Here is a 115,343-nt window from a genome sequence, read left to right on the forward strand (position 1 = left end):
GAATTTGGCCTAAGAGGAAACAAACAAGAAGCATTTAATAATGCGCTAGCTAATTTTGACGCCAATGCTGTACCTGCTCAGATAATGCCAACTTTAAGTAATACAGATAACGACTTACAGTCTTATTGGTTATTAGGATTGAATTATTCATTCTAATTGGTTTTACAAAATATAAAAAAGAGCTCTCATTTTTGAGAGCTCTTTTTTATACAATCAAATTGTTAACTTAGCTTCCTAATAAAACTTTAATGGGTTTACTAATTTTCTACGCTTGCATTTCTATTTTCTTTTCTTTTTTATGTTCAATTTTAGAGGCAGTATTGCTGAGCGTTACACCAACATTTATTAATGTAAAAAAGAAAGAGGGTAAAGCTTATGCTGAAAATTTAGAAGCTTTAAAAAAGGACGTAGACAAACCATTAATTGCAATTCTTACTTTAAATACTATTGCACACACAGTTGGTGCAATTTTGGTTGGAGTACAAGCAAAAGTTGCTTATGCAGAACTATATGGGTCAAAAACAAGAACAATTTTTGGCATAAATATCACCGAAGATATTATGGTAGGTATTGTTTCTACTGTTATGACAATCTTGATCTTAGTTGCTTCAGAAATCATTCCTAAAACCATTGGCGCAACCTATTGGAAACAATTAGCCAATTTTACTAGTAAAGCTTTAAACGTGTTGATTTTTCCACTAAAGTGGACAGGAATTTTATGGCTATTACAACTCACCACAAAGTTGATTGGTGGAAAAGGACATCATGGAAGTGTATTGAGCCGAGAAGATTTTCACGCTATGGCAGATATTGCTCATGAAGAAGGTGTTTTTGAAGAATCAGAGTCGATGGTGATAAAGAATTTATTAAACTTTAAATCTATTTTAGCCAAAGACGTGATGACACCTCGAACCGTTTTACAAATGGCTCCAGAAGATGAATCGGTTAAAGAATTTTTTGATAAGAATAAAGAACTAAGATTTTCTAGAATACCAGTCTTTCAAGAAAACAGAGATCATGTTACAGGTTACGTATTAAAAGATGAAGTTTTTAAAGAGGTGGCCGAAGATCATGACAAAAAATTATTATCAGAAATAAAGCGGGAAATTTTTGTGGTAGAACGAAATGTTCCAATACCAAGTTTATTTGAAAAACTTATAAAAGCTAAAGAACATATAGCTTTAGTGGTTGATGAATATGGCTCAATAAGTGGTTTGGTAACCATGGAAGATGTTATAGAAACATTACTTGGTCTTGAAATTATGGACGAAAGTGATACAGACTCTGACATGCAACAACTTGCACGAAAGAATTGGGAAAAACGCGCTAAACGCTTAGGGATTATTGAAGATAATCCTCAAGATTAAGAATTATTCATATTCCTGATATAGAAAATCATTATACGGGAAACGCGTAATATGAATTTGTTTTACTGCTTCAAAAACTTTAGACCTGAACTCCTCTAGATTTTCTTTATTTAGTGCAGAAATAAAGATGCAATTTTCATCTAATTCAGCCATCCAGGTTTTCTTCCATTCACTTAAGGTAAAATGTGCCTTGGTTTTTTCAGTCACTAAGTCATCCTCTTCAATTATTTCATGTTTGTAGTTATCAATCTTATTAAAAACCATCAACGTAGGTTTATCTAAGCTTTTTATTTCATCTAAAATTTTACTTACTGAATCTATATGTTCTTCAAAATTAGGATGTGAAATATCTACAACATGTAACAACAAATCTGCTTCTCTAACTTCATCAAGTGTAGACTTAAAAGATTCTACTAGTTGCGTAGGTAATTTTCGAATGAATCCCACAGTGTCAGATAACAAAAACGGAATATTCTTAATTACTACTTTCCTTACTGTAGTATCAAGCGTAGCAAAGAGCTTATTTTCAGCAAAAACATCACTTTTGCTAACCACATTCATTAAAGTAGACTTGCCAACATTGGTGTAGCCAACTAATGCAACACGCACCAATTTACCGCGATTTCCACGCTGAACGGCCATTTGTCTATCTATTGTAACAAGCTTCTTTTTCAGTAAAGCAATCTTATCACGAACAATACGTCTATCTGTTTCTATTTCTGTTTCACCAGGACCTCGCATACCGATACCACCACGTTGTCTTTCAAGGTGCGTCCATAATCCAGCAAGGCGAGGAAGTAAATATTGATATTGTGCTAATTCTACTTGTGTACGAGCATAATGCGTTTGCGCTCGTTGTGCAAAAATGTCTAAAATTAAACTAGTTCTATCTAAGATCTTACAACGCAATATACGCTCTATATTCTTTTGTTGGGCAGGAGAAAGTTCGTCATCGAAAATAACGGAACCAATTTTGTTTTGGTCGACAAACTCTTCAACCTCCTCCATTTTACCAGAGCCGATAAATGTTTTAGGGTTGGGAGTGTCAATTTTTTGAGTAAATCGTTTTACAACCTCACCGCCAGCGGTATAGGTTAAAAACTCTAGCTCATCTAAATATTCTTTAGATTTTGTTTCATCTTGATGTTGTGTTATAACACCTATTAATACCGTTTTTTCAAAATCTAGAGTCTTTTTTTCGATCATGCAACAAAGGTAGTAAGTTTAGTGATTTTTCGTACTTTTCGGAGCTTAAATCATAATTTTGGATAACGCCTCAAAGAATCTCTACACAATTGCTTTTTATAATCTTGAAAACTTATTTGACATAATAGATGACCCTGATACTTTAGATAGAGATTTTACGCCAAAAGGAAGACAGAAATGGAATGAAAAGAGATACAACCAAAAGCTAAAAAAATTAGGATCAGCAATTTCACAGATAGGATTAAAAGAAACCAATAATGCGCCTATAATTGTTGGAATAGCAGAAGTTGAAAATTACCAAGTGGTAAATGATATGATCAGTACAAAGAGCTTAAGAGATTATAATTACGGTATTGTTCATTATGATTCTTCAGATGAAAGGGGTATAGAAGTTGGTCTGCTATATCAAAAAGAACATTTTGAGTTGTTAGACTCTCAGGCCTTTCCTTTATTAATATTTAACGATGAGGGTGAAAGGGATTTTACAAGAGATATATTATTTGTAAAAGGCAAAATAAAAGGAGAGTTAGTTTATATTCTTGTAAATCATTGGCCATCTAGAAGAAAAGGCACAGAAGAAACAAAATACAAACGTGTTAAAGCCGCTGAAAAAATACATCAAATAATAGAAGGGATTAGAGCAGAAACTAAAGATGCAAAAATTATTGTAATGGGTGATTTTAATGATAACCCAACCAGCCCTAGTGTAAAACAACATTTGGTTACTGACGACTTATACAACCCTTTTGAATCTATATTTGATAGAGGTAGAGGCACAGCCACGCATGATAAAGAATGGCATTTATTTGATCAGATTATATTTAGCCGAAATTTTTTCGAAGAGGACAACAGACTTACTTATAGAAGAGCTGATATTTTTGATAAACATTTCTTAAAATCTTGGAAGGGTAAGCGCAAGGGTAGCCCTTTTAGAACTTATATTGGTAAGTGGCATCAAGGCGGTTATAGCGACCACTTTCCAGTATATATAACTTTAGAGTAATAAAAAAACCTCAAGAAATTCTTGAGGTTTTTAATTGCTTAATTATTTCATTGATTTTATCTAGAACCTAAGCTTGTCCAATCATCCTGATCTTTTACTTCCCATTGAGAATTATCAGCATTTGTTCCTCTAGAAACATCCCAATCAGAATTACCAAGCGTTATCGAAGCTTTTCTAACCAACGTATGGTTTTGAGTTCCATTTGCTACACCAGCTACTTCCCAACCAGAACCAGGGTCGCCATTCCAATCACCTAACCAATCTATAATTTCAAAACTAGCTTCTGTTCCTTTAACTAAAGCAAAACCATCATCTCCATTGCTCAAGAAATTAAAAGTTTCATCAGCTTCAGCTAAAATAGCAGGATCTGCACTTCCGTGTGCTATAATATAGACTTCTCCAGGAGCAATGGTTGCACCTGAGGCAAAATTATTCCAGAATTCATATTGCCCTGGAGTAGTTGGTGCATTTGAAACATTAGGATACGCATATTCATCTAAGTTTACAACAGCACCAGTACCATTATAAATTTCTAAATATTTGTTATTACTACTTCCTTCAGCATATTCAGAGAAGAACAAGCCTATTGTCTCTGTCGAAGGAGGAGCGCAACGATCTCCAGTTAATCCAGAAGTATCATTAGTGTCTCTTAGGATTAACTGAGGAGAATTAAATTCTGATGCTATACCAACAATAGTTCCATTTCCATTAGGATAGTTGGTATCTGCAAATGAAGCATTACTACTTGTAAATATTGATACTATGTTTGTACAATCAGTAATGTTTTGACCGCCACTATAAGTGCCGTTTTCATTTTCGAATTGAACTGCTTCTATTTGAACAATTTGAGATTCAAAATCACCAGTCATTAATTCAGGTATAGTCACCGTTTTAGCATCTGGCAATGTAGCACCTTCTGCAACAAACTCTACTTGTTGATTTTGAGTTACGTTTGCCTGTAATAGACCATTAAATTCACTTAATAGCACGTCTTTTACACTTACTTTTACCTGATAACCTCTTAATAAGGTTGAAGGAGCTGAAAGACGTAAAGCAATCCCCCCAGTTTCATCTTGAATAAAAGCATTTCTATTAGACATATTATCCTCGTCTATACCAGACATGGTAATAACCCCTTCAAAATATTCATCTTCAGCAACAACTGTATCAGAACCTGTATATTTAGCTCTTACATCAGCAATTGAAACTTTTGTGCCTGTAATATTTTCTGCAAAACCAATGCGCTTTCTCTCACCATCTAATGTTAAGTCTTCTACAGTTCTAGCTAATAATTGATAAGTACTTGCAAATTTGGTTAATACACCACGGATTGTTCCGTTTCCATCAGGCACAGCAACATTAGCAAAGTCAGCAAAAGAACTTGTTCTAAATACTAAAGATTCACCAGATACATCTTGAATATTCCAGTTCGTTGCACCGCCTAAAACATTATTAGTATCATATAAGGTTTTTCCTCTGGCAGACTCTTCAAATTGCACACTAGTAAACTCTACCAATGTGTTTAAATATGCATCGGAAACGTCACTAATAGAAATCTTATTTACTAATTCATCTTCAGCAACCTCGTCACAAGATTTTATTAAAACATCAGAAAAATTATTTACAGAAATTCTACCGACAGTATCTTCGAATAATGCACCTATCTCAAGAGCGTCAAAATCTATAATTGTATATTGATCTTTTAGCCTAACATATACTTTTCTACCTGGATTGTAGATCGTATATAAGTCGGTTTGATCTACAGGAACACTAAAACCTAAAGAACCATCTAATGTTTGAAAAGAAATAGTTTTGAAAAAGTTACCACCTTGATCACTAGAAGTTACATAGGCCTCAATTACGTCATCTGCAAGATACTGCGTAGCATCACCAGAAGAAGCATCAAAAATATCTTGAACAGTTTTAGTAACCGTAAGATCAGCCGCATCACATACTACAGCTGGGATTTCGAAATCATCATCATCAACACAAGAGTTTAAAATACCGATAGCTAAAAAAGCTAAGATTAGATATTTGAATTTATACATTGTTTTCATTATATATTTTTTATTATGTTTTAATTAAAAGCTAACAGCGAAGTTTATAAAATAGGTTCTGCCGAAACCATACCAATGTTTTGGGCCAAAATCTCTTTGGTTTTCTCCATTTTCTGTATCAGTCACAAGCTCATTGTAGTTTGCAGAACGAGATTGTTCATAACCTCCAGTTCTATACGTTTTATCAAATAGATTATTTACACTTACAAAAGCACTTATATAAGTACCTTTTACACGCCAAGATTTCCCTCCGGTAAGGTTTACCAGATAATAACCATCAAACTCTTGTTGCTTTAATAATTGACGTGCAAGGTCTAAATCAATATTTGGTAAAGGATGCCCATCACTATCTTGAAAAAAGCGCTCAGTTTTATTGATTAAAGAGAAATCTACATAAGCGTTCGATAAGTAATTTCCTGTCGCGCTAATCCACCAAAATTTAGGGTCTCTATACTCTAACCCTAAAGAATAAGCTCTTTGTGGACCATTTGCTACTTTATAATCTTTAATGGTTGCTTCACCTAGATCTCTAAAACCAACTTCATTAATTGAAGTTTGATTATCTCCTGCGGTGTCAAAATTAATACCAACATTGGCATTATCTGTATAATTATGTTGCCCAATGGCAGCTACAGCTGAAGCCTTTATAGTGGGTGTAATTTGATATTCTAAACCAAACTCGCCGCCAATGTGTCTTTTATCTACATTAGTAACAACTTCTTGTAAAAAGTCTTGTTCACTATCAGCACCATCGCCGCCAAAATCTGCAAAAAAGAAATTAATTTCTGTCCCCTCTTTAAAATCAGTTACATAACCTGTTAAACGTGCTTTTAAATTAGAAGTTCTTAAAATATAACTAGCCTCTGCAGAAGTAATTTTTTCACTCTCTAAACCTGCAACGGTAAGATTATTTTCTCTTGAGTTTACAAAAGAATTGCGAATAGAAGGAGCTTTTGTCATATAACCTCCATTTAACATTAATAGATGGCGTCCTGTTATTTTATAGGTTACACCACCTTTAACACCAAAATCGTTGAATGTTAACTTTTCACTTTTCCCTAAAGAATTGTCTTCAAAAGTTTCATTAAGAAAAAGACCTTCTCTTTGATGAGAGGTACTTGTATAAGATCCGCTTATAAAGAAATCTGCCTTATCGTAATTAAATTGTAACTGTGCAAATGAGTTTAGTTGTGAAGAATTAATATCATAATTATACTTAACTCGATCTCCTATTCCTTTATTTATTTCTCCAAGGGCATCGTTTCTTAATGGTTCGCCACCTAAAGAACTAAAAGCATTTACATCAGCATAATATTGAGCACCTAATAAATCTAATGGGTTTCCAAAATTTTCTGAAGTTAAATTTTTATAAGTTGCCCCAACATCTAAAGTTAAATTATCATTTAATTTTTGGTTTAATACAGAGGTTATAGTTAGTAAGTCATCATCAGACCTGTCCTCATAAAGCATATATCTTGCAGCACCACCGTTAAGAACGTTTGATGTATTTAAGTTGGCGGCATAAAAACTATTCCAATCCACTTGAGGATTTTCAGCAATTGTAGGTAAATATCTCCAGTAATTTGGATTTGGATTTGGAGCATTTGCATTGTCAATTCTACTTCTTCCTTGTTTACCAAACTGATAAGCAACACTCGTTGTTAAAGTCGTTTTTTCATTTTCGTAAAAATGGCTTAGCATAAAAATAGGCTCTTCAATCTCTCTAATTCTTGAGTTTCTTATTTTACCATCTTGCTCGCCCCAATATGGATTGTATTCTCTACCCAATTGATTAAAAACACGCTCAGTAATTGCAGAAATACCACCCCTTCTATTAGGCGCATACATAGCCGTTGCATTTAAACTATGGTTATCATTTAGTTTGTATTCTAATGCGCCAAAAAAGCCAAATGCATCATAGATAGTACCATCTATGAAACCTTCATTTCCCCATCTTCTTGATGCAGAAATTGTATAAGCCAGACCATTTTTTTGCAAACCAGAACTATAAGTTACCATACCTCTACCAGAATATGTTCGGTTAGAGTATGAACCCGAAATTCTTAGACCAGGACGATATTTGGAAGCTCTAGTAGTGATATTTGTTGTTCCTAAAAGATCTCCAAAGCTGTAATTAGAAGGCGTTAAACCGGTTGTTAATTCTTGATTTCTAGTAACATCATTTAACCCGCCCCAGTTGTTCCACTGTGGCCTTCCATTAAATAACTTATTCATAGAAACACCATTCATTAACACCAATGCATTTTGCGAATCGTATCCTCTAATTCTAAAAAAGGCTTGGCCAAAATCGAAAGCAGCTCTGTTTTGAAAAACATCTCTAGATGCTTGTAGAAGACCAGCAGTATTTTCTGCTCTACCATCATCATCATTAAGATCATCTTCCGTTAATGAGATCAATCCACTATCTTCTTCTATTGTTGAAATATCAACGAATAAAAAAATCATTTCTAAATTAATTTCTTTACCATCTTCAACTTTAATAGGAAAACTCTGAGTTTCATAGCCATCAAGGCTAACTTCTACCACTTGATCCCCAATTGGGACATTTGTTAAAACGAAATTTCCATCCGCATCTGTTAGAGCAGATAATGAAGTACCGTTTACAGTAACTGTTACATTTGTGAGTGGTTGTTGTGACTCAGAATCGACAACTTTTCCTTTAACAGAACTGAGCGATTGCGCTAAGGTTCCTGCAAAGAAAAAAACACTTAATAACAGCATTAATACAGTTTTTTTCATAGATTATTTGAATTAATTAGGCACGCATAGCTTTTGCTATCGGCGGAAGCAAAAGTACAATTTTTCTTCACTTTTTAATAGAGAATTTAAGTAAACGAATCAGTTTTGGCTTAAAAATTGTTTTACTTTTGTTCAAATTATTTTACACATGCGAATTACACTTTTTTCTATTGTTTTTTTATTCACTTTTTTAGGATTTTGCCAAGAGAAAGGAAAACAATACAACATTAGAACAGTAGCGTTTTATAATGTTGAGAACCTGTTTGACACGATTAATGACCCGAGAAAGTTTGATGATGATAGAACACCAACAGGAAAAGACAGATATACATCAAAAATTTATTGGGATAAGATCTCGAAACTTAGCAGAGTACTAACCGAAATTGGGAGTGAAGATACGAAGACAAGTCCGGCATTAATTGGGGTTTGTGAAGTTGAAAATAGAGATGTTTTAGAAGATTTAGTAGCATCTGAACACATGAAAAAGAAGCATTATGGTATTATACATTATGACTCGCCAGACGAAAGAGGAATTGACGTTGCTTTACTATACCAAAAGAGATATTTTAAACCAATAAGTCAATCTTCGCATACGCTTTATATAACGAATAATGATAATAATAAAAGAGATTATACGAGAGATCAGTTATTAGTATCTGGTTTATTAGACGGAGAGTTAATTCATGTTATTGTTAACCATTGGCCATCAAGAAGTGGAGGCCAAGCTAGAAGTCAGCATAAAAGAATTGCTGCGGCTACTTTAAATAAAAAAATTATAGACTCATTACAACAAATTGACCCGAAAGCAAAGATTATAACTATGGGTGATTTAAACGATGATCCAATTGATAAAAGTATTAAAGAAATTATAGAAGCTAAGGCAAAAAAGGCTAAGGTTCAAAAAGATGTAGGGCTTTATAACCCTATGGCAGATATGCATCGAAGAGGTATGAACACGCTTGCATATAGAGATGGTTTAAATTTATTTGACCAAATAATATTTACACAGCCAATGCTCGAAAAAGAATATGATTCTTATCGTTTTTATAAAGCAGGAATTTATAATAAACGCTATTTAACAAATGCAAAAGGGCGTTATAAAGGATATCCTTATAGAAGCTATAGCTTTAATAATTATCAAGGTGGCTACAGCGATCATTTCCCAGTCTATATATATTTAATAAAACAAAAATAGTTAAGGCATAATTTTTGTAGATTGATCGTTGATGAAAACGAATTCACTTTTTTTACTATTTACTTTTTTAGCTTTTACTGCATTTGGTCAAAACTCTAACGAAGATTGGGTTACATATATCGACCAAAAAGAGAAAGGCCCAATGACAAAGTCTGTCAACTTGTACTACAGCTTTATGGGCAAACCAAACTATAAAAACTTATTGGTTGTAGGTACTAGTACCAGAAACTGTTTAAAAAATGGATACCCCGACGAGTTTGGATTATCTAAATTCTACATGCTTTCAGACACGATCTCAGTAAAGTTAAATGATTTAACAAAGAGTAGACTTGTTGGTGTTTTAACTTACCAATGTTCGGGTTTTGATGTTTATTATGTAAAAGACACTACAAATGTACGATCTACTATACAGAAGTATTTAGACTATAATTATGCTTTTTCTAAGAATTATTTATTGTTAAAGTATGATAAAAAATGGCAGTATTATAAAGATGAATTGATTCCGAAAGACTTGTCGGATGGTTTTTTTATGAATCACGATTTTTTAAATCAGCTTGTGCTTGAAGGAGATAATCTTTCTAAACCAAGAAAAGTTGACCATTGGATAAACTTTAGAAATGAAAGGCGTAGAGCAAGATTTATTGCCAAGATAAAACCACTTGACTTTGCAATTGATTCTGTAAAAATCTTAAAAACGCGAGATTACAAATACCAAGTTAAAATATCTCGCAAAGACTCTATTAACCCCACATCAATTTCGAAATTAACAGAAGAACTTGCTAAGATTTCAACACTCTTTTACGGTATTTACGATGGTTGGGGCACAGACCCAATAAAAGAAGATTAAGAAAAATCATATTTCATAAGCCAGTCTGTTTGCTCATCATTACCGAGCATATAAGGATGTTCACCAAACTTTTTAAAACGATGCCGTTCATAAAATCTAATGGCAGCATGATTGTGTTCCCAAACACCTAACCAGAGAAAATTAACTTTTCTTTTTTTGGCAATTTCTAAAATCTTAAGTAATGCTTTTGCGCCATAGTTTTTTCCTTGAAACTTCTGCAAAATATAAATCCGCTCTAGTTCTATTGAAGCAGATTCAAATTGTTCATTTTGAGCTTCTTCCTCATTCAATTTAACATAGCCCAGCAAATCATCATCGTTATAAATAAAGTAGAAGAATGAGTTAGGGTTGTTCAGCTGACTTTTTATGACATCTTCACTAAAAGCAACTTCCATATACTCTTTAAAATCATCAGGGTTATTATCTTTTTTAAAGGTATCAATAAAAGTTATCCTTGAAATGCTTATTAATACTTCCAAGTCATTTAACGAGCATTTTTTTAAAATTAGCGACATAACTTATAAATTGACTTTCACAATAAAATAATTTAACTTCGCTACTATAAAAAATTAATGTCTATGAAAACTTTAAAACTAGCAGCTACATTTTTTCTTTTGTTTGTTATACTCAACTCATTTGCTCAAAGAGTACATTATAAAGATAATTATTATACAATTGTTAATAGCAAGATATTTCATTTAGGATATAATGTATACAATAGCCTTACCGCTGGTGAGCGAGACACTATTTATATGATTGCGAGAGAACTATATAACGACAAAGGAAAACTAAAACCTCAATATAAAAATAGACGTAAACGAGATAGATATAAATTACCAGAAGGTTATTGGGAAGCAAAAGTACAAGCTGCAAATAATGAGAATCTTAATGTTGTTCAAGAAGAAAAAGAACAAACAATTATTGTAAAAGATGCTGAAGACAAAACGCCCTCAATAAAAGAATCAGATAATGAAAACGAACGGATAGAACAAGAAAGAGAAGAAAAGGAGAAGGCAGTAAAAGCAAAAGAATACAAAGAACAAAAAAAAGTAGAAAAGCAAGAACGCAAGGAAGATAAAAAGGAGAAAAAATCCGAAAAAAAGAAAAAGAAAAAAGAAAAAGAACTCAAACAGAAAGAGAAGGCTATAGACAGGCATGAGGATGCTCAAAAGAAATTGAGAAAAGCAGAGAAGAAGTATAAGAAGTTGAAAGAAAAAGGTGAGCTTTCACCAAATGAAGAAACGGAATGGTTAGAAAAAATAGAAAAACTAAAAGAGAAAGTAGAAAAGACCAGAAAAAAAGCAAAAAGAGCTTAAAATAACTGCTGAAATACTTCTTCAACTTTAGAAGCCAAAATCACCTTAATCTTATAGTTGGTTTTGGCTATTTTATTGAATTTAGATACAATAATGGTTGAAAAACCCAGTTTTTCAGCTTCTAAAATACGCTGATCAATCCTGTTTATGGGCCTAATTTCACCAGCAAGGCCAACCTCAGCAGCAAAACATATATACTGAGGTATGGCAACGTCTTCATTAGAAGATAGGATAGCAGCAATAACTGCTAGGTCTATTGCCGGATCATCTACTTTTATACCACCGGCAATATTTAAGAATACATCTTTAGCGCCCAATCTAAAACCAGCACGTTTTTCTAACACAGCTAATACCATGTGTAAACGTTTGATATTATAACCAGTAGCTGATCGTTGAGGTGTTCCATATACTGCAGTACTTACCAAAGCTTGTACCTCTATCATTAAAGGACGCATCCCTTCTAAGGTTGCTCCAATGGCAACACCACTAAGTGATTCATCTTTTTCTGAAATTAATATTTCCGATGGGTTCTCTACCTCACGTAAACCAGTACTTTGCATTTCATAAATACCAAGCTCAGCGGTAGACCCAAAACGATTTTTTTGAGCTCTAAGAATTCTATAGGTATGGTTTCTATCTCCTTCAAATTGCAACACCACATCTACCATATGTTCTAAAATTTTAGGACCAGCAATTGTACCTTCTTTGGTAATATGACCAATTAAAACAATAGGTGTATCAGTTTCTTTTGCAAACTTTATCAATTCTGCTGTAGTTTCTCGTATTTGTGAAATACTACCTGGCGAAGCTTCGATGTAGTCGGTATGTAATGTTTGAATAGAATCTATTACTACAACTTCTGGCCGCTCTTTCTCAATGGATTTAAAAATATTTTGTGTCTTGGTTTCAGTTAAAACGAGGCAATTTGAATTTCTATTATTCAATCGATCAGCACGCATTTTAATTTGTGATTGACTTTCTTCACCAGATACATACAATACTTTCTTTGTAATTGTTAGTGCAACTTGCAGCAATAATGTTGATTTACCGATACCAGGTTCACCACCTAAAAGCGTTACTGAGCCTTTTACCAAACCGCCACCTAAAACACGATTTAACTCATTATTTTGAGTATAGATTCTATCTTCTTTAGTGATAGAAACCTCATCAATTTTAACTGGTTTAGAAATTTTCTTAGCGGATGAACTTTGCTTCCAAGCTCTTTTTTCTTCTTTTTGAATAACCCCTTCAACGATGGTATTCCATTCATTACAGGCAGTACACTTACCTACCCACTTTGCGTATTGTGTACCGCAATTCTGGCAAAAAAAAGAGGTTTTGGTTTTAGGCATTTTTTAGTTCAGTAGTTTTTCCGTTAAAAACAGCATAGGTAAAATGAGATATCCAATCACCAGTATTTATATAAGTAGATTTTTCATTAAGCTGAATCGTCATAGGTAAATGTCGATGTCCAAACAAAAAATAATCAAAGTGCTTAGTTTCTAATTTTTTCTTACAGTATTGTACTAGCCATTCGTTTTCTTCACCTAAAAATTTAGCATCTTCATCACCCGAAATCAATTTATTTTTAGTAGAAAGATAAACGCCTAGTTTAATTCCCCAATCTGGGTGCATCCAGCGATATAACCATTTAGACAATGGATTTGTAAACACCTTTTTCATACGTTTATATCCTTTATCTCCTGGACCTAATCCATCACCATGTCCGATAAGGAATATTTTATCATTTATAACAAATTCTTTAGGTTCATGATATGCTGGAATATTCAATTCTGTTTCAAAATAGTCTCGCATCCAGAGATCGTGATTTCCTACAAAAAAATGAATATCAATACCATTATCCTTTAGTTCTGCAAGCTTTCCTAATACACGGACAAACCCTTTTGGAACAACAGTTTTATATTCGAACCAAAAATCAAAAAGATCACCCAATAAAAAAATGCTATGAGCATCCTGCTTGACATCGTCTAACCAAGCCACAAATTTCTTTTCGCGTACCAAACTGTCTTTATGGTTCGGAATGCCCAAATGTTGGTCTGAAGCGATATAAACTTTTTTGTTAGCAGGTAGATTTATGGTCATCCTTTATTAAAGACGTTTAAGGCTTTTTGATATTCGTCTAAATGTTGATCAGAAGCAAACCACTCGGCATACGAATTTTGCGTTTCATACAATTTCAACGAATGCAATTTAACACTTTGCGGTAAATGTTGCTGAATAATAGACGCGAAATCAGCGATCATATTTTCGCTAGTTGGTTGATAATCTACTAAGATTACCTTTGGAGAATGTTCTTTAATTTTTTCAGCTAATTCAGCATGTGGTGAATTTTTATTTAGAATAGTTGCATGATCAAAAACATCTACTATTTGCGATTTTACAATTTTTTTAAGATCACCAAAATCGAGTACCATTCCGTTTTTTACATGTTCAGCATCATTAATTGGCGAACCAATTACAGTAACATATAATTGATAACTATGACCATGCACATTTTTACATTTACCATCATAACCATACAAAGCATGTGCAGTTTCAAAATCAAAATGTTTGGTGATTCTTATAATACTCATCCTAAATTACATTTAATGCTTTACCCACTTTAGTAAACGCTGCAATCGCTTTATCTAAGTGTTCTTTTTCGTGTGCAGCAGATAACTGAACTCTAATTCTGGCTTTTTCTCTTGGTACTACCGGGAAAAAGAAACCTATAACATAAATACCTTCTTTTAGTAATTCATTTGCCATAGTTTGAGATAGCTTGGCATCATACAACATTACCGGTACAATGGCAGCATCTGCACCAACAAGATCAAAACCAGCTTCTTCCATTCCTTTACGGAAATAATTGGTATTCCTTTCTAGTTTATCACGTAAGGAAGTATCATTTGCGAGTAAATCAAATACTTTTATCGAAGCTCCAACAATAGCAGGAGCCAATGAGTTTGAAAATAAATATGGACGTGAACGCTGGCGTAAAATTTCTATAATTTCTTTTTTAGCTGTAGTATAACCTCCCATAGCACCACCTAGTGCTTTTCCTAAAGTTCCGGTAACAATATCTACACGTTTTAATACATCTTTTAATTCGAGTGTTCCTCTTCCGGTTTTACCGATAAACCCAGCCGCATGACATTCGTCTACCATCACCATGGCATCATACTTGTCTGCTAGATCACAAATCTTATCAAGATCGGCAACGATACCATCCATAGAAAATACACCATCTGTTACAATTATCTTGAAACGGGCACCAGCTTCATTTGCTTCTTTTAGTCGAGCTTCAAGTTCTTCCATATTATTATTTTCATAACGATAACGTGCAGCTTTACACAAACGCACACCGTCTATAATAGAAGCATGATTCAATGAATCAGAAATAATGGCATCTTCTTTTGTAAGTAAAGGTTCAAAAACACCACCATTGGCATCGAAGGCTGCAGCATAAAGAATAGTATCTTCAAAACCATAGAAATCGGCTATTTTTTGTTCTAGTTCTTTATGAATGTCTTGTGTACCACATATAAAACGGACAGAAGACATCCCGAATCCATGTGTATCCATGGTATCTTTTGCTGCTTGAATAACCTGAGGATGATTTGATAAACCTAAATAATTATTGGCACAAAAATTAATTACTTCTTCACCTGTCGATATTTTTATTACCGCTTCTTGAGGTGAAGTAATAATTCGTTCAGATTTATATAGACCAGCATCTTTAATGCTTTGTATTTCATTTTGTAAGTGTTCTTTAATACTACCGTACATGCTCTATTTAAATTTATTGACACAAAGGTAATCGAATTCTGAAATTAATTTGTTAGGAAAAACTAACTTTGTCGATAAGAAACTTTGAAGATGGCAAGAGACGAAGCATTAAAAGAATGTTGGGAAGAATTAAAAACAATTTTATCAGATAAGTTTTCTGACGGAGAAGACTTAGATATTGATGGTATTATTTACATGATTGGTGTTCAAGAATTAGGGCAAGGGTATCGTAAATTTAAAAAAGACGAAAAGGTAAATCTAATGCATATCGCTATTTGTAGATTACTCGAACCACTTGGATATTATGAATTTGACTTTTTTGATAAAGACGGTTGGCCACATTACAAAGTAAAAGAAGAACTTCCTTTTTTAAAACCTGGTGAACAAAGTATAATGATGAAAGAAGCAATTGTAAATTACTTTGTAGAAAAAGAAGTTATATAGCTTCAAAATATTTTCCTGGTAAAGGCCTCACAACAGATTTTAGTTCAAGTTTTAGCAGCAAAGATGCTGTTTTATGAATAGGATAATTACAATGTAAAGCAATAATATCTAATTGCTGTTTACCTTCCTTTAGTAGATAATTATAGATTTGTTTTTCTTCATCTTTTAGGTCAATAAATAATTTCTTTTGAAGTATTTTTTGTTGAGAATCTTCAACCTTTTTCCAATTTAAAATATAGGCAATATCTTTTGCTGATGCTAAAACAGATGCTCTATTTGTTTTAATTAAGTTATTGCAGCCTGCACTATAAGCATCTGTTACTCTACCAGGTACCGCAAACACATCTCGATTGTAAGAATTTGCAATATCTGCAGTAATTAAAGAACCTCCTTTTTCGGCAGATTCAATCACTATTGTGGCCTGTGATAAACCAGCAACGATACGATTTCGTTTCACAAAATTTTCTCTATCTGGTTTTGAATCCGACCAAAAATCAGTTAATAGACCACCATTTTCTTGCATTTTTTGAGCATCCTTTTTATGAATTGTAGGATATACTCGATCTAAACCATGAGCTAAAACAGCAATGGTTTGTAAATTGTTTTTTATTGCCTGTTGATGCGCAAAAATATCTACTCCATAGGCTAAGCCACTAACAATAATTGGATTGTACTCTTTTAGATCTTCTACTAGCTTTTTGATAAAGTCTCGACCATAGTTAGTGATTTGACGAGTACCAACAATGCTAATAATATTCTGTTGATCAAAATTAACTTTACCTTGTTGAAATAAGATAAGAGGAGCATCATAGCAATGCTTTAAACGCGCAGGATAATTTTTGTCGTAAAATGATATAACATCAATGTTATTTTTCTCTATAAAGTTTAGCTCAGCTTCAGTTCTTTCAAAAATTGATTTATCATTTAACCCTTTTATAATAGAATTTCCAATTCCGGGAATCTTAAGCAACGATTGCTTTTTTTCTTTAAATACACTTTCTGGGCTACCACAATGCATTATTAGTTTCTTAGCAATTACATCTCCAATGCCATCAATCCGCGAAAGCGCCATTAAAAAGTAGTTTGTACTTGTTTTCAAGCGAATTTTTTGATTTTCAAGATACAAAGTTTTGTTAATAAAAATTAACTCATACCATTGACTCACCTGCATTTTTTTTTACTTTTGTTTTTCAATGAAACTAGCCGAATATATTAGTGACCTCCTCTACCGCTACGAATGCGTTATAATACCAGATTTTGGCGGGTTTGTCACAAATACCAAATCGGCAGGAATTAGTTCTTATTCGAACACATTTTATCCTCCTCACAAACAAATCACATTTAATAACCATTTAAAAAATAATGATGGTTTATTGGCAAATTATATTGCATCTGTAGATAAAATGCCATTTAAATGCGCTATGAACTTCATTAAGTTCGAGGTGAAACAATGGAGAGAAGAATTAAGAGATACAGATTTGGTTTTAGATAAGATAGGCAAGCTTAGTTTAAAAGACAACGCAATTATTTTTGAACCTCAAAAGAATACAAATTATTTAACAGAATCATTTGGATTGAGTTCAGTAGTTTCTCCAGAAATTAAACGTGAAGTTTATAAAGAGCAGGTAGAAAAGATTGAAGAAAAAGCTCCGATCTTAATTACCGAGCAAGCAAAAGAGTCTCCAAACTATTTAAAATATGCTGCTATTTTTCTTTTAGGGTTGTCTATTTTAGGGTTTGGAGGAAATGCACTTTACAAGAATTATAAGAATAACCAGCAAATAGCAGTTGCTAAAGAGCAGCAAAAAGAAATAGAAGGAAAAATTCAAGAAGCAACTTTTATTGTCTCTGATGAATTACCATCTATTTTATTAAATGCTACTAGAACTACTTATCCTTACCATGTGGTTGCTGGCGCTTTTCGTTTTCCTGATAATGCAGATAAAAAGGTTAGACAATTAAAAGCACAAGGATTTGAGAATGCTCGAATTTTAGGCGTTAATCAATGGGGGTTAACACAAGTTTCTTTTGACAGTTATGATTCTAGAAACGAAGCATTGCAAAGCCTAGTAACGGTAAGGCACACCATTGATAATGATGCTTGGTTATTAGTTCAAGACCTTTAATTTTTCACTACTTTTTGTTTATTTCTAGATAGTGAATTGGCTATCTTTGCCAAAAATTCTAACATACTTTTTCCCCGCGAAAGCGAAAATAAATTCAGTTTATGAAAGCTAAAACTCCAAAAGAATCTTTAACCATGGTAACAGATTTGGTATTGCCAGGAGAAACGAATCCTTTAAATAACCTTTTTGGAGGTGAATTATTAGCAAGAATGGATAGAGCATGTAGTATAGCTGCAAGACGTCATTCAAGTAGAATAGTGGTCACTGCTTCGGTTAATCATGTGGCTTTTAATAAGGCCGTACCTGTTGGTAGTGTTTTGATGATAGAAGCTAAAGTATCTCGCGCTTTTAGATCGTCTATGGAAGTGTATGCTGACGTTTGGATAGAAGATCGAGAAAGTGGTGAAAAAACAAAAGCTAATGAGGCAATTTATACTTTTGTTGCTGTAGATAGAACAGGTACACCTGTAAAAGTACCAGAGATCAAACCTGAAACAGACCTTGAAAAAGAACGTTATGACGGGGCTTTACGTAGAAAACAACTGAGTTTAGTACTTTCAGGAAGGATGAAGCCTAGTGAAGCTAATGAACTAAGAGCTTTATTTACCAGCTAAAGCAACTATATTATTGCCGTTAGTAATCCAAGTTTCAGGATTTTGAACTAATGTGTTTTTAAACAAACTAAATTCTAAAATAGTTTTACCAGTAATGGCATCAGTGTGAATAGTACCTATTTTTTGTTTAGTATTAACAGATTGTCCTGACTTTACAGTAACTGTTTTTAAGTTTTTATAGACTGAAATGTAATTACCATGTTGGATTAACACCATTTTTTTACGACCTGGCTGTAGCTGAATGGCTAGTACTTTACCTTTAAAAATTGAACGTGCCTGAGCCTGTTCTTCGGTCGCTAAATGAATACCATGACTTTGGATTGTAATGCCAGGCATGGTAGGATGTTTTTGTTTACCATACCTTCTAACAACTACATATCTTTCGATAGGCCAAGGCAACTTACCTTTATTGGCAACAAAATTAGAAGCGACTAATTTTTCTTCTGGAGACATGGTAAAAGAAGAAGATTTTTTATTCTTCTTTTTATTAGATTTAGCAATAGCCTCCCTAATTAATCGTTGAATTTGTTTATCGATTCTGGCCTCTTGACGCTGTTTACTTTTTATTTGAGCCGTATATTTTTGCTCTTTATCTTTTACTTTTTTAACAAGTTGAACCTGTGAGTTTTTTTCCTTTTTAATACTGTCTTGCTCTCTACTGTGTAAGGCGATCAACAATACTTTTTCATCTTGTCTTAAAATTAAAGAATCAGTAAGAGCAGCCAACTCAACCTGTTTGTGTTTAATTTCTTCCCCTTGTAATTTTCGATAAGAACTGATCTGTTTTAAATACTGCAACCTTTTATAGGCTTGAGCAAAGCTTTCTGAAGATAGTAAGAACATCAGCCTACTTTGCTTGGTTTTACTTTTATACGACTGCACAATCATCTGTGCATATTCTTTCTTTAGTTTTGTTAAAGATTTTTCTAGGCCAGAAATTTCAGATTGATTGGTTTCAATTTCTTTAGCAAGCTTATTTTCCTCTTGTTGTATGGTACTAATTAACTCTGAACGAACATTAATCACCTTATTAATATCATTCAGCTCAGATAATAGAGCTTCTTCTTCTTGCTTAGATTTAAACAATAAAGATTGGGCTTCTTTAATTTCTTTACGTAGTTGTTTTCTTTTTTGTTCTAATTGCCATTTAGTCTGTGCGGTTGCAGAAAAAGCAAACACAAAAAAGAAACTCATGAAGAGAATAAAACGAAACTTCATGAACACAAAACTATTTCTTTTTTGTGATAACAAGGTCATTTTAGCTCAATTTCTTTATATCCGTTAGGAATAGTAAAAGGAAAACTTACAATTTTATTAAAAGCAATCGATCGGTAATCAAGATCAATTGTCGTTATGTATCTATGATCTTTAGCTGTTATTAATAACTCTTTAGGGAAAAACTCACCCTCGATTTCTTCATAATTTTGATAATCGACAGTTAAGGTTTTTTCTTCACCTATTTGATGAACTTCTTGTTTATTAACTTTAAAATTTTGCCCATTTATCAAATAAATAATATTAAATAATTCATTAGATTTTTTAGGAGTCAACTCATAACTATTATCTAGAAGGTCAACATTATGCTTAGCATCCTTTAAGTTTAAAATTGCTTGGCCAAAAAGTAAATTCTGAACTTTTTCATAATCTAATTCTGTACCCAACCAATGACTTAATAATTTAAAATCTCCTTCAAAATAAGTCTTATTAATTTTTTCGTAATAACTCACTTTATTTTGTGTGATTAAAGCCTTCCCTACAGGGAAACCTAACTTAGAAAGACTAATCCAAATTGCTTCATCTTTTTTAATACGCAGCGAAGCAGTAACACTAGGCAGATTTGTTTTCCCTTTGTATTTAACTTTTATTTTAGCCGTAAGTGTCTCTTTATCAAAACTATTATTGTAATGATTTTTGATAATCTTATTGGCAGAAAGTGCTCGCGCTGTATTACCTGTAGCCACAGAAGTAGTTTTGCATGATGAGACAATTATTAATAAGAAAATAAATAAACCAAACTTTCTACACATAATTACGACTTTTTTTGACGTTTTTCTAAGGCTAGATTATAGTACTTACTAGCATCTACATTTTTACGAAGCCCTTTATAACTTAAACTTAACTCTTCGTAAAAGTCAGCTTCTACATTTGTATTATCTATAACATAATCTAGACCATTTTTTAAAAAAGGGATGGCTTGGTCGTATTTTTTTAATTTATTTAGAGCTTTAGCATGCATTAAATAGACAAAGGGTTGTGCAGGAAATAACCCTAAACCCTCTTTACTATCTTTTTCTAGATCTATAAATTGACTTGTGTTTAATTCTTGAGTCAATATTTCTTTTAAAACAGAAAATGTCTTCTTATTAGCATAAGTTACTTTTAATTCTGTTAAAGATTGTTTTTCTAATTGCTTGGGCTCTTGATTATTTATATTTCCTTTTGGAAAAAGAGATTCTTTAAAAGGTGCTAAACTTTCTGATAAAAATCCTTGTTTTTCTAGATCTATTAACAATTGTCTAGCATCTTCTATTCTATTATTTCTGATGTAGAGAATAATTAAATCAGCTTGATCTTGAGGTTTTTGACTGACAATTTTTAATTGAATATCGAGTGCATCTTTATAGTTTTTTTGCTTTACAAAAATGTTCTTAAGGTGTTGTAAAATGAAAATATCATCCTGTTGCTTTTCTAATGCCTGGTTTGCATAAGTAATGGCCTCAAAAAACTTTTCTTGTTCAAAATAATTTTTAGAAAACTCAAAGATCACGGCAACATCATCTTTGCGGATGTTCTGACAATTCTCTAAAGCAGCAATGGCTTTATCGTAATTACCAATGGCTTTTTGCTGTAGGGCATCAAAAAAGAACTTCTGAAAATTCAATTTTTTTTGTTCTTCTCTAAGCTCTTCCATATTTTTTTTGGCAGCAATACTGTCTAAAACCTCTTCTTGAGCAAAAGAAACCCTGCAATTTATTACAAAAAACAAAAAAAGAAAATATGTAAAAGCCCTAGCCATTAATAAGTTTTAAATCAACTTAGAATAATCACCAATACTAATTGATGTAAATTCTCCATTAAACTCAACGTTGTTACCTATCATCGCATTGTCTAATGTAGCATTTTTAACAGTTGTATTTGTTTGTATTAACGAATTTTTAATTGTTGAGTTCTCTACAGCACTATTTGTGCCAAGCGATACATTTGGACCAATTTTAGCATTTATAAGTTTTACATTTTCGCCAATGTAACAAGGTTGAATAATTTCAGAATTATCTAAAACAACAGAATCAGATACAAGATTTTGCCCATCTTGTTGTGCAAACTGTAAGATTCTACCATTGGTTTCAACAGTAATTTCTTTATTGCCGCAATCCATCCATTCATCTACTTTACCAGGAACAAATTTTGCACCTTTTTGCTTCATGTTCTCTAAGGCATTTGTTAATTGATACTCACCTTTTTCCTTTATGTCATTGTCAAGTAAATATTGAATTTCATCTCTTAATACTTCACCATTTTTAAAATAGTAAATACCAATTATGGCAAGATCGGATATAAAAGTGTCTGGTTTTTCAACAAAATCAGTAATAATTCCGTCGCTTAATTTTATAACTCCATAGGCACTTGGGTTCTCTACTTGTTTTACCCAAATAGCACCATCTTTTGAAGCATCTAAAGTAAAATCTGCTTTGAATAAAGTGTCGGCAAATGCAACTACGCAAGGGCCATCTAGTGACTCTTTTGCACATTGTATAGCATGAGCTGTACCAAGAGCCGTTTCTTGAACTGTCACTACACCTTTGGCATCTAAATTTTTTGCGATTGCCAATAGTTTTTCTTCGGTGTCTTTTGGAAAAGTAGGGCCAATAACAAAAGCAATCTCTTCAACACTTTGGTCTACGACTTTTACAATGTCTTCAACCAAGCGCTGCACTATAGGTTTGCCGGCAATTAATGTTAATGGTTTAGGTATAGTTAATGTATGTGGCCGTAATCGCGAGCCGATACCCGCCATTGGAACGATAATCTTCATGAGCTTTTTTCTTTTTTAATCGCACAAATATAGCTAAAATACTAAGAGTTTAAGGGTTTAATTGTTTATGATGTAGGCTCCAGATTTATTAGTGTAATAGAACGGAATATTATATTTAATTGATGTTTTTTCCCAACTACTAACATAACTTTTATAGTTAGAATTATCTACTATGATTTTTTTAGGATGAATAGTTTCGATTAATCGTTCTAAATTAATTTTTGGAGATTGTGTTAGAAGAACTGTTTGTGATCGAGTATTTTTTAATTGATATAGGCCCAAACTATCAATTAGAAAAATATTCTTTTTAAATAATAAAGGTTTATTAAGTGAATCAACCATTTCGAATTGATTTATGTGAGCATTAGTTAGATAAGATTTTATGGTATTACCTTCAATATTCAAGCTATCTGCATTATAGAATAATTTTAAATGACTCCCCGTCTTGTTTCCGATTAGTGAAGCTCTACTTTTATTAAAGATGATCAATTCGTTTTTAGAAGAAGTACTCCATTTTTCATAGATAAAAACAGATTGTAACAATAATAGGCTTAGTAATGCGTATCTTAACCTTAAACTACTTTTTTTCTCCAACCACCTAAAACAGAAAATAATTAATAGATAAGAAGTAAGAAGCATAAATACTGAAAAAGTAATATTTTGAAATAAGAAGTTTTCCTGCAATGCTACCCATTCTATAAATTGATTCATTAGGCTAATAACAGATTGATAAATATCTGCAAAAAATTGAGGTAGAAGATTAGTTATGGCTAGAAAAATTATTAAGAGACCTAAGCCAAGAATGATACCTAGAAAAGGAATTATGACCAGATTAGTTATAAAGAATAATCCAGGAAACTGATGAAAATAATATAAGCTTAAAGGCAATACTCCAATTTGTGCCGCAAGAGAAACTGTAAAAACTCTCCATAAATAGTTAATAGACTGCATGCCAGGAGTCCATAATTTATATAGTAATGGCTGCAACCACACAATAAAGAATACTGCTAAATAACTCAGTTGAAACCCTACATCAAATAGGTAAAAAGGATTAAAAAGGAGTAGAATAAAAATGGAAATAATAAGGTTATTGTATATATTAGATTGCTTTTTACCCAATAAACTAATCGCTACTGCGGTAAACATTGTTACTGCCCTAATTACTGATGCAGACATTCCTGCAATAAAAGCAAAAACCCATAATAGTAATACAGCTAAAATTAGCTTTATTGTTTTGCCATTTTTAAAAGATTCTATAGGTTTTAGAATTACTGACAATAACCAAAGTATAATACCAACATGTAACCCAGAAATTGCTAAAATATGAATGGCACCAGCTTTAGTATAATTTTCTAATATATCTTTTGAAATTTCTTGCCGCTGCCCTAGAAGTAAAGCATTTATAATACTTAGTTCCTCTTTTTTGAATTTATACTTGCCAAGAGCGATGTTAACTTTTTCTCTAAACTTATACGCTAATCCGTTTAATGTGGCTTGGTTTTTATCGAGTAATAAATAAGTCTTATTTGTTATAGTTATTTGCTTGTAAATATTTTGTTTTTCTAAATAGGTTTTATAATCAAATTGATATGGATTTTTAGGAGAATTAACACCTGTTAAAAAGGTTTTCACTAAGATACGATCATCTACCTTTAAGTTTATTAAAGAAGTATCCTTTTGAATGTTTAATAAAACTTTTCCAGCGCTATTAATACTGTCAATTTGCAAAATATTAGCTTCAAATTTGTCATGAAAAAGACTTGATTTCAGCTCTTTTGATATTTTTAGAATAATAGACTCTTCTTCTAAAGATGATCTAGCTAAATAGTGATCTTTTTTAAAATTATCTGAATGAATATAAAAAGAAGTCATTCCTATAAAAAAGAACAAAATAGAACTCGAAAGGGTAAATAAAGATGAAGGCTTTAATTTATTTCTACCATTAAAAAAAGCAATAATTAATAATACCAAAGAAATTATTAATAAAATAAGAACAAACTTTAGTGAAAGTTTAAAATAAAAAGCTGTTAGAATACCAATTATTAAGAAAAATAGAAGGTGTAACGGTATGAATTTCAATTGCTTCACTACCCTAAAAGTATAAAATCTTTTAATTCAAAAGAATATTAAAATAAGCAGAACTGCCATTTATTGGTAAAAAATGACCATTTGTTAGAAAATTAGGTGTAAACGTCTATTTTAGATAAAACGAAAGATTCTTCAACCTATATTTGAATCAACTTAAAAAAATTGCCTATCGGCGGAAAGTTACTATAAAAAGAAAAATTTAGAGTTATTTAATCAAAAAGCCTCAGGTGCGTCTCATGACATCTGGGGCTTTTTCTCTTTCTACAATTATACACATTTATTTACGAACTTCGCCAATTCTTAGAAGTTTAGCTAGTTGAAACAAAAAGTTACTTTTAAACAAATCAATAAGCTTGCAATACCTGCGATTATATCTGGTATAGCTGAGCCACTATTGTCGATTACTGATACAGCTATAGTTGGCAATGTAGATCTAAACCCCATAGAATCATTAGCTGCAGTTGGTATAGCTGGCTCTTTTTTGTCTGCATTATTTTGGATATTGGCACAAACACGATCTGCAATTTCTGCTATTATAGCACAATATTTAGGAGCTCAAAAATTAGAAGAGGTTAAGACATTACCAGCTCAAATTATAGCTATTAATGTAGTATTAAGTGCGCTCATTTATTTTTTAACTCTCTTTTTTGTTGATGAAATTTTTAGACTTTACAACGCTGAGGGGTTAATTCTTAATTATGCAATAGACTATTATAAAATTAGAGCGATTGGTTTACCATTTACGCTATTTACCTTTTCTGTTTTTGGCGTTTTTAGGGGTATGCAAAACACCTATTGGCCGATGGTTATCAGTATTATCGGAACGGTTCTTAATATTATTTTAGATTATATTCTAGTTTTTGGTATTGAAGGACTTATTCCTGCAATGCATATTCAAGGAGCAGCTTACGCAAGTATTGTTGCTCAAGGAATAATGGCGATTATTGCATTGGTTTTAATGCTGCAGAAGACACCTTTTAACCTTCAATTTACGTTACCTTTTAATAAAGAGATTAAGCGTTTGTTGAGTTTGAGCTTTAACCTTTTTATAAGAGCGACAGCATTGAACATAGCGTTATATTTTGCCAATGCCTATGCTACAAAATATGGAAATAATTATATAGCAGCTCAGACAATTGCTTTTCAGATTTGGTTGTTTTTTGCCTTTTTTATTGATGGGTATTCTAGTGTTGGCAACATAGTTTCTGGGCGATTATTAGGAGAAAAAGATTATAAAAACCTCTGGAAGCTAAGTGTTGATCTTACTAAATACGCAGTTATTATAGCTTTTATTTTAGGATTAGTTTGTTTTGTTTTTTATTATCCTATCGGGAAACTTTTCACTAAAGAAACAATTGTATTAGATTCCTTTTATGCTATTTTTTGGATTGTTATTTTAATGCAACCATTAAATGCTATCGCTTTTGTTTTTGATGGATTATTTAAAGGATTAGCAGAGGCCGTTGCGTTACGAAATGTATTATTAATAGCTACTTTTTTAGGGTTTATTCCAGTATTGCTTATAGGTGACTATTACGGTTTAAAATTGTACGGAATTTGGATAGCCTTTAGCGTTTGGATGTTTTTAAGAATGGGAATTTTAGTAGTAAAATTTAGGAAGAAATATTTGACAGAAACTTAAGAAAGAGAATTGTAAATCAACTTAGCGGCTTTTTCACTAGCACCCTTACCACCTAGCTTTTGCTCTAATTCGTAATAATCTTCAAACAATTGTTCTCGATGTTTTGTATCTAATATTTTGGCAAGTTCTTGTTGTAATCGTTTTTCGTTAAAGTCATTTTGAATAAGTTCAGTAACAACTTCTTTATCCATAATTAAATTAACCAACGAAATAAACTTTAATGTTATAATTCTCTTTGCTATTTGATAAGATAGATTACTTCCTTTATAACAAACTACTTGAGGTACTTTAAACAAGGCCGTTTCTAAAGTTGCCGTACCCGATGTAACTAATGCCGCATAAGAAATTGATAGTAGAGCGTATGTTTCATTATCTACAAACTTTACATCACTATCTTTTATAAACGGTTTATAAAACTCATAATCTTGACTAGGCGCGCCAGCAATAACAAATTGATAATCCTTAAATTTTGAAAGCATTTTTAGCATTACCGAAAGCATTTTCGTGATTTCTTGTTTTCGACTTCCTGGTAATAGCGCTATGATTGATTTTTCTCCTAATTTATGTTCTTTTTTTAAAGCGATTTCATCCACCTGAGACTTTTCCACTATGGCGTCTAATAAAGGATGCCCTATAAAAGAGACATTATAATTGTATTTTTTATAAAAATCTTGTTCGAAAGGCAAAATAACATACATATTATCGATATCACGTTTAATAGCATTAACCCTGCCAGCTCGAGATGCCCAGACTTGCGGTGAGATATAATAATTGGTTTTAAAACCTTTCTGTTTTGCCCATTTAGCAATACGTAAATTAAACCCCGAGTTATCAATAAAAATAATTACATCTGGTTTATACTGAGCAATGTCTTTTTTACAAAAGGAAATATGACCATAAATCTTGCGAAGGTTCATTAGAACCTCTCCAAAACCCATAAACGCACGCTCTTTGTAATGTAGAACTAATTTACCACCAACCGCTTGCATAAGATCACCACCCCAAAACCTAAATTCGGCAGCTGAATCTTCTTTTTGCAAAGCCTTCATTAGATTAGAAGCATGTAGATCGCCAGAAGCTTCACCAGCAAGTAAATAGTACTTCATTTTTTACAAGAACTGTGATATCAAAATTAAAAATGCAATAAGAAAAGTTGCAATTAAAACACCTCTAGCTCTATAATCATGTTTCCTTTTTATAAAAACGAAAAAGGCTAATAAATTTGGCAGTGCAGCAATACTTAACACCATACCATAAAGTTTTTGAGTTTTAATTACTTCTAAAGCATCGCTAAAAGAACCCTTTAGCGCGAATTCTACATATAAATAAAAACCTATTGCTGTTGCTAACAAACCAATTAAAACACCAGTGAGTATCTCTTTTCTCATTATAAATCCCAATTATTTAATTTTTGAATGTAGTGATGCGCTGTAAGATCAAATTGAACTGGCACAACGGAAACATAACCATTTTCTAAAGCCCAAAGATCAGTATCCTCTCCATGATCTTGATTTTCGAATTTACCAGATAGCCAGTAATAATCCTTACCTAATGGACTCACTCTTTTATCGAAATCTTCTTTCCATATTCCGTGTGCTTGACGACATATTTTTACACCTTTTATATCTTCTTTTTTTAGATTAGGAATGTTTACGTTAAGCACAATGCCATCTGGCAATTTATTTTCTAAAACACTTAAAGTTATGTTTTTAACAAATTCTTTTGAGTGTTTAAAATCAGCATCCCAATTATAATCTAGTAGAGAAAATCCTATTGCTGGAACACCCTCTATACCGGCTTCTACTGCAGCACTCATGGTACCAGAATAGATAACATTTATTGATGAATTTGAGCCGTGATTTATTCCAGAAACACATAAATCTGGCTTTCTGTTTAAAATTTCATTTACCGCTAGTTTCACACAGTCAGCAGGCGTGCCAGAACAACTGTATTCTAGCTGAATTCCATCATCTACGTTTACAGGATTACAATATAAAGTTGAGTCTACTGTAATTGCGTGTCCCATACCACTTTGTGGACTATCTGGCGCAACAACTACCACATCGCCAATTTCATTCATTACAGAAATTAATGTTCTAATGCCAGGTGCAGTAATACCATCGTCATTAGTAACTAAAATTAGAGGTTTTTCGTTCATAAAAGTTCGTTAGTAGAACAAAACTACTATTTTTTTATGGTAAGATTAGCCATTATTGTTTAACATTTTGTTATGAGGCCTAAAGGTTAAAATTCAGTATAATTGTACATAATACTAACCTGTAAGTCATGAAAATCAGAACTATTTTTTTAATAGTGATGTTGTTAAATATCAGTTTAGCAAATATTAATGCCCAAGATATTGATAAAAAACCTTGCCCTTGTTGCACTGAAGCACATAGTCAGTTTGATTTTTGGCTAGGTGAATGGACGGTATATAATACCGAAGGCAAGCAAGTTGGGACTAACTTTATCACAAAAGAAGATCAATATGGTAATTGCGTGATGAGAGAACAATGGAAATCGGCTGGATCGAATAGAGGGACTAGTTATAACTACTATAATTTAGCCGATAAAACATGGAATCAGGTATGGATAGACAATTCTGGCTTCAGTTTAACGTTAAAAGGTAGTTATATTAACGGCAAAATGGTGCTTAAAAGTGAGTTGTTAGAAGGTAAAAATGGAAAATATTATAACCAAATTACTTGGCAACTAAATGAAGATAAGTCTGTTACACAAACATGGGATATTTTAAATGAAAAAGATAAAGTAACCCAACAGGCTTTTAAAGGCATCTATAAAAAATCTGTTAAATAATATTTAAATTGAATAATTGGCACTATTTTAGTTGATTGAATAGTGATTGTTGAATGAATAGAATGATAATTTTTATGAAAAGAAATTATAAAATAATAGTGCCTTTGGTGCTGTTGACAGGAATCTTATTGAGTTTTACCCTAAAGAAACAACAACCAGATCCTGAAAAAGATAAAATATTATTAGGGCTAATTAGATATGCGCTTACCCAAGGGCATTATGATCCTCAAGATATAGATGACGAATTTTCTGCTTCAGTTTATACTGATTTTATTGAAGGTTTAGACCCGACTAAACGATTTTTTACTCAAGAAGATTTAGATCAATTTAGTTTTTATAAAGATAAGATTGATGATCAAATAAAAAATGAAGACCTTACTTTTTATAACATCGTATATTCTAGATATGCACGTAGATTAAGAGAAGCTAGAGAATTTTATAAAGAAATTTTAAAATTCCCATTCAATTTTGATAAAGAGGAAGTGATAGATCTAGATTACGATGTAAAACCTTATGCTAAGAATGAAGTTGAATTAATTAGAAATTGGCGCAAACAATTAAAGTTAAATACTTTAGTTCGGTTACACGACAAATTAGAATCTGAAAAACAAAAACAAAAAGAAGATGCATCTTATAAAATGAAATCTTTTAAAGAATTAGAAGAAGAAGCACGTATTTCGTCACTTAAAAGCACCGAAGAGTTTTTTGATATAATGGATGACCTTAATGATGAAGATTGGTTTTCTGTATTTATAAATAGTATATCCACAGAATTTGATCCACATTCAAATTATTTAGCACCACGAATTAAAAAATCTTTCGATACCGAAATGGCAGGTAAGCTCGAAGGTATTGGCGCTAGACTACAGAAAAAAGGTGATTATACAACAGTAGTTGAATTAATTTCAGGAGGGCCAGCATGGAGAGCTGGTGAGCTAGAGGTAGGGGATGTTATCTTAAAAGTAGCTCAAGCGGACAAAGAACCTTTAGATATTGTAGGTATGCGAACTACTGATGCTATTGAATTTATTAAAGGTAAAAAAGGCACAGAAGTAAGATTAACTATTAAAAAAGTTGATGGCTCTACTAAAGTAATTTCTATAATTAGAGATGTTGTAGAACTAGAAGAAACATTTGCCAAAACAAGTATCGTAAAAAAGAATAATAGAAAATTTGGAGTAATTGACCTTCCGAAATTCTATATAGACTTTAGTGAAAGAAACTTTAGAAATTCTGCTACAGATATGGCGCAAGAGGTAGAAAGAATGCGCCAAGAAAATGTTGAAGGTTTATTAATCGACCTTAGAAATAATGGAGGAGGCTCTTTAGAAACTGCTATTGCTATTGCTGGTTTGTTTATAGAAGATGGCCCTGTAGTTCAAGTAAAATATAGAGAAGGCAATCCTAAAGTAAGAAAAGATAGAGATAATGCTATACGTTGGAATAAGCCATTAGTGGTATTAGTAAATGAGCTTTCAGCTTCAGCATCAGAGATTTTCGCTGCTGCTATGCAAGATTATAACAGAGCAGTGATTATAGGCAGCAAACAAACCTTTGGTAAAGGCACAGTACAAAACATAATGCCATTGAATAATTATTATAAATACGATAAAGATTTAGGTGCGTTAAAAATGACGATTCAAAAATTTTATCGTGTAAACGGTGGATCTAACCAGTTAAAAGGTGTAGTATCTGATATTGCTATGCCGGGTAGATATACGTACATGGATATTGGTGAACGAGATGAAGAGAACCCACTACCATGGGATCAAATTCAAAAAGCAAATTATAAACCTTGGAATAAGTATGCAAATTTTGATGAAGTTGTTAATGACAGTAAGAAAAGAATTAGAAACAACCCTCAGTTTATGTTGATTGATGAAAATGCACGCTGGGTAAAAGAAGGTAGAGACGACAGCACAATTAGCTTAAAATATTCAGACTATGTTAGCGATATTGCCAAAAGAGAAGAAGAAAGTAAAAAGTTCTTACCTATTTATAATTATAAAAACGATTTAACTTTTACTTCGCCAGAATATGAAAAATCATTATTAGAAAATGATGAGGTTTTAGCAGAAAAACGTAAGGCTTGGCATAAAAATTTAAGTAAAGATATCTACATAGAGGAAGGCTTAAATGTACTTGCTGATTTAAAATTAAAAAATCAAATCACTTTAGTTAAAAATTAATTCTTTATAGTTTTATAAAGTGTCAGATTCACTTACACAATTAGCTCTGAAAAAATTCAAAAAGAATCGTTCAGGGCTTTTTAGTTTTTGGTATATTATACTTGTCGGAATCGTTGCTGTATTCGCCTATTTTTTTGCTCCAGACAATTCTAGTAATGCAAATCAAATGCATTTAGAAATTCATTCAAAAAAACCAGGATTTACAGTTCAAATGCTTACTATTCCTAGTCAAGAACAAATTAATGAACCCTATTTTAAGAAATTATTTTTTGGCAAAGAAAATAGATCTACAGAAATACCAATATCTAGCTATAAAATTATTGATCAAAACTTAGAAGTTATAGAATATGCAGAAGGAAATACTCAAAAACAAACCAAAACTTATCCTCTAGTTCTTTTTAAGAATAATCCAGAAAATTATATAAAATCTAAGAAGTTTATTTTAGGTACCGATAAGTACGGGCGAGATCTCTTAAGCAGAATGCTTATAGGCGCTAGAATTTCCTTTTTTATAGGTTTTATTGCTGTGTTTATTTCTTTAGTAATTGGTATCACCATAGGAGCGATAGCAGGATATTTTGGCGGAAAAGTAGATACATTTATTATGTGGCTTATTAACATAACTTGGTCTATACCAACGTTGTTATTAGTTATAGCAATTACATTGGCTTTAGGTAAAGGATTTTGGCAAGTGTTTATTGCAGTAGGATTAACCATGTGGGTAGAGGTTGCTCGTGTTGTTCGTGGTCAGATAATGAGTACTAAAGAACAGCAATATGTAGAAGCAGCAAAAGCTTTAGGCTACTCTAATTCTCGAATTATTTTTAAGCACATTTTGCCCAATATTATGGCGCCAGTTATTGTGATTTCCGCAGCCAATTTTGCGGCTGCTATCCTAATAGAAAGTGGTTTAAGCTTTTTAGGTATTGGAGCGCAACCACCAACCCCATCTTGGGGTGCCATGATTAAAGATCATTATAGTTATATTATTTTAGGTAAAGCGTATTTGGCAGTTATTCCAGGGTTAGCAATTATGAGCCTCGTAATGGCGTTTATGCTTATTGGTAATGCGTTAAGAGATGCGTTAGATGTTCGAAGTTAAAATTTTAAAGTCATTGTAATAAATGAAAAATCTGTAATGACTTTTCTTTTACCTTTGCTACGTTTTGCTAGCAGATTTCAAAGAACATATCTACACTAATTTTCCTTTTCTTAAAGACAAGAAGATACTGGTTGCTATTTCTGGCGGTATAGATAGTGTTGTATTAACTGATTTACTATATAATACAGGATTATATATTGAATTAGCCCATTGTAATTTTCGCTTACGCGGATTGGATTCAGATAATGATGAGTTCTTTGTAAAGAGTCTTGCAAAAAGATTAGGAATTAAATGTCACACTAAACAATTTGATACTGAGCAATTTGCTAAAAAAAATAAGTTATCCACTCAAATGGCCGCTAGAGAATTACGATATGACTGGTTTTATGATTTGCTAGAAGAAAATGATTTAAATCACATAGCAACAGCACACCATTTAGATGATAGCTTAGAAACTTTTCTGATCAATTTTTCGAGAGGTACAGGTTTAGATGGTTTAACAGGAGTTCCAGAAGTTAATGGAAAAACGATTCGCCCTATGCTACCATTTTCAAAAGATCAGATTGGAATTTATGCAAAAAAGAATAAGCTAAAATGGCGTGAAGACTTAACGAATAAAGAAACTAAGTATCTACGTAATAAAATTAGGCATCAAATAATTCCTTTACTAAAAGAACTGAATCCTAGTTTTCTAAAATCATTTGATCAAACAACTACTTATTTAAAACAAAATCAACAGATTATAAATGATGCAATTGTTGATTTAAAAAAGGATGTCTTTTTAAGTGAATCAAAGAATAGTATTAAAATAGACATTCAAAAGATTAAAAAATTAACTTCCCCTAAAACATATTTATATGAACTTCTCAAAGAATATGGTTTTAAAGAGTGGAATGATGTAGCTAGTTTATTAGACGCACAATCAGGAAAACAAATTTTTAGTGAAACACATCGATTAATAAAAGATAGAGATCACTTTTTATTAGAACCCAACTCAACTCAAATTAAAGAACAAATTTTCTTAATAAATGAAAACGAAAAGAAATTGTTGGATGATAAGTTTTTTATTGAATTAAAAGACACAGAAAGTGACGGTTCAAATTTCGAAAATCTTAATACTATCTTAGTAGATAAGGACAAGTTACAATTTCCGTTAAAATTAAGGAAATGGAAAGAAGGTGACTATTTTTATCCTTTCGGAATGAATGGTAAAAAGAAATTGAGTAAATTTTTTAAAGACGAAAAGTATTCGCTAATAGATAAAGAAAATACTTGGTTATTGTGTTCAAATAATCAAATCGTTTGGGTTGTAAATAAAAGATTAGATAACAGATTTAAAATCACTAATAAAACAAAGAATGCATTACAAATAGAATTTAAAGTAAAGCAATAAGCTTTAATATATTTGTAATACTCAACTATTAACAATGGATAAAGAAATTGAAAAACAAGTAGAACAACTACAAAAAAAATATGATGCTATAGGTCAAGATCTTGATACACATCTTGACGGGCTATTGCGAAGTAAACCAATCACTTATTGGGATTATATTCAGACAGATGCTTTGCTGAATTTACAGGTTCAAAGAACATTATTACCAGATGAAATGGTATTTATAATGTATCATCAAATCAATGAGCTAATCTTTAAAATGATTCTTTGGGAAATTGATCAAGTATCTCATAACGAAAAACTTACAACAGATTTCTTTGCGTCTCGACTGATGCGTATTAGTCGCTATTTCGACATGTTGGCTACATCATTCAGTATTATGCAAGAAGGAATGGAGATAGAACAGTATCTAAAATTTAGAGATACATTAACACCAGCAAGCGGTTTTCAAAGTGCTCAATATAGAATGATCGAGTTTTGCTCAACCGAACTTATAAATTTAATTGATTTTAGATTTAGAAAAACCATAGATCGAAACACCCCTTTTGAGCATGCATTTGAACATTTATATTGGCAAGCAGCGGGTAAAGATCACAAAACTGGCAAGAAACTATATTTTCTAGAGCAGTTTGAAGAGAAATATAAAGATAAGTTTATTAGGATGATGAAAGAGTACAACACTATTAATTTATGGTCGAAATTTAAATCATTACCTAAAGAAGATCAAGAGAATATAGATTTAAAAAATGCTATGCGACATTATGATCATACCGTAAACGTTCGTTGGGTTATGGCACATTATAATGCTGCACAAAAATATATTGGCGGTGAAGATATTGAAGCTACTGGCGGAAGTGAGTGGCAAAAATATATGCACCCTCGTTATCAGAGAAGAATTTTCTTTCCTAAGTTATGGAGTGATAATGAGTTAGAAAATTGGGGTGTAGATAACCTTAATGAGCACAAAATATTATCATAGACCAAGCGTTTAAGGTTTTACATTTAATAAAATATAAAACCGAAAATTATGAAAAAAGTATTTTTAGTAATGTTCGTTGCCACTTCACTTGTATTAACATCGTGTAGTAATGACGACGATTCTCCAGCAATTGATCAAATAATTGGAAAGTGGAAGATTATTCAAGAATTTGAAAATGATATTGAACAAGAATTAGGTTGTGATGCAGAGGGTATTTTGGAGTTTAAAGCTGACGGTACTTTTGAAGCTCAAGATTTCGAAGATGATGGTAATGATAATTGTGTGTTAGATATTACAATTAGCGGTACTTGGAGTAATGAAGGTAATAGTGATTACAAAATCACTATTGCAAGTGAAACAGAAACAAATAAAGTAACATTCGAAAGTAATGACAGATTTAGTGTTGTTGATATTGACGAAGGATTTACTTATAAAACAGTGTATCAAAGACAATAACTAGCGTTATAATGAAAATTAAACTCCTAAAAACCAATTCTTTTTAGGAGTTTTTTATTTTTGGAACAGTAATTGTTTATTATCAATTGCTAAACAAAAAAAGATGAAGAAAGTAATAATTATAATAACACTTTTAGTATCGTTTTCGTCAGTTTCTCAAACAGACACTAAGGCATTTAAAAAAGGAGAATGGCTAAAATTTAGAATTAGCTATAGCAACTTTTTGAATGCCGGTAATGCCACAATGGAAATAAAAGAAACAAAACATAATGGTAAAGAGGCATTTCATGTTGTTGGCAAAGGTAAAACTACGGGTGTAATTAGTTGGTTTTTTAAGGTAAAAGATAATTATCAATCCTATTTTTATAAAGAATCACTGTTGCCATACCATTTTATTAGAAAAATTAACGAAGGCGGATATAAAAAAGATAAAGAGATTCTTTTTAACCATCAAACAAAAAAAGCACTAGTTAAAGATCACAAACATAAAACTGAAGCAAGTTTCGATTTCTCTGAAGGCGTTCAAGATATGGTATCCACACTATATTACTTAAGAAATCAAGACTTAAGTAACATGAAAGTTAATGATGAAGTGGCATTAACGATGTTTTTTGATGAAACGAATTATAAATTCAAACTGCGTTACCTTGGCAAAGAAACGATTAGAACTAAGTTTGGTAAAGTAGCTTCTTTAAAGTTTAGACCTATTGTACAGGCAGGGCGTGTATTTAAAGAACAAGAAAGCTTAACTGTATGGGTAAGTGCGGACGAAAATAAAATACCATTGCGCATCAAAGCTTCATTAGCAGTAGGATCTTTGCGAGCAGATTTAGATGCTTATAAAGGGTTGGCGAATCCATTTCCAATTATATTTTAACAGTTTCATTTTATAAATTTTTCATTTAAAATAGTAGATTTGCGAAATTATTTTAATGAAATTCATGCAACCGAAGTATATACTTCCTTTTCTATTTGTTCTTTTATTGTTTTCATGCGCTAAAGAAAAAAAATTAGTCTCTATCGAAGAAGTAGTTGAACCACCTAAAATAATTAGCAAATTTGGTTATACCTTTAATGATTATATAGTTGTAGAAGATACTATTAAAAATGGCGAAAGCTTTGGCGAAATATTATATAGAAACCACGTAGACTATCCACAAGTATATAAAATTGCAGAAGCAGCAAAAGCATCGTTTGATGTCCGTAAACTATTAGCCGGTAAACCTTATACAATTCTCGCTAAAAAAGATTCAACTGAAAAAGCACAGGTTTTTATCTATAGACCAAACAAAGTAGAGTATGTGGTTCTAGATTTTGCAGATTCGGTGGTGACCAAACATAAACGTAAAGATGTAAAAACAGTTACTAAAACTGCTACAGGCATTATCACATCTTCACTTTCTGAAGCTATGGAAGATCAAGGGCTAGATTATAACTTGGTCAATGATATGTCTGATATTTATGCTTGGACAGTCGATTTTTTTCATTTACAAAAAGGAGATAATTTTAAAATTATTTATGAAGAAAAATTTGTAGACGATACTACTTATGTTGGAATAGGCAAGGTTAAAGCTGCTTATTTTGAACACAAGAATAGCCCTTTCTATGCTTTTAATTATGTAACAGATTCTACAAAGAACATTTATGATTTTTATGATGAAAAAGCTGGTAATTTAAGACGCCAGTTCTTAAAAGCACCATTACAATTCAGTCGAATTTCTTCGAGATATAATCTTAAAAGAAGAATTCGCTTTTATGGTCGTGTAAAAGCACATAGAGGAACAGATTTTGCTGCACCAATTGGTACACCTATTAAAAGTACTGCCAACGGAACTGTTGTAGAATCAAGGAGAAGAGGAGGTAATGGAAATTATGTAAAAATAAAACATAATTCTACCTATTCTACTCAATACTTACACATGAAAAAAAGATTGGTAAAAAAGGGTGACTATGTTAAACAAGGTGATGTTATTGGAACTGTCGGTATGACAGGTAACACGTCTGGCCCACATGTTTGCTATCGTTTCTGGAAGAATGGTGTTCAGGTTGACCCGTTTAAACAAAAATTACCTTCAGCAGAACCTATAAAGAAAGAACTTAAAGAAGGGTATCTAACCTATATTGCTCCTCTTAAACAAGAATTAGATAGTATAACAATTCAAGAGCAGCAGATAGCTATTACTCCTACAGAAGTTATTCCTTAATTGTTTTAGATTTCTAAAACGTTGTCGTAAATAATCAATCTAGTTACTTGTTGATTGCGTTTCTTATTTTATTTTTACTGTCATTAATAAAATAATATGCCTTTAAAATCTATTAATCCTACTCAAACAACCACTTGGAAGCAATTACAAGAGCATTATAACAAGATTAAAGACGTGCACGTTAGGGCTCTTTTTACAAAAGACGAAAAAAGGAAAGAACATTTTTCAATTGACCTTAATGAGTTTGAGTTAAATTATTCAAAAAATCGTATTTCAGAAGAAACCATCAAGTTACTTTTAAATTTAGCTGATGAGGTAGATCTAAAAGATGGTATAGAAAAACTGTTTTCAGGAGACAAGATTAACACTACAGAGAATCGAGCTGTTTTGCATACAGCTTTACGTAACCGATCAAATAATCCTGTTTTTGTAAACGGAAAAGATGTAATGCCTGAGATAAATACGTCTTTAGAAAAAATGAAGATTTTTTCCGAAAAGGTTATTTCTGGAGAGCATAAAGGATATAGCGGTAAAGCAATTACAGATATTGTTAATATTGGCATAGGTGGCTCAGATTTAGGGCCGAGAATGGTGGTAGATGCTTTGCAATTTTATAAAAACCATCTAAACACGCATTTCATATCAAATATAGATAGCGATCATGTTTCTGAAATTCTAAAAAAACTAAATCCAGAAACGACATTATTTGTTATTGTTTCTAAAACCTTTACTACACAAGAAACTTTAACCAATGCCTTAACTGTAAAAGAGTGGTTTTTAGAATCGGCAACAGAAAACGATATTCAGCATAATTTTGTAGCAGTTTCAACCAATTTAGAAAAGGTAAAAACTTTTGGTATTTCAGACGATCATGTTTTTACGATGTGGAATTGGGTAGGTGGACGTTACTCATTATGGAGCGCTGTTGGATTGTCAATTAGCTTAGCATTAGGGTTTGAAAAATTTGAGGAACTATTAGATGGTGCTTATCAAATGGATGTACATTTCAAATCAGCATCTTTTGACAATAACATACCAGTAGTTCTAGCATTATTATCAATTTGGTATAATAATTTTTTTAATACAGAAAGCGAAGTTGTAACTCCGTACTCTCAGTATTTGACCCAGTTGGTTCCTTACTTACAGCAACTTTCTATGGAAAGTAATGGCAAATCAATTGATAGAAATGGAGAAAAAGTTAACTATCAAACAGGTAATATTATTTGGGGTAATACTGGCACTAATGCCCAGCACGCGTTTATGCAATTAGTCCATCAAGGAAGTAAGTTAATTCCTGTAGATTTTATAGGTTTTAAAAAATCATTATACGGTAAAGATGATCACCATAAAAAATTGATGGCAAATTTTTTCGCTCAAGCGGAAGCACTATGTGTTGGAAAAACAAAGGAAGAGGTTCATCTTGATTTAAAATTTTCAAACAATTTAGAAGCAATTAATTCATTATTACCCTACAAAGTATTCGAAGGTAATAAACCTTCAAATACAATTCTAATTGATCAATTAACTCCAACGACTCTAGGCTCTTTATTAGTGTTGTATGAACATAAGACATTTGTACAAGGTTATATCTGGAATATTTATAGTTTTGATCAATTTGGAGTAGAGCTAGGAAAAGAAATGGCTAACAAAATGTTAAAATAAACTTTAAATACTTATCTTCTTAACAAAAGAATCTAATTGAAGCTGTTAAATACACAATTTTAACCTCATTTTTTAGCAATTCCACAAAAATATATATATTTGCTTGTTTGGCTAAAAGTTAATGTTTTCTTAAAGTTATAATTAACTTTAAATATTTACATTTGCCGCGCAAAACATAAACTAATTCAATTTAAACATGAAAAAAATTACTAATTTACTAATAGTAATGATGCTTTTTGTTGCATCATCTACTGTTTTTGCACAGGGTAATACAACTTCTTCACTAAATGGTAAGGTTCTTGACAATAACGGGAATCCTTTACCGGGAGCTAGTGTAGTTGTTATACACAACCCTTCAGGATCTAAATATGGATCTTCAACCGATTTTGATGGACTTTACAGAATTTCAAACATGAGAGTTGGTGGACCATATACTATTACTGTTTCTTATGTAGGGTTTAATGACTTTGTAAGAAATAATGTTATTCTTCAGTTAGGTCAAACTTTTAGAGTAAATGCTACTATGACTGAGACTTCTAATGTCTTAGATGAAGTAGTAATTTCTGCTCAAACAGGAGGTATTTTTGATGGTAATAAAACTGGGTCAGAAACGACAATTAATTCAAGACAAATTAATAACTTACCTTCTGCATCTCGTTCAATTGCAGATTTTGTTAGAGTTACTCCTCATGCTTCAATTACAGAAGGAAATGATGGTTTTTCAATTTCTTTAGCTGGTAATAACAATAGGTTTAATGCCGTTTATGTAGATGGAGCTATTAGTAACGATGTATTTGGTTTAGCAGGTTCTGGTACTAATGGTGGACAAACAGGAGTTTCTCCATTCTCAGTGGATGCAATAGAGCAATTTCAAGTTCAAATCGCACCTTTTGATGTTAGAATTGGAGGTTTCAGTGGTGGAGCTATAAACGCCGTTACACGTTCGGGATCTAACGAATTTCAAGGCTCTGCCTATTACTTTACTAGAAATGAATCATTAGCTGGTAAAACACCTGTAGATTTAGTTCCTACCGGAGGAAGTAGGGAAAAATTAAATGAATTCACTGCTCAAACATATGGTGTTAGACTTGGAGGGCCAATCATAAAAGATAAAATATTTTTCTTCCTTAATTATGAAAAACAAGACGATGTAACACCACAGCCTTTTAATGTCTCTAATTACGTAGGGGATACCGATGCCGCTGGATTAGAAGCTATTCGTCAATTCGTTAGTAGTAATTATGGTTATGATGTTGGTGTTTATGATCAAAATGATTTTACTTTAGAAAGTGATAAAGTTACTGCTAAGTTTGATTTTAATTTAAGTGATGATCACAAATTATCTTTAAAACACAATTATACAAAAGCAGTCAACTTAGAATCTAGAAACTCTAATAGAGGCAACATAGGTTTTTTAAATGGATCTGAATTCTTCACATCAACAACAAATACCACTTCGCTAGAATTTAACTCTAGCTTTGGTTCAAAATTTGCAAATAGTTTAGTTGTTGGATATACAAGAGTTAGAGACGATAGAGACCCTTCTGGCAATCCATTCCCATCTGTTCAAGTTAGAGATGGTGATGGTAGAATTGAATTTGGAGCAGAACCTTTTTCTACAGCTAATTTATTGAACACTGACGTGTTTACTATTACAAATAATTTTGAAATATATAAAGGCAAACACACAATAACTTTAGGTACGCATAACGAATGGTCAGATGTTAAAAATTTATTCTTTGCATTTAATTACGGTCAGTATCAATATAATAGTGTAGCAGACTTCTTAGCAGATAATACAAATGTTTACCAAAGAGGTTACTCATTGGTTTCTGACGGTGCTGGTGATACTTCTTCAGGGTCAGCAGACTTTAAAGTATTCCAGGCTGGTGTTTATGCGCAAGATGAAGTTCAGTTTACTGATAATTTTAAATTAACAGTTGGTTTGCGTTTTGATGTTCCATTTTGGAAAGACGGACCAACAAATTTACATTTTAACAATGTAACGGTTCCTTTATTAGAGGCTGCAGGTAAAAATTTACAGGGCGCAAGAGTTGGTAGAGGCCCTTCAAATAGAATACATATTGCTCCAAGAGTTGGATTTAATTGGAATGTGAAGGGAGAAAGTAAAACACAAATAAGAGGTGGTTTTGGAGTCTTTACTTCTAGATTACCTTTAGTTTGGCCAGGTGGTACATATAACAATAATGGTGTTACTGGCGGTTTCTTATTTCAAGGTTCTTGGTTTACAACAATCGCTCCTTTTAATCCAAATGTAAACACTCAAGCGGTTGGCGCACAACCAGGCACTGGAGAAACAGGAGGTAATATAGACTTATTTGCATCTGATTTTAAACTACCTCAAGTATTTAAAATTAATGGTGCGTTTGATCAAAAATTACCATGGGGCGGCTTAACGTTTTCAGGAGATATTTTATACCAAAAGACAATATCTAATATATTTTATGAAAACTTAAATGTTAAAGGGCCTATTGGTAATTTGACAGGTACTGGAGACACGAGACCAATTTATGATAGAGGGGATGACGTAGATGGCACTTATGACCGAATAATATTAGCAACTAATACGAGTAAAGGTGAGACTTGGAATTTTGTAGGGACATTATCAAAAAGATTTGAAAAAGGATTTACAGGAAGTATTTCATACTCTTATGGTGATGCTTACGCTATTTTTGATGGTACATCTTCTCAAAACAGTTCACAATGGAGAGGTATGCAAAATGTAAATGGTAAAAACGCCCCATTACCAGTAACGAGATCTGATTTCTCTGCTGGTAGTAGAATAATTTCTAATATGTCATATGAGTTAAAGTGGTCTGATAATTTAAAGACAACTCTCGGCTTAGTTTACTCTGGTACACAAGGAAGACCTTATTCATATACTTATGGTGGTAGAGCAAGAGGGTTACAAAATGATGATACTAGAGACTTCACATCATTAATTTATGTACCAAGGGATGCGTCTGATATTGTTTTAACGACTAATAACTGGGCAGAACTGGATGCGTTTATTTCTAGTGATGATTATTTAAATTCAAGAAGAGGTCAGTATACTGAAAGAAATGCAGTTAGAGGACCATGGAGCCATATAGTAGATTTAAAGCTATTACAAGACTTTTCAGTTGGCAAAAATACCCTACAATTAAGTTTTGATGTTTTTAACTTTACCAATTTAATAAACAAAGAATGGGGTAAAGTAAACTTTAGACCGTCGAATTCTCAACCAATACGTTTCGAAGGTTTTGAAGCAGACGGTACTACACCAAATTTTAGTTTTAATGCTAACAATGCCGCAAATCTTGATAGAATAGATGACGCTGGGTTATTAAGTTCTAGATGGCAAATGCAAATTGGTTTGAGATATCTTTTTAACTAATTGAGTATTTAAAATAATAAGAACCCCGCAATTCGCGGGGTTTTTTTTTATTCAAAATTCATTACTTTTGTTTAACCCAAAATTTTACCGTTATGATGAAAATGTTACATTCTTACTGGGCTTATGTAGTTCTTTTAATACTACTAGTTGCTGTTGTAAATGCTATTATAGGGTTTACTTCTAAAAGAGAATTTAAAGACAAAGATTTACGTGTTTCATTGTTTGCTTTAATAGTCACTCATATTCAGCTTTTAATTGGCCTAGGATGGTATTTTATGAGTCCGTGGTATAAATCTATGAAAGCTAACGGAGTTGACGCGACAAATCGCTTATTAGCTGTAGAACATCCTTTAATTATGTTATTGGCAATTATTTTGATTACAGTAGGTTGGTCAATACACAAAAAACAAATAGTAGATAATAATAAGTTTAAAAAGATTGCTATTTTTTATGGCCTGGCTTTATTATTAATGTTGAGTAGAATACCTTGGCAACAATGGTTTAACCTATAGAAAAGTGATCTCTGTCATTTAAGAATTGTAATTTTTCTCGATATTTTTTAATTTGTGATTTTATAAGCGTTACTATCTCTGTTTTTTCTTTGTCAGGATTGATATTCGATATTTTTTCACCAAGAACATCATAAGCAGCTGAATGACCAGAATATTCATATTGGTTATTGTCTAAACCAACTCTATTTACTCCAATACAATAGCTCATATTTTCAATTGCTCGAGCTTTTAAAAGCGTATCCCAAGCAGTAATTCTTGGCTTAGGCCAATTTGCTACGTAGAAAAGGAGGTCGTAATCTACGGTATTCCTTGCCCATACTGGGAAACGCAAATCGTAACAAATTAATGGGTAAATTTTCCACCCACGAAATTCAACAACTAGTTTTTTTGAGCCCGCAGAGTAAACCTTATCTTCACCTGCCAAGGTAAATGTATGTCGTTTATTATATTGCTCTATTGTACCTTTTGGGTGAACAAAAAGTAAGCGATTATAATAATTATCATTTTCTTTAATGACGATACTCCCTGTAATTGCAGCATTTTTAGCTTTTGCTATATTTTTCATCCATTGAACTGTTTCACCTTGCATCGTTTCATAAACATTTTCAGGATTCATTGTAAAACCAGTGGTAAACATTTCAGGAAGGATAATAAGATCTATAGCTTCCGAAATTGAATCAATCTTCTCCGAAAAATTATTCCTGTTTTGTTCTGAGTTTTCCCAAACTAGATCAGCTTGTATTATTGCCACTCTTAATTCTTCTTGCATTTTAAATAGTATTTAAAATTTCAGCTGCCTTTTGTAGTGTATCATCAGTCTTAGCAAAACAAAAACGCAACATTTTTTGATCTAATCCATTTTCATTAAAGGCCGATAAAGGAATTGAAGCTATTTTGTTCTCTATAGTTAACCGCTTCGCAAAGTCTACATCCGATTCGTCAGTAATATTTGAATATTCTAGAGATTGGAAATATGTACCTTTAGCAGGAATGAATTTAAATTGAGAATCTTTAATAAGATCTAAAAAAAAATCTCTTTTTTTCTGATAAAAGTCATTTAACTCCACATAATTATCAGGTTCTTTTAAATATTCAGCTAAAGCTATCTGCACTGGATGATTCACAGAAAACACATTAAACTGATGCACCTTTCTAAACTCTTGCATTAATTCTTTTGGAGCACAACAATACCCCATTTTCCAACCTGTATTATGAAATGTCTTCCCAAAAGAAGCAACTACAAAACTTCGAGATTTTAAATTAGGAAATAAACACGCGCTTAAATGTTGTTCTTTATCAAAAATTATATGCTCATAAACTTCGTCACTTAACACTATAGTGCCCGTTCCTTCAGTGAGTTTTTGTAAAGTAAGTATATCTTCTTTAGAGAAAACAGCTCCACTTGGGTTATGTGGGGTATTAATAATGATCATCTTGGTTTTTGATGATATTTTTCCCTTGACTTCTTCCCAATCAATAGCATAATCGGGAGCTTTTAATTGAATTGAAATCGTTTTACCAGCATTTAGCTCTATTGCTGGTTCATAACAATCATATGCTGGGCTAAATATTATTACTTCATCACCCTGTTTTACAAACGCTGATATAACCGTAAAAATAGCCTGTGTGGCTCCCGCAGTTACTGTAATTTCACTTTCTGCATTATATGAAGTATTGTATAGCAATTCAAACTTATGAGCTATGGCTTTGCGTAATTCTAAAACTCCGGGCATGGGAGCATATTGATTGTAACCCTTATCCATCGCATTATTAACTAAATCAATGAGTTTTTGATCACTTTTAAAATTAGGGAAACCTTGAGATAAATTTATGGCTTTATGTTTGTTAGCTAGAGCACTCATTACTGTAAAGATAGAAGTACCTACGTTTGGAAGCTTTGAACTGAAATTCATGATATAAAACTAACAAAAAATCCCAAGCATTAAACTTGGGATTCTGTATTTTAAAAAGATAAATATTATAAGAAAGCTATTTTATTGAAGCTTTCATTAATTCTCTGTTCATACGAGCGATGTTCTCTAACGAAATACCTTTAGGGCATTCAACCTCACAAGCACCTGTGTTTGTACAATTGCCAAACCCTTCTAAATCCATTTGGGCTACCATATTTCTAACTCTATCTGCTGCTTCCACCTGCCCTTGAGGTAATAAGGCATATTGAGATACTTTTGCCCCAACGAATAACATAGCGCTAGAATTTTTACAAGTTGCTACGCAAGCACCACAACCAATACATGTTGCTGCATCCATAGCTTCATCAGCAGCATGTTTAGATATTGGTAAAGAGTTTGCATCCTGAGTGTTTCCAGAAGTGTTTACTGAAATATACCCACCGGCTTGTTGAATACGTTCAAAAGCAGTTCTGTCTACCACTAAATCTTTAATAACTGGAAAAGCAGCTGCTCTAAATGGCTCAATAGTAATTGTATCACCATCTTTAAACATACGCATATGTAATTGACAAGTTGTTATACCTCTGTCGGGCCCATGAGCTTCTCCATTTATGTACATTGAACACATACCACAAATTCCTTCACGACAATCATGATCAAAAGCTATAGGCTCGTCACCAGAATTGATTAATTGTTCATTTAGAACATCCATCATTTCTAAAAAAGACATATGTTCTGAAATATCAGTTACTTTATAATCTACCATTTTACCTTTAGTGGTAGCATTTTTTTGTCTCCAAATTTTCAATGTAAGATTCATAATGTCTAAATTATTTATATGAACGTTGTTTTAATTCGATGTCTTTAAACTCTAACTCTTCTTTATGCAAAACAGCATCGCTTGGTTCACCTTTAAATTCCCATGCAGCAACAAATGCATAATCTTTATCATTACGCTTTGCTTCGCCTTTTTGCTCACCGTCTAGCTCTACAGACTCTTCTCTAAAGTGTCCACCACATGATTCATTACGCATTAAAGCGTCTTTAGCAAATAATTCACCTAACTCTAAAAAGTCAGCTACACGTCCTGCTTTTTCTAATTCAGGATTCATTTCGTTAGCACTACCCGGAACTCTTACTTCTTTCCAGAATTCTTCACGTATTTGCTTAATCTCAGTCATAGCTTCTTTTAAACCTTTTTCATTACGTGCCATTCCTACCTTATCCCACATTACTTTACCAAGTTTTTTATGGAAGTAATCGACAGATTTTGTTCCCTTATTATTCATAAAGAAGTCGATTTTATCTTTAACTTCTTTTTCAGCTTCTTCAAACTCTTTAGTTTCTGTAGAAATTGGACCTGTTCTAATATCGTTAGATAAATAATCACCAATTGTATACGGTAATACAAAATAACCATCTGCTAAACCTTGCATTAGTGCGGAAGCACCTAAACGATTAGCACCATGGTCTGAGAAGTTAGCTTCGCCAATACAGTACAATCCGTCAACGGTAGTCATTAAATTATAATCAACCCAAACGCCACCCATAGTATAGTGCGTTGCAGGATAAATCATCATTGGAGTTTTATATGGATTTTCGTCTACGATCTTCTCATACATTTGAAAAAGATTGCCATACTTGGCCTCAATAATTCCTTCACCTAATTCAGTAATTTTTTCTTTTGAAGGATTTTCTATCCCGTGTATTTTAGCTTGTTCTTTTCCGTAGCGTTCAATAGCTGCCTTAAAATCTAAATACACAGCTTCACCAGTAGCATTTACTCCATAACCAGCATCGCAACGTTCTTTAGCAGCACGAGAAGCAACATCTCGAGGCACTAAATTTCCAAAAGCAGGGTAACGTCGCTCTAAGTAATAATCTCTTTCTTCTTCAGACAAATCGGTTGGTTTTTTACGCCCTTCTCGAATTGCCATTACATCATCCATATTCTTAGGCACCCAAATACGTCCGTCATTACGAAGTGATTCAGACATTAAGGTTAATTTAGACTGATAATCACCTGAACGAGGAATACAAGTTGGGTGAATTTGAGTATAGCATGGATTAGCAAAATAAGCACCTTTTTTATGAATTTTCCAGGCAGCAGTGGCATTGGAACCCATGGCGTTTGTTGATAAGAAATAGACATTACCATAACCACCTGAGGCAATCACTACAGCATGTGCTGAGTGTCGTTCTATTTCGCCAGTAATGAGATTTCTTGCAATAATTCCTCTAGCTTTTCCATCAATCTTAACCACATCTAGCATTTCATGACGGTTGTACATTTGAATCTTACCACGAGCTATTTGACGATTCATCGCAGAATAGGCTCCTAATAATAGTTGTTGGCCTGTTTGCCCTTTAGCATAAAATGTTCTTGACACCAATACACCACCGAACGAACGATTATCTAACAATCCTCCATAATCACGGGCAAAGGGAACTCCTTGAGCTACACATTGATCGATTATATTGGCAGACACTTCTGCAAGACGATAAACATTACCTTCTCGAGAACGATAATCACCACCCTTTACAGTATCATAAAATAATCTGTATGTAGAGTCACCATCGCCTTGATAGTTTTTTGCAGCATTTATTCCCCCTTGAGCAGCAATAGAATGCGCTCTTCGAGGAGAATCTTGATAACAAAATGCTTTTACATTATAACCTAGCTCTGCTAAAGTAGCTGCTGCTGAACCACCAGCTAAACCCGTACCAACTACTATAATATCAATTAGACGTTTGTTAGCAGGATTTACTAGATCAATATGATTTTTATAATCCGTCCACTTATCTTTAATTGGACCCTTAGGTACTTTTGAATCTAAAGTTGCCATATGTTATGATAATACATGTTTAAGATGATGGTATAATGCAATAAAAACAAACCCTAACGGAATTAATATAGCATATGCCTTACCGATATTTTTTAATGTTTTTTTTCTTCCTTCAGTAACCCCCATTGATTGAAAAGCCGAAGAAAAGCCATGTAACAAGTGTAATGCTAAGAATACAAAAGCTATTACATATGCAATTACTCTTATATGGCTTTCAAATTTATGTTCTAATTCATGAAAATATCTAAATTCTCCGTCATGCAAACCAGACCAATCACCTTGAATAAACTTAGTATTGATTTCTGGAAACCAAAAATCTATAAAATGCAAAATTATAAATGCTAAAATAACAAGACCACTAAAGATCATATTTCTACTTACCCAAGAAGAGTTTGCCGAACCATTATTTTTAGTATAGGCTACACCTTGTGCTTTTTTGTTTTGAATTTCTAATATAAAACCCATAACAAAATGAAATACTACACCAAAAATTAGTACAGGCTGCAGTAAATATTGAACTGCCCAGTTGGTTCCCATAAAATGGGATACTTCATTAAAAGCATCTGCACTAAAAACCGATAAGATGTTAATTGCAAAATGTTGAAGTAAAAATATCATAAGGAAGAAAGCAGAAAGTGCCATTGCAACTTTTCTTCCTATCGAAGATTTAAAAAATCCGCTCATTTTGAGTTAGTTTAATAATGTTATACAAATGTAAGACATAGGTCTAGCTCTTAAAAGCGAAATATGCCATTTTTTCTTATTTAGAATGATTTTAAAACGGTAACTTTAAAAGACAAATCTTAGAAAAGTAAATTGAATTTATTTTTTCGACTAATTGCCAAAGAATAAATTATGTACAGCAAGAAAATTCATTTTAAAAATAAGCAAAACCTATTGTTAGAAGGTAGTATTGATTTTCCTATAGATCAAAAACCGAGAGGATTTGCACTGTTTGCCCATTTCTTTACAGGGAACAAAAACTTTACGGCTGTAAGAAATATTTCTAGAGCTCTTACCAAAAATCGGATTGCAGTTATGCGTTTTGACTTTAGCGGTTTAGGAAATAGCGAAGGTAATTTTGCAGATTCTAATTTTACAACCAATATTGATGATTTGATCTCTGCTGCAGAGTATTTAAAGGATAATTATCAATCGCCAAAAATTATTATAGGGCATTCTTTAGGTGGAGCCGCTAGTATTTATGCTGCCGACAGTATAGATTCGATTGAAGCAGTTGTTACTATTGGAGCGCCCTCAAATCCATCACATGTAGAACATCTATTTGAAGACCATATTGAAGATATAACCCAAGAGGGTGAAGCCACTTTTGATATTGCTGGGAGGCAGTTCACAATAAAAAAGCAATTTTTAGATGATATTGGGTCAAAGGATATGACAAAGCTTTTAAAAAACCTAAGAAAACCTTTATTAGTATTACATTCGCCACAAGACACCACAGTTGGAATAGAAAATGCTAAAGAAATTTATAATGCAGCTTTCCACCCCAAAAGTTTCATATCATTAGACGGAGCAAATCATTTATTAACCAATAAAGACAATTCTTTTTATGTCGGAGAAATAGTTGCTAGTTGGGCCAAACGATATGTTTCTTTTAAAGAACAGAAAAATTTAGAAACAGATAAGCAAACTGTTGTTAGAATTGGCCGATCTAAATATAGAACTGAAATAGCCGCTAGAGCACACTCTATAATTGCTGATGAACCTAAAAATTATGGTGGGCAAGATACGGGCTTAACTCCTTATGAGTTGTTGCTTTCTGCTTTAGGTTCTTGTACGGCTATTACTTTAAGAATGTATGCAGACAGAAAAAAATGGGATTTGGATGAAGTATTAGTGCACTTAGAACACTTTAAACAGCACGCAGAAGATTGTAATAGTTGTAGTGATGATAGAACAGCAAAAATCGATAAGTTTGTAAGAACTATTGAATTGGTCGGAAATTTAACATTTGAAGAACGAAAAAGATTATTAGAAATAGCTAATAGATGCCCGGTTCATAGAACTTTAGAAAATAAAATAGAAATTGACACTGTCTTGCGATAAAACCTCATGAAGATCTTTATTCTATCTGTTGGCGAAAACATCTACTCTACTAAACGATTGGTTGATGAGGCGGAAGAGCGCGGTCATGATATACGCGTAATCAACCATACAAAATGCTCAGTTAGGTTGGGAAAAGGACGCCCCCAAATAATTTTTGATGGTGAAAATATTATAGATAAAGCAGAAGTCATTATTCCTAGAATTGGTGCTTCGGTAAGTAGACATGGTGCGGCAATAGTAAAAGAGTTTGAAATGAATAGTGTATTTAGTACTGCACGTTCTTTAGGAATTTTAAGAGCTCAGAATAAAGTGCGTACACTTCAGATAATGAATAGAAAGAACATACCGATACCTCAAACCGTTTTTTCAACAAATACCAAGAATATCAAAGAACAAATAGAGCTGTTAGGAGGTCCTCCAATTATTATAAAACTTCAGGAAGGTACTCAAGGATTAGGAGTGGTATTAGCCGAAACTGAAAAATCTGCAAAGTCAATTATGGATACTTTTTACACTATGAATGCTAGCTTCATGCTTCAAGAATATATAGAAGAATCTAATGGTGAAGATATTCGTGCCATTGTGGTTGGTAATAAAGTTGTTGCTGCAATGAAGAGAATAGGAGAGATGGGTGAGTTTAGATCGAACATACATCGCGGCGGTACGGGTGAAATAGCAGACATAACAGATAAAGAAATAAGAATTGCTTTGCGAGCAGCTAAATATTTAGGTTTGCCAGTTGCAGGAGTTGATATGATCCGATCTAAAAGAGGACCATTATTGATAGAAGTGAATGCTTCGCCCGGACTTCAAGGAGTAGAAGCATACACCAAAGTGAATATAGCAGAGCATATTATTAAATTTTTAGAAACCAATGTTCGACAAAAATTTCAGAAACGAACCCGTAGAAATTAGAGGGCAAGTAGTTGCTCTTGGTGAAAACAAATTAATTAAAGTTGAAATAGATCGTTTGCCTACTGGTACAGCTATCGAGATTCCTATTTATGTATTTAATGGTAAAGAGGAAGGACCAACGGTTTTAGTACAAGCAGGTTTGCATGGAGATGAGGTTAATGGTATCGAACTCGTTCGAAAAATGTTGGCTAAAGGCGTTTTTAAAGTAAAACGAGGTTGTGTTATTGTAGTTCCGTTATTGAATGTGTTTGGGTTTTTAAATTTATCTCGTGATTTACATGGAAAAGATATGAATCGTAGTTTTCCTGGAAGCAAAGCAGGATCTTTGGCTAGTAGAATAGCCTATTTCCATATGAAAGAGATTGCTAATAATGTAGATTTCGGAATAGATATTCATACTGGAGGAGCACAACGCAGTAACTATCCTCAAATACGATACACGCCAAACTCAGAAGAAAGTAAAAAATTAGCAAAAATTTTTAATGCACCTTTCCAATTTGCATCAAATCTTATTGCAAAATCTTTTAGAAAAGAAGCCCATAAACATAATGTTCCTATTATTGTTTATGAAGCAGGTGAGGCATTAAGGTTGGATAAATTTGCCATCCGAAAAGGAACAGAAGGCATATTAAACATTTTAGAATATTTTAAAATGATTCCTGAAAGAAAGGAAAAGCCAAGAACTGAAAAAGCGATAGAATTAACTCAAAGAAGATGGGTTCGAGCTAAAATTGCCGGACTTTTTAATAGTAGAATTAAGAACGGAGATAAAGTTAGTAAAGGACAAATTTTAGGATATATTACTGATACTTATGGCGAAACAGTAACAAGCGTTAAAGCTCCTTTTGATGGTTATATTTTCGGACTTAATAACTTCCCAATCATTAATAGGGGTGATGCATTATTTCATATCGGCAAATAATTAATGTTAGAATGTAAAAGATTGTATATTTATCGTCTAATAGTCGAGAATTGACCATTTATGACTGAAACAGCCACGTTACATACTTTAGATCCTGATAAGTGGGTAGATCTACACTCAGACTATTTATATAATTATGCCATTACGCGTATAGATAATGATGAATTGGCAAAAGATATAGTTCAAGAAACTTTCCTTTCCGGGTTAAAAGCGATGAAAAACTTTAGAGGACAAGCGGCGGAACGAACTTGGTTAATTTCTATTCTTAAGAGAAAAATAATAGACCATTATAGAAAAATTAACTCAGCCAAAGGGAAAGCAGAAGTCCGAATGAATTTTTATGAAGATGGCGAAAATAAAGGAAATTGGATAGAGGAACGTGTGCCTAAAATGTGGGATAATGAAGCGGAGAAAGATATTGAAAATGTAGAATTAAAAAATGCTATAGATAAATGTATTACCAATTTACCAGACAAGTATAGAATTGTTTTTTTATTGAAGAATGTACAACAATACGAAACTGAAGAAATATGTAATGAGCTAGGCATCACGCCGTCTAATCTGTGGGTAATTATCCATAGAGCAAGACACCAACTGCGTAAATGTTTAGAAAGTAATTGGTTTGCCAAATAAATTAATAATGAGTAAAGGATTGTTTATTAGTTGCGAAGAAGCAACAACTATTTGTAATAAAAACCAGTATAAAGAGGCTTCTTTTTGGGAATTAATACAGCTTAATATACATGTTCTAAGGTGCAAGATTTGTAGTTTGTATTCTAGACAAAATGGGAAGCTTACAAAAGCTTGTAATAAGCATTTGCAAAAAGAAGAATGCGAACATAAATTGACTGAAAAAGATAAAGTAGTTTTAAAAGAAAAAATTGCTCGAGTAGATAAATAGAAAAGAATATTCTAAAATATAGAAGCGACACTAACTAGTGTCGCTTTTTTTATCTTTACAAAAACATTAAAATGCATTTTTTACCAGAGAATATAGATAGTTATGCGGTTGCGCATTCTGAAGACGAAACACAATTACTTCAAGAATTAAGTAGAGAAACATGGCAAAAAGTATTAGCACCAAGAATGTTGAGTGGTCATTTTCAAGGGAGAATTTTGTCTATGATTTCTAAATTAGTACAGCCAAAATCTATACTCGAAATAGGAACTTATACTGGCTATTCAGCATTATGTTTAGCCGAGGGTTTATCAAAAGAAGGGATATTACACACTATAGATATTAATGAAGAATTGTTCGATTTTCAGAAAAGATATTTTGACAAGTCAGGATATGGAAATCAAATAAAACAATACCTAGGTAATGCTTTAGAAATTATACCTATAATTGAAGATTCTTTTGATATTGTATTTATCGATGCCGATAAAAGTAATTATGGAAATTATTTTCATGCAGTAATTGAAAAGATGAATAAAGGTGGAGTTATCTTATCAGACAATGTATTGTGGAGCGGTAAAGTAACTGAAACACCAGACCCAAAAGATGAAGACACTACCGCATTGATTGAATATAATACGCTTTTAAAAGAAGACGTCAGAGTTGAAACAGTATTGTTGCCTATCAGAGACGGATTGACAATAAGTAGAGTTAAATAATTAACTGAATGATTTACGGTTTTCGGGTAATTTTTTGAATAAAGCTAGACTCATTCTGTAAAAAACAAACCCTTCAAGTATACCTAATAACATTCCCATAAAAATATCTACAGGAAAGTGAACACCTACATAAATTCTACTATACGCAAATAAAATTGGCCAAATAAGTAGTAGGTAAGAATGCTTATAAAACTTCCGTAATGTAAGAATCATAAAAGTAGTTACCGCAAAAGAAGTGGTTGAGTGACCAGAAACAAAACTAAAACTACTAGGTCTTTTTAAAATACGAATCACTTGATTAATTGTAGGGTCATTGTTCGGTCGTAATCGCCCATAATAATCTTTAATAAAATTAACAAACTGATCTGAAAAAGTAACTAGCAACGCAGTTATTAAAACTAATAGTAATCCTTTTTTCCAGCCATAAGCTCTAAAAATAAGAAAGAATAATAATGCAAAAAGTGGTATCCAATTAAACTGATTGGTAACAATCATCCAGAATTGATCCCAAGATTCTACACCTAACGAGTTGAGATATACAAATAGTTCTTTGTCTCTATTAATAATGTTATCTAATAGCTCCAATTAGAAATTACGTTTTATGGGGCCTGTAATTTCTTCTACATCTTCTTGAATCGTATTGATTTGTTCCTCGATATTCTTAGTCATTTCGGTATCGATACCTTGCTTTTCGGCGGTTTCTGTGATTTCGCGCTTTATCTCGTTGGTGGCATCTTTTAATTGGCGCATACCTTTACCCAAACCACGAGCCATGGTTGGTATTTTATCTGCCCCAAAAAGCATAAGAACGATCACTAAGATCACAAATATTTCGGCACCACTGATAAATAAAAAATGCATAGTCTAAAACTTGGGGTAAAGATAGTATAAAAGGTTAAGTGAGAGTAGTTAAATTTACTTCCCTATCAACATCCTCTTAATTTCATTCAATTTCATTAATGCTTCAATAGGTGTTAGAGTATCAATATTAGTCGACAGAATTTCTTCTTTAATATCTTCTAATAAAGGGTCGTCTAGTTTAAAAAAGCTTAATTGTAAATCATTTTCAGCTTCTTGTTTTAGTTTGTCTTTTATTTCTTCTGAGCTATGACTTTCCTCTAATTTTTTTAACATTTTTTCAGCACGATGCAATACTGAAGTTGGCATACCTGCTAGTTTGGCAACATGAATACCAAAACTATGTTCACTACCGCCAGGTACCAGTTTGCGTAAAAAAATCACATTATCTTTTAGTTCTTTTACTGATACATTGAAATTTTTGATACGTTCAAACGTTTCGGACATATCATTCAACTCATGATAATGCGTTGCAAATAAGGTTTTTGCTCTACTAGGGTGTTCATGCAAATATTCTGCTATTGCCCAAGCAATAGAAATACCGTCGTAAGTTGAGGTGCCTCTACCAATTTCATCCAATAAGACTAAACTACGGTCTGAAATGTTGTTCAAGATACTCGCAGTTTCGTTCATTTCTACCATAAAAGTAGATTCGCCCATTGAGATATTATCACTAGCGCCTACGCGTGTAAATATCTTATCTACAACACCAATTCTAGCTTGTTGTGAAGGCACATAACTACCCATCTGCGCTAATAAAACGATCAATGCAGTTTGGCGCAAAATAGCCGATTTACCACTCATATTGGGCCCGGTAATCATAATAATCTGTTGCTGATTACGATTTAAAACCACATCATTAGCAATATACTCTTCACCAATCGGTAGTTGTTTTTCAATTACAGGATGACGACCGTTTTTAATTTCGAGATCGGTACTATCATCCATGGTTGGGCAAACATAATTATGATCTTTAGCAATCTGGGCAAATGAGCATAAACAATCTAAATAAGCTATTTGTTGTGCATTTTGTTGTACTTGTTGGATATACCCTAACATAAAATGCAGTAATTCGGCAAACAATTGCTGTTCTAACTGCCCAATCTTTTCTTCAGCGCCAAGAATCTTTGTTTCGTATTCTTTAAGTTCTTCGTTAATATATCGTTCGGCATTCACTAAGGTTTGTTTGCGAATCCATTCTTCAGGCACTTTATCTTTATGCGTATTGCGCACTTCTATATAATACCCGAACACATTATTAAAAGCAATCTTAAGACTTGGTATATTTGTTCGCTCGGTTTCTCGAGCCAGCATATTATCTAGATATTCTTTACCAGAATTTGCTATCGACCTTAGCTCATCGAGCTCACTTGATACGCCATTAGCAATCGCGTTTCCTTTATTAATATTTACTGGCGCACTGTTATAGACAGTTTTGGTAATCTTATCAATTAGCTCTTGACACGTATGCAGGTTTTTGCCTAAATTTTTTAGTGACTTGTTTTCACTTTTTTCAGCAGCTTCCTTTACAGGAATAATAGCTTTTAATGAATCTTTTAATAAGACAACTTCACGAGGACTAATTTTAGCAGTAGCTACTTTAGAAATTAATCGCTCTATATCACTAATTTGTTTTATTTGATAAGTTGCCGTTTGATAAAAATCATCTTTATTGATGAGATATTTTACAATCTCATGACGCTTTTGAATCTGTTTTAAATTCTTTAATGGTAAGGCTAACCAGCGCTTTAATAATCGCCCGCCCATAGGTGATATGGTTCTATCTATTATATCTAGTAAAGTAACCGCTTCTGGAGATGATGAATAATATAACTCTAGATTACGGATAGTAAAACGATCCATCCACACATAATGATCTTCTTTAATTCTTTGAATCGAGGAAATATGCTCTAGCTTATTATGTTGTGTTTCCGATAAGTAAAAAAGAATAGCCCCACTTGCAATTATTCCATTTGTTAAATCATCAACACCAAAACCTTTTAACGATTGTATGTTGAAATGATTGGTTAAACTTTCATTGGCATAGTCTTCTTGAAAAACCCAATCGTCTAAAAAGAAATTATTAAAACGTTCACCGAAAACTTCATTGAATTTAACCTTATGTTGTTTTTGAACTAATACCTCACTTGGGTTAAAGTTTTGTAATAGCTTATCTATATACTCATCATTACCTTCAGCTACTAAAAACTCACCAGTGGAAACGTCTAAAAAAGAAATCCCTATCAATCTTTTACCAAAATGAATTGCTGCTAAAAAGTTGTTAGTTTTAGATTGTAGTACCTCATCATTTAAGGCAACACCTGGTGTCACTAACTCAGTTACACCACGCTTTACGATCTTCTTCGTCAGTTTAGGATCTTCGAGCTGGTCACAAATCGCCACACGCATACCAGCCTTTACCAATTTTGGCAAATAGGTATTTAATGAATGATGTGGGAATCCTGCTAAAGCAGTTTCAGTTTCACTACCCGCGCCACGTTTGGTTAGAACTATACCTAAAACCTGTGCTGCTTTTATTGCATCTTCACCAAAAGTTTCATAAAAATCACCAACTCTAAAAAGCAACATAGCATCAGGATATTTAGCCTTAATACTATTATATTGTTTCATTAAAGGAGTAACTTTTTTCTCTTTGGTTTTTGCCAATTCTAACAGTTTTAGGTTAGTTTTGCGAAGTTAATTATTAGAATGTAAACCTAGCATTTTTTATGCGAAAATTGAAAAATAGCGAACTTGAGAGATTATCGAATGATGATTTTAAAAAAGCTGAGAAAACTCCACTAATTGTTATACTCGATAATATTAGAAGTTTAAATAATGTAGGTTCTGTTTTTAGAACAAGTGATGCTTTTTTAATTGAAAAAATTTACTTGTGTGGTATTACTGCAAAGCCACCACATAAAGACATTCATAAAACTGCTTTAGGCTCTACAGACTCGGTTGATTGGGAATATGCTGAAGATACTTTGACTTTAATTGAAGAACTTCAAAAAGAAGGAGTTCAGATTGTTTCTATAGAGCAAGCAGATAATACTATTATGTTAGACGAATTCCATCCTGTTAAAGACAAAAAGCTGGCAATTGTTCTAGGTAACGAAGTAAAAGGAGTTCAACAAGAAGTTGTTTCGGCCTCAGACTATTGTATTGAAATCCCACAATTTGGCACTAAACATTCTTTAAACATTTCTGTGAGTTGTGGTGTCGTACTTTGGGATTTGTTTAACAAACTCAAAAAATAGATTTTATTACTTTTGGACATGGACGATTTTAAATTGTTTATAGAATTAGCTTTTCGACATGTACTCGATTGGAATGCGTACGATCACATACTATTCTTTATTGTCTTAGCTGTGGTTTACACTTTTAAAGATTGGAAAAAAGCCCTTTGGTTAATTACCTTCTTTACTATTGGGCATACAATTACATTAGCTTTGTCGGTTTATGAAATCATCAAGATTAAAGCAGAAATCATCGAATTTTTAATCTTGCTAACCATTTTTATAACAGCCTTTGTAAACTTAATTATGGTTAATAAAAAGAGTTTTCATCAGTCAAATATAAATCAGTTTTTTGCCTTATTTTTTGGATTAATTCATGGGCTAGGTTTATCAACTTTATTAAAAATTACCATTGAAGATTCTGCCTATAAATTATTACCAATGCTCTATTTTGCTTTAGGTGTAGAATTGGCTCAGATAGTTGTTGTTGCACTTATTTTATTAGCGGGCTTCATAGCTCAAGATTTTCTAAAAGTTAAAAAAAGAGATTGGATTTTAATACTATCTTCTATAGTTATTGGCATCATTTTACCAATGCTTTTCGAACGTAAATTTTGGTAAAATTTTAACAGCGCTCAAACAATTTTTGCTTGTTCTTTGCTATATTAAAATAAACTGTTAGTTTCGGAGTTTATATTTTGACTAACAGCTAATTAATAAATGACAGAAGAGAAGCAACGTAAGTACGATATTGCCTATTTAAAGATGGCGAAAGAATGGGCAAAATTATCATACTGTAAACGTAAACAAGTAGGAGCATTAATAATAAAAGACAAAATGATCATTTCTGATGGTTATAACGGCACACCTACTGGTTTCGAGAATGTCTGTGAAGATGAAAATAATTATACCAAGTGGTACGTCTTACATGCAGAAGCTAATGCTATTTTAAAAGTAGCATCTTCGACACAAAGTTGTAAAGGAGCCACACTTTATATAACTATGTCGCCTTGTAAAGAATGCAGTAAGTTAATTCATCAATCAGGAATCAAACGTATGGTGTTTGCAGATGCTTACAAAGATGATTCTGGACTAAAATTTTTACAAAAAGCTGGCGTTGAGTTAGTACACATAGATCAAAATGAGTTCTAAAAACAAAATATATATTCCAATATTTTTAGCATTAGCAGTTGCTTTAGGTATTTTTATAGGGAGCACACTAAATTACCCTAAGAAAAATACAGTAATGCTTTTTAATAGAAATCCGCAAGAAGCAAAAATTAAACGTCTGATTGATTACATTCAATACGATTATGTAGATAAGATTGATACAGACAGTTTATTAGACGGTACTATTCGTCAGATTTTAGGAAAACTTGATCCGCACTCGGTATATATTCCTGCTTCAGATCATGATCAGATAACCGAGCAAATGAATGGAGAGTTTGTCGGTATTGGCGTTCAATTTAGAATGCATAAAGATTCAATTACTGTTATTAAAGTAATTCCGAACGGCCCTAGTGATAAGGCAGGGTTAAAAGCAGGAGACAGAATATTAATTGCTGAAAAAGATACCCTTTACGGGAAACAAATCAACAACGATTATATTCTAAAAACCTTAAAAGGAAAGCCTAATACAAAAGTTAAGATTAAGGTCTATAGAAAAAGTGAAGGCCAGCATCTAGATTTTACAATTAAGCGTGGCAATGTACCTATTAAAAGTGTTGATGCTTATTATATGATTAATGACAGCTTAGGTTATATTAAAGTAAGTCGATTTGCTGCTACTACGTATAAAGAATTCAAAAAAGGATTGGATGCTTTGATAGATCAAGATATGAATAGTTTGGTTTTAGACCTTAGAGGAAATCAAGGAGGTTTTTTAGGAGTAGCCACAAAAATGGTTGACGAATTTTTAGAAGATGATAAATTGATCGTTTTCACTAAAAACAAAGGAGGAAAAGTTGACAAATCGTTTGCAACTCAAAAAGGTGATTTCGAAAATGGTAAAGTATATGTGTTAATCGATGAAAATTCAGCTTCAGCTAGTGAAATAGTAGCCGGTGCATTACAAGATAATGATAAAGGTATCATTGTTGGGCGTCGCTCTTTTGGTAAAGGATTAGTTCAACAAGAAATGGACTTGGGCGATGGTTCAGCAGTACGATTAACAGTTTCTAGATATTATACCCCAACTGGTCGTTCTATTCAAAAGCCATATGAAGGTGAAGACAAAGACCAATACTATAATGATGATTTTCAAGAACGATATTTAAATGGAGAACTGCAGAGTGTAGATAGTATTAAAGTAGTAGATTCTTTAAAATATACAACACCAAAAGGTAAAACCGTTTATGGCGGCGGTGGTATTATACCAGATGAGTTTGTCTCTATTGACACTACTGCTTATTTTGGAGCATTTCATTTTAGAGCCATGAATAACTTTGTCTTTAATTATGTTGACAACAATAGAAAAGAATTAGAACAGCTTTCGCTAGCAGCTTTTATTCAAAGTTTTGATAAAGACAAAAAGATATTAAACCAATATTTAGATATAATTAAGCGAGATTATAATGGAGAAGTGGGTGATAAATCGTATATTAAAATCTACTTAAAAGCCTTGTTTGCTCAATTTTTATTTGATGATAATGCTTTTTATCTAGTGTTAAATCAGAATGATAAAATGCTAGATAAAATTAAAGATTTAGAGCATCAAATAGATTATGTAAAACATTAAAATTCCTATAAAAAATGGAATTTTAATTTACTTTATCATGAATTTTGGTGTGCTCACCATTATTCCACAAGGTTAATATATCGGTTGCAACAGCAGCTCCACTACCAGAAGCAATAGAAAATTGACTACGCCACCCAGCTAAAGTGCCAGCAACATAGACACCATCGGCCACTAAATGATCTATATTTTTTAATTGAATACGTTGCTTTTCTGACTTGGTTTTTTTATGAGGCTCTACGTACTGTTGTAATCCTTTTATAAAGAATGCATTTGTATAGCCAACTGCAATTACTAACAGCTTGGTATTATACGATGATTTATTTGTGATAATAGTAAAATTACCTGAATCACCTTTTACCTCTAACACCTTTTCATTTAAGATTTGGTCAACATGTGGGTATAGTTCAGAGAGTTGTTCTAAACCACTTTTAAGAATGCTTTCACCAGTGGTTTTTGGTGGTAATCCTAATACGTTATTAAACAAGGCTGTTTGTAAGTGTGACGCTTTTTGATGTGCAATAATACCAATCTTTTTATCTTCGGCATAAGGTTTTTGATGTGCTGACCCTAAGACCAAAGCACAAGACATACCTGCTGTTCCTCCACCTATGATCAGCGCGTCGTACATATTAGAACAAAACTTTAATATTTGCTGCAAAAAGCTTTACAGCAATAGCCAATAGAATAACACCAAATACTTTACGTATAATATTAATTCCACTAGGGCCAATGATACGTTCTATTTTAGCTGAGGTTTTAAGTACAATATAGATTAACAAAACATTGGCCAAAACAGCAACAATAATATTTTCGATATGAAATTCAGCTCTAAGTGATAATAAAGTAGTCAAACTACCAGGACCAGCAATAAGTGGAAATGCAATAGGAAATATTGATGCGGTCATTTCACTCCCTTCTTCATGTTTATAAAGCGTAATTCCTAATATCATTTCTAAGGCAATAAAAAATAAAATAAAAGCACCTGCCACTGCAAAAGAATTAACATCAATACCAATAAGGTTCAGTAAGCTTTTACCTAAGAACAAAAAGATAATCATAATAATTCCTGCAATTAATGATGCTTTTTCAGATTGAATATGCCCAGCTTTCTTACGAAGATCTATAATGATAGGAATGTTACCAATAATATCAATTACAGCAAACAAGACCATAAAAGCAGTAAACATTTCCTTAAAGTTAAAGTTCATTATCTTTTTGTTTTATGCGGCAAAATTATTGAAAGAAAATGGATTTAGAGATTAAATTATTGTAAAGTTACATAGAAAAAATAAGTACTTTTGGGGCATGTTTCAGCTAGGTAAAACTATAGTCTCTGAAGAGATTATCGAAAATGAATTTGTGTGTAATCTATCTGCTTGCAAAGGGACTTGTTGTGTAGACGGTGAAGCAGGGGCGCCGTTAGAAGAAGAAGAACTAAAAATATTAATGGATATTTACCCTAAAGTAAAACCTTTTTTAACTAAAGAAGGTATTGAAGCAATAGAAGATCAAGGTTTGTATGTAACTGTAAATGGCGAATATGAAACGACTTTAATACCAAGTGATGATAGTTGTGTTTACATAAACTATGACGAAAAAGGTATTGCAAAATGTGGTATTGAAGAAGCTTATAATCAAGAAATTATTGACTGGAAAAAGCCTATTTCTTGTCATTTATACCCTGTTCGTGTACAAGATTACTCAGAATTCTCTGCAGTAAATTACCATAAATGGCAAATCTGTGACGATGCCTGTACTTTAGGAAAAGAATTACAAGTACCTATTTATAAATTTGTAAAAGAAGCTCTTGTTCGAAAGTTCGGTGAAGATTGGTATTTAGAACTCGAAAAGGTCGCTCAGAAACTCCAAAAATAAACTTTAACACAAATTTACAGGAAAAACCCCTTATAAATTCAGGTATTTCCCTCTGGAATTACATAGCCTATTTTACCAATTTTGTAACATAAAGTTTAAACTATTTTAATTATTGAGAGTCATAGATATACACTCTTTTGGAAATTAAAATAATTATTGTATATTTATAAGGCTATAAACCAACTATTTAAGGTCTTCTTAAAAATCATCTGCTATGAAAAAGAAACTTTATTTACTCGTTGTTTTTATTGCTCTTGGTCTTAATGCGCAAAATATAATGTCAGATATTTCTGATCAAATTGTGTATAGTGGTAGAGATTATGTGAGCATTAATAAAACAGAACCTCATAAAGATATTGTAAGATCATCTTCTAAAGTATTTGTGAGCATTTCTGTAGATGTTAAAAAAGAAACTTTACATATTCGTTCTACTCATTTTGTACAAGAAATATCAATAAGTGACTTGTATGGAAAAAAATTAACACAAAAAATTAACACAAATACTATAAGTCTTTCTCAACTTCCAAGAGGTGTTTATATTTTAAATATAAAGTCAGCTAACAGCAATTTTAGTAAGAAGATTATTCTGCAATAGAAATATATTTAAACCTTATTTATTAGAGAATTGACCATTTATACATTAATAATTACAAAGTATACAAATTAGTTTGATTTAAAGCTATAAAAACGAGAGTTTTGGCGAAAATGAACTTAGTAGTTTTATAAAATCAGATTTCCCCTTTTTTAATTAATCTTTAATAAAAAAATGGCCAACTTAAGTTGGCCATTTTTTCGTTTTACGCAGAATTGCGAAAACCCAGTAAACGCTGCTCAAGACAACGGGGTTGATTTTTTAATTTATTGATAATCAGTAAATTAAATGTTAAGTTTTTGTTAAGGAAAATTTCAACTTTTTTCATTTTGTTAAAAACTCACCGTTGATTGTGGATAATTATAACTTTAATTTTTCAGTAAAAAATCGAATATTTGTTGACGTCCGATTTTAGCATAAAAATCAACCCACCATTTTTCGCATTAAACTAAACAGAATGTCACAGATAGAACCAATTTTGCAACCCAACGACAACAGATTTGTTATTTTTCCAATTCAACATGATGATTTATGGGACTGGTACAAGAAACAACAAGCATGTTTTTGGACTGCTGAAGAAATTGATTTACACCAAGATTTAAACGATTGGAATACAAAATTAAATGATGACGAACGCTATTTTATAAAACACATTTTAGCATTTTTTGCTGCTTCTGATGGTATTGTAAATGAAAATTTAGCTGAAAACTTTGTAAACGAAGTACAGTATTCTGAAGCAAAATTCTTTTATGGTTTTCAGATAATGATGGAAAACATCCATTCTGAAACCTATTCTTTATTGATTGATACCTATGTAAAAGACGAAAAGGAAAAAGACACATTGTTTAGAGCTATTGAGAACTTTCCTGCTATTAAGAAAAAAGCAGATTGGGCTCTTAAATGGATTGAGTCTCCGAGTTTTGCCGAGCGCTTAATTGCTTTTGCTGCTGTAGAAGGTATTTTCTTTTCTGGCGCATTTTGCTCAATTTTTTGGTTAAAGAAAAGAGGTCTATTACCAGGATTAACTTTTTCGAATGAATTAATTTCTCGCGATGAAGGAATGCATTGTGATTTTGCTGTACACTTACACAATACGCATATGGTAAACAAAGTACCAAAAGAACGTATTAAAGAAATCATTATAGATGCTTTAAGTATCGAACGTGAGTTTATTACAGAGTCATTACCGATTAGTTTGATTGGGATGAATGCCAAGTTAATGACGCAATATTTAGAATTTGTAACAGATAGATTATTGTTAGAATTTGGATGTGATAAAGTGTACGATGCTACTAATCCTTTTGATTTTATGGAGATGATTTCATTAGAAGGGAAAACAAATTTCTTTGAAAAGAGAGTGTCTGAGTATCAAAAAGCAGGCGTTAAGTCTGGTGGTACTGGCGCAATTAGTTTTGATGCCGATTTTTAGACTTAAAAAGTCTTTATAATCAATCTCAATAAATAGATTATCCGCCGAAAGGCAAAAAAATATACCTAACCTAAACCTAAATAATGTAACATATGTTTGTAGTAAAAAGAGACGGCAAGAGAGAACCGGTGATGTTCGATAAAATTACCTCTAGGGTAAGAAAAATGTGTTACGGATTAAATAAACTTGTTGATCCGGTAAAAGTAGCAATGCGTGTAATTGAAGGATTGTATGATGGTGTAACAACATCAGAACTAGACAATTTAGCAGCAGAAATTGCAGCTACAATGACAGTACAACACCCAGACTATGCTAAGCTTGCAGCTAGAATAGCCGTTTCTAACTTACATAAAAACACGAAGAAGTCATTTTCTGAAACAATGACTGATTTGTATACATACGTAAACCCTCGTACGGGCAAAAAAGCGCCGATGATTGCAGATGATGTGTACGAAATTATGATGAAGAATACTGAAAAGTTGGACTCGACTATCATTTATAATAGAGATTTTGGTTACGATTATTTTGGATTTAAAACATTAGAGCGTTCGTATTTATTAAAGATAAATGGAGATATCGTTGAGCGTCCACAACACATGTTAATGCGTGTATCTATTGGTATCCATAAAGAAGATATAGACGAAGCAATAGCCACTTACGAATTGATGAGTAAAAAATACTTTACTCATGCAACACCAACATTATTTAACGCAGGTACACCGAAACCACAAATGTCATCTTGTTTCTTATTACAAATGCAAGATGATAGTATCGATGGTATTTATGACACATTAAAACAAACAGCTAAGATCTCTCAATCTGCTGGAGGTATAGGCCTTTCTTTACATAATATTAGAGCTACTGGTTCATATATTAGAGGAACTAATGGTACCTCTAACGGAATTGTGCCAATGTTACGCGTATTTAACGATACTGCTCGTTATGTAGATCAAGGTGGCGGTAAACGTAAAGGTTCTTTCGCGATGTATTTAGAACCTTGGCATGCAGATATTTTTGACTTTTTAGACCTTAAAAAGAATCATGGTAAAGAAGAAATGCGTGCTCGCGATTTGTTCTATGCGATGTGGATTCCAGATCTATTCATGAAGCGTGTACAAGAAGATGGCGAATGGACTTTGATGTGTCCAAATGAGTGTCCTCATTTATTTGATACTTATGGAGATGAATTTGAAAAATTATATGAGGGTTATGAGCAAGTTGGTAAAGGTCGTAAGACTATTAAGGCACGTGATCTTTGGGAGAAAATTCTAGAATCTCAAATTGAAACAGGTACACCTTATATGCTTTATAAGGATGCAGTGAACAGAAAGACGAACCAAAAGAATTTAGGTGTAATTCGCTCTTCAAATTTATGTACTGAAATTATGGAGTACACAGCAAAAGACGAAATAGCTGTGTGTAACCTAGCCTCTATTGCAATGCCAATGTTCATTACGGAAAGTGCAGATGGCAAGAAAGTTTTCAATCATAAAAAATTATTTGATGTTACTAAAAAAGTAACTCGAAATCTAGATACAGTAATTGATCAGAATTATTATCCTGTAAAAGAAGCAGAAAATTCAAATTTCCGCCATAGACCAATTGGCTTGGGTATTCAAGGTTTGGCTGATGCCTTTATTCAATTACGTTTACCATTTACATCTGATGAAGCAAAGCAATTGAATCAAGATATTTTTGAGACGATGTATTTTGCAGCTGTAACTTCATCTATGGAAATTGCGAAGGCTAAAGAACCATATTCTAGCTTTAAAGGTTCACCAATGTCTGAAGGTGAATTCCAATTTAATATGTGGGGGGTAAATGAAGATGACCTTAGCGGAAGATGGGATTGGAAAAAATTACGTAAAAATGTAATGAAGCATGGGGTTCGTAATTCTTTATTGGTGGCACCAATGCCAACAGCATCTACATCTCAAATTTTAGGGAATAATGAAGCTTTTGAACCTTATACTTCTAATATTTATACACGTAGAGTTCTTTCAGGAGAATTTATTGTAGTAAATAAGCATCTATTAGAAGACCTTGTTGAATTGAATTTATGGAATAATAGCATGAAAGAAGATATAATGCGTGCTAACGGATCCATCCAACACATTGAAGAAATTCCACAAGAACTAAAAGATCTTTACAAAACTGTTTGGGAAATGAGTATGAAAGATATTATCGATATGGCGCGCCATAGAGGATACTTTATTGACCAATCACAATCGCTAAACTTATTTATGCAAGATGCAGATTTTGCAAAACTAACATCAATGCATTTCTATGGCTGGAAATCTGGCTTAAAAACAGGAATGTATTACCTAAGAACAAAATCTGCCGTAAACGCAATTCAGTTTACAGTTTCTAAAAAAGAAGAAGTAAAACAACCAGTAGCTGCAGCAGAAATACCTGGAGCTACACAAGTAAACACAATAATACCGGAAGGAAGTGAAATGACTCCTGAAGAGTATAAAGCGATGATTGCCCGCGCCAAAGAAGGTGAAGGCGATGATTGCTTGATGTGTGGTTCTTAATTAACTAATTAGGGTTTAGTTTAATTAAATACCCCAATCATTGATTTGATTGGGGTTTTACCAAAAAAATGAGTATTAATTTATAAAATAAATGCTGAGATAATGAAATAAAAAAAGGGATACTGGAAATATCCCTCTTGTAAAAAATTTAATTTCTTTTTGGATTTCACAGGCCAAAAACAAGAAAATTGATTGAATAGGAAGAGAGAGTATCTCTTCTCCTTTTTTCGTTTGTCAAACCTACGAAAATCGCGAATTCCTCGCAAGTTAAATATTTCCATTTTTAAAATTATTAGAGTTAACTTTTTGATAGTCAAAAAACTAAAAGATATCATTAGGTTATTAACAAAATTGACTAACAATTGTCAATGTAAATTTATAAATAATGAAAAATAATAGAAATATTAAAATTAGTATTAACCCGTTGGTAGATTTTTCAACGGCTACAGATTCTAAAAAGGAAAGAATAATTCGTGATCAAAAATCACCCAAAATATTAAGAGTTGGGTGGTATCAAACCCCAAGAGCATGTATTAAGAAATCTTTAAGGAAGAATGGTGATTTACAACCAATTTTAGAAGGAATTAGAAGATTAAAAGAAAGAATTCCTAAAAAGCCACAGCAAATGCAAAATAAAAGAGTTTCTTTAATTGCTATGCAAAGGTATTTGAGAATTAAGCTTCCTAAGATTTTTAAAAATTATAACCTAGAGATAATAAAAGAGAGTCAGATAAAATCTATTTTCTTAAATGATATAGAAATTATAATATCTCCAGATTTAATATTTAAAGTTTTAATAGATGAGAAATATTATTTAGGAGCGATTAAACTTCATATATCTAAAGGGAATATTTTTGATATAAAAAAGTCGAGAAAAGTTTCTTCACTTGTATATCGTCATATGATTGTGTTGTCAGAGAAGTATAAAACAGAAGTACATCCAGAGTTATGTCTTTCTATTGATGTTTTTGGGGAACAAGTAGTTTGCACACCTGACAATTTTGAACATTATATTAAAGAAATTGAAGTAATTTGTGAAGAAGTTAAAACGTTGTGGTCTAAAGTAGCATAATAGGTGATAATTAAAAAAGGGGAGCAAGCTTGCTCCCCTTTTTTAATTTTATGTTATGAACCAATTAATATCTCTAAACTTATTCAGAAATTTGAGTTTCATCATGAGAATATAACTCTAATAAATTCATTGTAGCCTTAATCAAGTCTTTAGTCTCTAATAAAATACTAAAGTATAAAGTAGTGTTTTTAGGACTCGACTCAGTAGTTCTAGTACGTTCTACTTGAATTTGAATGTATTCTCGAACATTATCTAGCAATTGTTGTTTTTCTTCAAGAATAGGCAATAATTGATCAAAAGAACGTGAATCAAAGACTCCTCTTATTTTATCGAAAAGACCACGAAGTTTAATATCTATTTCTTTTAACTCTTTTGCCTGATTTACTTTTAGAGTTTTATGATTATTATTAATATGCTTATGACTAGCTTTAGCAATAAAACTAGCTGATTGCGCCATATCTTGTAGGTCGCCAATAACATCTATATATAGTTTACTTGCTCCTACATAAGATTCATCTAGGTTTTTTATAAAATAGAAAATATTGTTTTGTATATCATCTATTTCATTTTCAAGCTTTACCACAGTTCCTTTGGCTTTTTTAAGAACTGAAAGGTCTTGATTAATTAATCCATTTATAGTTGACTCATTAATTTTACTTACTCTTTTTAATACTTTTGAAATATTAGAAGCACTTTCTTCTATAACCCCCTGTATTGAATTACTTTCAGCAGCATTTAAGCTATCTTCTGCTTTTTGCTCTTTAGATTTAGTTTTATGACGAATATAATTACGCGCCAGTAACAATACTGCAAGGAATAATAGAATTGCTATAGCAGCAGGTCCACCTAAATTAATTAACAATGCCATTGTTCCAGCGGCTACAAAGGCTATTATCGCTGTACCAAACCATCCGCCAATAACATTTAAAACACCTGCAACCCTATACACAGCACTTTCGCTACCCCAAGCTCTATCAGCTAACGAAGTACCCATCGCCACCATAAAGGTTACGTATGTGGTAGACAAAGGCAATTTCATTGATGTTGCTATGGAAATTAATACACCAGCAACCATTAAGTTTACTGAAGCTCTTACTTGATCAAAAGCTGGAAGCTCGTATGTTTTATCTTTAGGTAAATTAACAACTGGTTTTTCAAATTGCTTTTCTATTTTATTAGTTACTGAGTTTGGCAGCACAGTTGTAGTGTATTTTGAAACTAACATAGTAAATCTCACTACGGCTCTAGATAAAGCATTAGGCTGAAATTTTTCAGCGCCTTCTCCTTGACGAGCTAAATTAATTTCTGTATCAGCAACTGTCCTTGCTTTTTTAGAAAACCAAAGAGTTAGTACCATAATTCCACCAGCAATAAATAATAACAAAGGCTCAGTAGGCACTTTTTTAGATAACACACCCATTGAGAATTCTGTGGCTGGCACACCAGAAGCTGTCCATGCTTCATATGAATGCCATGCAGCCATAGGCACACCAATAAAGTTTACCAAATCATTTCCGGCGAAAGCAAGGGCAAGACCAAAAGTACCTATGGCGATTATAGGAATAAAGATATTCTTCTTTAATACCCCCATATATAATTGAGAAAGAACTGTCCAAACAACAAAACTAATTGCAATGATCATTACTTCATTACCCTCTAATAAATCTTTTACATCACTATAATACGGAGTTCCTTTTAAACCTTTCATGAAAATGAAGTAAGTAATGGCGGTTAGTGCACCACCACCAAACAAGGCCCCTAAATATTTAATTTTATTCTCATAATGGAAAGAAAAAATAAGTCTAGAGACATATTGAACCAGAGCACCCACACTAAACGCAATTACAACAGATAGAAGAATACCAGATATAATTTGCATTGCTTTTTCAGTGTTGATATAAGTTGCCAAATCAGAAAAAGACTGTGTGTCTGAGGCTCCAATTTTAATTAATGCCATAGCTACTGCCGCACCTAATAATTCAAATACGATTGATACTGTAGTTGAAGTTGGCATACCCAATGTATTAAAGAAATCGAGCAAGAGTATGTCAGTTATCATAACTGCCATAAATATGATCATGATCTCATTAAACATAAATTCTCCAGGCACAAAAATTCCTTTACGGGCAACCTCCATCATACCACTAGAGAAGACTGCTCCAAAGAAAATACCAAGGCTAGCCACTATCATTATTGTTCTAAAAGGGATAGCTTTAGAGCCAATAGCTGAATTTAAAAAGTTAACTGCATCGTTACTTACACCTACAACCAAATCGGCTGCAGCTAAAACAACAAGAGCAATTATCATTATTAAGTAAATATTTTCCATTTTCTAAATTTAGTTTTGCAAAAATCTTAATTATTATTTAGTTGAATATTACCGAAATGTTATGTTTTTAGATTAAAAATGTACATCAAATTGTAATCTGAACATCAATTCATCATTACTTCCATCTAATGATAAATAACTGATGTCTGATTGTACTTTTAATTTATGACCAAAAATATATTTAGAAACACCTAGGGTATATTGATCTTCAGGGTTTTTTCCAGTTATATTTTTATCTAATTTAATATTCGTATATCTACCAGAAATTTCCCAGCCTTTATTGAATAGATAACCCGTCTGTAAGTTTAAACCTTTACCAACTTGCACCTCATCTCCCGTTAATGAACCATCACCATTCTTAGCAAATGGATCATCGGCATCTCTATCTGCATATTCGGCCATAAATGAAAATCCTTTATATTTAAACATTGCATCAAAAAAGAATGTTTTTATATCTGTTTCAAAGAAACCTGTGTCAGTTATCATATAAGAACCTTGATTACTTCTGTTCTTTACTGCATTTTTATTAATATCGTAAGTGGCAGCTAGCATTAATTTAGGTTTGTCTTCTCTTTTAAGGTCACTTCCACTATAATCTCCTTTACTTTTAAATTTTCCAAAAGGTAAAAGCTCTAACCTTGCGGTATATTGATGCCCTCCGAGATTTCCTTCAGTAACATTTCTTCCTTCACCTTGAGAAATTGCAAATTTTTCTCTCACTAAAAAATTATCTGAAAGATTAAAGTGGTGCCTTAATTGAATTCCTAAATCACGATCGATATTAAATCTACTATTCAACAATGAGCGATCTACTTGTTGTAAATTACCTGAGGATATTACACGCTCAATGTTACCAGGGAGTTTCGTTTGACCTACCCACAGTTCAAAATTTTCATAGAAATTCCACATTACAACAGCATCTAGAATATATCTTGGAGTATTTCGATTAAATTGAGATGCGCCAGAAATATCTCTGTTAGATAAACCTAATTCTATTTTATACTTTAATTTAGGGCTAAAAGCAAACCCATCAAATTTTAAACGAGCACGTCTTACTAAAAAATTCTGCTCAGGATTTATATATGAATCGTTTTCTTTTTCCCAATTAGCAATAGCTAAAAATTGCATGCGCGTAGCAATTTTCATGGTAAAAGAGCTATCTTTTCCTACAAGGTTAAAAAGGCCCTTGCCAAATTTTGGAGCATTAGTTTCTTGGCTACTAACAAGAAATAATGTGAATAAGGCAATAGAAGTTAATACAACTTTAAGTTTCATAATCGTAATTAGTTTTTGTCGCCGCAAAGAACTAAATCGAATGTTAACTAAAGGTTTCTAATAAGTTATTTTTAAATGAAGTTTTAAATAAAAAAGTAAGGCTACTTTGGCCAAAGTAGCCTTAGTACTTCAAAATCTAGTTGACAAAAACTAATTGATTATTGAAATAATACCTGTCTAAGACATAGACAAAAGTAAAATGTTTAACACTGCATTATGTAAACAAAACATTATCTAATTATTAAATATTTCTTACGATAACTAAATTTTTTTATTAAAGAAAGAGAACCTAAATTTCATTTTTACATAAATGTAACCTATTGATTATTAGTTATTTAAATTTACAATGTTAATTTAATGTTATCTAAATGTTGATTTAATGTAAAATATTCTATAATTTAGTAACGTTAATTACTAATAAATTGAAAAAGATTATGAAGAAAATAGCCATACTTTTTATGATGTTTTGTGTAGGTTTTTTGTTTGCACAAGAAGGTAAAACTAAATACAAACAGAAAGGTGATTTAGTTGAGGCAACACTTTATCATGATAATGGTCAGATGGAACAACATGGCTTCTTTAAAGATAAAAAGTTACATGGTACTTGGACGTACTATAATGAAGAAGGAAAAAAGATTTCCATTGGTAATTACGAAAATGGAGTAAAAACAGGGAAGTGGTTATTTTATTCGAAAACCACATTAAAAGAAGTTTATTACGATAAAGGTAAAATTATTAGCGTAAAAGAAACCGAAGCAAACTCATAATAGAAAAATAAACTAAAAAAAGCCTGCAATTTGCAGGCTTTTTTAGTTATGTAATATAACTTTATATTATTGTCTTGCCCAACCAGCTCCCCAAGTGGCAAAATCGGTACCCGTAGCATTTGCATCAACAGTTAAAAAATCTGCCTCAACAAATGTTTCGCCTGTATCATTTTTCATGTTTAATGTGACATCATCAAATACTACAGAAACTACCTTAAGATCTTCACTTAAAACACCTGCTCCGGTTGGGCTATCTCCTTGATCACCATCTAGATCAAAACCTTCTGCAAAACCTTGAAGAGAAACATTGGTAAAGGTTCCTTGAGTACCTGCTCTTAAACGAATAGCTTCATTACCTGTACCAGAACCTAAACCAATAATTGTTAAATTAGTTACTGTAGGCTTTGAGAAGAATTTTGGATCAGCATTATTCCCTATATCTGTATTAAAACCATCTGCTTCAATACCTTTATCATGGTCTGCACCATGTTTTACATAAGCATTTGTTATTGTTCCTGTATAGCCCTCAGTCCAATCTAAAGAATCATCTTGTGCGTTAATTACCGATACATAATCTACATTAACAGTTCCGCCAAAGAATTCAATACCATCATCCTTCCCTTCAAAAGCTTGAATATATTCTACAGTTGTACCATTACCAACTCCATAAAAAGAAATACCATTATTTTCTGATTGACCATCTGCTTTTCCACCAGAGTATTCTACTCTTACGTAGCGTAAGGTGCCAGAATTATCATCTGATACAGACCCACCATAAGGTAAACTTGCAATTTCTGAAGTCGATGTTGCATCACCACCTGTTACAGAATTTATAGGTGCTTTACCTAGCAAGATTAATCCACCCCAATCACCTGCATTTGGAGTATTAGATGCTGAAGTAAAAATGATTGGGCTACTAGATGTACCTGAAGCATCTATTTTTGCCCCTTGTGAAATTGCGATGTAAACATCTGCACCGGTAGCTGCAGCTTTTATAGTCATACCTGCTGGTATTGTTAATGTGGTTCCACTTTCCATAATAAGTGGACCATTGATTATGTATTCTTTATCAGCATCTAAAGTTAAATCTGCTGTTTGATTTCCTGAAAGTTGAATCGTTTCATTTCCAGTTCCACCATTGCCGTTATTATTATTTACAACACTATTATCGTTGATAATAATATCTGCAGTATCATCATCGCCACATGATGCGAATAATAATGATACTATTGCTAAGCTTAATAAAGTGTTTTTCATTTTCTTTTTAATTTAATTCTGATTGTTAATAGTTAAAAGTTATATTTTAATGATAATCCTATATTCATTCCTCTTTTGTATTGAGAGATAGTAACATCACCACCTGAGCTTTCTCTCACATATTCGATGTTAGGGTCTAATAAGTTCTTTGTGCTTAAGTTTACTTGAAAATTTTCTCCAATTTTATTTTTCCAAATAAAATCTAATGTTGGTACAGCCTTTTCTATTATGTTACCTAGTTGGCCAGAACCTAAAGCTTGTATTCTATCAGAGAAATAAGAAAACACAAGATTAGCAGTTGGCTTATAATTTTTAAAAGTTGGGCTGTAGTTAATATCTGCATTTACAATTATTGGAGAAGCTCCTTGTAAATTATCTTCTGTTCTATTGAAAGTTGTGGTAAATAAACCGTTTGACGCTCTTAGATCTTGTTCAGTGTGCATGTAAGTAAAATTCAATCCAGCTGAAAGCTCTGATTGCTCTTCTTCGTTAAGAATTAAATTTTTTCTTACTTCTAATTCTGCGCCATAAATAGTCGCTTTTTCGCCAGTTCTAAAATAACGCTGTGTACCAGTAGCATCATTAGCAACAACTAAATTTACTGGGTCATTTATTTGTTTGGCAAAGCCTCCTAAAGAAAGGATTTCACTTTTGCCTATAAACCATTCGTATTTTAAATCAAGGTTAAATACTTCTGAAAACGAAGGGTCATTTAATAAATCTGGATTACCAGCAATTCGTTGCGTTACGCTTTCATAAACAAATGGCGCCATTTCTTTAAACTCTGGGTTAGAGACTGTTTTGCTAAATGCAAAACGTAAATTTTGATTGTCGTTTAAGGCATATTTGATACTTAAACTTGGTAAGATAAACGTCTCTTTTGTTTCTCTAAATCCTGGATCGTTTGGGTTGATGTTAATCACATCATAAACAATTTCTTGATCGAAAGCTTCTACTCTTATACCTGGAACTATCAACCATTTATCATTTATATTGAATTCAGCATTTATATATCCTGCATAAATATCAAGATTACCTCTGTAGGTGTTTTCTGGTAAACCAGGGCGATTTATGGGTCCAGTTTGTGGAGGGTTAATAGCTCTAAAAACCGTTGTTTGAAATAAACCGGTTTCACCATCAATAGATAAATTATTTACATCAAAAATGGCATCTAAGTTGTTTGCATCAGTAATAGGTAAATTGTTGTCAACAAAATTATAGCCGTATCTAATATTGTCGAAATTACGCTCTTTCGTTCTACCATTGTACCCAAAATTTAATTTTACAGATTCGTTTGCTGTATAGGTTAAATTTACTCTTCCATTTAATTCTTCATCTTCAATATTTTGGAAATAGCGTTGATTATCAAAAGAGTTATTGGTAAAGAATACAGGATTTGTATTTGGATCATTATCAAACGCTAGGTGGTAATTTTCGACACTTATTCTTTTTCTGTCTGGCTCATGAGAAAAGACATTATTGTAACCAATAGCCCAATCTAATTTTAATTTTTCTCCTAAATTATGTTCAGCCACAAATTGGTTTACGAAAATTAGATCTTGATTGAATTGTGAATTCATTTGATAAAAACCTTCATCGGTATTTAGAATGGCATCTCTATTTGAACCTAAACCATTAATACCATAATAACCTACTTCGTCACCAGACTTATTAATGAATAATGAATTAAACTTGAAAGAATTATCATCATCAAATTTAAATCCGATATTTCCCATGATGGTTGTAGTAGTACCATATTCAAATTCTTCTACATTAGGAAATTTCTTTTTTTCAACCGTGGTAAAGTCTACTGCCCTTCCTTTTCTATATTCGTAATCACTATCAAAAGAAGTGGTTAAAAAAAGATTTAAACGAGACTCTTCGCCAATGTCGAAAGACTTTCCAGCATTAATTCCAATATTTAAATTAATGGGAGACATTGGAGATTCTATTGGGTCTACTCCATGTGATAAAACAACAGCAAAAGGATTATTATTATATCTTCCATAAAATCCAAATTGACCAGTACCAGAATTTTTTACAAAAGATTTATCTATTGCTCTATTATTAAAACCACTACCTAAAGAAACTTCAATAAAGCCATCACCTTTATAATCTTTCGAAGCGATGTCTATATTACCTGCAGCAAAATCACCATAGAATTTACTTGAATAAGCTTTACTTATCGAAACATTTTCAATCACATCAGACGAAAAGATGTTCAGATCAATATTCTTTTTATTGATGTCATTTGAAGGTAAAGACAAGCCATTTAAAGTAGTATTAAGATATCTATCTCCAAGACCTCTTACATAAACATTACTAGAGCCTTCTTGTTTAGAAACTCCTGCTATTTTAGTTACGGCTCCTGCAGCATCACTAATACCTTTAGCTGAAAGTTCTTCAGCACCAATAGCTGTTTTAATCTCTGTTGCTTTCTTTTGTTCGGTTAATAAAGCAGCAACACTTTCTTTTTTTGTAGAGGCTTTAACAATTACTTCTTTTAGAGAAACACCTTCGGTGGCTCCCATTAATATGTTTTCTAAAGTTGTTACCTCACCCTCTTTAACCAAAATATTTGGCACTTCTACTTTTTGATACCCAACGAAGCTAAAAACTAAAGTATATGTGCCTGGGTCAGCTTGAAAAATATAAAGCCCGTCAATGTCTGAAGTTGTACCAACTTTTGTTCCTTTTATAAAAACATTAGCAAAAGGAAGAGGTTCATTGCCAGCCTCTTTATCTAGTATAGTTCCCTGTATGGTACCTTTATTTTGAGCAGTAGTTATAGAGACCACTAGTAGTAGCAGTACAGATAATATTAATCTCATTATACTTTTTTGAATTATCGTTTTAACCGAGAAGAACTTTCTTTAGCGGTGTCATTTTGCAATGAGGCTAATGTTAAAGCGCCGATAGTTACATCTTTTAATTTGGTTATTTTGTCTTTTTCAACAATTATATTAGTTACCTCAACTTTTTCATAACCAGGAAAATTAAATACAACAGTATATGTGCCTGGTTCAATTTTTAAAGTATGAAAACCGTCTAAGTCTGTTGTTGATCTCACTGCTTTTCCTTTAATAGATACTGAAGCAAATGGCAAAGGTTCGTTGTTAACTTCTTTATCTAAAACAATTCCTTCTATTGTTCCTTTTTCTTGAGCGACTGCTACTAAAGATGGTAATAAAAAGAAAAGCAAAATAAATTTTTTCATGATGTCTTATATCAAATTTTCTGACGCAAAGAAAGAAAGCTAATGTAAAGATTGGGTTAATCAGAAGTTAAAGATTTATGATGCTTAGGTTATATAAATGTTAGCTTAGAAAGGTCAACTTTAAATTAATGTTAACTAAAAAAAGAATTGAAAATAATGTACCTTGCACGGTCTTAAAATTTAAGCTAAATGAATTGGGAACAACTACTATCTTTAAAACGTTTTGGTGATACTAGCAAGAGAAATAGAAAAGATCAAGATGAGACAAGAATTGGTTTCGAGGTAGATTATGATCGTATAATTTTTTCTGATTCATTCAGGAGTTTACAAGATAAAACACAAGTAGTTCCCTTATCTAAAACAGATTTTGTTCATACACGCTTAACACATAGTTTAGAAGTTTCTGTAGTTGGGCGTTCTTTAGGAAGAATTGTAGGAAAGCAATTGATTTTAAAATATCCAAATTTAAAAGATTTAGGGTATCAAGCAAATGACTTTGGAGCCATAGTTGCTAGTGCTTGTTTAGCCCACGATATAGGAAATCCTCCTTTTGGACATAGTGGAGAAAAAGCCATCGGAGAATATTTTAAATCAGGCAATGGATTAAAATATAAGACAGACTTAACGGATAAGCAATGGCAAGATTTGATCGATTTTGAAGGAAATGCTAATGGTTTTAGAATTTTAACGGAAAGTAGAGAAGGCATAGAAGGAGGTTTGCGCTTGTCTTATGCAACTTTAGGTACTTTCATGAAATACCCGAAGGAATCGTTACCTAAAAAACCTACAAACAATATCATCGATAAAAAATATGGTTTTTTTCAATCTGAAAAAGAACTGTTTAGTGATGTTGCCAATGATTTGGGTTTAAAACAAGTTCGCACAGGAAATGATGTAACTTTTAGTCGTCATCCATTAACATTTTTAGTAGAGGCCGCTGATGACATTTGCTATACCATTATAGATTTTGAAGATGGCATTAATCTTGGTTTGATTGAAGAAGAATTTGCGCTGGAATATTTAATTAACCTTGTTAGAGATACTATTAATACAGAGAAATATTATCAACTAAAAACTAAGCAAGATCGATTGAGTTATTTACGTGCTTTGGCTATTGGTAATTTAATAAATGAAGCTTCCAAGGTGTTTTTAGAGAATGAAGAAGCGATACTTAATGGAGAATATCAAGTTTCATTACTTGATAAATGTAAATACGAAGCACAGATCAATGATATTATAAAAATTAGCGTAGAAAGAATTTATAGAAGTAAAGAAGTTATTGAAAAAGAAATTTCAGGATATAGGGTTTTAGCAGATTTACTTGATGTTTTTATCGATGCAATTAATAATTCATTTAATAAAACGGCTACGAATTATGATAAATTATTAATGAATTTACTTCCTGAAAAGTATAGAAGCGAAGATAAAAACCTTTACAATCGTATCTTAACCGTATGTAGTTTTATTGCCGGCATGTCTGATGGGGCAGCGATTTTATTGCATAAAAAAATAAAAGGAATAGAAGTTTAAAGTGTTTGATATCTAACAATTTATTATGGGCTAAATTATTATATTCGCTCTCTAATTCAAATAGATTTGTGTATGAAATCGAAAATTACTTTTTTTATATTTTTACTTTTCACTTTAATTATTGTAATAGTAATTCCGAAAAGCGAGCTATCAGAGCTTAACTTAAAAAGAAAAAAGCATATTTCTTTTTTAGAATCACACCATTTTAATAAAACTTTAAATCTTTCTAAAAAGGAAAGAAAGAAGCTTGGTATTCCTCCAAATAAATATTTTGAAGAACAATACCTATTGGAGATGAATCCTGCAACTGGAATAGCAGAATTTGATAAAAGATTAAGTCTTCAAAAAGAGCTTTTAATTTCAAACAACCTTAAGAGTGTTCCAGGAGTAGATAATACTAATCCATGGATAGAAAGAGGGCCAAAAAACATCCCCGGAAGATCTAGAGCAATGATGTTTGATCCAAATGATGCCTCTGGTAAAAGAGCTTTTGCTGGAGGAGTAAGCGGAGGCTTATTTGTCAACAATGATGTTACAGATCAAAACTCATCTTGGTCTCGAATTGCTATACCTGAAAATCTAGCAGTTTCATCCATTACTACAGATGTAAATAATTCAAATATTATGTATCTGGGCACTGGTGAATCTTATGTGCAAGGCCAAGCAAATGGTAATGGAGTTTGGAAATCTACCAACGGGGGCGCAAGTTGGATCCATGTTTTTGGAGGATCTACCGGAACATCTTTTTTTAATGCAGGATCTAAAGTCACTATAAATAGTCCTGGAAGTATTTCTGGTGAACTAGATGCCGTAAGAGCTGGAGGGTTCGGTCCTGCAATAGGCTCGCCTATAACAAGTAGTTTAGTTTTAGTTAATGATGGTACTGCATCCTCAACAGAAGGGTGTAATGCGTTAACTAATGCTTCAGCTATAAATGGTAAAATTGCTGTTGTAGAAAGAGGGAGTTGTAACTTTACAGCTAAAGTAAAAAACGCTCAAAATGCTGGAGCTGTTGCTGTAATTGTTATAAATAATGTTTCTGGAAACCCGTTTGCTATGGCAGGAACAGATGCAACAATTAATATTCCTTCGGTAATGATCTCAAAAACTGATGGCGAGTCAATTTTAAATATAATTGAATCTCAAACCATTAATATTACTTTAGAAGACATAGCAACAGATCTACCAGTAGGCGTAACTGTTGTTCCAGGAATTTATCATATTAATGATATTGCTACTAGAAACAATTCAGGTGTAACAGAAATTTATGTGGCGGTTGCTGAATCCATTTACAGAGAAGCTTCAAGTAATTTATTAGGGGCAGATTATGGTCTTTATAAATCTACTAATGGAGGTTCTAGTTGGACTAAGCTAATGTTACCATCAAGCCCTAATGGAAACCCACTATTACCCAATGATATTGAGATAGCTTCTGATAACACAATCTGGGTTTCTACAATCAATAGTGTAAGTTATGGTGATGGCGGAGGTAGAATACTATCTTCAACTAATGGAACCACCTTTAGTCTTAAACACAGCATTTCAAGTAGTGATAGAACAGAAATTGCTATTTCAAGCACTAATCCAAATAAAATTTATATTCTAGCAGAAACAGGAACTGTAACGATTCAAAAAACATTGGATGGTTTTACTAATACTACAACCATGTCTCTCCCTGATGATGCAGATAATGGAATTCCTGCAAATGATTTTACTAGGGGCCAAGCTTTTTACGACTTAATGCTTGCGATAGACCCAGCAAATGATGATATTCTATATGTTGGGGGAATTGATACTTTTAGAAGTACCGACGGAGGATCTAACTGGGATCAAATTTCAAAGTGGTCTAATAACCCGGGATTATTAACCCTCAATGTGCCACTTGTTCACGCAGATATTCATGAATTAATTTTTCGACCATCAAACCCAGACCAAGCAATGATTGCAACTGATGGAGGAATATATTATGCTAATTCATTAAGTGCATCAAATAGTTCTAATAGCTCAATAGTAGGAATTTCTAACGATCATAACACTACTCAATTCTATTGGGGCGCTATTGGTCAAGATGTGAATAATGATCAATTCTTAGGAGGCACTCAAGATAATGGATCTCCATATGTTAATAACAGTTCTTCAGGCACAAGCAATTTCGTTGAGGTTTCTGGCGGTGATGGAGCTTATAGTTTTATAGATAAAGATGGTGAGTATATGATCACAGCTTTACCAAATAACTCATATACAAGATTTGACCTGCCTTTTGGAGGAATTTTTAGTGGAGTTACAATAGTAAATACAAACGAAGGTGCTTTTATTAATCCAGCAGAGTTAGATGATAATCTAGATATATTATATTCAAATGCTACATCTAATACAGCTGGTTTTCAGATATCAAGATTTACAGATTTAAAAACAAATAACCCTACAAGAACTGATTTATCAAATGATTTATTAAATAGACCGGCTACAGCAATAAAGGTTTCTCCATATACTACTGGAAGCACAAGATTATTCGTTGGAACTGATGGGGGCAGGTTATTAAAAATTAGTAATGCTAATTCGTCTCCTTCTTGGATTGATATTTCTGGGCCTGAGTTTATAGGAAGTATTTCTGCTATAAATTTTGGAGCTAATGAAAATGAAATTATGGTTACTTTTCATAATTACGGAGTTAAAAGTATTTGGTTTTCAATTGATGGCGGGTTCACTTGGCAGAATAAAGAAGGGAATTTCCCAGATATTCCTGTAAAGGCTATATTAATGAACCCTTTGTTAAATGATGAGGTAATAATAGGAACTGATTTAGGTGTTTGGAGAACAAATAATTTTAGAAACTCAAGCCCTACTTGGTTGCAGTCTCAAAATGGCATGCAAAATGTTAAGGTAACTAGCTTTGATTTAAGAACTGCAGATAATACTGTATTGGCCTCAACTTATGGTAGAGGTTTCTTTACTGGAAAATTTACTAGTACGGCACTTTCTACTGAAAATATTTCTAAAACAGAAGATCTATCTGTATATCCAAACCCAGCTAAAGGGTTAATTAATATTGAGAGTAAAAATACTTTAGACAACTCACAGATAGAAATTTATTCTGTAACAGGTAAAAAACTATATACAAAAGAAATTGATTTAGTTGGGACAAAAAATATTAATGTTAGACATTTGAACTCAGGAGTGTATATTCTTAGAATTAATAATAATGGCTCCTATTATAGTCAAAAGATTATCATAGAATAAAAAGAAGTATAAAATGGCAGTTTAATAACTATCAGCTTTATTTTAAGAACACATCTACAGATTTACTATTCGTTTAAATCAATTCTTGAATTCTTTTTATAATATTTTTTTCATCCACACCAATTAAACTAAACAATTCTTCTGTTGATCCGTGTTCTATAAATTTATCTGGTATACCTAGTCTTTTTATGGATGAAGAGTAATTATTTTCTTGAGCAAATTCTAAAATAGCACTCCCAAAACCACCTACAATAGTGCCATCTTCAACAGTTATTATTTTTTTGAATTTACCAAAAACACCGTGTAATAATTTCTTATCTAAAGGTTTTACAAAACGCATATTAAAATGTGCAATTTTTCCCTTTTCTTGGAATGATTCACAAATGTTTATAATCGTATTTCCTATATGCCCTATGCTTAAAATAGCTATTTCTGAACCTTCTTTTATTATTTCTCCTTTGCCAATTTCTATATTTGTAAATTGCTGTTGCCAATCAAGTATAACTCCCCGCCCACGAGGATACCGTATTGCTATTGGAGCATCTAGCCCAAGTTGTGCGGTGTACATAATATTTCTTAATTCCAATTCATTCATCGGGGCAAAAACAATCAAGTTTGGGATGCATCTCAAATACGCAAGATCAAAAACACCATGATGTGTAGCGCCATCTTCACCTACCAAACCAGCTCTATCCAAACAAAAAATAACAGGTAATTTTTGCAAAGCAACATCATGAATTACTTGATCATAAGCACGTTGTAAAAAAGTAGAATAAATATTACAAAAAGGAATTATTCCTTGTGTGGCCATGCCTGCGGCAAAAGTTACTGCGTGCTGTTCAGCAATTCCAACATCAAAAGCTCTGTTGGGAATCTCATCAAGCATAAATTTCATAGAGCTCCCAGTTGGCATAGCAGGTGTAATACCAATAATCTTTTCATTTTTTTTAGCTAATTCTACTAAAGTTAAACCAAATACATCTTGATATTTCTGTGGAAGAGCTTCTGAAGTTTTAGGAATCAATTCACCAGTCTTGGCATCAAATTTCCCAGGAGCATGATATTTCACCTGATCTTCTTCTGCTTTTTGTAAACCTTTCCCTTTGGTGGTGATAACATGTAAGAATTTAGGGCCTTTAATACTTTTTAAACGAGTTAATTCAGTTACAAGAGCATTTAAATCATGCCCATCAATTGGGCCGCTATAGTCAAAATTTAACGCTTTAATTATATTGTGTTTCCGTACTCGTTTGTCTTTTTTAATATTCGTTAAGTATTGCTTTAATGCCCCAACGCTAGGGTCAATACCCATAGCATTATCATTTAAAACAATAAGAATATTAGCATTAGAAACACCTGCGTGGTTCAAGCCTTCAAATGCCATACCGCTAGCTATAGAAGCGTCACCAATAACCGCAATGTGCTGTTTTTCAGTTTCCCCTTTAATAGAGGAAGCAATAGCCATTCCTAAAGTTGCTGAAATAGATGTTGATGAATGCCCAACGCCAAATGCATCATATTCACTTTCATCTCGTTTTGGAAAACCTGAAATACCCTCTAACTGACGATTGGTGTGAAAAATATCTTTTCTACCTGTTAAAATTTTATGCCCATAAGCTTGGTGACCTACATCCCAAACCAACAAATCATTTGGAGTATCAAAAACGTAGTGTAAAGCAATAGTAAGTTCTACTACTCCTAAACTAGCTCCTAAATGCCCTTCTTTTGTGGCAACTACATTGATAATAAAATCACGCAATTCTTTTGCTAATTGCTGAAGTTTATTTGTAGAAAGCCTACGCAGACCTTCAGGATTAATAATCGTATCTAACAAATTTTTAGACATGCTACAAATGTACGAGTTGATATTGTATTTTTATCGAAATTTAAATAGAATGGAGAACCCCTTTGACGACACTTATTTTATGAAACGTGCTTTGCAAGAAGCTGAGCTGGCTTTTGAAAAAAATGAAGTACCAATAGGTGCAGTTATTGTTATCAATGATCAAATCATAGCAAGAGCTCATAATCTTACCGAAATGCTTAATGATGTAACAGCTCATGCTGAAATGCAAGCGTTTACTGCAGCAGCAGATTATTTAGGTGGAAAATATTTAAAAGATTGTACACTCTATGTTACTTTAGAACCATGCCAAATGTGTGCAGGTGCAAGTTATTGGACTCAAATAGGTAAGATTGTTTTTGGCGCAAGTGATACCCTACGTGGATTTCAGCATTATAAAACGCAACTGCATCCAAAGACTAAAGTAGTTGGAGGTGTTTTAGATGAAGAGTGCGGAGACTTAATCAAACGATTTTTTATTCAGAAGCGGAATCTCAACTAAACCTTCTTATCCTCATCAATCTTAAAAGGATTTTTTTTAGTGCCGTCTAGCACATATTTTTTATACTTCCCTAAACGGTGACGATGGTAGATAAATAGTGGCATTAGTATAAAGGAAAGAAATAATATATCTACGCCTATAATAGCGTCTGCTTTCTCATAATCGGTAAAATACTTTAAGTAAAAACCAATAATAAGAGTTGCTAAAAACAGAAAGAATAATATTTTTAATAATAGTTTCATCGACAATTTATTGTCATTTAACATTTAATGTAAAATCTATTTATAGATTCTTCGCTCATTTCATTCATTCAGAATGACATTTATATTACGAAACTACTAAATTTATCAATCTAAAAATTTAGAAATGCGTTTGTATTTAGTTTTAATTGTACTTTTAATTCTCGGATGTCAAAAACCTGTACAGCAACCAATGAAAACAAAGTTGAAATTAGATAAAACTGTTATTGCACACCGTGGAGCATCAGGTTATTTACCAGAACATACGCTAGCTGCCAAAGCTATGGCTTTCGCGATGCATCCTAATTTTATTGAGCAAGATATAGTGTTGAGCAGGGACAATGTTCCGGTAGTAATTCATGATATTTATTTGGACGAGGTTACCGATGTTGCTGAAAAATTTCCTGAGAAAAAAAGAAAAGATGGTCGTTATTATGTAATTGATTTTTTATATGAAGAATTAAAATTATTACAAGTATTTGAACGTTTCGACTCTAAATCGAGTGAGCAAATATATCCGAATCGATTCCCTAAAGGGAATAGCAGTTTTCAACTTCATTCTTTATATGATGAAATAGAATTAATTCAAGGCTTGAATAGAAGTACAGGTAATAATATTGGAATTTATCCTGAAATAAAAGAACCAGCTTTTCATCTAAAAGAGGGAAAAGATATTTCAAAGATTGTTTTAAATGTTTTATCTCTATACGGATATAAAACAAAGGACGATAATTGTATTTTGCAATGTTTCGATTCTATAGAATTAAAACGTATTCGAAAAGAATTAAATAGCGAATTGTTTTTGGTCCAGCTAATTGAATCAAAAAAAGAAGAAGAATTTCTAGAAGAGTATGCAACTTATGCTGATGGCATTGGACCTTGGTATAAAGAGGTTTCACTTAAATTTATTAAAGATGCTCAAAAGCTCGGACTAAAAATTCATGGCTATACTTTTAGAGCTGATGATCTTGACAATTTTAAGGATTTTGACTCACTTCTAAATTTTGGTTTTAATGATCTAAATCTAGACGGAGTTTTCACAGATTATCCTGACAAAGTTGTATCATTTCTGAGATCTCCAAAGTGACATTTATTATGAACTGACTTCAATCAATTTTCTTCGATAAGCAGTTAACATCTTAGATTTAGAAATAAACCCAAGGTATTTATTGTCTTTTACTACAGGTAAGTTCCATGCACCACTATCTTCAAACTTTTTCATAATAGCTTGCATTGCATCCTTTTCATAATAGATAATATTCGGGGCATTTTGCATTAAGGTATTGATAGTTAGTGAATCGTAAAATTTAGCGTCAAACATTATTTTACGAATATCATCTAATAGTAAAACTCCTAAAAATTCATTTTCTTCATTAACTACCGGAAAAATATTACGATTCGATTTTGCTACAGCATTTCTAAGAACTTCACCTAATTTCATTTCTGGGCGTATACTTATAAAGTTGGTCTCAATAATTTTATCAAGATCCATTAGCAGTAAGGTATTTTTATCTTTATCATGTGTTAGTAATTCACCTCGTTCTGCAAGTTCCATTGTATATATAGAGTGAGAAACAAAATACTTAGTAATAGCAAAAGAAATTGCCGCTACTAGCATCAGCGGTACAAAAAGATCATATCCTCCAGTTATCTCGGCAATTAAGAAAATAGCGGTTAAAGGAGCATGCAACACACCAGCCATAAGGCCTGTCATACCGATAAGGGTAAAATTAGATTCTGAAACGTTAAAGCCTAATCCTAGATTATTTATAACCATTGCAACTGCATTACCTAGAGCGCTGCCCATTACTAAAGTAGGTATAAAAACCCCGCCCACGCCGCCAGCGGCGAAAGTTGTTGTCATGGCAATGGCTTTAAAAATGGTAATTCCGATAAGTAATATAATAACAATCCATACATTATTTAAATCAACTCCGAAAGGAGTTTCACCTATAGCTGCTTGTTGATTACCTTCTATTAAATTATTGATCAATCCGTAACCCTCACCAAAAAGAGGTGGAATAAAATAAAGCATAATTCCAATAGCTATGGCGCCAACAATTAACCTTGCTTTAGCAGATTTAAATCGTTTAAAAAAGTTTATAATGATAAAATATATTTTCGAAAAATAAACAGATGCTAACCCAGTGCCTACCCCCAGAATAACATAAAAAAAGATGTCGCTAATTTCAAATTTATCAACAAGTTCAAAACGCAATAAAATATCAGTTCCAGTAAAGAAATAAGAAGTAACAACAGCTGAAACTGACGCTAGTAAAAGCGGTATTAAAGATGCAAAAGCAACATCTAAGCTAAATACTTCTAATGCAAAAATTAAAGCGGCAATAGGAGCCTTAAACATTGATGCCATAGCACCTGCTGAAGCGCAACCAATAAGCAACATTCGAGTCTTAGCATTCATACGAAATAGCTGAGCAACATTAGAACCAAAAGCTGCTCCAGTGCTTACAGCTGGACCTTGCAAACCAACAGATCCACCAAAACCAGCGGTTATTGGTGCAGTAATTAAGTTTGCGAAAATTTTATAACGTTCTATTATTCCACTTTTTTTCGAAATAGCATATAAAGTGGTAGAAATGCCATGGCCAATTTCTTTTTTAAGGAATCTCTTTTTTATAAAATAAACAATTACCAATCCAATAATTGGAAGAATGAAGTATAGAGAAGATTGAAACGATTTAAAGATTTTTAGATCTAAAAGGAGTTGAATATAATGAGTGAAATTCTTTAGTAGAACGGTGCCTATACCTGCTAAAAATCCTACTAGAATACTAAGTATATAAATAAATTGCCTTTCGGGAATATGCTTGTATCGCCAAGCTAAAATTTTATTAAAGAAGGTTTTTGGTTTGGGCATAAACCAAAGGTATAATATTTAAGAATAAATAGTAATTATTAATTCCTCAAAAACAACCCTAAAATCATCTCTTAACAGATCAATATCTTGTTTTCGAGCATTATACTTTCTATTATGTGCACTCAGATCACCATTTCTTTTAATTTTAGGCAAAGCCTCTTTAACATTTCTTGAAACCAAACTTTTAAACTTTTCTTCTTTCTGAATGCAGCTAATTAATCGGCTTAACATGAAATAGTTTCCATTTACATCCACAATTTTCGCTTCAAGTCCAAATTTTTCATATAATTCGATTATTAGAATTTCAGTAATTTTTCTAAGTAGGACAAAACATGCATCATAAGCGTTATTCTTGTAGCAAATGATTACTTGCTTTGCGTTTTTTTCTAAATACCCTCTAGTATTATTAAAAATCTCAAGAGGAAGAAGAACTTTATTTTCTTCATTTATAATTTTTGATGATACTTTTCGCTTATTTCTTGAAGTTAAATTTTCTAAATGGTCAATATGACTTTTAATTCCTTCTGTTTTTCCAGCATCAATGGAATCTATCAGATTGTAATAAATTTCTCTATTTCCTTTTACAAGATTCAAATAAATATTTCGATGATTTATTCCAAACTCTCGATTATATATACCTTTATTTTTTTGTAACTTTTCATTAAACTCTTTTATTCTATTTTGAATAAATTTCTTTTCGTCAATAGTTTTAGTCTTTCTTTCCAAATAGTCCTTATCTAACTCTTTTAAATGTTTTTCTTTAAAAATAGATATTAGTCCTTCTCCAAAATCGAAAAGATTTGTTTTTTGAAAATACTTTTCGAAGTATTTAAAATTTTCATCTATTTCAAAGTACTTAACCCATAATTTTAACCTTTCATATATATCTTCTATTTCATTATATTCCTTGAAAAAAGTAAATAGATTGTTAAGAAACAAAAGAGATCTTTTAGCATTAGTGTTATTTTCATATTCCGAAATAATTTGTATCCAATGATTTATTTTTCTTAAACTGTTATTATATAAGTTAGATTGATAAAAAATGAACATGTGCAGGTCCAGAAATGGACCACCTCTTTCAGCAAGAAAAGTTTGAACAATTGAATGATCAATTTCTTCCTGAAAAACTCTTTTTTTACTAATCCTTTTGTTTTTGACGACTAGCCTTCTATCAATTTCAACATCAAGTGTATTATTGTCTTGTTGCGTATAAATGTATTTTGAACTAGAAGGGGCCTTTGGATATTTTTCCAAATGATAAAAATGATGCAAGTGCTTAAGGAACTCGTCAGAATCTTTTAACGAAGTTTTGTAAAACTCTAAGTCTTCATGTATTAAAAGTATAATATTTTTTAAAGGAAAGTAATAATATTTTTCATTGTATTTTTCAACACAAAAAAGAAATAAATCTTCATGTGTTTTTCCGTAAAAACTGTCACTAGAATTCTGAACAATTTGGATATTACCATTCCAAAGATGTAGAAAATACTTTAATTTTTCTTGCACAGATTAAATATAAAAAAATCCTACAAAAGCAGGATTTAAACTTATGACTTTAAGTTGAGTTTTAAGTTTAACTCACTTAATTGTTCGTCATCTATTGGAGATGGCGCATCTATCATAACATCTCGCCCAGAATTATTTTTAGGGAAAGCAATAAAATCACGAATAGTTTCTTGTCCACCCAAGATAGCAACCAATCTATCCAATCCAAAAGCGATACCACCATGTGGAGGTGCACCATATTCAAAAGCATTCATTAAAAAGCCAAATTGTGCTTTAGCTTCTTCTGGAGTAAAACCTAAATGATCGAACATTAATGCCTGAGTTGCTTTATCATGAATTCTAATAGAACCACCACCTATTTCATTACCATTCAATACTAAATCATACGCATTTGCCCTCACTTTACCAGGATCACTATCTAATAATGGCATATCTTCAGGTTTAGGAGAGGTGAAAGGATGATGCATCGCATGATAACGTTTCGTTTCTTCATCCCATTCTAATAATGGAAAATCTACTACCCATAACGGAGCAAATTCATTTGCTTTACGTAAACCTAAACGTTCTGCTAATTCCATTCTTAGAGAAGATAATTGTGCACGCACCTTAAAAGCTTCACCTGAAAGTACACAAATTAGATCACCAGTTTTTGCACCTGTTTTCTTAGCCCATTTTGCAAGATCGTTTTGGTCATAAAATTTATCTACCGATGATTTATAAGAACCATCTTCGTTACAACGGCAATAAACCATGCCTAAAGCACCAATTTGTGGACGCTTTATCCAATCTATTAACTTGTCGATTTCTTTTCTTGTATAAGAATTCCCTCCAGGGACTGCAATTCCAACTACTAGTTCTGCATTATTAAATACATTAAAGTCTTTATGTTGAGCTACTTCGTTAAGCTCGCCAAATTCCATCCCAAAACGGATATCTGGTTTATCATTACCATACTTTTTAATGGCTTCATCGTAGCTCATTCTAGGAAAATCACCAATTTCTACACTATTAATTTCCTTTAATAAATGACGCGTTAATCCTTCAAAAGCATTTAAGATGTCTTCTTGCTCAACAAAGGCCATTTCGCAATCTATCTGTGTGAATTCAGGCTGCCTATCAGCACGTAAATCTTCATCTCTAAAACATTTCACTATTTGGAAATACTTATCCATACCGCCAACCATTAACAATTGCTTAAAAGTTTGAGGCGACTGGGGTAAGGCATAGAATTGCCCTTCATTCATTCTGCTAGGAACAACAAAATCACGCGCGCCTTCTGGTGTAGATTTAATTAAATAAGGAGTTTCAATCTCAACGAAACTTTGGTTCGAGAGATAATTACGAACCTCTTGAGTTACTTTATGGCGAAATATTAAATTGTCTTTAACAGGATTACGGCGAATATCTAAATAACGATATTGCATACGTAATTCTTCGCCTCCATCAGTCTCATCTTCAATTGTAAAAGGAGGAGTCACAGATTTATTTAATACATGTAATTCAGAAACCAGAATTTCTACTTCACCAGTAGGAATATTAGGGTTTTTCGATTGACGTTCAATAACCTCACCTTTCACTTGAATCACGAATTCTCGACCTAATTCTTTTGCATTTTCAAATAATGATTTGTTTGTACGTTCTTCATCAAGAATCAATTGTGTAATCCCATAACGATCACGTAGATCTATCCAGACCATAAACCCTTTATCACGTATTTTTTGTACCCAACCAGATAAAGCTACATTTTCACCAACATTTGCGATACGCAATTCACCATTAGTATGTGTTCTATACATTATTCCTTTTTTAGGATGCGCAAATTTAGTGATTAAAGACTTGTTGTAAAAGATAGTTTCTATATTTGTTTTAATGAGTAAACTCTATATAGTTCCTACACCAATTGGTAATTTAGAAGACATGACCTTTCGTGCCATTAAGGTCTTAAAAGAAGTAGATGCTATTTTAGCTGAAGACACACGTACCTCTGGAAAATTGCTCAAACATTTTGAAATTGAAACACGTATGCAAAGCCACCATATGCACAATGAGCACAAAATGGTGAACAGGTTATTAGAACGGATAAAATCTGGTGAGACAATAGCTTTAATTTCGGATGCTGGGACACCTGCAATTTCAGATCCTGGTTTCTTATTAACTAGAGCGTGTGTTGAGAATAATATTGAAGTAGAATGTTTACCAGGTGCAACTGCTTTTGTGCCGGCTTTAGTAAATAGTGGTTTGCCAAATGATAAATTTGTGTTTGAGGGATTTTTGCCTGTAAAAAAAGGCAGGCAAACTCGACTAAAATTACTTTCTGAAGAAACACGAACCATGATCTTTTATGAGAGCCCGCACAAATTAGTGAAAACTTTAACCCAATTTGTTGAATATTTTGGTGAAGAAAGACAAATTTCAGTATCTCGTGAACTAACTAAATTATATGAAGAAACTATAAGAGGAACAAGTAAACAAGTATTAGCTCATTTCGAACAAAAGCCACCTAAAGGTGAAATTGTAATTGTTACCGCAGGTAAAAAATAAATGCAAAAACTTCTAAGCGACATAAAAAACTGCACCATTTGTGCCGAGCATTTAGAACTCGGGCCACGACCTGTTGTTAAAGCACACAAAGATGCTAAGGTTGTAATTATTGGTCAGGCACCAGGAACTAAAGTGCATGCTTCAGGAATTCCATGGGATGATGCTAGCGGAAGGCAGTTACGTAAATGGATGGATGTGACTGACGACGAATTTTATGATGTAACAAAATTTGCCATTGTACCAATGGGGTTTTGTTATCCTGGCAAAGGGAAGAGTGGCGATCTACCACCAAGAATAGAATGTGCTCCGCAATGGCATCAAGAATTATTTGACCATATGCCCAATTTAGAATTCATAATGCTTATTGGTATGTATGCACAGAATTATTATTTAAAAGATAAAACTAAAAAAACACTAACAGAAACCGTTAAAAACTATAAAGAGTATTTGCCTAAATATATGGTACTTCCTCACCCTTCTCCAAGAAATCGATTTTGGCTAACTAAAAATCCTTGGTTTGATGTTGAAGTTATTCCTAAACTTCAAAATAGAATAATTCAATATTTATAAAATAAAAAAACCTCGCATTTGCGAGGTTTTATGTTTAATCCATTCCGCCTAGACGATTTGGTGATCGTTGTTTTGGCCATGTTCTTTGTTTACCTGTCCTAGAATTTATAGGTAACACACTTTTAACTCTTGAAGTTTTCTCGGGGTCTTCACTGGCCATATAGGTTAAAATAGCTGTTAATATTGCATTATTTCTTACATCATCAAAAACAATTTTATCATAAGTGTCTCTATTTGTATGCCATGTATAATTCCAATAAGACCAGTTTAAAGAACTTAAACTAAATGCGGGAGCACCAGCGGCAACAAACGACGCATAATCAGAACCTCCACCTCCAGGAACACCTGGAAAAGTAGTTTCTATGTGTTTTGTAATCTCTTTTGGTACGGCTTCTAGCCAACGACCTAGATAGTCATAAGCATGTAAAAATCCTTGACCTGATAATCTTACAACTCTTCCTGTTCCGTTATCTTGATTAAATGATGCTTGTACACCTTTTACAATTTCTGGATGATCTTCTACAAAAGCTCTTGATCCGTTTAACCCCTGTTCTTCACCTCCCCAATGTCCAACTAAAATAGTGCGTTTTGGGTTTGGGTATATTTTTTTTAAGATTCTCATAGCCTCCATCATTACTAAAGTTCCAGTTCCATTATCTGTTGCTCCAGTACCACCGTCCCAAGAATCAAAATGAGCTGAAAGAATAATGTATTCGTCTGGCTTTTCTGTTCCTTTAATTTCTGCAATTGTATTAAAATTTGGAACTTTTCCTAGTTCTTTAGATTTGGCCACAATTTTGATTTTAGGATTGTCTCCATATTCAACCATTCTATATAACATACCATAATCTTCTAATTCTAAATCGACAGTTGGAATCTTTTTTGTTCTTGAACTAAATATCTTGTTTACACCAAAACCCTTAGACCATCTTGAGGAAACAATGCCAGCTGCTCCGGCATCTTCTAATACCTTTATAATCGTTCTCCCATTATATCCGGTATTCTTCATATTTTCTCTCCAAGCTTCAGATTGGGCTTCACGATCTTTTTTCATTTTTTCAAAAGATTCTTCTGTAGCAAATTCCTCCCAGTTATAATCGGGTCTACCTGTAGGTTGTTTCATAGAAATCATAACAAATTTTCCTTTTACTGAAGGCAACCATTTTTCAAATTGAGCTTGGTTTTCCACCGTTGGGAGTACTACTAATTCGGCAGTAACTCCTTTATCAGAAGTACTGGGGTTCCAAGCTAACTGTGTTCCTTTTAAGGTTTGAATTCTTGGGTATACCATATCAATATGTGTAATGCCGCGTTCCCAGCCACGCCATTCTCCCCATTTTTCATTTTTTGCGGAGATTTCCCAAGATTTATATTTAGTTACCGCCCAATCATTTGCCTGCTTCATTTGCGGTGTACCTACTAATCTTGGACCTATAACATCCATTAATTCGTGTCCTAATTTCTCAAGTTGAGAATTATTATTGGCTTCATTGATAATGCCTTCAATTACAGGATCTTTTGTTTGAGCTGATACTACTGTATTAAGTATAAGAGCTACTAAGAGTACTAATTTTTTCATGTGAATTTACTTCGATGTTTATATGTGTTTTCCTTTATTCCAACCATGTTTTCCTAAATATTGTTCACCGCTTTCTACAGCTCCATCTTCTATAGAAGTACCCATTGAGTCATTCCAACGATTAAGGTAACCAAATAAAGCAATAACGCCTAACATTTCAACTATTTCTCCTTCGCTCCAGTGTTTATGTAAACGTGTTTTAATATCTTCGTTAACCATATTTGGTACGCTAGAAGCTGCAAGTGAAAAGTCTAATGCAGCTCGTTCTGCATCATTAAAGGCAGAATGCGTTCTATATTCCCAGATATTATCTAACTGTTCTTGTTCTGCTCCATAACGTTCTGCAGCGCGAATAGCATGTGCCTGACAATAACGACATCCAGTAGCGTTACTACTCACCCAAGCAATCATTCGCTTTAATGCAGAAGTAACACGTCCATGATTTGCCATTACGGCCTTATTTAGATTAATAAATGCTTTAGAAATTTCTGGCCTACGTTGCATGGTCAATACTGAATTCGGGCAAAAACCTAAGGTTTCATTGTAAAAATCAGCTAGTTTCTTGGTTTCGACATCATGGTTCGGATCTAAAGGAGTTACTAAAGGCATAATTTAAGTTTAAATGAATTTCAAAGATATAATTTTAGTATTTTTAATCATAGTTAATTTAGAGCGATTGTTATGGAAATATTACTTAAAGAATTTGATCTCAAACTCAAGCATACTTTTACTATTTCTCGTGAATCACATGATGTACAAACCACATTGATTGTAGAATTAAAAGATGGGAGTTTTTCGGGTTTTGGTGAGGCAACTTCCAACCCGTATTATGGTATGACCATTGATAAAATGAAGCAAGCTATTTTAGAGGTTACAGAAAAGATAACAGCTAATAACACGCTGTCGCCAGAAGAATTTTGGAAAAAATTGTATCCTTATTTTAAGGAAACTATGTTTGCTTTATGTGCTTTAGACTTGGCATATAATGATTTGTATACTCAAAAATTAGGTAAAAAATTATATGAATACTGGGGTTTATCAATAGAAAACAAACCAAAAACAAATTATACAATAGGTATTGATAGCATTGAAAAAATGGTTGCCAAGCTTAAAGAGAAACCTTGGCCTATTTATAAAATTAAATTAGGTACGACCAACGATCTAGAAATCATCAAAGAATTACGAAGGCATACCAATGCGGTATTTCGAGTCGATGCAAATTGTGGATGGTCGGTTGAGGAAACAATTAAAAACTCAGTAGAGCTCAAAAAATTGGGTGTAGAATTTATAGAACAGCCACTTAAAGAGGATAATTGGAGTGGTCATAAAGAAGTGTTTCAGAATTCAGTTTTACCAATTATTGCTGATGAAAGTTGCCAAACAGAAGAGGATGTTGAGAAGTGTCACCAATATTTTCATGGTGTAAATGTAAAATTGGTAAAATGTGGAGGGTTGACCCCAGGTAAACGTATGCTCGAAAAAGCAAATAGTTTAGGGATGAAAACCATGGTTGGTTGTATGACCGAATCTTCAATTGGTATTTCAGCAATAGCACATTTACTGCCATTGTTAGATTATGTTGATATGGATGGTGCTATTTTATTGTCTGAAGATATTGCAGGTGGCGTTACCATTAAGGATGGAGTTATCAACTATACCAATAGAAAAGGTATTGGAGCCGTACTTATTTAAAATATGTTCGTTAACAAATTTCCAGATAGGATAATTACTATAAATGGTAAAAGCTATTTGTATTTCGGAGGCACGTCGTATTTAGGTATGTCAACGAATAGCAACTTCCAAGCGATTTTATGCAAGAATATTCAAAAATGGGGATCTTTTTATGGAAGTTCTCGTAATGCAAATGTCCAATTGAGTATTTATGATGAGTTTGAAAATTATTTTTCTGATTTTGTAGAATCCGAATCTTCTCTGTCTGTTTCTTCAGGTACCTTAGCAGGAAAGCTTGTTCTAGAAGTATTATTAGAAAATGAGAATACATTTTTTCATTATCCTAAAACACACCCTGCAATAATAGGGTACAACAGTAAACCTTTGTTTAATAATAAAAAGTTAAATGCTAAAATTGTAGACGGTAAGATTAATAATATTGTTATAACATTAGATGCAATGCTTTCAGGAGAAGTAACTCCAACAAGCTTTGACTTTTTGGATGATATTCCTAAAGAGATAAAAGTAACCTTGGTTGTTGATGAATCTCATACATTGGGATTACTAGGGGAAAAGGGCAACGGAATTTTTTCTGGCATAAAAAGTAAGAATATTTATAGAAAGATTATGATATCATCACTTGGTAAAGCCTTAGGGTTAGCAGGAGGTGTCATTGCGTCTGATGAAGCCTTTATCGAAAAGCTGAAGAAGTCATCAACATTTACTTCCTCTTCGGGAGCTAGCCCCGCTTATTTAAATACATACTTAGAATCAACAAGATTATATCAGGATCAAAGGATTAAGCTTAAAGAGAATTTACTTTCTATTGAAGATGATCTCGAAAAAAAAGAAATGTATAAATTCAATAGTAATTATCCGGTAATTTATATTAAGAATGATGCTATTTTTACAAAACTTTTAGAAAAGGGCATTGTAATCACTAGCTTTAAATATCCGACATATCAAAAACGTATGAATAGGGTGGTAATTACGTCTAATCACACTAAAGAGGATTTAACAATTTTAATAAACGTACTTAATAATGACAAATAAAATAAATACAGTTTGGAAAAACGGAATGTTACTAGAATCTGAAAATCCAACAGGAAATAAAATATTGATAAACGATGGAAGTCCTTCTGATAATAAGGTCTATACACCTAAAGCTTTGATGTTATCTGCTCTAGCAGGGTGTTCGGGTTTAGACATTGCTTCTTTATTGAAAAAAATGCGTGTTGAGGTATCTGATTTTAATATAGATATAGAAGCAGAATTAACTGAAGAACATCCTAAATACTATCATAATGTAGCTATGAATTTTCACTTCTATGGAAATAACCTTGATGAAAAAAAGCTAAAAAAAATTGTCAATCTTTCAATTGATAAATATTGTGGTGTAATGGCCATGTTCAGAAAATTTTCTGATGTAACAGTAAATATTTATTTTCATAAAAAATAAAAACTCGACAAATGTCGAGTTTTTATAACGTTATTATAAAATCTATTGATCCCACCAAACGGGTGTTGTTATCGTTTGCATTACTGCATTTACATTTTCACTATTTGTAATTTCTTCAGAAGATGGATATTGTACTCTTCTCACCCATAATCCATTATTATCTGGATCGACCAATGCAGGTAATTCAAGGTCTTTAAATACATCTTGAGAAAAATCGTAACGACGATAATCAACAAAAGATTCTGAATTAAGAAATAGAGTGATAAGTTTTTCCCTCATAATATTATGTAACATCAAACTTCCTTCACCAATATCAATTGAAGCATCGTTTAAATATGCACTTTTTAATGCACCATCTACCCCTAGTTTATTCATATTTGCATCAACTCCATCAATATAAGCTTGATAAGCAGCGCTAGTTGAACCAGCACTAGTACTATTACCTCCGTTTGCTAAAAATTCAGCTTCTGCCTTAATAAACAAAGCTTCAGCATAAGAAATAATTACAATTGGTGAATCAGCAGAGGAGTAAAATCCTTGATCTGCAAACTGAGCGTTGGCACTACCGCCATCTGCATCAACACCTCCACTTCCATTAACGCCACCTCTATAATCTGGATCACTGTTTTTATCAGCATAAATAGGTAATCTAGGATCAATATTTATGTTATTGAATGGATATGTTTTACCATTCATAGAACTAACTAACTGATCAGATAATAAGAATGAAAAATTACCTGTATTACTAGCTAATACCACATTAGTATGCCAAGGATTTAAATTTCTTTCATTATAATTTAACTGCATATCATCACTATTTGAAGTAAACCCATTAGCTAAATTTGCCAATGCCGCTGATGCTGCGCTCGTACCATTTCGTTTAGTTAGATGTAGTTCATAACGAGCTTTTAGTGTATAAGCTGCTCTAGCCCATTTTTCTAAATCTCCACCATATAATAAATCATCGTTGCCTGGTTGATCAGGAGATGAATCTATTGCTTCTAGGTCTGTGATTGCATCAGATAACAAACTTTGAATTACGGTATAAATACTTTCTTGTGAATCGAAAGTAGGTGTTAAATTTTCTTCAGACAGAAAGGCTTCTGAGTATGGAATATCACCCCAACTATCTGTTGCTAGACCTAAATTTACAGCAATTAAAACACGAGAAATTCCTCTATAATGCAATGCATTTTCGACTGTTGCTCTATTTTCGATTACTTTTAAATTTGATACAGCCCTAAGGTATATCTCATTCCATGCGCCAGATAAAGTGGTTTCAAAGTGAGAGTCTACGCCTTCTTCAAAAAACGAAGCAATTTGTTGACTGTAAAGACACATAGCAGTTGAAGCAATATATTGAGCATTTACGGTATGAAATATTGCTGTTGGTAAAATCTCTTTGAATCCAAGTTGATCTAAATCAGCAGCATTAGTAGGTCTGTCTACGTCAAAGTAGTCATCACTGCAGCTGTAAGGAGTGGTAACTAAAATGATTATTACTATTATTTTAATTAAATTTTTCATGCCTAATATTTTAAAATCCTAATTTTAATCCTACAGTATAATTCTCAGTCAGCGGAATATTTAATCCGGTAAATCCATACGTATTACTACCAGCGCTAAATTGATTTCCTTCAGGATCAAAACCTCTAAAAGGCGTCCATATCAAAATATTGTTTGCACTTATAGTTAGGGAAGCATTGTCTATTTTTATTTTGCCGAGTAAACTTTGAGGTATATTATATGATAAAGAAATATTTCTCAGTTTCACCCAGTCAGTATCTTGAACCAATATTTCTGAAGCCCTATTATACCTAGTAGAACTTCTATAATAACCCTCGTCTATAGTGGTAGGAATAGTATTTGGTACAAATCCACCATTTCCATCATCCATGACTCCATCAAGAACTACTTCTGCGTCACGAAGTTCTGTAATTTGTAAGATACCGTTTCTGATTCCATTTCTTTGCCCAGAATCATAGGCTTGCCCCCCTTTTTTATACTCTAATAAAAATTGAAAATTGAAATTTTTATAGCTAATAGAGTTGTTAATTGAACCTACCCAATCTGGAAATGCATTACCAACCACTTTTCTTTCTGACAAATCGACTCTTGGCCTTCCATCATCACCAATATAACGTTGACCATTTTCATAACGCCAAGTCCAGCCATATAACGTTCCTAATTTATCCCCCTCTTTTACCTGAGATAGAACGCCTGCAAAACCTGCGTTAGCAAAAATAACTGCTGGGATCTCTTCTGGGAGTGATACTACTTCTGTCTCACTAGTAGACCAATTTAAAGTGGAAGACCAGCTGAAGTTTTCATTTCTAATAATATCTGCATTAATCAATAATTCATGACCAAACCCTTCTAGATCACCAGCATTTGTGGTAAGTCTAGATAATGAAGTAGATGGTGCAGTACCAATACCAAAAATTAAGTTTTTAACTTTGGTATTATAATAAGTATAATCTAAACGGACTCTATTTTTTAAGAACCTTAGGTCTAAGCCAATTTCAAAAGTGTTATTTTTTTCTGGTTCAATATCTGTATCTCCTGCACTGGTATCTTGCAAAAACCCACCTATTCCATTAAATGGAAAACTTCCATCAGGAGAGAAAAAGCGCCCATTATCTCCTGGATTGGGTGTTTTACCAACTTGAGCCCAACTGGTTCTAAATTTAGCAAATGATAAAAAATTATCGTCGGGGTCAATCAAGTCATTAAACAGATAAGATAAGCTGACTGAAGGATAGAAAAAAGAACGATTTTTCTTTGGTAATGTTGAAACCCAGTCATTACGCCCCGTAATTGATAAAAAGAGTTTATCTAAGTATTCAAATCTTAAATCGGCATAAACACCCATATTTCGCTCTTGAACTATTTCGCTAAATGCAAATAGGTTTGTGGTGTTGCCAAGACTATTAATTGTAGGCACATTTAAACCTTCTCCCCGTATTCTGTCATATGAACGTTCGGTATCTATTATTTGATGCCCTAAAGTAAGTGATGATGTTAAATCTTCAGAAATATCTTTAGAAAGAGTTACCAATAAATTCGATTCTAATCCTGTAAAACGAATATTCTCATTAACTATAAACCCCCCTACTTGGGTACCTACATCTAGATCTGGAGCCACAAATCTATTTCTTCGATCAGAATAATTATCTATTTGAGCTCTGTAAGAAATGTTTAACCATTCTTTAGGTGCCCAGTTTAATTGTAAATTACCCACCCATCTATCTACATCATCTAATAAATTACTTATTTCTGCAAAATATCTAGGGTTATCTACTATACCTGAAATAAAATTCCGTTGTGTTCCGTCAGGATTTATATAATCGTTTACTGGTAATGACGGAGACCAAAAACTCAAGGCACTCATAATTGATTTATCACCACTATTAGATCTTTTACCTCCAGACGCTGTATACGCAACAGAACCATCTATATTAAAGTTATCAGTGATTTTATAATCAGCCCGTATTCTAAAAGTTGTTCTATCATAATCAGTATTAGGAATAATCCCTTTATCTTGACTATTAGAGGCTGATAAATAATAATTCATTTTCTCGGTAGCTCCACTTACATTTATATTGGTCTGTAAGTTTGAACCTGTCTTAAAAAACTCATCATAAAAGTCTCTAAAGAAAATTGTTGGGTCATTATCGTCTGCATAAGCGGGGCCTAAAGTCCAAAAGCTAAAACCAGCGCCGTTAATTAATTCAAATCCTGTGTCAGATTCTGGTGTAAGTGTTATGCGAGCTTCTCCACCACGCCCTTCGCGCCATTTTGATTGTAGTTCGGGTGTTGTTTTTACTTCTCTAAAAGTATAAGCTGTTGAGACATTTACTTTAGCAGCACCTAACTTGCCTTTTTTGGTTGAAATAATTATTGCTCCATTCGAGGCTCTTATTCCATAGAGAGCGGTGGCTGCAGCTCCTTTTAACACTGAATAACTTTCTATATCATCAGGATTGATATCTATCGCTCGATTTGAAAAAGAAAATTGTTCGGCACTACCAGGTGAATTAGAACCATTACTTGGCAGTACATTTCCGGAAAAGGTGTCATTGTTTAGGGCTACACCATCAATAACAATAAGAGGCTGATTGTTTCTACCTGGGTTTACAGAGGTAACACCACGTATTAATATATCAACACCTCCACCGGCAGAACCAGAAGCTCTGTTAATTGATAATCCTGATACCTGACCCTGTAAAGCAGTTAATGCATTAGTCTGACCAGCAACCTGTAACTCATCAGAATTTACTTGCTGGACCGAATATCCTAATGATTTTGTTTCTTTTTCAATACCAAAAGCAGTTATTACTACTTCGTCTAGTGCTTGAGCATCTTCATCGAGAATAACATTGAGTGTAGCACCCGTGACCTGAACCTCTTTAGTTTTATAACCTAAAAAAGAAAAAATAAGTACATCTCCTTGTGAAGTTTCAATCTGATAATTACCGTCAAAATCGGTTGAGGTTCCTGTGTTTGTTCCTTTTACCTGAATATTTACTCCAGGCAACGCGATTCCATTCAAGTCTGTTACTTTACCTTTTACCGATAGAGTCTGTGAAAAAAGTAAACTAACAGATGAGAAGAATAACGCAACTAAAAAAAAGATAGATTTTTTTTTCATAACGTATAAAAAAATGATTAGTGTCCATTAAAGGTACAATTTTATCGCTAATGTTTTCGAGAAAGAATGGTTTATCTTTGAAGCTGTCTAATAAAATAATATGCGTTGGACTCTTAAAGAAAAACCCGAAAAAGGAAAAGTAACCCAGCTTTCTAATGAATTAGCTATTGATGAAAATGTAGCTTCATTATTAGTTCAACGAGGTATTGAAAATTTTAATGATGCTAAAACCTTTTTTCGTCCATCACTAGATAACTTGCATGATCCTTTTTTAATGGAAGACATGCAAAATGCTGTTGAGCGTATCGAAAAAGCTATAAAAAATGAAGAAAATATTCTTATATATGGTGATTATGACGTAGATGGCACTACTGCCGTTTCTTTAGTGTCATCATTTTTAAAATCTTATTATCCTAATGTTGCTACCTATATTCCTGATCGTTATAAAGAAGGCTATGGGGTATCTTATCAAGGAATCGATTTTGCAGAGGATAACAATTTTACTTTAATTATTGCATTAGACTGTGGTATTAAAGCAATCGATAAGGTTGATTATGCTAAAGAAAAAGGAATTGATTTTATCATCTGCGATCATCACAGACCTGGAGTTGAATTACCAAAAGCTGTTGCTGTTCTTGACCCTAAGCATGATGATTGTGGTTACCCTTATGATGAGTTATGTGGCTGCGGAGTAGGGTTTAAATTGATTCAGGCGTTAGCTTCCCGAAAAGGACAAACAATATATGATCTTTTAGAATATTTAGATTTAGTTGCTACTGCGATAGCAGCAGATATTGTTCCGATAACCGGAGAAAATAGGATTTTAACTTACTATGGATTAGAAGTAATTAACTCAAACCCTCGGTTGGGTATTAAAGCAATAATCAATCAGTTAGACAAGAAAGAACTAACAATAACAGACGTTGTTTTTATTATTGCTCCTAGAATTAATGCTGCTGGAAGAATGAAACATGGCAATCATGCCGTAGAATTGTTGACTTCAGAAAATTTGGAATTGGCGTTAGAATTTGCTGCTGCTATTGAAATATACAACACAAATCGCAGAGATCTAGACAAACAGATTACTAAGGAAGCACTATTGCAGATTGAGAATAATAATGAAGAAGAAAATTTCACAACTGTTGTTTATAATGCCCAATGGCATAAAGGTGTTATTGGTATTGTTGCTTCACGCTTAACAGAGATATACTATCGACCAACATTAGTTTTTACTAAAAATGGAGATACACTAGCTGCTTCGGCACGTTCTGTTTCTGGTTTTGATGTCTACAATGCTTTGGAAGCTTGCTCAGAATATATAGAACAGTTTGGAGGACATAAATATGCAGCAGGTTTAACGCTTTTACCAGAAAATTATAAAGCTTTTAAGGAAAAATTTGAACTGGTTGTAAAGGATACAATTCCAGATGAGTTGTTAATTCCAGAAATCAAAATAGATCAAGAAATAGAACTGTCTAAGATTTCACCTAAATTCTATCGAATCTTAAAACAATTTGGTCCGTTTGGCCCTAAGAACATGAAGCCAGTATTTTTAGTAAAAAATGTATACGATACTGGTTATGCCAGAAAAGTAGGGGGTGATGAAACACATTTAAAATTAAAAGTTACTGACGGTAGCTATAGTTTTGACGCTATAGGTTTTAGCTTAGGAAATTATTGTGAAAAATTAAAAGAAAAACAACCTTTCGATTGTGTTTTTACCATAGAAGAAAATGTATGGAATGGAAAAACTTCGTTGCAACTAAACATTAGAGATATTAAGATTGTTAACGAATGAAAAAAAAGAATCTTATAGTTTTTGATATTGACGATACTTTGACAAAAAGTGAATTTCAACATCAATTAGCTTATGTAAATACGATGAAGTATTTCGGGATTATTAGTATTAATCAAAATTGGAAAGAATACAAGCATCATACAGATAGTTATATACTAAAAGAAAATTTTAAAAAAAATCTTAATAAAAACTTTACCTTTTCTTTTATAGCAGATTTTGAAAGAAAAATGACTGAAGAAATTCTTAAATTAAAGCAAACATCAGAAATTAGCGGAGCAACTAAAATGATGGAATCTATAGTAAATGAAACTAATTATGGAGTTTCTTTTGCTACAGGCTCACTCTTAGAACCTGCTTATATAAAACTGAATCAATCTGGAATAAAATATAAAAAAGAACTTGTTGTTGGTTCAAATACTTTTTTTGAAAGAGAGAGAATAGTTTCAGAAGCGATAGAAAGGGCAAAAAAACACTATAGCCTAGATGATTTTGAAAATATTATTTCTATTGGTGATGGCATTTGGGATTTAAAGACCGCAAAAAATTTAAATGTTTATTTTTTAGGAATTGGCACAAAAAATTACCTTGACTTTAAACAAGAAAGTATAAAATCTCATATTAAAGATTGGAGTGAATTTGATTTAAAAAAAGTTGAAAGAGAATTAGGAATAAAAATTTAAATAACTTTTTTTAAGCTAGCAATAGTTTTGGTGGGATTTTCACTTTTAAACACAAAGCTACCAGCAACCAAAACATCAGCTCCAGCAGCTAATAATTTACCAGCATTTTTATCATTAACACCACCATCAATTTCAATTTTAGCCGAAGAACTAGATTTATCAATTAAATCTCGTAATTGAATAATTTTTTTATAGGTATTTTCAATAAAAGATTGGCCTCCAAACCCAGGGTTTACACTCATCAAACACACTAAATCCAAATCTCTAATGATATCTTCTAAAACTGCAATTGGTGTATGTGGGTTTAAAGCTACACCAGCTTGCATACCTTCTGCTTTTATGGCCTGAACTGTTCTATGCAAGTGAGTACATGCCTCTTGATGCACCGTAAGAACATCAGCTCCCGCTTTTTTAAAATCAGATATATAACGATCAGGTTCTACGATCATTAAATGCACGTCCATTGTTTTTTTAGCATGCTTTTTAATAGCTTTAATTACTGGCATTCCAAAAGAAATGTTAGGCACAAAAACGCCGTCCATTACATCTATATGAAACCAATCAGCTTCACTGTTATTGACCATTTCGACATCACGCTGAAGGTTGGCAAAATCTGCAGCTAAAATAGAAGGAGCAATTAAATGAGACATACTAAAAATCTTATTTTAATAAAGTTTCGGTAAATATAGTTAAAACCAAAGAGCCTTTGGCTCAAAAAGAAAACTCTCGCAAAGCGAGAGTTTTCCATTCATTAATCAAAAAACGAATAGTTCTTGACTACTCATGTTGATAAAAGTATAAAATCGTTAGGTGTTAACCTAAATATGTTCGTAAAATTTTACTTCTTGAAGTATGCTTTAATCGTCTGATTGCCTTTTCCTTAATTTGACGAACTCTTTCTCGAGTTAAATCAAATGTTTCACCAATCTCTTCTAAAGTCATTGGGTGTTGATCACCTAATCCGAAATATAATAACACTACATCAGCCTCACGTGGCGTTAAGGTTTCTAAAGCACGCTCAATTTCTACTTTAAGTGATTCATGTAATAAGCTCTTATCAGGATTTGGAGATTCACCAGAACGTAATACGTCATATAAATTAGAATCTTCACCTTCTATTAACGGAGCATCCATAGAGACATGACGACCAGAATTCTTCATAGATTCTTTAACATCGTTCACAGTCATATCTAATTCCTTTGCAATTTCCTCTGCAGAAGGAGGTCTTTCATTCTCTTGCTCTAAACGAGCGAATGTTTTATTGATCTTATTTATAGATCCAATTTTGTTTAAAGGTAAACGTACAATACGAGATTGCTCAGCTAACGCTTGTAAGATAGATTGACGAATCCACCAAACAGCATACGATATAAATTTAAAACCACGAGTTTCATCAAAACGTTTTGCCGCTTTAATTAAACCCAAGTTACCTTCGTTTATCAAATCTGGCAATGTTAAGCCCTGATTTTGATATTGTTTAGCCACAGAAACCACGAATCTTAAATTTGCTTTTGTTAATCTTTCTAAAGCAACTTGATCACCAGCTTTGATACGTTGAGCTAACTCAACCTCCATATCAGCAGTAATTAAATCTACTTTACCTATTTCTTGCAAATATTTGTCTAGCGATGCGGTTTCTCTGTTGGTAACCTGTTTTGTAATTTTAAGTTGTCTCATATAATTGTTTTATATTAATACTTGCTTTAATTCTTGCTCGTACTTATATATACGTAAGCTTTTACAAGAATGTTACAAAACGTATAAATTTTATTTTAATTATATAAAAATGTGACCTAAGAATTATTTATGTGTCATATTACATATTATATGTAAAGAAAAAGAAGTATTACTTAAAATTGTTGTGAAAGAGGAAATAAATATAAGTTTGAGTTTATATTAAAGCAAGTGAATATTCACTTGCTTTTGTTTTTTAATAGTAGTACCTTTTTTTAATGAATGTGACCCTTTAGATTTTTATGTGTCTAACGGTTGTAAAAGAAACCTAACTAATTGAATACCCTTAACAAAATTCATCAATTGAGTGATGAAGAATTGGTGAAAGAGATAGTGCTAACTAAAGATAGCACCTTATTTGCAGAGCTATATGATCGCTTTGCACCAATTGTTTATAATAAATGTTTAGGGTTTGCAAAATCTAAAGTAGAAGCAGAAGATTTAACCCACGATATATTTATAAAGTTATTTGTAAAACTTGATACATTTAAAGGAAATTCTAAATTTTCTACATGGTTGTATTCTTTTACCTATAACTTCTGTGTAAATTATATTCAGAGAAATTCTTATAAAAATAAAGAGGAGGTAAAAGAGGTAGTAGTAAAAGACGAGGCTACTGTAGAAGTTTCAGATCAAGATATTTTTCAAATAAAAACTGATAAACTAAAAAGAGTTTTAGATGCTATAGACCCTAATGATAAGATGATACTGTTGTTAAAATATCAAGATGAGCTTTCTATAAAAGAAATACAATCTTTATTAGAGATTAAAGAAAGTGCGGTAAAAATGAGATTGAAAAGGGCAAGAGAAAAAGTAATGGAAGTTTATAAAAAAATTTAGGTATGGCAAATCCTTTTAAAGAAATATTGCATCAAGAGAAGCTCCCAAAAATGCTAAAAGAAAGGGTAATGGGAGATATATCTTTGATTAAACTTACCATTGATATGGCAGATTTATTTGCGGTGAAGTATCCAAGCACCTTAGAAAGTATGCTTCGTACAACTAAAAAAGAAGATTAAAACCAAAATATAATTTAAATGAAACCAGCAATACAAACAGAAAATATGGATCTATCTTCCATCAAAAATATAGGTCAAGAATTACTGGCGTATCTACCTAGAGTTTTAGTAGCAATAGTTGTTGTTATTTTTGGATGGATGCTTATTAAAGTAATTACATATTTATTAAAAAAGGGGTTAAATAAAACTAGAATAGATACTTGGTCTGACAAATTGAATGAAGTAGAAATTTTCAAAAATTCTAACTTTAAGTTTAGACCAGCTAGCTTAATTGTAAATCTCGTAAAGTGGTTTTTACTATTAATATTAATTGTTCTTGCATCAGATATTTTAGGACTAAAAATTGTATCGCAAGAAATAGGTAATTTAATGAGATACTTACCTAGGCTATTTAGTGCAATTGCAATACTAATGGTTGGTATCTATGTGGCAAGTATTATAAGAAATGCTATTCAGTCATTATTTAAATCTGTGGGTTTAAGAGGTTCGCACGTTATTGGTAATATCGTTTTTTATGCTATTACAGTAATTGTAGCTATCACAGCGCTAAATCAAGCAGGAATTAATACAGATATAATTACTAATAATTTAACCATAATATTAGGCGCTTTATTATTAGCATTTACAATTGCATTTGGGTTAGGTTCTAAAGATATTATTGAACGATTACTTTTCGGGTTTTATTCAAGGAAAAACTTAAAAGTTGGGCAAAAAATTAAAGTAGGACAAATTGAAGGAGTAATTGAATCATTAGATAATATTAGTTTGATTTTAAATACAGATAGTGGAAAAATGATGATTCCTATTAAAGAAATTAATGACAATATAATAGAAATAATAAACTAAGAATACTCTTGATGCCATTCGAGTGGTGAGGATTATGAAAAGGACAAAACATTTGAATTAATCAAAAAACAGATAGTTTTTGGCTCAAGAGTATTTAACTTAAAATAGAAGTTTAGTTAGGTTCTATTTTGAGAGATGGTAATATGACTCCTCAAATAATTATTATCATTTTCTCAACCGGTAGTACAATCAATTATAAGAAGGGTAAAGATTGTATTATCAAAAAAGCTCCTCGAAAGAGGAGCTTTTGTTTTTTCTGAAAAGATAAAAAATTAATCTCTTTTAGCTTCTCTTGGTTTTCTATCGTCTCTACGATTATCGCGCCCACGATTGTCTCTACCATTATTTCTATTATCTCTCGGCGGTCTTGCAACCCATCCTTCAGGTTTTTCTAAAAGCGCTTTACGAGAAACTTTTTCTTTACGTGTTTTTGGATCAATACCAAAGTATTTTACATCTAGAACATCACCAATATTTACAACATCTGTAACGTTATTTGTGCGTTCCCAAGCTAATTCACTAACGTGTAATAAAACTTCATTACCAGGAGCTTCTGTATATTCTACAACTGCACCAAAATCTAGAAGTTTTATAACCTTTACCTCATAAACACTACCTCTTTCAGGTTTAAATAATAGAGAATCAATTTTTGCTAAAACAGCATCAATACCGTCTTGTCCTGTTCCTAAAATTTCAACAATACCCTCTTCTGTTATCGGATCTTCATTAATTACAATTGTACAACCAGTTTCTTTTTGTAACTCTTGAATCACTTTTCCACCAGGACCAATTAATGCACCAATAAATTCATTAGGAATTCTTCTGGTTATCATTTTTGGAGCATAAGATTTTACATCTTCATTAGGTGCAGCAATTGTATCTGTTAACTTTTCTAAGATATGTAAACGACCATCACGTGCTTGTTTTAAAGCATTTACAAGAATTTCGTACGACAATCCTTTTACTTTAATATCCATCTGGCATGCAGTAATACCATCTGCAGTACCAGTTACTTTAAAGTCCATATCACCTAAGTGATCTTCATCACCTAAAATATCAGATAATACAGCATATTTTCCAGAATCTGCATCAGAAATTAATCCCATAGCAATACCAGAAACGGGTTTCTTTAATTGAACACCAGCATCCATTAATGCCATTGTGCCAGAACATACAGTTGCCATAGAAGACGAACCGTTAGATTCTAAAACTTCTGAAACAACACGAACAGTATACGGGCAATCTTCAGGAACCATTCCTTTTAATGCACGTTGTGCTAAGTTACCATGACCTACTTCACGACGTGATGTTCCACGAATTGGTCTAGCTTCTCCTGTTGAAAAAGGAGGGAAGTTATAATGTAAATAGAAACGTTCTTCACCTTCAAAAGATGGCATATCTATTTGATTAGCTTCTCTAGATGTACCTAATGTTACAGTTGCTAATGCTTGCGTTTCGCCACGCGTAAAAATTGACGAACCATGTGTTGATGGCAAATAATCTACCTCACACCAAATTGGTCTTATTTCATCGGTTTTACGACCATCTAAACGCAACCCTTCATTAAGGGTTAAATCTCTTACAGCAGCTTTTTCAGCTTTACTATAGTATTTAGAAATTAAACCCCCTAAATCTTCTAATTCTTCTTCAGAAAATGTGGCTTTAATTTCTTCTTTAATTTCAGAAAAAGCAGCACTACGTTCATGTTTTGCAGAGCCTGCTTTTGCTACAGCATATACTTTATCATATGCCATATCATGTATTTTCTTAGCTAATTCTTCATCTTCTCTTTCTGGCTCATATTCACGTACTTCTTTTTTACCAAATGCTTCAGCTAATTTTACTTGAGCGGCACATTGTACTTTAATAGCCTCATGAGCAAACTTAATAGCTTCAGTCATTTCTTCTTCAGAAATCTCATTCATCTCACCTTCAACCATCATTACAGAATCAGCAGAGGCGCCAATCATCATATCGATGTCAGATTCTTCTAATTGAGCTCTTGTTGGATTGATAATGAACTCTCCATTCACACGGCCTACACGTGCCTCAGAAATTGCGCATTCAAAGGGAAAGTCTGATAATTGTATAGCTGCAGAAGCTGCTAAACCAGCCATGGCATCTGGCATCACATCATCATCATGAGACATTAATTGAATCATCACCTGAGTTTCAGAATGATAATCTTTTGGGAATAATGGACGTAAAACACGGTCTACTAAACGCATTGTTAATACTTCACCATCGCTAGGTCTTGCCTCTCTTTTGAAGAAACCACCAGGGTAACGTCCTGCAGCGGCAAATTTTTCACGATAATCTACTGTTAAAGGTAAAAAATCTACATCTGCTTGTTTATAATTGGAAACAACTGTACATAATAACATACATTTTCCTGATTGCACTACAACACTACCATGAGCTTGTTTTGCTAATTTTCCGGTTTCAATAGAAATTTCTCTACCATCACCTAGGTCAATGACCTCTCTAAATACTTTAGGTATCATAAATTTTAAATTTTAATCTACATATAGTAGATTAATTAAACATTGGTTTGTTGTGTTGTAGTTGTTGTTAACCAATGAAAAACTATAAATAGCTTCTTCTAAAAATGTAGTTTAGACTCTTACAAGAGTATATTAAAAATAAAAAAGAGGCACAAGGCCTCTCTTTTGTTATTTTCTTAACTTTAATTCTTTAACGATTGCACGATATCTTGTAATATCGTTTTTCTTTAAATAATCAAGTAAGCTTCTTCTTTTACCTACTAATTTTACTAATGAACGCTCAGTATTAAAATCTTTACGATTGTTTTTTAAGTGCTCAGTTAAGTGATTAATTCTGTGAGTAAATAAAGCGATTTGCCCTTCTGAAGAACCTGTGTCTTGTGCAGATTTTCCGTGTTTTTTGAAAATCTCTGCTTTCTTTTCTTTTGTTAAATACATGCTAACATTAATTTTATTAATAATTTTTATGTATCGATCTCTAAATCGAGCGGCAAATATATAACTATTATTTTGATTGGCATGTATATATTAGTCTTTGTGAAATTATTTTCGAGTAATATTAAACCTTTTAAAATTCTGAAAGTCAAAGAGACAGAACTTTTAAAAATTTGTGTGATGAAAAAACAAAAACTGAATTTAGTAATTATTGTTTTAGTATTATTTGGCTTAATATTTACAAGTTGTAGTAATGATGAAGCAATAATCGACGACAATGTTTCGTCAGAAATTGATTTAAAGGCTGCTGAAAGTGAAGCTGAAATTGATAAGATTTCCGATGAAACAAGTGCTATTATAGAGGAAGCATATTTAACCGAAGAATTTCCAGAAACAAAATCTTTTTCAACAGATCGTTATTTACCAGACTGTGTTACTATTTCTATTGTTATAGTACAAAACATGAAAACAGTTACTATTGATTTTGGTGATGGTTGTGAGCTTAGAAATGGCAATGTAGTAAGTGGTAAGATCATATTAGAATATGAAAAAGACCCAGGCGCATCTGTTATGAAGTCTTTTGAATTTGATGGATTTACGTTTAACGACAAAGCTGTAGCTGGAAGCGGATCTATATTAAGAGAAAAAGAAAATGACAATGGTAACCCACAATCTACAAAAACCTTTGATGTTACTGTTACTTGGCCTGATGGAGCGTCTGCAAATAAGAACGGAACCAAAGTAAGAGAAATGATTGAAGGACAAGGGACTTCTGCTTGGGGCGACAATGTATTCTTAATTACTGGTAACTGGATGTTTACAAGAAGAAATGGAACGGTACTTTCTGCCGAAATTATTGAAGCTTTACGTAGAGAATTAGCTTGTAAATTTATCGTAAGCGGAATTGTAGAGTTGAACAAAAATGAAAATAATGCGGTATTGAATTATGGCGATGGATCTTGTGACGATTTAGCAACTGTTAGTATTAACGGAGGCGAAGAGCGAGAAATTCACTTAAGTAATTTGAGATAGATAAAAAAGGGAAAAGAAAAAGAGCGGCAATTTGCCGCTCTTTTTTATGATCTTATCGGTTGATTTAGAATTAAATCTAGATATAAATTAATTTGCTCTTTTAAATCTTTTCGTTCAATGATTTTATCTAAGAACCCATGCTCTAAAACAAACTCAGAACGTTGAAACCCTTCAGGTAAATCTTTACCTACAGTATCTTTTACCACACGTGGTCCTGCGAAAGCAACTAAAGCATTAGGCTCGGCAACATTAATGTCGCCCAACATAGCATAAGAAGCTGTAGTGCCCCCAGTAGTTGGATCTGTGCATAAAGAAATATAGGGGATTTTTACCTCAGCTAATTGAGCTAATTTTGCTGAAGTTTTAACTAATTGCATTAATGATAATGATGCCTCTTGCATACGTGCACCACCAGATTTAGAGATCATTAAAAAAGGAATCTTGTTTTTTATAGAGTAATCAATGGCTCTGGCAATTTTTTCACCAACAACACTACCCATAGAACCTCCGATAAAGGCAAAATCCATACAAGCAATCACTAGATCTTTACCATAAGATTTACCAACAGCTGTTCTAACAGCATCTTTAAGTTTCGACTTTTTTTGAGCTTCTTTTAATCTGTCAGTATATTTTTTAGTATCGACAAATTTTAACGGATCTTTTGCAGTTATATTAGCGTCCAGTTCTTTGTACTTATTATCATCAAATAAAATCTCGAAATATTCATTACTTCCGATTCTAACATGATACCCATCCTCTGGACTCACATATTGATTTTCTTTTAATTCTTCAGTATCAACAACTTTACCGCTAGGCGTTTTATACCAAAGTCCTTTTGGTACATCCTTTTTTTCTTCAGTAGGAGTTTGAATTCCCTTGTCCTTACGTTTAAACCAAGCAGACATAATTAATTATTTGGGTTGGCAAGTTACTAAAATTTAGTATTTGAAATACTATAACGTATTTACATTGTTTAAATCTTCAAAGGCTTGTTTTAAACGAGCTTTAAAAGTCAGTTCACCTTCTCTTAACCATTTTCTTGGATCGTAATACTTTTTATTAGGTACATCATCTCCATCAGGATTACCTATCTGACTTTGTAAATATGCATTTTTATCAGACATATAATCTCTAATACCAGCCATAAACCCATATTGAAGATCTGTATCTATATTCATTTTAATGACCCCATAACCTATGGCTTCACGAATTTCTTCAACCGTTGAGCCAGATCCTCCATGGAAAACAAAATCTATAGGATTATAGTCTGTATTATATTTTTGTTGAACAAATTCTTGTGAGTTTTTCAATATTTTTGGGGTCAATTTTACATTACCAGGTTTATAAACTCCATGTACATTACCAAAAGCAGCGGCAACAGTAAATTTATCACTTACTTTCATTAGTTCTTCATAAGCATAAGCAACCTCTTCTGGTTGTGTATATAATTTAGAACTGTCTACATCTGTATTATCAACACCATCTTCTTCACCACCAGTGATACCTAATTCAATTTCTAATGTCATACCCATTTTACTCATTCGCTCTAAATATTGCTTACAGATTTCAATATTTTCTTCGATAGGTTCTTCAGAAAGGTCTAACATATGCGAACTATATAATGGCTTGCCATTTTGCTTATAAAAAGTTTCACCTGCGTTAAGTAAACCATCCACCCATGGCAATAATTTTTTAGCACAGTGGTCAGTATGTAAAATTACAGGAACATTATAGGCCTCGGCCATTAAATGTACATGCTTGGCACCAGCAACACCACCAGTGATAGAAGCTTTCTGATTGTCATTACTCAATCCTTTACCTGCATTAAAATGAGCTCCTCCATTAGAAAATTGAACAATAACAGGTGCATTTAATTCAGCGGCTGTTTCTAATACTCCATTAATAGAACTAGACCCTATAACATTTGCTGCTGGTAATGCAAAGTTTTTCTCTTTAGCCAGTTTAAAAATCTTTTGAACCTCATCACCAGTTGCTACACCAGCTTTAATAGTATGTGCCATGTTTTGTATAAATTTTTAGAAGATCAAAATTACTAAATTATTACTATTGAAGAATAAAAAAGACCGAAATCGTTATAGCAAATAATTTAGAAAGGATAGTTAATACCTATATTAAAAATGGCATTTCTAAAATTATAATTCTGAAACCATTTGTTAGTAGATTGTAAATAGGGCTCGTAGGTTTTAAAACCAACATCGAACCTAAAAATTAAGAAACTAAAATCATATCTAGCACCAAAACCAGAACCAACTGCAATGTCTTTAAACGAGTTGAATCCTGTAAATTTTGCCTCTGGTGATGATAAAGGAGAATCAGCTATATCCCAGATATTACCAGCATCTATAAAAAGAGCAGCATTTAAACTATTAACAAATTTAAATCGATATTCTAGATTTGACGTGAACTTAAAATTACCAACATTAAATTCTAGGGTACTTAATTCAGACCCGGGCCCTAAATCAAAAGTTCTCCAGGCTCGAATATCATTTGAACCACCAGCCCGGTAACTTCTGCTGAATGGTATTTCATCTGAATTACCAAAAGGAACCGCTATACCAATAAAATTTCTAAAAACAAGTGTACTGTTTTGGTTAAATTCCCAATACTTTTTATACTCAATTTCAGTTTTAAGATACTGAGCCACAGGTAAACCAAAAAGTTCTTTTCTAGACCCGCCGGATGGTTTTTTTAAAAAAGCTGAAGTAATACTACCAGAGGAAATCAATCTAGCACTAAAAGTTGAAAAACTATTGTCTCTAAAATTTTCACGATTATTATAATTGATACCGTAAGAAATTACTGGTACCAATACATCTTCAACTAGAATATCTCGTTGCTGTTTTATATTGTTTATAAAAGCAAATTCATTAGGCTGAGAATTTGCAAAATTGTTAGCAGGGTCTAGAACGTATTCAATATAATTTTGAGGAATTAATAATGGATTATCGAACTGATCTAATTCAAAGTCATCTGGCTCTGGTGTTTTTAAATTGAGGACATAAAATTCTTTTTCTCTACCTGCTGGGACAGGTATTATATTTAATTCATTATTAGCTGGATTATCAAAAGCAATGCCAACTAATTTTCTAAATTCAGATTCATAAACATTAAAATATCGACCTTCATTTCTATTATTTATGTATTGAATGTTTAACAATTCAAATTTATGACTCGTAGTACTAGAACTTTGCCAAGTATAATCTAGATTACCAGTAATATTTTGCCTGTCTAAACCTATATTTTCTTGAAAACCTAAACTTAAACTAATGTTAGTTTTTGGAGACATTCTTTTAGGAATAATCTTACTTGTGTTAATCGGAAAAAAAATCCTTGGAATTTTTAATGCAGCACTAGCCCCAATCTCTAAAGCATTAAAAAAAGCATCGTTACTTGTACTTGCATCTAAAGAAGTATTCAAAAAAGAACCTTGAAACGAGAGTTCAAAAATTTCTGCACCTTTAAATACATTTCGATTTAAGAAAGAGAACTTTCCTAAAACACCAAACGGCTTAATGTTTGAGGTCGTAAATTCAGCATCCCACCCAAGAGAATATTTTTTTAATGGAGTTAAATAAATATTTGCGGTAAGTGACTCGTCATTGTTTTCAATATACTTAATGTCTATTGAAGGTCTAAAATTTTGTAGATCTCTTAAATATTTTCTGGTAAGATCTCTTTCAGAATCCTTATAAACACTATCAGGTTGAATAATGATTGAATTTGATAAATATTTAGGATTGTACTTTAATTTATCAATCGCATAAAAATTAATTTTGTTGTAAGAAGCAGAGTCTCTTTGCTGTTGATCTTTTGTGTTAAAAGAGAAATCAGTATAAACGTTTACATTTTTTATTTTTATTATTTTATAAGGAGCACTGTAGATGCTATCATTATCTTCTATAATTCGATTGGGGATGATAAGTTCTACGTTTTGCTTATTTTCTTCGTTAGAAGTAGTGTCAACCTCAAAAGACATAATGTTTTTAGTAAAATAATATGCTCCTGAATTTCTAAATAATTTCACTAATCGATCTTCTTCCTTTTCAAAATTTTCCACCTTAAACTGCTCTCCTTGTTTTATAAAAGATTCATTCTTATTTAGTTGAAATAGAGAATCTAAAGCAGGAGATTTAATATCTGTTGAAATTGTATCTAAAAAATAAGGATCACCAGTTGTAATTAAATAATCAATTTCAATTCTTTTATTTTCTTTTTTGTTTTCCTTAAAGCTAGAAGTTGCATCCCAAAAACCATTATTTGCATAATACCTTTCTAATGCCAATGCAGATTTTTCTATTTTTTTAATATCAGAAATAACAGGTGCATTACCGCTCTTTAGCTTCCAGTTATTAAAACCCCTTGAGAATCGTCTTAACCCATCAACTTGTTTTTTAGAGAACGTATTT

The 115,343-nt window shown here is 32.5% G+C and carries 100 protein-coding genes (2 of these 100 running past the window's edge); 52 read left to right on the forward strand and 48 right to left on the reverse strand.

Going from position 1 to position 115,343, the window contains the following annotated elements:
- On the forward strand, positions 1 to 156 hold the 3' portion of the coding sequence (locus tag AC3IF2_RS12170; RefSeq protein ID WP_489167655.1) for a DUF3078 domain-containing protein. Its footprint begins 792 nt before the window's first position; 156 of the gene's 948 nt are visible here — the last part of the coding sequence; its start codon lies beyond the left edge, outside the window; it ends in the stop codon at positions 154 to 156.
- Between the two features lie 92 nt (positions 157 to 248).
- Complete coding sequence (locus tag AC3IF2_RS12175) at positions 249 to 1,367, forward strand: CNNM domain-containing protein (protein WP_489167656.1); 1,119 nt, start codon at positions 249 to 251, stop codon at positions 1,365 to 1,367.
- A 3-nt stretch (positions 1,368 to 1,370) separates the two neighbouring features.
- Here AC3IF2_RS12175 and hflX read toward each other — a convergent pair whose 3' ends face one another.
- Positions 1,371 to 2,573: a GTPase HflX gene (hflX, locus tag AC3IF2_RS12180; RefSeq protein WP_489167658.1), complete on the reverse strand. Its 1,203-nt coding sequence runs from the start codon at positions 2,571 to 2,573 to the stop codon at positions 1,371 to 1,373.
- A 58-nt stretch (positions 2,574 to 2,631) separates the two neighbouring features.
- On the opposite strand from hflX, the gene AC3IF2_RS12185 reads away from it, so the two are divergent.
- Positions 2,632 to 3,576 (forward strand): endonuclease/exonuclease/phosphatase family protein, encoded by a 945-nt coding sequence (locus tag AC3IF2_RS12185; protein WP_489167660.1) that lies wholly within the window; start codon positions 2,632 to 2,634, stop codon positions 3,574 to 3,576.
- A gap of 56 nt (positions 3,577 to 3,632) precedes the next feature.
- Here the strand turns inward: AC3IF2_RS12185 and AC3IF2_RS12190 are convergent, their stop codons facing one another.
- Entirely contained in the window at positions 3,633 to 5,633 is a 2,001-nt protein-coding gene (locus tag AC3IF2_RS12190) for a DUF5689 domain-containing protein (RefSeq protein WP_489167662.1), read from the reverse strand.
- Positions 5,634 to 5,657: 24 nt separating this feature from the next.
- A complete protein-coding gene (locus tag AC3IF2_RS12195) occupies positions 5,658 to 8,393 on the reverse strand; it encodes a carboxypeptidase-like regulatory domain-containing protein (protein ID WP_489167664.1) in 2,736 nt (911 codons plus the stop codon).
- Between the two features lie 148 nt (positions 8,394 to 8,541).
- Here AC3IF2_RS12195 and AC3IF2_RS12200 point away from each other — a divergent pair, with 148 nt between their 5' ends.
- Both AC3IF2_RS12200 and AC3IF2_RS12205 read left to right on the forward strand, forming a co-directional pair.
- Positions 8,542 to 9,588, forward strand: coding sequence for an endonuclease/exonuclease/phosphatase family protein (locus AC3IF2_RS12200; protein WP_489167666.1), 1,047 nt, complete (start codon positions 8,542 to 8,544; stop codon positions 9,586 to 9,588).
- Between the two features lie 31 nt (positions 9,589 to 9,619).
- On the forward strand, positions 9,620 to 10,435 hold the full coding sequence (locus AC3IF2_RS12205) for a DUF695 domain-containing protein (RefSeq protein ID WP_489167667.1): 816 nt from the start codon (positions 9,620 to 9,622) through the stop codon (positions 10,433 to 10,435).
- Here AC3IF2_RS12205 and AC3IF2_RS12210 read toward each other — a convergent pair.
- Positions 10,432 to 10,950, reverse strand: coding sequence for a GNAT family N-acetyltransferase (locus AC3IF2_RS12210; RefSeq protein WP_489167668.1), 519 nt, complete (start codon positions 10,948 to 10,950; stop codon positions 10,432 to 10,434). The genes AC3IF2_RS12205 and AC3IF2_RS12210 overlap by 4 nt on opposite strands.
- Positions 10,951 to 11,013: 63 nt before the next feature.
- Here AC3IF2_RS12210 and AC3IF2_RS12215 point away from each other — a divergent pair, with 63 nt between their 5' ends.
- Positions 11,014 to 11,751 carry a hypothetical protein gene (locus AC3IF2_RS12215; RefSeq protein WP_489167670.1) on the forward strand — a complete coding sequence of 246 codons (738 nt, stop codon included), beginning with the start codon at positions 11,014 to 11,016 and terminating at the stop codon, positions 11,749 to 11,751.
- Here AC3IF2_RS12215 and radA read toward each other — a convergent pair.
- From radA to kbl, 4 genes are read right to left on the reverse strand one after another with little or no spacing between them, the layout of a single operon-like run.
- Positions 11,748 to 13,103 carry a DNA repair protein RadA gene (gene radA / locus AC3IF2_RS12220; RefSeq protein WP_489167671.1) on the reverse strand — a complete coding sequence of 452 codons (1,356 nt, stop codon included), beginning with the start codon at positions 13,101 to 13,103 and terminating at the stop codon, positions 11,748 to 11,750. The genes AC3IF2_RS12215 and radA overlap by 4 nt on opposite strands.
- Positions 13,096 to 13,854: a UDP-2,3-diacylglucosamine diphosphatase gene (locus AC3IF2_RS12225; RefSeq protein WP_489167673.1), complete on the reverse strand. Its 759-nt coding sequence runs from the start codon at positions 13,852 to 13,854 to the stop codon at positions 13,096 to 13,098. Before AC3IF2_RS12225 ends, radA begins: the two co-directional genes overlap by 8 nt.
- Positions 13,851 to 14,345 (reverse strand): 6-pyruvoyl trahydropterin synthase family protein, encoded by a 495-nt coding sequence (locus AC3IF2_RS12230; RefSeq protein ID WP_489167675.1) that lies wholly within the window; start codon positions 14,343 to 14,345, stop codon positions 13,851 to 13,853. Before AC3IF2_RS12230 ends, AC3IF2_RS12225 begins: the two co-directional genes overlap by 4 nt.
- Before the next feature lies 1 nt (position 14,346).
- Positions 14,347 to 15,540, reverse strand: a complete 1,194-nt coding sequence (kbl, locus tag AC3IF2_RS12235) for a glycine C-acetyltransferase (RefSeq protein WP_489167677.1) — start codon at positions 15,538 to 15,540, stop codon at positions 14,347 to 14,349.
- Positions 15,541 to 15,630: 90 nt separating this feature from the next.
- Here kbl and AC3IF2_RS12240 point away from each other — a divergent pair, with 90 nt between their 5' ends.
- Positions 15,631 to 15,984, forward strand: coding sequence for a hypothetical protein (locus AC3IF2_RS12240; protein ID WP_489167679.1), 354 nt, complete (start codon positions 15,631 to 15,633; stop codon positions 15,982 to 15,984).
- Here AC3IF2_RS12240 and dprA read toward each other — a convergent pair.
- Entirely contained in the window at positions 15,977 to 17,056 is a 1,080-nt protein-coding gene (gene dprA / locus AC3IF2_RS12245) for a DNA-processing protein DprA (RefSeq protein WP_489167681.1), read from the reverse strand. The genes AC3IF2_RS12240 and dprA overlap by 8 nt on opposite strands.
- A gap of 121 nt (positions 17,057 to 17,177) precedes the next feature.
- Between dprA and AC3IF2_RS12250 the strand changes: the two genes are divergently transcribed.
- Together AC3IF2_RS12250 and AC3IF2_RS12255 are read left to right on the forward strand one after the other, a co-directional pair.
- A complete protein-coding gene (locus AC3IF2_RS12250; protein ID WP_489167683.1) occupies positions 17,178 to 18,110 on the forward strand; it encodes an HU domain-containing protein in 933 nt (310 codons plus the stop codon).
- A 101-nt stretch (positions 18,111 to 18,211) separates the two neighbouring features.
- Positions 18,212 to 18,724 (forward strand): acyl-CoA thioesterase, encoded by a 513-nt coding sequence (locus AC3IF2_RS12255; protein ID WP_489167685.1) that lies wholly within the window; start codon positions 18,212 to 18,214, stop codon positions 18,722 to 18,724.
- Here the strand turns inward: AC3IF2_RS12255 and AC3IF2_RS12260 are convergent.
- Genes AC3IF2_RS12260 through AC3IF2_RS12280 form a run of 5 tightly spaced genes read right to left on the reverse strand, consistent with a single transcriptional unit; the run spans position 18,710 to position 24,845 of the window.
- Positions 18,710 to 19,918: a murein hydrolase activator EnvC family protein gene (locus tag AC3IF2_RS12260; protein ID WP_489167687.1), complete on the reverse strand. Its 1,209-nt coding sequence runs from the start codon at positions 19,916 to 19,918 to the stop codon at positions 18,710 to 18,712. The genes AC3IF2_RS12255 and AC3IF2_RS12260 overlap by 15 nt on opposite strands.
- A gap of 59 nt (positions 19,919 to 19,977) precedes the next feature.
- A complete protein-coding gene (gene lolB1 / locus AC3IF2_RS12265; RefSeq protein ID WP_489167689.1) occupies positions 19,978 to 20,751 on the reverse strand; it encodes a lipoprotein insertase outer membrane protein LolB1 in 774 nt (257 codons plus the stop codon).
- A gap of 2 nt (positions 20,752 to 20,753) precedes the next feature.
- Positions 20,754 to 21,740, reverse strand: a complete 987-nt coding sequence (locus tag AC3IF2_RS12270) for a hypothetical protein (RefSeq protein ID WP_489167691.1) — start codon at positions 21,738 to 21,740, stop codon at positions 20,754 to 20,756.
- Between the two features lie 9 nt (positions 21,741 to 21,749).
- A complete protein-coding gene (locus tag AC3IF2_RS12275; protein WP_489167693.1) occupies positions 21,750 to 22,757 on the reverse strand; it encodes a sugar nucleotidyltransferase in 1,008 nt (335 codons plus the stop codon).
- A gap of 57 nt (positions 22,758 to 22,814) precedes the next feature.
- On the reverse strand, positions 22,815 to 24,845 hold the full coding sequence (locus AC3IF2_RS12280; protein WP_489167695.1) for a ComEC/Rec2 family competence protein: 2,031 nt from the start codon (positions 24,843 to 24,845) through the stop codon (positions 22,815 to 22,817).
- A gap of 316 nt (positions 24,846 to 25,161) precedes the next feature.
- On the opposite strand from AC3IF2_RS12280, the gene AC3IF2_RS12285 reads away from it, so the two are divergent.
- On the forward strand, positions 25,162 to 26,487 hold the full coding sequence (locus AC3IF2_RS12285; RefSeq protein ID WP_489167697.1) for an MATE family efflux transporter: 1,326 nt from the start codon (positions 25,162 to 25,164) through the stop codon (positions 26,485 to 26,487).
- On the opposite strand, the gene lpxB is transcribed toward AC3IF2_RS12285, so the two are convergent.
- The 3 genes from lpxB to surE are packed head-to-tail and all read right to left on the reverse strand — an operon-like array spanning position 26,484 to position 28,645.
- Positions 26,484 to 27,593, reverse strand: coding sequence for a lipid-A-disaccharide synthase (gene lpxB / locus AC3IF2_RS12290; RefSeq protein ID WP_489167699.1), 1,110 nt, complete (start codon positions 27,591 to 27,593; stop codon positions 26,484 to 26,486). The two genes, AC3IF2_RS12285 and lpxB, sit on opposite strands and share 4 nt — an antisense overlap.
- Before the next feature lie 3 nt (positions 27,594 to 27,596).
- Positions 27,597 to 27,875 carry a hypothetical protein gene (locus tag AC3IF2_RS12295; RefSeq protein WP_489167701.1) on the reverse strand — a complete coding sequence of 93 codons (279 nt, stop codon included), beginning with the start codon at positions 27,873 to 27,875 and terminating at the stop codon, positions 27,597 to 27,599.
- Positions 27,875 to 28,645, reverse strand: coding sequence for a 5'/3'-nucleotidase SurE (surE, locus tag AC3IF2_RS12300; protein WP_489167703.1), 771 nt, complete (start codon positions 28,643 to 28,645; stop codon positions 27,875 to 27,877). Before surE ends, AC3IF2_RS12295 begins: the two co-directional genes overlap by 1 nt.
- 128 nt (positions 28,646 to 28,773) lie before the next feature.
- Here surE and AC3IF2_RS12305 point away from each other — a divergent pair, with 128 nt between their 5' ends.
- The 11 genes from AC3IF2_RS12305 (at position 28,774) to AC3IF2_RS12355 (ending at position 43,198) form a co-directional block, all read left to right on the forward strand.
- Complete coding sequence (locus AC3IF2_RS12305; protein ID WP_489167705.1) at positions 28,774 to 29,304, forward strand: hypothetical protein; 531 nt, start codon at positions 28,774 to 28,776, stop codon at positions 29,302 to 29,304.
- A gap of 74 nt (positions 29,305 to 29,378) precedes the next feature.
- Entirely contained in the window at positions 29,379 to 31,493 is a 2,115-nt protein-coding gene (locus AC3IF2_RS12310; protein ID WP_489167707.1) for a carboxy terminal-processing peptidase, read from the forward strand.
- A gap of 19 nt (positions 31,494 to 31,512) precedes the next feature.
- Positions 31,513 to 32,595 (forward strand): ABC transporter permease, encoded by a 1,083-nt coding sequence (locus tag AC3IF2_RS12315; protein ID WP_489167709.1) that lies wholly within the window; start codon positions 31,513 to 31,515, stop codon positions 32,593 to 32,595.
- A 64-nt stretch (positions 32,596 to 32,659) separates the two neighbouring features.
- Complete coding sequence (gene tilS, locus AC3IF2_RS12320; protein WP_489167711.1) at positions 32,660 to 33,988, forward strand: tRNA lysidine(34) synthetase TilS; 1,329 nt, start codon at positions 32,660 to 32,662, stop codon at positions 33,986 to 33,988.
- A 34-nt stretch (positions 33,989 to 34,022) separates the two neighbouring features.
- Positions 34,023 to 34,967, forward strand: a complete 945-nt coding sequence (locus AC3IF2_RS12325; RefSeq protein WP_489167713.1) for a tryptophan 2,3-dioxygenase family protein — start codon at positions 34,023 to 34,025, stop codon at positions 34,965 to 34,967.
- A gap of 48 nt (positions 34,968 to 35,015) precedes the next feature.
- Complete coding sequence (locus tag AC3IF2_RS12330; protein ID WP_489167715.1) at positions 35,016 to 35,423, forward strand: lipocalin-like domain-containing protein; 408 nt, start codon at positions 35,016 to 35,018, stop codon at positions 35,421 to 35,423.
- Positions 35,424 to 35,526: 103 nt separating this feature from the next.
- Entirely contained in the window at positions 35,527 to 36,300 is a 774-nt protein-coding gene (locus AC3IF2_RS12335; RefSeq protein ID WP_489167717.1) for a DUF3108 domain-containing protein, read from the forward strand.
- Positions 36,301 to 36,364: 64 nt separating this feature from the next.
- Positions 36,365 to 37,627, forward strand: a complete 1,263-nt coding sequence (locus tag AC3IF2_RS12340) for a peptidoglycan DD-metalloendopeptidase family protein (RefSeq protein ID WP_489168010.1) — start codon at positions 36,365 to 36,367, stop codon at positions 37,625 to 37,627.
- A 96-nt stretch (positions 37,628 to 37,723) separates the two neighbouring features.
- On the forward strand, positions 37,724 to 39,289 hold the full coding sequence (gene pgi, locus AC3IF2_RS12345) for a glucose-6-phosphate isomerase (protein WP_489167719.1): 1,566 nt from the start codon (positions 37,724 to 37,726) through the stop codon (positions 39,287 to 39,289).
- Positions 39,290 to 39,485: 196 nt separating this feature from the next.
- Complete coding sequence (locus AC3IF2_RS12350; protein ID WP_489167720.1) at positions 39,486 to 42,686, forward strand: TonB-dependent receptor; 3,201 nt, start codon at positions 39,486 to 39,488, stop codon at positions 42,684 to 42,686.
- A 95-nt stretch (positions 42,687 to 42,781) separates the two neighbouring features.
- Positions 42,782 to 43,198, forward strand: coding sequence for a hypothetical protein (locus tag AC3IF2_RS12355; RefSeq protein ID WP_489168012.1), 417 nt, complete (start codon positions 42,782 to 42,784; stop codon positions 43,196 to 43,198).
- On the opposite strand, the gene AC3IF2_RS12360 is transcribed toward AC3IF2_RS12355, so the two are convergent.
- From AC3IF2_RS12360 to AC3IF2_RS12380, 5 genes are all read right to left on the reverse strand, one after another.
- Entirely contained in the window at positions 43,188 to 43,967 is a 780-nt protein-coding gene (locus AC3IF2_RS12360; protein ID WP_489167721.1) for an amidohydrolase, read from the reverse strand. The genes AC3IF2_RS12355 and AC3IF2_RS12360 overlap by 11 nt on opposite strands.
- 1 nt (position 43,968) lies before the next feature.
- Entirely contained in the window at positions 43,969 to 45,111 is a 1,143-nt protein-coding gene (locus AC3IF2_RS12365) for a methionine aminotransferase (protein ID WP_489167723.1), read from the reverse strand.
- A 76-nt stretch (positions 45,112 to 45,187) separates the two neighbouring features.
- On the reverse strand, positions 45,188 to 45,931 hold the full coding sequence (locus AC3IF2_RS12370; RefSeq protein WP_489167724.1) for a succinate dehydrogenase/fumarate reductase iron-sulfur subunit: 744 nt from the start codon (positions 45,929 to 45,931) through the stop codon (positions 45,188 to 45,190).
- Between the two features lie 10 nt (positions 45,932 to 45,941).
- Positions 45,942 to 47,957 (reverse strand): fumarate reductase/succinate dehydrogenase flavoprotein subunit, encoded by a 2,016-nt coding sequence (locus AC3IF2_RS12375; protein WP_489167726.1) that lies wholly within the window; start codon positions 47,955 to 47,957, stop codon positions 45,942 to 45,944.
- A 3-nt stretch (positions 47,958 to 47,960) separates the two neighbouring features.
- Positions 47,961 to 48,641 carry a succinate dehydrogenase cytochrome b subunit gene (locus AC3IF2_RS12380; protein WP_489167728.1) on the reverse strand — a complete coding sequence of 227 codons (681 nt, stop codon included), beginning with the start codon at positions 48,639 to 48,641 and terminating at the stop codon, positions 47,961 to 47,963.
- A 171-nt stretch (positions 48,642 to 48,812) separates the two neighbouring features.
- On the opposite strand from AC3IF2_RS12380, the gene AC3IF2_RS12385 reads away from it, so the two are divergent.
- The 6 genes from AC3IF2_RS12385 (at position 48,813) to AC3IF2_RS12410 (ending at position 53,475) form a co-directional block, all read left to right on the forward strand.
- Positions 48,813 to 50,024, forward strand: a complete 1,212-nt coding sequence (locus AC3IF2_RS12385) for a bifunctional alpha/beta hydrolase/OsmC family protein (protein WP_489167730.1) — start codon at positions 48,813 to 48,815, stop codon at positions 50,022 to 50,024.
- A gap of 6 nt (positions 50,025 to 50,030) precedes the next feature.
- The gene (locus AC3IF2_RS12390) at positions 50,031 to 50,939 is read left to right on the forward strand and encodes a RimK family alpha-L-glutamate ligase (RefSeq protein ID WP_489167732.1); all 909 of its coding nucleotides are present in this window, start codon (positions 50,031 to 50,033) and stop codon (positions 50,937 to 50,939) included.
- A complete protein-coding gene (locus tag AC3IF2_RS12395) occupies positions 50,899 to 51,861 on the forward strand; it encodes a succinylglutamate desuccinylase/aspartoacylase family protein (protein ID WP_489167734.1) in 963 nt (320 codons plus the stop codon). Before AC3IF2_RS12390 ends, AC3IF2_RS12395 begins: the two co-directional genes overlap by 41 nt.
- Before the next feature lie 60 nt (positions 51,862 to 51,921).
- The gene (locus AC3IF2_RS12400) at positions 51,922 to 52,494 is read left to right on the forward strand and encodes a sigma-70 family RNA polymerase sigma factor (protein WP_489167736.1); all 573 of its coding nucleotides are present in this window, start codon (positions 51,922 to 51,924) and stop codon (positions 52,492 to 52,494) included.
- Between the two features lie 7 nt (positions 52,495 to 52,501).
- A complete protein-coding gene (locus tag AC3IF2_RS12405; protein ID WP_489167738.1) occupies positions 52,502 to 52,762 on the forward strand; it encodes a hypothetical protein in 261 nt (86 codons plus the stop codon).
- Positions 52,763 to 52,833: 71 nt separating this feature from the next.
- The gene (locus AC3IF2_RS12410) at positions 52,834 to 53,475 is read left to right on the forward strand and encodes an O-methyltransferase (RefSeq protein WP_489167739.1); all 642 of its coding nucleotides are present in this window, start codon (positions 52,834 to 52,836) and stop codon (positions 53,473 to 53,475) included.
- Here AC3IF2_RS12410 and AC3IF2_RS12415 read toward each other — a convergent pair whose 3' ends face one another.
- From AC3IF2_RS12415 to mutS, 3 genes are read right to left on the reverse strand one after another with little or no spacing between them, the layout of a single operon-like run.
- The gene (locus AC3IF2_RS12415) at positions 53,476 to 54,060 is read right to left on the reverse strand and encodes a phosphatase PAP2 family protein (protein WP_489167741.1); all 585 of its coding nucleotides are present in this window, start codon (positions 54,058 to 54,060) and stop codon (positions 53,476 to 53,478) included. It lies immediately after the preceding gene.
- Positions 54,061 to 54,336 carry a Sec-independent protein translocase subunit TatA/TatB gene (locus tag AC3IF2_RS12420; RefSeq protein WP_489167743.1) on the reverse strand — a complete coding sequence of 92 codons (276 nt, stop codon included), beginning with the start codon at positions 54,334 to 54,336 and terminating at the stop codon, positions 54,061 to 54,063. It abuts the gene before it with no gap.
- Between the two features lie 54 nt (positions 54,337 to 54,390).
- The gene (mutS, locus tag AC3IF2_RS12425; protein ID WP_489167745.1) at positions 54,391 to 57,000 is read right to left on the reverse strand and encodes a DNA mismatch repair protein MutS; all 2,610 of its coding nucleotides are present in this window, start codon (positions 56,998 to 57,000) and stop codon (positions 54,391 to 54,393) included.
- A 62-nt stretch (positions 57,001 to 57,062) separates the two neighbouring features.
- Between mutS and AC3IF2_RS12430 the strand changes: the two genes are divergently transcribed.
- The 4 genes from AC3IF2_RS12430 (at position 57,063) to AC3IF2_RS12445 (ending at position 60,309) form a co-directional block, all read left to right on the forward strand.
- The gene (locus AC3IF2_RS12430) at positions 57,063 to 57,593 is read left to right on the forward strand and encodes an RNA methyltransferase (RefSeq protein WP_489167747.1); all 531 of its coding nucleotides are present in this window, start codon (positions 57,063 to 57,065) and stop codon (positions 57,591 to 57,593) included.
- 18 nt (positions 57,594 to 57,611) lie between these two features.
- A complete protein-coding gene (locus AC3IF2_RS12435; RefSeq protein ID WP_489167749.1) occupies positions 57,612 to 58,193 on the forward strand; it encodes a HupE/UreJ family protein in 582 nt (193 codons plus the stop codon).
- 99 nt (positions 58,194 to 58,292) lie between these two features.
- On the forward strand, positions 58,293 to 58,724 hold the full coding sequence (locus AC3IF2_RS12440) for a deoxycytidylate deaminase (RefSeq protein WP_489167751.1): 432 nt from the start codon (positions 58,293 to 58,295) through the stop codon (positions 58,722 to 58,724).
- Positions 58,714 to 60,309: a S41 family peptidase gene (locus AC3IF2_RS12445; RefSeq protein ID WP_489167753.1), complete on the forward strand. Its 1,596-nt coding sequence runs from the start codon at positions 58,714 to 58,716 to the stop codon at positions 60,307 to 60,309. Before AC3IF2_RS12440 ends, AC3IF2_RS12445 begins: the two co-directional genes overlap by 11 nt.
- Before the next feature lie 22 nt (positions 60,310 to 60,331).
- On the opposite strand, the gene AC3IF2_RS12450 is transcribed toward AC3IF2_RS12445, so the two are convergent.
- Both AC3IF2_RS12450 and AC3IF2_RS12455 read right to left on the reverse strand, forming a co-directional pair.
- Positions 60,332 to 60,937, reverse strand: a complete 606-nt coding sequence (locus tag AC3IF2_RS12450; RefSeq protein WP_489167754.1) for an FAD-dependent oxidoreductase — start codon at positions 60,935 to 60,937, stop codon at positions 60,332 to 60,334.
- A 1-nt stretch (position 60,938) separates the two neighbouring features.
- Positions 60,939 to 61,517, reverse strand: coding sequence for a MarC family protein (locus AC3IF2_RS12455; RefSeq protein ID WP_489167755.1), 579 nt, complete (start codon positions 61,515 to 61,517; stop codon positions 60,939 to 60,941).
- Positions 61,518 to 61,614: 97 nt separating this feature from the next.
- Between AC3IF2_RS12455 and AC3IF2_RS12460 the strand changes: the two genes are divergently transcribed.
- The 5 genes from AC3IF2_RS12460 to AC3IF2_RS12480 all read left to right on the forward strand — a co-directional run bounded on the left by AC3IF2_RS12460 (position 61,615) and on the right by AC3IF2_RS12480 (position 67,814).
- Complete coding sequence (locus tag AC3IF2_RS12460; protein ID WP_489167757.1) at positions 61,615 to 62,184, forward strand: DUF3109 family protein; 570 nt, start codon at positions 61,615 to 61,617, stop codon at positions 62,182 to 62,184.
- Positions 62,185 to 62,398: 214 nt separating this feature from the next.
- Positions 62,399 to 62,779 (forward strand): T9SS type A sorting domain-containing protein, encoded by a 381-nt coding sequence (locus AC3IF2_RS12465; RefSeq protein ID WP_489167759.1) that lies wholly within the window; start codon positions 62,399 to 62,401, stop codon positions 62,777 to 62,779.
- Positions 62,780 to 63,233: 454 nt separating this feature from the next.
- A complete protein-coding gene (locus tag AC3IF2_RS12470) occupies positions 63,234 to 64,205 on the forward strand; it encodes a ribonucleotide-diphosphate reductase subunit beta (protein WP_489167761.1) in 972 nt (323 codons plus the stop codon).
- Positions 64,206 to 64,297: 92 nt separating this feature from the next.
- Entirely contained in the window at positions 64,298 to 66,742 is a 2,445-nt protein-coding gene (locus tag AC3IF2_RS12475) for a ribonucleoside-diphosphate reductase subunit alpha (RefSeq protein ID WP_489167763.1), read from the forward strand.
- Between the two features lie 385 nt (positions 66,743 to 67,127).
- Positions 67,128 to 67,814, forward strand: a complete 687-nt coding sequence (locus tag AC3IF2_RS12480; protein ID WP_489167765.1) for a hypothetical protein — start codon at positions 67,128 to 67,130, stop codon at positions 67,812 to 67,814.
- Positions 67,815 to 67,893: 79 nt separating this feature from the next.
- Here AC3IF2_RS12480 and AC3IF2_RS12485 read toward each other — a convergent pair whose 3' ends face one another.
- Positions 67,894 to 70,143 (reverse strand): inorganic phosphate transporter, encoded by a 2,250-nt coding sequence (locus AC3IF2_RS12485; RefSeq protein WP_489167766.1) that lies wholly within the window; start codon positions 70,141 to 70,143, stop codon positions 67,894 to 67,896.
- Positions 70,144 to 70,215: 72 nt separating this feature from the next.
- Positions 70,216 to 71,418, reverse strand: coding sequence for a porin (locus tag AC3IF2_RS12490; RefSeq protein WP_489167768.1), 1,203 nt, complete (start codon positions 71,416 to 71,418; stop codon positions 70,216 to 70,218).
- Between the two features lie 434 nt (positions 71,419 to 71,852).
- Here AC3IF2_RS12490 and AC3IF2_RS12495 point away from each other — a divergent pair, with 434 nt between their 5' ends.
- Positions 71,853 to 72,185, forward strand: a complete 333-nt coding sequence (locus AC3IF2_RS12495) for a toxin-antitoxin system YwqK family antitoxin (protein WP_489167769.1) — start codon at positions 71,853 to 71,855, stop codon at positions 72,183 to 72,185.
- A gap of 66 nt (positions 72,186 to 72,251) precedes the next feature.
- Here the strand turns inward: AC3IF2_RS12495 and AC3IF2_RS12500 are convergent, their stop codons facing one another.
- From AC3IF2_RS12500 to AC3IF2_RS12510, 3 genes are read right to left on the reverse strand one after another with little or no spacing between them, the layout of a single operon-like run.
- Positions 72,252 to 73,442, reverse strand: a complete 1,191-nt coding sequence (locus tag AC3IF2_RS12500) for a multidrug transporter (RefSeq protein WP_489167771.1) — start codon at positions 73,440 to 73,442, stop codon at positions 72,252 to 72,254.
- Between the two features lie 32 nt (positions 73,443 to 73,474).
- On the reverse strand, positions 73,475 to 76,273 hold the full coding sequence (locus tag AC3IF2_RS12505; RefSeq protein ID WP_489167773.1) for a TonB-dependent receptor: 2,799 nt from the start codon (positions 76,271 to 76,273) through the stop codon (positions 73,475 to 73,477).
- Between the two features lie 14 nt (positions 76,274 to 76,287).
- Positions 76,288 to 76,659: a carboxypeptidase regulatory-like domain-containing protein gene (locus tag AC3IF2_RS12510; protein WP_489167775.1), complete on the reverse strand. Its 372-nt coding sequence runs from the start codon at positions 76,657 to 76,659 to the stop codon at positions 76,288 to 76,290.
- A 189-nt stretch (positions 76,660 to 76,848) separates the two neighbouring features.
- Between AC3IF2_RS12510 and AC3IF2_RS12515 the strand changes: the two genes are divergently transcribed.
- Positions 76,849 to 78,189, forward strand: a complete 1,341-nt coding sequence (locus AC3IF2_RS12515) for a deoxyguanosinetriphosphate triphosphohydrolase (protein WP_489167777.1) — start codon at positions 76,849 to 76,851, stop codon at positions 78,187 to 78,189.
- Between the two features lie 72 nt (positions 78,190 to 78,261).
- The gene (locus AC3IF2_RS12520) at positions 78,262 to 81,429 is read left to right on the forward strand and encodes a PA domain-containing protein (RefSeq protein ID WP_489167779.1); all 3,168 of its coding nucleotides are present in this window, start codon (positions 78,262 to 78,264) and stop codon (positions 81,427 to 81,429) included.
- A 73-nt stretch (positions 81,430 to 81,502) separates the two neighbouring features.
- On the opposite strand, the gene dxs is transcribed toward AC3IF2_RS12520, so the two are convergent.
- Entirely contained in the window at positions 81,503 to 83,275 is a 1,773-nt protein-coding gene (gene dxs / locus AC3IF2_RS12525) for a 1-deoxy-D-xylulose-5-phosphate synthase (RefSeq protein WP_489167781.1), read from the reverse strand.
- A gap of 49 nt (positions 83,276 to 83,324) precedes the next feature.
- Between dxs and AC3IF2_RS12530 the strand changes: the two genes are divergently transcribed.
- The gene (locus AC3IF2_RS12530; RefSeq protein WP_489167783.1) at positions 83,325 to 83,774 is read left to right on the forward strand and encodes a nucleoside deaminase; all 450 of its coding nucleotides are present in this window, start codon (positions 83,325 to 83,327) and stop codon (positions 83,772 to 83,774) included.
- Here the strand turns inward: AC3IF2_RS12530 and AC3IF2_RS12535 are convergent.
- The gene (locus AC3IF2_RS12535) at positions 83,771 to 84,016 is read right to left on the reverse strand and encodes a hypothetical protein (RefSeq protein WP_489167785.1); all 246 of its coding nucleotides are present in this window, start codon (positions 84,014 to 84,016) and stop codon (positions 83,771 to 83,773) included. The two genes, AC3IF2_RS12530 and AC3IF2_RS12535, sit on opposite strands and share 4 nt — an antisense overlap.
- 124 nt (positions 84,017 to 84,140) lie before the next feature.
- On the opposite strand from AC3IF2_RS12535, the gene glpQ reads away from it, so the two are divergent.
- Complete coding sequence (gene glpQ, locus AC3IF2_RS12540) at positions 84,141 to 85,100, forward strand: glycerophosphodiester phosphodiesterase (protein ID WP_489167787.1); 960 nt, start codon at positions 84,141 to 84,143, stop codon at positions 85,098 to 85,100.
- A 6-nt stretch (positions 85,101 to 85,106) separates the two neighbouring features.
- Here glpQ and AC3IF2_RS12545 read toward each other — a convergent pair whose 3' ends face one another.
- The 3 genes from AC3IF2_RS12545 to aspS are packed head-to-tail and all read right to left on the reverse strand — an operon-like array spanning position 85,107 to position 90,193.
- Positions 85,107 to 86,891, reverse strand: a complete 1,785-nt coding sequence (locus tag AC3IF2_RS12545) for a chloride channel protein (protein ID WP_489167789.1) — start codon at positions 86,889 to 86,891, stop codon at positions 85,107 to 85,109.
- 18 nt (positions 86,892 to 86,909) lie between these two features.
- The gene (locus AC3IF2_RS12550; RefSeq protein ID WP_489167791.1) at positions 86,910 to 88,397 is read right to left on the reverse strand and encodes a hypothetical protein; all 1,488 of its coding nucleotides are present in this window, start codon (positions 88,395 to 88,397) and stop codon (positions 86,910 to 86,912) included.
- A gap of 41 nt (positions 88,398 to 88,438) precedes the next feature.
- The gene (gene aspS, locus AC3IF2_RS12555) at positions 88,439 to 90,193 is read right to left on the reverse strand and encodes an aspartate--tRNA ligase (RefSeq protein ID WP_489167792.1); all 1,755 of its coding nucleotides are present in this window, start codon (positions 90,191 to 90,193) and stop codon (positions 88,439 to 88,441) included.
- 73 nt (positions 90,194 to 90,266) lie between these two features.
- On the opposite strand from aspS, the gene rsmI reads away from it, so the two are divergent.
- Complete coding sequence (gene rsmI / locus AC3IF2_RS12560; RefSeq protein ID WP_489167794.1) at positions 90,267 to 90,938, forward strand: 16S rRNA (cytidine(1402)-2'-O)-methyltransferase; 672 nt, start codon at positions 90,267 to 90,269, stop codon at positions 90,936 to 90,938.
- Positions 90,939 to 91,508: a uracil-DNA glycosylase family protein gene (locus AC3IF2_RS12565; RefSeq protein WP_489167795.1), complete on the forward strand. Its 570-nt coding sequence runs from the start codon at positions 90,939 to 90,941 to the stop codon at positions 91,506 to 91,508. It abuts the gene before it with no gap.
- 34 nt (positions 91,509 to 91,542) lie between these two features.
- On the opposite strand, the gene AC3IF2_RS12570 is transcribed toward AC3IF2_RS12565, so the two are convergent.
- Both AC3IF2_RS12570 and AC3IF2_RS12575 read right to left on the reverse strand, forming a co-directional pair.
- Positions 91,543 to 93,087, reverse strand: a complete 1,545-nt coding sequence (locus AC3IF2_RS12570) for a M20/M25/M40 family metallo-hydrolase (protein ID WP_489167797.1) — start codon at positions 93,085 to 93,087, stop codon at positions 91,543 to 91,545.
- 18 nt (positions 93,088 to 93,105) lie between these two features.
- On the reverse strand, positions 93,106 to 93,696 hold the full coding sequence (locus AC3IF2_RS12575) for a carboxymuconolactone decarboxylase family protein (RefSeq protein ID WP_489167799.1): 591 nt from the start codon (positions 93,694 to 93,696) through the stop codon (positions 93,106 to 93,108).
- A gap of 72 nt (positions 93,697 to 93,768) precedes the next feature.
- Here AC3IF2_RS12575 and AC3IF2_RS12580 point away from each other — a divergent pair, with 72 nt between their 5' ends.
- Genes AC3IF2_RS12580 through AC3IF2_RS12590 form a run of 3 tightly spaced genes read left to right on the forward strand, consistent with a single transcriptional unit; the run spans position 93,769 to position 96,217 of the window.
- Complete coding sequence (locus tag AC3IF2_RS12580; protein ID WP_489167801.1) at positions 93,769 to 94,779, forward strand: dipeptide epimerase; 1,011 nt, start codon at positions 93,769 to 93,771, stop codon at positions 94,777 to 94,779.
- Between the two features lie 3 nt (positions 94,780 to 94,782).
- Positions 94,783 to 95,811, forward strand: coding sequence for an aminotransferase class I/II-fold pyridoxal phosphate-dependent enzyme (locus AC3IF2_RS12585; protein WP_489167802.1), 1,029 nt, complete (start codon positions 94,783 to 94,785; stop codon positions 95,809 to 95,811).
- A complete protein-coding gene (locus tag AC3IF2_RS12590) occupies positions 95,801 to 96,217 on the forward strand; it encodes an OsmC family protein (protein ID WP_489167803.1) in 417 nt (138 codons plus the stop codon). Before AC3IF2_RS12585 ends, AC3IF2_RS12590 begins: the two co-directional genes overlap by 11 nt.
- A gap of 42 nt (positions 96,218 to 96,259) precedes the next feature.
- Here the strand turns inward: AC3IF2_RS12590 and AC3IF2_RS12595 are convergent, their stop codons facing one another.
- Both AC3IF2_RS12595 and AC3IF2_RS12600 read right to left on the reverse strand, forming a co-directional pair.
- Positions 96,260 to 97,744, reverse strand: a complete 1,485-nt coding sequence (locus AC3IF2_RS12595) for a SusD/RagB family nutrient-binding outer membrane lipoprotein (protein ID WP_489167805.1) — start codon at positions 97,742 to 97,744, stop codon at positions 96,260 to 96,262.
- A gap of 10 nt (positions 97,745 to 97,754) precedes the next feature.
- Positions 97,755 to 100,868, reverse strand: a complete 3,114-nt coding sequence (locus AC3IF2_RS12600) for a SusC/RagA family TonB-linked outer membrane protein (RefSeq protein WP_489167807.1) — start codon at positions 100,866 to 100,868, stop codon at positions 97,755 to 97,757.
- Positions 100,869 to 100,968: 100 nt separating this feature from the next.
- Here AC3IF2_RS12600 and recJ point away from each other — a divergent pair, with 100 nt between their 5' ends.
- The gene (gene recJ, locus AC3IF2_RS12605) at positions 100,969 to 102,666 is read left to right on the forward strand and encodes a single-stranded-DNA-specific exonuclease RecJ (protein WP_489167809.1); all 1,698 of its coding nucleotides are present in this window, start codon (positions 100,969 to 100,971) and stop codon (positions 102,664 to 102,666) included.
- On the forward strand, positions 102,663 to 103,346 hold the full coding sequence (locus tag AC3IF2_RS12610) for an HAD family hydrolase (RefSeq protein WP_489167811.1): 684 nt from the start codon (positions 102,663 to 102,665) through the stop codon (positions 103,344 to 103,346). Before recJ ends, AC3IF2_RS12610 begins: the two co-directional genes overlap by 4 nt.
- Here the strand turns inward: AC3IF2_RS12610 and rpe are convergent.
- Both rpe and AC3IF2_RS12620 read right to left on the reverse strand, forming a co-directional pair.
- The gene (gene rpe, locus AC3IF2_RS12615) at positions 103,343 to 103,996 is read right to left on the reverse strand and encodes a ribulose-phosphate 3-epimerase (protein ID WP_489167813.1); all 654 of its coding nucleotides are present in this window, start codon (positions 103,994 to 103,996) and stop codon (positions 103,343 to 103,345) included. The two genes, AC3IF2_RS12610 and rpe, sit on opposite strands and share 4 nt — an antisense overlap.
- Positions 103,997 to 104,159: 163 nt before the next feature.
- Complete coding sequence (locus tag AC3IF2_RS12620; RefSeq protein WP_489167815.1) at positions 104,160 to 105,023, reverse strand: sigma-70 family RNA polymerase sigma factor; 864 nt, start codon at positions 105,021 to 105,023, stop codon at positions 104,160 to 104,162.
- A gap of 360 nt (positions 105,024 to 105,383) precedes the next feature.
- Here AC3IF2_RS12620 and AC3IF2_RS12625 point away from each other — a divergent pair, with 360 nt between their 5' ends.
- The 3 genes from AC3IF2_RS12625 to AC3IF2_RS12635 are packed head-to-tail and all read left to right on the forward strand — an operon-like array spanning position 105,384 to position 106,945.
- Complete coding sequence (locus tag AC3IF2_RS12625; RefSeq protein WP_489167817.1) at positions 105,384 to 105,920, forward strand: RNA polymerase sigma factor; 537 nt, start codon at positions 105,384 to 105,386, stop codon at positions 105,918 to 105,920.
- Between the two features lie 2 nt (positions 105,921 to 105,922).
- The gene (locus AC3IF2_RS12630) at positions 105,923 to 106,099 is read left to right on the forward strand and encodes a hypothetical protein (protein ID WP_489167819.1); all 177 of its coding nucleotides are present in this window, start codon (positions 105,923 to 105,925) and stop codon (positions 106,097 to 106,099) included.
- 18 nt (positions 106,100 to 106,117) lie between these two features.
- The gene (locus AC3IF2_RS12635; protein WP_489167821.1) at positions 106,118 to 106,945 is read left to right on the forward strand and encodes a mechanosensitive ion channel family protein; all 828 of its coding nucleotides are present in this window, start codon (positions 106,118 to 106,120) and stop codon (positions 106,943 to 106,945) included.
- A 272-nt stretch (positions 106,946 to 107,217) separates the two neighbouring features.
- Here the strand turns inward: AC3IF2_RS12635 and AC3IF2_RS12640 are convergent, their stop codons facing one another.
- Entirely contained in the window at positions 107,218 to 109,449 is a 2,232-nt protein-coding gene (locus tag AC3IF2_RS12640; protein WP_489167823.1) for a polyribonucleotide nucleotidyltransferase, read from the reverse strand.
- A gap of 168 nt (positions 109,450 to 109,617) precedes the next feature.
- Positions 109,618 to 109,887, reverse strand: coding sequence for a 30S ribosomal protein S15 (gene rpsO / locus AC3IF2_RS12645; RefSeq protein ID WP_480197429.1), 270 nt, complete (start codon positions 109,885 to 109,887; stop codon positions 109,618 to 109,620).
- 177 nt (positions 109,888 to 110,064) lie between these two features.
- Between rpsO and AC3IF2_RS12650 the strand changes: the two genes are divergently transcribed.
- Positions 110,065 to 110,916: a hypothetical protein gene (locus AC3IF2_RS12650; protein ID WP_489167825.1), complete on the forward strand. Its 852-nt coding sequence runs from the start codon at positions 110,065 to 110,067 to the stop codon at positions 110,914 to 110,916.
- A 44-nt stretch (positions 110,917 to 110,960) separates the two neighbouring features.
- Here the strand turns inward: AC3IF2_RS12650 and accD are convergent, their stop codons facing one another.
- The 3 genes from accD to tamL all read right to left on the reverse strand — a co-directional run.
- Positions 110,961 to 111,821 (reverse strand): acetyl-CoA carboxylase, carboxyltransferase subunit beta, encoded by an 861-nt coding sequence (gene accD, locus AC3IF2_RS12655; protein ID WP_489167827.1) that lies wholly within the window; start codon positions 111,819 to 111,821, stop codon positions 110,961 to 110,963.
- 48 nt (positions 111,822 to 111,869) lie between these two features.
- Complete coding sequence (gene fbaA / locus AC3IF2_RS12660) at positions 111,870 to 112,937, reverse strand: class II fructose-bisphosphate aldolase (protein WP_489167829.1); 1,068 nt, start codon at positions 112,935 to 112,937, stop codon at positions 111,870 to 111,872.
- 86 nt (positions 112,938 to 113,023) lie between these two features.
- Positions 113,024 to 115,343, reverse strand: the 3' portion of a protein-coding gene (gene tamL, locus AC3IF2_RS12665; protein WP_489167830.1) for a translocation and assembly module lipoprotein TamL. 290 nt of this gene lie beyond the right edge of the window; the window shows 2,320 of its 2,610 coding nt (coding positions 291-2,610); its start codon lies beyond the right edge, outside the window; its stop codon occupies positions 113,024 to 113,026.

The sequence above is a fragment of the Maritimimonas rapanae genome (genome assembly GCF_057837205.1).

Bases quoted from the DNA above. Each gene is read 5' to 3' on its own strand.
- AC3IF2_RS12175 (WP_489167656.1), top strand. From the start codon at position 249: ATGGGTTTACTAATTTTCTACGCTTGCATTTCTATTTTCTTTTCTTTT.
- hflX (WP_489167658.1), bottom strand. From the start codon at position 2,573: ATGATCGAAAAAAAGACTCTAGATTTTGAAAAAACGGTATTAATAGGT.
- AC3IF2_RS12190 (WP_489167662.1), bottom strand. From the start codon at position 5,633: ATGAAAACAATGTATAAATTCAAATATCTAATCTTAGCTTTTTTAGCT.
- AC3IF2_RS12195 (WP_489167664.1), bottom strand. From the start codon at position 8,393: ATGAAAAAAACTGTATTAATGCTGTTATTAAGTGTTTTTTTCTTTGCA.
- AC3IF2_RS12200 (WP_489167666.1), top strand. From the start codon at position 8,542: ATGCGAATTACACTTTTTTCTATTGTTTTTTTATTCACTTTTTTAGGA.
- AC3IF2_RS12205 (WP_489167667.1), top strand. From the start codon at position 9,620: ATGAAAACGAATTCACTTTTTTTACTATTTACTTTTTTAGCTTTTACT.
- AC3IF2_RS12210 (WP_489167668.1), bottom strand. From the start codon at position 10,950: ATGTCGCTAATTTTAAAAAAATGCTCGTTAAATGACTTGGAAGTATTA.
- AC3IF2_RS12215 (WP_489167670.1), top strand. From the start codon at position 11,014: ATGAAAACTTTAAAACTAGCAGCTACATTTTTTCTTTTGTTTGTTATA.
- radA (WP_489167671.1), bottom strand. From the start codon at position 13,103: ATGCCTAAAACCAAAACCTCTTTTTTTTGCCAGAATTGCGGTACACAA.
- AC3IF2_RS12225 (WP_489167673.1), bottom strand. From the start codon at position 13,854: ATGACCATAAATCTACCTGCTAACAAAAAAGTTTATATCGCTTCAGAC.
- AC3IF2_RS12230 (WP_489167675.1), bottom strand. From the start codon at position 14,345: ATGAGTATTATAAGAATCACCAAACATTTTGATTTTGAAACTGCACAT.
- kbl (WP_489167677.1), bottom strand. From the start codon at position 15,540: ATGTACGGTAGTATTAAAGAACACTTACAAAATGAAATACAAAGCATT.
- AC3IF2_RS12240 (WP_489167679.1), top strand. From the start codon at position 15,631: ATGGCAAGAGACGAAGCATTAAAAGAATGTTGGGAAGAATTAAAAACA.
- dprA (WP_489167681.1), bottom strand. From the start codon at position 17,056: ATGGCGCTTTCGCGGATTGATGGCATTGGAGATGTAATTGCTAAGAAA.
- AC3IF2_RS12250 (WP_489167683.1), top strand. From the start codon at position 17,178: ATGAAACTAGCCGAATATATTAGTGACCTCCTCTACCGCTACGAATGC.
- AC3IF2_RS12255 (WP_489167685.1), top strand. From the start codon at position 18,212: ATGAAAGCTAAAACTCCAAAAGAATCTTTAACCATGGTAACAGATTTG.
- AC3IF2_RS12260 (WP_489167687.1), bottom strand. From the start codon at position 19,918: ATGAGTTTCTTTTTTGTGTTTGCTTTTTCTGCAACCGCACAGACTAAA.
- lolB1 (WP_489167689.1), bottom strand. From the start codon at position 20,751: ATGTGTAGAAAGTTTGGTTTATTTATTTTCTTATTAATAATTGTCTCA.
- AC3IF2_RS12270 (WP_489167691.1), bottom strand. From the start codon at position 21,740: ATGGCTAGGGCTTTTACATATTTTCTTTTTTTGTTTTTTGTAATAAAT.
- AC3IF2_RS12275 (WP_489167693.1), bottom strand. From the start codon at position 22,757: ATGAAGATTATCGTTCCAATGGCGGGTATCGGCTCGCGATTACGGCCA.
- lpxB (WP_489167699.1), bottom strand. From the start codon at position 27,593: ATGAAGTACTATTTACTTGCTGGTGAAGCTTCTGGCGATCTACATGCT.
- AC3IF2_RS12295 (WP_489167701.1), bottom strand. From the start codon at position 27,875: ATGAGAAAAGAGATACTCACTGGTGTTTTAATTGGTTTGTTAGCAACA.
- surE (WP_489167703.1), bottom strand. From the start codon at position 28,645: ATGAACGAAAAACCTCTAATTTTAGTTACTAATGACGATGGTATTACT.
- AC3IF2_RS12305 (WP_489167705.1), top strand. From the start codon at position 28,774: ATGAAAATCAGAACTATTTTTTTAATAGTGATGTTGTTAAATATCAGT.
- AC3IF2_RS12310 (WP_489167707.1), top strand. From the start codon at position 29,379: ATGAAAAGAAATTATAAAATAATAGTGCCTTTGGTGCTGTTGACAGGA.
- AC3IF2_RS12325 (WP_489167713.1), top strand. From the start codon at position 34,023: ATGGATAAAGAAATTGAAAAACAAGTAGAACAACTACAAAAAAAATAT.
- AC3IF2_RS12330 (WP_489167715.1), top strand. From the start codon at position 35,016: ATGAAAAAAGTATTTTTAGTAATGTTCGTTGCCACTTCACTTGTATTA.
- AC3IF2_RS12335 (WP_489167717.1), top strand. From the start codon at position 35,527: ATGAAGAAAGTAATAATTATAATAACACTTTTAGTATCGTTTTCGTCA.
- AC3IF2_RS12340 (WP_489168010.1), top strand. From the start codon at position 36,365: ATGCAACCGAAGTATATACTTCCTTTTCTATTTGTTCTTTTATTGTTT.
- pgi (WP_489167719.1), top strand. From the start codon at position 37,724: ATGCCTTTAAAATCTATTAATCCTACTCAAACAACCACTTGGAAGCAA.
- AC3IF2_RS12350 (WP_489167720.1), top strand. From the start codon at position 39,486: ATGAAAAAAATTACTAATTTACTAATAGTAATGATGCTTTTTGTTGCA.
- AC3IF2_RS12355 (WP_489168012.1), top strand. From the start codon at position 42,782: ATGAAAATGTTACATTCTTACTGGGCTTATGTAGTTCTTTTAATACTA.
- AC3IF2_RS12360 (WP_489167721.1), bottom strand. From the start codon at position 43,967: ATGCAAGAAGAATTAAGAGTGGCAATAATACAAGCTGATCTAGTTTGG.
- AC3IF2_RS12365 (WP_489167723.1), bottom strand. From the start codon at position 45,111: ATGAATTTCAGTTCAAAGCTTCCAAACGTAGGTACTTCTATCTTTACA.
- AC3IF2_RS12370 (WP_489167724.1), bottom strand. From the start codon at position 45,931: ATGAATCTTACATTGAAAATTTGGAGACAAAAAAATGCTACCACTAAA.
- AC3IF2_RS12375 (WP_489167726.1), bottom strand. From the start codon at position 47,957: ATGGCAACTTTAGATTCAAAAGTACCTAAGGGTCCAATTAAAGATAAG.
- AC3IF2_RS12380 (WP_489167728.1), bottom strand. From the start codon at position 48,641: ATGAGCGGATTTTTTAAATCTTCGATAGGAAGAAAAGTTGCAATGGCA.
- AC3IF2_RS12385 (WP_489167730.1), top strand. From the start codon at position 48,813: ATGTACAGCAAGAAAATTCATTTTAAAAATAAGCAAAACCTATTGTTA.
- AC3IF2_RS12390 (WP_489167732.1), top strand. From the start codon at position 50,031: ATGAAGATCTTTATTCTATCTGTTGGCGAAAACATCTACTCTACTAAA.
- AC3IF2_RS12395 (WP_489167734.1), top strand. From the start codon at position 50,899: ATGTTCGACAAAAATTTCAGAAACGAACCCGTAGAAATTAGAGGGCAA.
- AC3IF2_RS12400 (WP_489167736.1), top strand. From the start codon at position 51,922: ATGACTGAAACAGCCACGTTACATACTTTAGATCCTGATAAGTGGGTA.
- AC3IF2_RS12405 (WP_489167738.1), top strand. From the start codon at position 52,502: ATGAGTAAAGGATTGTTTATTAGTTGCGAAGAAGCAACAACTATTTGT.
- AC3IF2_RS12410 (WP_489167739.1), top strand. From the start codon at position 52,834: ATGCATTTTTTACCAGAGAATATAGATAGTTATGCGGTTGCGCATTCT.
- AC3IF2_RS12420 (WP_489167743.1), bottom strand. From the start codon at position 54,336: ATGCATTTTTTATTTATCAGTGGTGCCGAAATATTTGTGATCTTAGTG.
- AC3IF2_RS12430 (WP_489167747.1), top strand. From the start codon at position 57,063: ATGCGAAAATTGAAAAATAGCGAACTTGAGAGATTATCGAATGATGAT.
- AC3IF2_RS12435 (WP_489167749.1), top strand. From the start codon at position 57,612: ATGGACGATTTTAAATTGTTTATAGAATTAGCTTTTCGACATGTACTC.
- AC3IF2_RS12440 (WP_489167751.1), top strand. From the start codon at position 58,293: ATGACAGAAGAGAAGCAACGTAAGTACGATATTGCCTATTTAAAGATG.
- AC3IF2_RS12445 (WP_489167753.1), top strand. From the start codon at position 58,714: ATGAGTTCTAAAAACAAAATATATATTCCAATATTTTTAGCATTAGCA.
- AC3IF2_RS12450 (WP_489167754.1), bottom strand. From the start codon at position 60,937: ATGTACGACGCGCTGATCATAGGTGGAGGAACAGCAGGTATGTCTTGT.
- AC3IF2_RS12455 (WP_489167755.1), bottom strand. From the start codon at position 61,517: ATGAACTTTAACTTTAAGGAAATGTTTACTGCTTTTATGGTCTTGTTT.
- AC3IF2_RS12460 (WP_489167757.1), top strand. From the start codon at position 61,615: ATGTTTCAGCTAGGTAAAACTATAGTCTCTGAAGAGATTATCGAAAAT.
- AC3IF2_RS12465 (WP_489167759.1), top strand. From the start codon at position 62,399: ATGAAAAAGAAACTTTATTTACTCGTTGTTTTTATTGCTCTTGGTCTT.
- AC3IF2_RS12470 (WP_489167761.1), top strand. From the start codon at position 63,234: ATGTCACAGATAGAACCAATTTTGCAACCCAACGACAACAGATTTGTT.
- AC3IF2_RS12475 (WP_489167763.1), top strand. From the start codon at position 64,298: ATGTTTGTAGTAAAAAGAGACGGCAAGAGAGAACCGGTGATGTTCGAT.
- AC3IF2_RS12480 (WP_489167765.1), top strand. From the start codon at position 67,128: ATGAAAAATAATAGAAATATTAAAATTAGTATTAACCCGTTGGTAGAT.
- AC3IF2_RS12485 (WP_489167766.1), bottom strand. From the start codon at position 70,143: ATGGAAAATATTTACTTAATAATGATAATTGCTCTTGTTGTTTTAGCT.
- AC3IF2_RS12490 (WP_489167768.1), bottom strand. From the start codon at position 71,418: ATGAAACTTAAAGTTGTATTAACTTCTATTGCCTTATTCACATTATTT.
- AC3IF2_RS12495 (WP_489167769.1), top strand. From the start codon at position 71,853: ATGAAGAAAATAGCCATACTTTTTATGATGTTTTGTGTAGGTTTTTTG.
- AC3IF2_RS12500 (WP_489167771.1), bottom strand. From the start codon at position 73,442: ATGAAAAACACTTTATTAAGCTTAGCAATAGTATCATTATTATTCGCA.
- AC3IF2_RS12505 (WP_489167773.1), bottom strand. From the start codon at position 76,273: ATGAGATTAATATTATCTGTACTGCTACTACTAGTGGTCTCTATAACT.
- AC3IF2_RS12510 (WP_489167775.1), bottom strand. From the start codon at position 76,659: ATGAAAAAATTTATTTTGCTTTTCTTTTTATTACCATCTTTAGTAGCA.
- AC3IF2_RS12515 (WP_489167777.1), top strand. From the start codon at position 76,849: ATGAATTGGGAACAACTACTATCTTTAAAACGTTTTGGTGATACTAGC.
- AC3IF2_RS12520 (WP_489167779.1), top strand. From the start codon at position 78,262: ATGAAATCGAAAATTACTTTTTTTATATTTTTACTTTTCACTTTAATT.
- dxs (WP_489167781.1), bottom strand. From the start codon at position 83,275: ATGTCTAAAAATTTGTTAGATACGATTATTAATCCTGAAGGTCTGCGT.
- AC3IF2_RS12530 (WP_489167783.1), top strand. From the start codon at position 83,325: ATGGAGAACCCCTTTGACGACACTTATTTTATGAAACGTGCTTTGCAA.
- AC3IF2_RS12535 (WP_489167785.1), bottom strand. From the start codon at position 84,016: ATGAAACTATTATTAAAAATATTATTCTTTCTGTTTTTAGCAACTCTT.
- glpQ (WP_489167787.1), top strand. From the start codon at position 84,141: ATGCGTTTGTATTTAGTTTTAATTGTACTTTTAATTCTCGGATGTCAA.
- AC3IF2_RS12545 (WP_489167789.1), bottom strand. From the start codon at position 86,891: ATGCCCAAACCAAAAACCTTCTTTAATAAAATTTTAGCTTGGCGATAC.
- aspS (WP_489167792.1), bottom strand. From the start codon at position 90,193: ATGTATAGAACACATACTAATGGTGAATTGCGTATCGCAAATGTTGGT.
- rsmI (WP_489167794.1), top strand. From the start codon at position 90,267: ATGAGTAAACTCTATATAGTTCCTACACCAATTGGTAATTTAGAAGAC.
- AC3IF2_RS12565 (WP_489167795.1), top strand. From the start codon at position 90,939: ATGCAAAAACTTCTAAGCGACATAAAAAACTGCACCATTTGTGCCGAG.
- AC3IF2_RS12570 (WP_489167797.1), bottom strand. From the start codon at position 93,087: ATGAAAAAATTAGTACTCTTAGTAGCTCTTATACTTAATACAGTAGTA.
- AC3IF2_RS12575 (WP_489167799.1), bottom strand. From the start codon at position 93,696: ATGCCTTTAGTAACTCCTTTAGATCCGAACCATGATGTCGAAACCAAG.
- AC3IF2_RS12580 (WP_489167801.1), top strand. From the start codon at position 93,769: ATGGAAATATTACTTAAAGAATTTGATCTCAAACTCAAGCATACTTTT.
- AC3IF2_RS12585 (WP_489167802.1), top strand. From the start codon at position 94,783: ATGTTCGTTAACAAATTTCCAGATAGGATAATTACTATAAATGGTAAA.
- AC3IF2_RS12590 (WP_489167803.1), top strand. From the start codon at position 95,801: ATGACAAATAAAATAAATACAGTTTGGAAAAACGGAATGTTACTAGAA.
- AC3IF2_RS12595 (WP_489167805.1), bottom strand. From the start codon at position 97,744: ATGAAAAATTTAATTAAAATAATAGTAATAATCATTTTAGTTACCACT.
- AC3IF2_RS12600 (WP_489167807.1), bottom strand. From the start codon at position 100,868: ATGAAAAAAAAATCTATCTTTTTTTTAGTTGCGTTATTCTTCTCATCT.
- recJ (WP_489167809.1), top strand. From the start codon at position 100,969: ATGCGTTGGACTCTTAAAGAAAAACCCGAAAAAGGAAAAGTAACCCAG.
- AC3IF2_RS12610 (WP_489167811.1), top strand. From the start codon at position 102,663: ATGAAAAAAAAGAATCTTATAGTTTTTGATATTGACGATACTTTGACA.
- rpe (WP_489167813.1), bottom strand. From the start codon at position 103,996: ATGTCTCATTTAATTGCTCCTTCTATTTTAGCTGCAGATTTTGCCAAC.
- AC3IF2_RS12620 (WP_489167815.1), bottom strand. From the start codon at position 105,023: ATGAGACAACTTAAAATTACAAAACAGGTTACCAACAGAGAAACCGCA.
- AC3IF2_RS12630 (WP_489167819.1), top strand. From the start codon at position 105,923: ATGGCAAATCCTTTTAAAGAAATATTGCATCAAGAGAAGCTCCCAAAA.
- AC3IF2_RS12635 (WP_489167821.1), top strand. From the start codon at position 106,118: ATGAAACCAGCAATACAAACAGAAAATATGGATCTATCTTCCATCAAA.
- AC3IF2_RS12640 (WP_489167823.1), bottom strand. From the start codon at position 109,449: ATGATACCTAAAGTATTTAGAGAGGTCATTGACCTAGGTGATGGTAGA.
- rpsO (WP_480197429.1), bottom strand. From the start codon at position 109,887: ATGTATTTAACAAAAGAAAAGAAAGCAGAGATTTTCAAAAAACACGGA.
- AC3IF2_RS12650 (WP_489167825.1), top strand. From the start codon at position 110,065: ATGAAAAAACAAAAACTGAATTTAGTAATTATTGTTTTAGTATTATTT.
- accD (WP_489167827.1), bottom strand. From the start codon at position 111,821: ATGTCTGCTTGGTTTAAACGTAAGGACAAGGGAATTCAAACTCCTACT.
- fbaA (WP_489167829.1), bottom strand. From the start codon at position 112,937: ATGGCACATACTATTAAAGCTGGTGTAGCAACTGGTGATGAGGTTCAA.